The sequence below is a fragment of the Nodularia chucula CCY0103 genome, assembly GCF_963923915.1.
Lineage (GTDB): Bacteria > Cyanobacteriota > Cyanobacteriia > Cyanobacteriales > Nostocaceae > Nodularia > Nodularia chucula.
This window is the reverse complement of sequence record NZ_CAWUOL010000003.1, coordinates 1-115,343: the sequence shown is the minus strand read 5'-3', so window position 1 is coordinate 115,343 and position 115,343 is coordinate 1. Positions and strand designations below refer to the sequence as shown.

The following is a 115,343-nucleotide window of genomic DNA, read 5'->3' as shown; positions in this document are numbered from 1 at the left end:
CTGAATCCTTGACCTCGGGATACTTTTGACCAAACGAGTAATTCTCCTTTGTCTCCACCGGCGGCGAGGAATTTACCTTGAGGATGCCAAGCGAGGCTGGAAAAACCACCGGAAACTCCTGTGAGGACTTGGGTAACTTGTTTAGCTTTTTTCCATAAACACAACCAACCATCACTGGCGGCGGAAGCTAGAAGAAAGCTGTTTGGGGCAAAGGCGATCGCCGTGATAATATCAACGTGATTAGTTAAAATTCGTGACTCCCAGCCTAAATCTTCATTCTCTAGCTTTTCCCAAACTACGATACCTTCAACGCTGGAGGATGCCAAAATTGGCGCACCTAGTTGGGTAGTAGCTTGTGACCATGCTAATTGACGAATTTTTCCAGGAAAACCACGCATAATCCAAGGATCAGGGTTATTCCATTCTAAGACGGTAATACTGCGATCCATGTTGCCAGAAGCCAGAAATTTGCCATCAGGCGACCAAGCCATAGCTGTACTCACAGTAGGCATATCTAAGATATATGGCTCTTGATCCCAGTTTTGACCATCCCAAATTTTAACTCCTTTGTAGCCGCCAATGGCTAGGTACTGCCCATCGCTACGCCAATCAATACCTAAGACTGTGGAGGTATCAAAATTTAGGGTGATGACAACTTCTTGTGTATCAGCATCCCAAACTTGGACGTAACGCCCTAAACTAAAGGCTAGTTGGTTACTTTTAGGACTCCAAGCTAGTTTATCTACCCATGTCCGGGGGTTGTCTAGTGTGGTGATTAATTCAGTACCCTGCCAAATTTTTACTTTTCCATCCTGTCCCCCAACGGCGACAAATTTACCATCTGGGGAAAAAGCTACACAGTCTATTGATGTCCCGCTTCCTGTTTGTAAGGTTGTCAGCTGACCATCATTCCACAGTACGACTTCCCCATCTGCGGAGGTGGCTACTAAAGTTTTATCATGAGGCGACCATGCGATCGCAGTCACATAGTCGGAAAGGGTCGTTGAATAGTGTTCTTCAAATTCCTTAGTTTTACTGGCTGTGGGATTCATAAGTCATGGGGAGTAGAGAATGGGGATAGGTAGAAACTTCTCCTTCCCCTATTCCTATTATGCAAAACAAGCGAGAAAATCTTGCTTTAATTTAGCTTCATCCAGATTCCGACCAATGAATACCAATTCATTTTTGCGAATTTCATTTGCTTTCCAAGGGCGATCTGGTCTACCATCTAAAATCATGTGTACACCCTGAAATACAAACCGATTCTCTTCCCCAGCAATATTTAAAATTCCCTTCATGCGGAAAATATCTGGCCCTTGAGTCTGCAATAAATTCCCCAACCAAGCATTAAGTTTTTGCCCATCTAATTCCCCAGGTTCTACCAAAGCTACAGAATAAACTTTTTCGTCATGTTCGTGAGCATCTTCATCCAAAAAATCCGGGTCAATTTCCAACGCCCGTGCTAAATCAAAGGCTTTTACACCCAATAAAGCATCCATTTCTAGTTCTGAGTTTTGGGTGCGGTAAATCTTAGCCATAGCATTCATCGACCGGATGCGCTGTTCTAGTTCGTCTAACTGTTCCGGGCTGACCAAATCTGTTTTATTTAACAGAATCACATCAGCAAAAGCAATTTGTTCTTGAGCTTCATCTGCATCCCAGTGTTGCCAAATATGCTTTGCATCCACAACAGTTACTACTGCATCTAAAGACAGTAGATTTTGCATATCTTCATCCACAAAAAATGTTTGAATCACTGGGGCTGGGTCAGCTAAACCAGTAGTTTCAATTACTAGATGATCGAACTTATCCCGGCGCTTCATTAAATTACTAATTATCCGAATTAAGTCGCCGCGCACTGTACAGCAAATACAGCCATTATTCATTTCAAAAATTTCTTCATCTGCATCAATAATCAGTTGATTATCAATACCAACTTCACCAAATTCATTCACAATAACTGCTACTTTTTTACCGTGTTCGTAGGTGAGAATATGGTTTAGCAGGGTGGTTTTACCGGAACCCAAATATCCTGTGAGTACTGTTACAGGTACTGTGTTAGTGATTTCTTCAGTCAACATTGTTTAAATGCCTTTTTTTGTAGTTTAGATAATCATTACCACCCATAATAATTCTTTTTATCTGTTTGTGGTGGATTTACTGTAATTCAGTTTGCGGTGATGATTTTTGTGATACTACAAAATTGATTTTTTTCCTGACGCATCTATAATAAGTTGTAAATATTAAAGCATTTTATTTTTGAATAATGGCCAGTTTTGATATTGGTTTAATTGTATGAAAATTATATAAGAATGATTATGATTATTAAATAATCCACCGATGATGGATTTTATGGGGATAAGAGAAATTCTTGCACTGCTGTGAAGACTAGTTCTGGATATTCTTCGTGTATTCCCAAAGAACCGGGAAGTATGGCGCTGGTGACTGCTGGTAGTGCTGCTAAGGTGTTCATTTCTTGTCTTGATTTCGGCGGTGTAGACTCGCCAATTACTACCATCAGGGGTACAGACAATGATTGCACTAGTGTGAGAAAATCAGTTTGCTGTCTGATAGCATCGAGATTACCCGTGACGAACGCCGCAGAAGCAAATCTGGCTCCAGGTTTTTGGGTTGTTTGATATTTTTTTTCAATAAAGCTGGGTGTGAGTTTAGCATCATCACTAAATACGTGACGGCGGTACATCCAGGTTAAAAAGGATGGTGTGGTGTTGAGTTTATATAGTGCTTGTCCAACTATAGGCGATCGCACTAAGCCCTTGACAAAATCTGCTATCTGTGTACTTGCACCCATAGTTGGTAAAGGCCCCCGCCAAGTGGGAGCTAGGAGCAAAATTTTGGTAAACACATCAGGCTGTTTAACAGCTAATTGTAAAACGTAACTGGCAGCATGACCAGCCGCAACCACAATCATCGGAGTCGGAAAAACAGTTTGAATAAAATCTGCTAAAAATTGCTGATATATTTCTGGGCGGTAATTTAAACTCGGACGAGAAGATTCTCCAAACCCTGGCCAGTCAGGAACTGTAACTTCAAAATGGGGAGCGAGTAAATTAGCCAATTCACCCATTTCTCCCCGCATAGAAACACTGCTAAAGGTGGGTAACAGCAATAAAGGTGAACCAGTACCGATGGTTTCATAAATTACCCGTAAAGGTTGGTTTTCCCAACTCCAGGTATATTCGTGAACCGTTCCACCAAATCCCACAGGCTCATAAGTTGATACTACATTACTTGACATCACACTAAATTTTGGTTGTTATCAGATTTTTGACCCACCCCCTAAGGAAGCAGCAGGGGAGATTGATTTAGCTAGGTAAATCCAACTTACATTCAAGTGCTTTTTTCTGCATGGTTTTAAAAATGTTGTAAAAACCATTAGCACGGGAAGGTGTCAAACTGACATTTAAACCTGTTTCTTGAATAAAATCTGGGGTGAGTTCCACAATTTCTGTAGGAGTTAGTCCAGTTAAACCTTCCACCAACAAACCTACTAATCCTTTAGTTAATTGGGAATCAGATTCACCTTGGTATACAACCTTACCGTCATCCAGTTCGGCGGTAATATAAACCTGAGACACACAACCAGGAACCTTGTTTTCTGGAACTTTGCCAGTTTCTGGGAAATCCTTCAGCTTCTGAGCATACCAGATGAGTTGTTCGTAGCGCCGCTTTGGTTCACTCGCACGTTGAAAACGCTGAACAATTTTGGCAAGAGCAGGTGGCAAAGAATCTATAATTGAGGACATAACAGAAGCTGCAAATAATCAGTCTTAGTTTGAGTTTAGATGATTTTACCAGCGATGGATCGCATCTGCTGAAATATAGCTAGTGAGTAGGGCGTAGGGAATGGGGAGTGGGGTAAAAGCCTTTTGGTGTCTAACTTTTATGATCAGTTTATGTCTTAACGTGTATGCGTAGTGCCATATATGAATGAACAGTGGTTAGCGCTTGAACAGTGGCTAGGTTCACCCTAGTCACCCGTTAAGCAATTCTGTGGGCATATCTGACAATTTTACTGGTATTTGTATTTATGCTGCAAAAACTTGATCGACTGTAATATTTAATTCTGGAAAAGTTGGGGATATAATTTTATCTATACCTCGATAAGCATTTGGTTGATAAATGCCTTGTTCATTGAGAATATATACAAAAATTGTTGGTTCTTTGGGATTACCTAAATAATTACGACTGCCAATAGCTAAATAATCAACAATCCAATATTCAGAAATTTCTAACCGTTGATATTCATCGAGTTTATCTATATAATCATCTTCCCAATTAGTAGAAACTATTTCTACTGCTAATTGTAACGGTTCAATAAAGGCGGTGTAAGCGGATAAATTAGCATCCCACAGGTTTTTATCGACTACGCTAACATCAGGAACACGACCTTGTTCTTTGCCGCTTGCTGTTAAAGTTCTAATGGCAATTCTTCCAGATACCCTGTAATTTAAATTTAAGCGTTTAACTTCTAACTTCAAAGTATCACTAATAAATTCTGCTAAATTGTCATGTTTTCTAGTTGCCTGTATCCGCATGATTTCTGCATTTACAAGTTCATAGCGACCTTCTTCGGGGAAGTCGTAGTTAAGGAATTGATCAAAGGTGAGTCGGTTTTTAGTTAGATTCATAGTTTTGCAATGGGAGGCACAAGATGAGTGAAAGTAGTGTAAATCTAACCCAGCAAGTTTTCTTTATATCTAGCTTAACAACTTCCAACCGAAGAGAAGGACTACCATCAAGGAGAATTTGTGAAGTTCCAAAATTTTAAGTGTAGGGAGGAGGCAAGTGTGCGATCGCTCTCTATCTTTTGGGTTTTGGTGGTCTAGCCATAACAACAGAACTGCCTCCTTCATTTTTAGCATTAGGCTTTTGCTGAAACTGCTCGTTTTTTTTGATTGGCTTATCCAAATCACTACCCAGTGTTCGAGCGCTCTAATTTTTTGGCGGGATTTTACCCCTCTCTAGATAAGGCTTGTTTTAGCTGCTGGGTAGCTTTTTCAATTGCATCGATGCTACCTGCATTGATAAGTCCGTAATAATCAAAGATATACACTTGGTTATTTTGAGTTGCTGCTAATTTTTGCCAAAAACTTTCCTTTTTAAAGGAATCTAGCAGCGCAGTTTCGGAACCACCTTGAGGAGGACTAATCAAAATAATAATTTCGGGATTGGCTTCTAAAACTTTTTCTGCCGAAAGTGTGATATAACCACGTATTGAGCTATTACCTTGTAAGTCTGCGGCTAAATTCTGCACTTGGAATTTTTCTAATAAATCTCCTGCCCAACTGGTTTTATTTGGGGTTAAAATTGGCTGGCGGCTAACTAAAACTAAGGTAGAACTGCTGGGTGATAAATCATCAGGTAAAAATGTTTCGTAGCGGGTTAATAATGGTGTGGGATCTGCATTTATAAAACTGGCTAGGGTTTTAGTTAGTTCTTGGAGAGAGTTCCAGTTATTAACTCTGGTGGAAAAGGTCTTAATTCCCAGTCTTTCTAATTGTTGCAGTGTTTGATCTGAGAATCCTTCTGCACCAATGACTAAATCTGGTTTGAGGGCGACAATTTTTTCTAAATCCGGTGGTGTTTGACCTTGGGCTACTTTTTCAATATCCTGAAAGCGGGGGTCTTTATTTAATAAGCTACTTCCTGTCATTCCTACTAGTTTACTTTGGTCTAGTTGCTGAATTATATCCGCAGATAAGGATGTGAGGGCGATGATTCTTTGAGCGGATGCTTGGGGTGATGTAACTGAAGTTGCAGCTGTTGTTGGTGGTTCTGGGGAAATGGGATTATTACAAGCTGTGAGGAATAATGTTAAGCAGATGGCGAGGGTGAAGATAATTTTTTTTTGAGACATGATATATTAATACGCTTTGATTTTTAAAGGGGAGTGGGGAGTGGGGAGTAGGGAAAAGCCTTTTTACGCTGTACTGTGATTTTTCATAAATCAAGTATGATTCCTATATAAATTTGGTTGACTCCTATGATTTTAAAACCGGATGCTTAAACTAGCGGCGAAGTTAATTCCTGGTTGGGTGTATAGGTCTAGGAATTGGTCGTTGTTACTGACCCCGCGCACGCTAGACCATTCTGTGTAGCGCTGGTTGAATAGGTTGAAAATACCGAGGTTTAAGGTGGTGTTTTCGTTAAAGTTGTAAAAACCGCGTAAATCTACGGTGGTGTAACCTTGGGGTTTAAAGAAATTTTCGTTACTTACTCTATCTTTAGCTGCTACTAAGGTGGTTGTGAGTTCTCCACCCCAAATTTCTCCGGGGGAACGATAACGTAATCCCATAATGGCTTTGAAGGGGTCAACAGAATCTAGGGGTTGGTCTGTTTCTAGGTTATCTCCGATAGTATAAGCTAAGGTTCCAAACAGACTTAAACCATCGGGAGATTGATTAAAGCGATATTCTCCCCTGGCTTCTAAACCGTATATTTTGGCTCCTTTGATGTTTTGAGCTTGAAAACTGCGTAATTCTCGATTACCAATGAGAACCGGATCAAGTTCGACATTTGAATCAATAAAGTTGTCGTAGCGGTTGTAAAAGCCTGTGAGACTGAAGCTAGATTGAGGATAGTTGGCTCTGATGCCGATTTCATAACTATCAACTGTTTCTGGTCTTAAGTCGGCATTTGGTAAGATTGTATAACCAAAATTAAAGTTAGTAAAGGCGATCGCCGCATCATCATAGGGTGGACTTCTAAAACCACGGGCGTATTGTCCATATAATGATATTTCTGGGGTGACTTTGGCGACTATACCTAATTTGGGTGAGATAGCGGAAGCAGAAAAACCATCAACTTGGTAATTTTCAGTATTGATATTCTGAAAAGCAACATCATTTGTGTAGGGAGTCAGTTGATAATAGTCGTAACGAATCCCTGGAATTAAAGTAATCCGACCATCAGCAAATTCGATTTCATTTTGAATATAAATCCCACTTCTTAAAGTGTCAGTATCAGGAAAAGTTTTATTGGGAAAAACTTCGCTGCTCACAACTTTTGTACTGGTTCCCAGGGTTTCATTAAATAATGTGGAATCTCTGGGACGACTGGTGGAAGTGTTGAATAAGTCAAAACCATAAACTAGGCGATGGCTAATATCTCCTGTGAAAAATCTGCTGGTAAATTGCACATCGCCACCAACTATATCTTGATTAAAACCAGTTTCGAGAATGCGGCGTACATTCTGATTAACGCTGTTAATGGTGCGAGTTTGAACATCTTCTATACTTTCAGCAGTTTGATAATAAATTTGCGATCGCACTGACTGCAAGAATGAGCTTAAATTAGGATTAGTGTATTCATGACTTAAACTAATACGTCCCCGACTATTAGAATCATCAGCTGTTTGGCTAACAGTGGTAGTGCGAGTAAAACCGCTAAATCCTTCCGCAGTCCTAACTTGAGTGTTAACGTTACGCTCAAATAATTCTCCTGTGAGGCGGAAAATATTATTGTCGTTGGGTTGCAAAACGACTTTACTAAAAAAGTTATTACTGTCAAAACTTTGAGGGTTGGGATCTAATCCACCGTAGTTTTGAGTTTCGCTACCATCCTGGCGAGTATATTGTACTAAAGCTGACAAGTTTCCGCTTTTCCCTGCTAATGTGACTGAGGGCGAAAAACTATAGTCAGCCGTGTTATAACTAGCTCTACCGCTAACATAAAACGGACGACCAAAAACCCTCAAATAATCTTCTGGGTCTTTGGTAACAAAGGAAATTACACCACCGATAGCGTCGCTACCGTAAAGAGTAGAAGCAGGACCACGAATGATTTCCACTCTTCTAATGGAGTCAAAACCTACTAAATCTCTGGTGCTAGTCGTATAAATATCTGGAACTCTGACACCATCGACTTGAATTAATACGCGGTTGCCTTCAATTCCCCTAATATTAATACTAGAATTACCCTGACCAGCCATACCACTCCGGACGGGGCGATCGCCTACAGATATTCCTGGTTCATAGCGGACTAAATCTTTAAAATCCTGAATAAAATCTCTTTCAATTCTTTGTTCATCAATGACAGTAATAGTTCCAGGTGAATCAATAATTGCTCTAGGTGTACGAGTTCCGGTGACAGTAATTTCTATATCTGAATCCCGGCGTTGATTTTGTTCGGCTGTTTCCTGTTCACAATCATCAGTTTCTTGGTCTTCATCTGGCTGATTGGAAGTGAAATCAATGGGACAAATTTCTGCTTCTTCTGCTTCAGGGTCAACGGGAATTAATACAGGTTCCTGGGTGAGTAAGTTTGCATCTGTGGAATAAATTTTTATTTCACTAATGCGGGGAGTTTGTGGATTATTTGATTCAGCTAAAGCTGTGGGTATGACAAAGAGATTCAGCAGCGCCATGCTGAACAAAAAGGAAAGTTGTTTCACTGGTTTTTACCTAAGTTTTAATGGTGAAAAGTGGAAGCAAATATTGAGTTACAAGTTACGCCGATATAATAGATAGATAAATAAGGGAGAACCCAGTAAGGCGGTGACAGCACCCACGGGAAGTTCTACAGCACCTAATCTGGAAAGTAAGTCTGCAAAGCTGAGAACTAATGCACCACCAATGGCACTGAGTGGTAAAACTGCTCGGTAGTCTGTCCCTACCATGAGGCGGATTCCGTGGGGAACAATTAAACCTACAAAACCGATTAAACCACCGATACTGACTGCACCTGCTGCGAGTAGTGTGGCTATACCACCAATCAATATGCGCGATCGCACGACGGAAACCCCTAAACTGATAGCTAGGTCATCACCTAAATTCAATAAGTTGACAGCACGGGCTAACAAGCATCCACATAACAAAGCCACAGTAATATAAGAACCTGAGATGGTGACTTCATTCCAACCCCGGCCGTTTAAACTCCCAATTAACCAATTTAAGGCGGCTTGGATTTGGCCATCTTCCGCCATTAATAATAAAACTGACTGAACTGCACCAAATAAGGAACTAACTGCAACTCCACCTAAAATCAACCGTTCTACAGCAATGCCATTTTTACTCCGAGCTAGAAAGTAAACAAGAACTGTTGTCAACAATCCGCCAACCCAAGCCCCTAAAGGAATCCAAGTCTGCAATACACCTAAACTCAACATGGCTACAGCCGCTAAACCAGCCCCGGCGGAAATACCCAGTAAAAACGGGCTGGCTAGTCCATTTCGCAGCATTCCCTGTAATAAAGAGCCGGACATTCCCAAAGCTGCGCCCACCAATAAAGCGGCTAAAGTGCGGGGTAGGCGTAAATCCCAAAGAATGGTTTGATACAGTTGATCACCTTGACCAATGAGTGCTAACCATAACTGATGGGGAGTCATAGCCACTGAGCCAAATGATAGGGAAAGTCCCACTACCACTAGCAGTGCTACAGAGAGGAAAAAAGCTGCCAAATAAATGCGATCGCCTGCTATCTTTAGTCTTAATGCCCCCTTTAACAATGCCATGTTGATGATTTTCATTTGCAATAGTTCCTGGTATACATTTGAGCATTAATACAAACTATTGTCAATAAGCATGAGAAGTTAGTTACCAACTCTATAAATCTTGATGCTGCCATTGGCGTTTTTAATGGTGGGCTGACGCAAGTAAAGCTTGCCACTCTAGCGCCTTTTTTTCCATAACTTTAATAAACTCATCTTTGCCATCCATATATCCTTCAATATCCTGAGAATATTTTTTTGCTAATTCGCGTTTTAATTCGCTGTATTGCCTAGCAGCATCAGGATGAGAGATCATGTAGTCACGAAATGCCAGATGTCGGGTAATTTCAGATGAACCTACTTCATAGGTGTGGACGTGATGGGTTCTCATGTCTGGCGAACTGTTTTTACGAAAGTAACGCCGACCGGGAAGCCCAAATTCGCCCATAGCTTCGTATCCTATTGCCACCATTGCTACACTTTGGTCATCAGTTTTGCCAATATCTTTGACTTCAATCAAAAAATCAATCACGGGTTTGGCGTAAATTCCGGGAATAGCGGTACTACCAATATGGTGAATCGTAATCATATTTTCTGCCATCACCAAGGCAATTTGCTGTGATTCTGTCTCAAATTCTTCCACCCATCTGGGATTAGGTGGGACAACTTCCACTTTCATAGAATTAATTCTCCGTTATTTAGTTCGTATTGTGCCAGTTGCGTCAGTCCTGTGATCATATACCCACAGAAAATATATTAAAAATTGAGAAATATTGTTAAATCTTGCTGCAAAGTCTTGTTTGATATTGAAATTAGTCGAGAAATATTCAAATGATATGGTTAACCCTATGAAAAAATTCAGGAGTTAATCAGGTGTTACCTTCAACCTTACTCGCTGCTGTCACCACACCCCTAGCATGGAGTCCCACAGTTGGGATCATCATGATTCTCGCCAACATCATCGCCATAGCCGTGGGCAAATTTACCATAGACTACCCCAACGCCGAACCAGAATTACCCTCACCCCGATTTTTTGGCGGTTTTGGTTTACCTGCGGTACTAGCTACCACAGCCTTCGGTCATATCTTAGGCGCAGGTATTATTTTAGGACTGCATAACATCGGCAGAATCTAACACTGGGGATTGGGGATTGGGGACTGGGGATTGGGGACTGGGGACTGGGGACTGGGGACTGGGGATTGGGGATTGGGGAATAACCTTTTTGTGTCTAACTTTTATGATCAGTGTATGTCCTAACGTATATGCGTAGTGCTATGTATGACGATTTTGATAAAAGTTGCATCGCTCAAACTTATTCAAACCAATCTTGACCTCCTGGTAATTCGGCTAAATGATCATCAAGAATATCGGGTAATTCTTTAGCCTGATATTGATAGGTTAAATGCAAAAGCTTATCAGCAAAATTAATTAATTCCTCTTGGTTCAGTCTTTGTGTAATTTGACTGGGTTTTAAATTACCCTGAAATATTTCAGCACTCGCTGGTCTAATTGCTATTGATAATGCTTCTGCTAAATATTCTTGCCATTCATCGGTTTTAATATAATAAGATTTCTCATTGCTTTTAATATTTAATTTGGCGATTTGAATTACTGAGTCAGAAATAGATGCAATCCATGAATTAGTTAAACGTTGTTCAATTTGATTTTTAATGAGATGAATAAATAATCTGACTAAAAAAGCTTCTATTTTGCGGAGTATTGCCTGTTTACTCATCTCCTCTAAATCATCAAGAATTTCCAAGGCATCATCATAACGACCTTCTAATATACTTTGTCTTAATTCTATTAATTCTTGTGTCATACATTAAGATATTTAGCGTAATGATAAAAATTAAATACCTAATTCAAATTTGTCAATAGCTTGAATATCGTCGGAAATCTGGACGCATTTTTCTAATAAAGCAATATTTAGTTCTGGTAATAATTCACTGGACGTAATATGTTCATAGCCATAACTATCTAAAAATATAGATGGTGTTTCTTCCCGTAAATGGTAAATTTTAAGCCGATTGATTTGCCAAAGCCAAACCTCAGCAACTTCCAAACGGTGGTAAATTTCTAAATTTTCAATGCTACCACTGGTGATAATTACCTCTATGGCTAAATCTGGAATATCTTTCTTCTCTCCAATGGCGTAGCATTCATCTGGTTCAACTCCAGCTTGTTTGAATTGTTTTCTAATAGTGGAACTCCCCATAGGGCTGAAACGAACTCGCCTTGAGTAAAGATAGCGTTCTATTAAAATAGCCAAACGTTTCTTGAGATTTTCATGTCTGATAGACGGTGACACAATTTCTAAAATTCCATCTAAGTAAGTGACACGGTAATGAGGGTTATCTTCTAGTTTGGCTAGTAACGCTTCATACTTTTGCCAATTGATACCACTAATGATAAATTTTTCTTCTGGGTCATCACTAGATGCAAGTTCGGAATCGTTTAACAGTTCCTTCAGGCTGCTGACCATTGTTTTCTGTCTCCTAGTAAGGCTTTGCTGGTTTTCTGTGGTCATGCCTTTTGCTGGTTAGTTTTCATTATAATTTGAATTTTCCGGGTGACTGCAACTTCTATTCACCAAGGCTTTTATAATATTGTTATTCTCGTAACGTTAGACACAAAACGCCCCTGAAAAATTCATCGCTATGCTTCAGCACCCCCATCTTGAACAAGCGCTAAAATACCACTTTGGTTACGACAACTTTCGCCTGGGACAGAAGCAAATTATTGAAGATGCGCTGCACAACCGAGATTTACTCGTAATTATGCCCACAGGTGGGGGTAAATCTCTTTGCTTTCAGTTGCCAGCATTAATGAAAAAAGGCTTAACGGTAGTAGTTTCACCCTTAATTGCTTTGATGCAAGACCAAGTGGAATCACTGCGAAATAATAATATTTCCGCCACATTTCTTAATAGTAGCCTCAATGCCTATAAGGTGCGATCGCGGGAAGAAGCCATCCGTAATGGTAAAATTAAATTACTCTACGTCGCCCCAGAACGACTTTTAAGCGAAAGATTCCTGCCATTTTTAGACTTAGTACATCATCAAATTGGGATTTCTACCTTCGCCATTGACGAAGCCCATTGTGTCTCAGAGTGGGGACATGACTTCCGCCCAGAATATCGTCAATTAAAATCCCTACGCAAGCGTTACCCCGACGTTCCCACCATCGCCCTCACCGCCACAGCCACAAATCGCGTCCGCAGTGATATTATTCAACAATTAGGGTTAAAGCAACCTAGCATTCACCTCGCCAGCTTTAACCGCCAAAATTTGTATTACGAAGTGCGAGAAAAAACTAAATCTGCTTATGCAGAAATATTAGAACTAATTAGAGAAACTGATGGTTCGGTAATTATCTATTGCTTAACTCGCAAAAAAGTTGATGAACTGACATTTAAACTGCAAAAAGATAAAATTGTAGCTTTGTCTTATCATGCTGGTTTAAGTGATGATGAACGCTCAAAAAATCAAACTCGCTTTATTCGAGATGATGTCCGGGTAATTGTTGCCACAATTGCCTTTGGGATGGGAATTAATAAGCCAGATGTGCGCTTAGTTGTTCACTTTGATTTACCCCGAAATTTAGAAAGTTATTATCAAGAATCTGGGCGGGCGGGTAGAGATAGCGAACCTTCTCGGTGTACGATGTTTTTTAATTTTAGTGATATTAAAACTATTGAATGGAGTATTAACCAAAAAACTGATCCTCAAGAACAATTAATTGCCAAGCAACAGCTACGTCAGGTCATCGACTATGCTGAAGGTACAGACTGTCGGCGAACAATTCAACTGGGTTATTTTGGCGAACGATTTCCGGGTAATTGCGGTAACTGTGATAATTGTCGTTATCCTAAACCTGTGCAAGATTGGACAATTGAAGCCATGAAGTTTTTATCTTGTGTAGCCCGTTGTAAAGAAAGATTTGGAATGCTACACATTATTGAGGTGTTGCGGGGTTCTAAAAGTCAAAGAATTACGCAAAATCAACACGATAAACTTTCTACCTACGGTATTGGTAAAGATAAAACTGTGGATGAATGGCGAATATTAGGGCGTTCTCTGTTACATCAAGGTTTATTAGAACAAACTAATGATGGTTACTCGGTATTAAAACTTAATGCTTTGAGTTGGGAAGTGATGAAGCGACAGCGCACTGTTTCTATTGCTGTTCCTGTGGCGCAAAAATTGAGTTTGGTAGCAGGAAGTGAAAAAGCTATGGAGGCAGAATTATTATTGCAGAGGTTGCGATCGCTCCGCAAAAAATTAGCTGATGAACAGTCTGTAGCACCTTATGTTGTGTTTCCTGATTCTACCCTCAAGTTAATGGCACAACAACAACCCCAATCTTTAGAACAATTCGCCCAACTTTCTGGGGTAGGTAGTCACAAACTAGCTCAATATGGCAAGACATTCTTAGCCGAAATCACCGCCTATTGTCAAGAACAAGGGATAACACCCCAGCAAAATTATTCTACATCTGCTCTATCCGTAAATAATTACCCCAATGACAGCGAGTTAGTCACATTAAGACTACATCAAGAAGGTTTGAGTATTGCCGAAATCGCCCACAAACGCAATCTCAGTCCCTCCACAATTCTCACCCATCTTTCTCAATTAATGGCAAAAAATCAGCCTGTAGATTTAAATCAGTTAGTCCCCCAAGAACATCAACAAAAAATCTGGCAAGTTTTAGAAATTCTTGGTGATATTCCTCTAACTCCAGTCAAAGAACAATTGGGTGAAAACTATACTTTTGATGAAATTCGCTTAGTCAGGGAAAAATGGCGGCGGCAAAATCGTTAGTAAAGTTTTACTAAGAATGAGTAATTTTCTGTGATATTTATGCTCATTCTCCGCCTAGTCCATCACCCTGACTTAGATGATTTAATTGAAAACTTCTAAACAGCATCCATCACACCAGAAATTTCCTGCTCTCGTGATTCGATATTTGGTGACGATGGTTTCTGAGTCTTGTTTTTAGTGGTAACTACAGATAGCACTGCGGGTAGGGTGATACACACAACAGTATTAACCAGTGTCAGCAATAGACCATCCATGAAACTCATATAGTATCCTCTTTCGTATGCAAAGTTATTTCTTATTATCTTTTAGTTTGATGCATAATTGGCGACTTTTTTGATATGTATAATTTTGTTTATTTTCTAGACTCTATAAGTTAGATAAATATATTGATTAATCTATGAAATAATATCGTCAAACAATCTAACATAGACCTTATATATTCAACGTCTCACCCAGGGAATAATACTAAATAAGTAATAGGTCTTTACCTATTAAGTAGGTGAATATAATTAAACATAAAACATTGAGGATATAGATCCCCGACTTTTCTAAGAAGTGGGGGATCTGGGTATTACGTTTTTTTTAGTTTGAGCTACTTACCTATTGTGAATGCAAATGAGATTTAGCCTAGCATTTGCGGATATACTGATGGTGAAATGTCTCCAAAACCTAGAATAGGTTGGGAAAATAGGACAAGAATCGGATATCTATGCCGCATAGTTTTTACAGCATGGAAGTGAAGGTTTTCTGACTCTCGGATCAATGGAAAATGGGTACGAATTATGCAGAGATTAGTACCTACAGATCATAAATTTAGTTCGGGGAACACCGAGAACAGAATTGCGGTCTAAATTTACAGAATTGGTTGCCTGTAACTACGTAAGTGGTACAGTAAGGAAAACTGGTAGTCTCGATGATGGTTTTGATGGGAGCGGAACTCTTGACAGCAGGTTGAGTAAGTTTGGCTTGATCAACCCGAATTTTCGAGAGCAACTTGGGTAATACTAAGCAAACTGTAGCGTTGAGGAAAGTCAGCAGTAAAGCGTCTACTAAGTTGATAGGTAGTCACCCCCGGGGCAAAATAGGTAGTCTCTGTTTTTGTATACAGCACAAATAGAGCAACTGATTTTTGGATAATCGATTGCTTTTAGTCTATATAAATTTACTCTAACATAAATTTTTATCAATACAACCGTTAAGACTGTGAAATGGCTTACACCATAGGCTATGCAGTTATTGAGGAGAAGTAATATAACCTAATAGCAGTTTACTATATTCAGGAGATGTGTTATGACAACCATTCAAACCACCCCTAGTTATTTATCGCAGATCAGCAAGCGAGAAAGTCAAGAGCTGCAACGTTTAGTAGATTACACCGATGTGGTGGCTTTGCCAGAAATTTGGCCTTTGGCGGCGAAAAAGTTTGGTGATGTGGTGGCTTTGCATAATCCCAATAGCCAACCGGAAGTAATTATTAGCTATAGTCAGCTAGCGGAGGAAATTAAATACTTTGCTGCGGGTTTGCAAGCATCAGGAGTCAACGCAGGCGATCGCATTTCCTTGATATCTGATAATAGTCCCCGGTGGTTCATTGCCGATCAAGGGATTATGACAGCTGGTGCAGTCAACGCCGTGCGGAGTTCCCAATCGGAACGGGAAGAACTACTATTCATTATTACCAATAGTGACAGCACAGCTTTAATAGTCGAAGATTTAAATACCCTTAATAAACTGAGTGCTGGACTGAATAATCTGCCCATTCAACTGATTATTTTACTTTCAGAAGAAGTACCACCAGCAGAAAGCAGTATTCGAGTGATGAATTTTGCTGAGTTAAGAGAAATTGGAACTAAAAATACCTTAACACAGGCGCAGCAAACTGGAGAAAGCCTAGCGACTCTCATATATACTTCCGGCACTACAGGCAAACCCAAAGGTGTGATGCTGTCCCATAGCAATATCTTACATCAAGTTAAAACTCTAGGTACAGTAGTCCAACCACAGCCAGGGGACATAGTTCTGAGTATCTTACCCTCTTGGCACAGTTATGAGCGTAGTGGTGAGTATTTCTTACTTTCTCAAGGTTGCACACAAATTTATACTAAATTACGTTCTGTCAAGCAAGATTTAAAAAAATTCCAACCCCATTACATGATTGCTGTCCCTCGCCTGTGGGAATCGATTTATGAAGGAGTGCAAAAGCAATTTCGGGAACAACCAGCCAAAAAGCAACAGCTAATTAAGTTTTTACTAGGAACCAGTGAACACCATATTCACAAAAAACGCATTGCTCAAGGATTGAGTTTAAATCATCTCCAAACCTCCAGCTTAGAAAAAATCATTTCTGGGATAGTAGCCTCAGCCTTATTACCCCTTCATAGTTTGGGAGAACGCCTAGTATACAATAAAGTCCGCCAAGCCACTGGTGGACGGATCAAGCAAGTAATTAGCGGTGGTGGGGCGTTACCCAGGCATATAGATGACTTTTTTGAAATTATTGGTGTGGAAATTTTGCAGGGTTATGGCTTAACAGAAACCTCTCCTGTGACAAACGCCCGTCGTCCTTGGCATAATGTGCGGGGTTCATCAGGACAACCCATTGCTGGTACAGAAGTGAAAATTGTTGATCCGGAAAATAAAACTCCTCTACCAATGGGTAACAGAGGTTTAGTTTTATTAAAAGGACCACAAATCATGCAAGGCTATTACAAAAATCCCGAAGCCACAGCCAAAGTAATTGATAGTGAGGGCTGGTTTAATAGTGGTGACTTGGGTTGGGTGACTCCAGACAATGATTTAGTATTAACAGGTAGAGCTAAAGATACAATTGTGTTGACCAATGGGGAAAATATCGAACCTCAACCCATTGAAGATGCTTGTTTGCGATCGCCCTACGTGGATCAAATTATGCTATTAGGACAAGATCAGCGCAGCATCGGGGCGTTAATCGTTCCCAACACCGAAGCCCTGCAAAAATGGGCAGATAGTCAAAATCAGCAACTACAGTCATCAGAAGAAAAATCTGGCGAAATCAGCACATCGATTGATCTGGAGAGTAAAATGATCCAGGACTTGTTTCGGCAAGAATTGAATCGGGAAGTGCAGAACCGTCCAGGATATCGTCCCGATGACCGCATTGGCCCCTTCAGGTTAATTGTCGAACCCTTTTCTCAAGAAAATGGCTTGATGACCCAAACCCTGAAGATTCGTCGCCACGTAGTTGCGGAACGCTATCGTGATCTAATTGACGGAATGTATCCCCGATAAACATTCCATCTGCTAACTCTAGAGTGAACGTGAAACTTTTATGGATGTCTCCAACCCTAACTTGTTGCTGAAGCGTGTTGTTAATGTCAAAGTGATTGTAACTCCTCTGTGGAAAGAGGAAGTACAACAGCAACTGCAAGCACAAATGAATCAAAATGATCAGCAACTGCAACAACTGGATGCAGAAGGACAAAGAGCAATTGCTGCTATTCAAAAGCAGGGTTTACAACCACCAGGTCCCCAAACCTTGCAACAAATTGACAGTATCCAAGCTCAAGTTAATCAAAAGAAAACTGAACTGCTAGAGCAAAAAAATCAATTTTTACAAAACCTCCAGCAAGTACAAATTCTGGAGTTAGATCAAGAAGTTAATCAATTTCAAATGGAAGGCTTTTTCCGTGTCGAAAAAGGTGATAACTTAATTAGAAAAATGCAGGTAGAAATCCTGTTACGCGATGGTGTTGTAGAAGACATTCGCGGCGACATTTAAGTTATTCGCAACTTTGAGATAACTTTTGTTCTCGGCTACTCCCAGTGCGACAATGTATCTGGGAGCCAGCCCAAACGATTTGCCACATTGGGGGAGAACTGACTAGGAGCGATCGCCCAAAAGTAGTCATTTCTACGCGATATTGAATCATCTCCACCGCATCATCAGCTGGTAATTGCGTAATTTTCACTAAAGCTTGATTTGGTTCGGGATAAACCACCTCTACCCGACGCTTGACATCAGTCAATGATTGCTCATCTAAAACATTCAAAGCCAACATAGCCGGGTCACTACCTTGCAGGGCAAAGTTGATATCTTCTAGTAGTATAGTTTGATATTGGTTACGTTCTGAGTCAGTTTGCATATTTTGAGTATGTTGGATATTTGCCACTTCCTCTTGCTGACCAAAGCTATTTTCTCCCATTAATCTCAATGATTCCTCTTGAGAGAGATAAACCCCAGCAGCAGCAGTCGTCAAGATACTTAGTAACAAAATTAAAACAAAATTTCGCTTGTTCAACAACATAAAACTAAACAAGAAATCTCAAAAGGTTAATGATCAAGGGGAAATAGGCTGGAAAATCTGGAATTATGCAGTTTTCCTGAGATGCTTCTAGGGCGCTTGTCTGGGAAGGAGTACAAGCTTTGTCCCAGTCTCTCCCCCGTTCCCTGTCCCCTGTTCCCTGTTCCCTACCAATATGTCCGTTACTATATGATCTAGACTTTTATCTGATTTGGAGGTTCCTGGGTTAATTCATCGATCACTCCTGAATCCCAGGAGAAAATTTCCGGGTGAAAACTCCTCAGCCAAGATACAATTTAAACTGGCAAAAGCTGCTAAAGTCCATAAACCATTGATTCTGATACCACCCTATGAGCATTCACGAAGTATTTATGCCGGCGCTGAGTTCCACCATGACAGAAGGTAAAATTGTTTCCTGGGTGAAATCCCCCGGCGACAAAGTGGAAAAAGGTGAAACCGTGGTGGTGGTTGAGTCAGATAAGGCAGACATGGATGTGGAAACCTTCTATGAAGGATATTTAGCCCACATCATAGTACAAGCTGGTGACAGCGCTCCGGTAGGATCTGCGATCGCCTACATAGCAGAAACAGAAGCCGAAATTGCTACCGCCCAGACCTTAGCTAACTCCGGTACAGCTGCGGCCAGTCCTACCCCCGCCCCCGAACCAGTGGTAGCCGCAGTAGCAACACCCACCTTAACTACTCAAAACGGTTCTAATCACCGGGAAGGGAGAGTAATAGTTTCACCCCGCGCCCGCAAATTAGCCAAAGAGTTAAAAGTTGATTTAACTAGCCTCCAAGGTAGTGGCCCCTACGGTCGCATCGTCGCCGCAGATGTAGAATCACTCCTAAATAAAGGTGAAAAACCCGCCCCCACACCAGCACCTACCTTTACTCTAGCCCCTGCACCCGCACCAGTTACCACTCCAGCCCCAGTAGTTCCAGGTCAAACAGTACCTCTAACCACCTTCCAAAATGCTGTAGTTCGCAACATGGTAGCCAGCCTAGCTGTACCCGTGTTCCGTGTAGGTTATACAATTAGCACCGACGGTTTAGATAAACTTTACAAACAAATTAAATCCAAAGGCGTAACCATGACAGCGCTATTGGCTAAAGCTGTAGCGGTGACATTACAAAAACATCCATTATTAAATGCCAGTTATTCAGAATCAGGAATTGTGTATCATTCTGGCATCAACATCTCCGTAGCAGTAGCAATGGATGATGGCGGATTAATCACACCAGTATTGCAGAATGCAGACATAGTAGATATTTATTCCCTCTCCCGCTCATGGAAATCCTTAGTAGAACGTGCGAGAGCCAAACAACTGCAACCAGAAGAATACAACAGTGGGACATTTACCCTCTCCAACTTAGGGATGTTTGGCGTAGATACATTTGATGCCATCTTACCACCAGGACAAGGCTCAATCTTAGCCATTGGTGCATCCCGTCCCCAAGTAGTAGCCACAGGCGACGGCTTATTTGGCGTGCGTCAACAAATGCAAGTCAACATCACCTGTGACCATCGCATAATCTACGGCTCTCATGCAGCAGCCTTCCTACAAGACCTAGCAAAACTGATTGAAACCAACACCCAATCACTAACGATGTAACAGAAAAATAGAGGCGTAGGGGTGCTACGCCTCCCTCCTCCCCCTTTGCGTTAAAAACTCATCCCTTTACACAAACAACTTGCTTCAGTGTAGCCACAACCTCCACCAAATCCGCTTGATTTGCCATCACCTGATCTATGGATTTATAAGCACCAGGAATTTCATCCAAAACTCCGGTATCCTTGCGACATTCCACACCCTTAGTTTGCTCAATCAAATCATCAAGAGTATAAGCTTTTTTGGCCTTATTTCTAGACATTAACCGCCCCGCCCCGTGGGAGCATGAGCAAAAGCTATGAGCATTACCTTTACCCTTAACAATGAAAGATTTTGCTCCCATTGAACCAGGAATAATCCCATAGTCTTCAGTTTGGGCGCGAACTGCACCCTTACGAGTTACATAGACATCCTCATCAAAATGCACTTCTTTTTCGGCGTAATTGTGATGACAATTGACCTGCAATAAAGGTTTAGTCACCTTACCACCCGCCAAATGCTTCTCAATGATGTGCTTAAACCGCGCCATCATCACATCCCGGTTAAAACGTGCGTAGTCTTGCGCCCACTGTAAATCATGCCAGTATGCCTGAAATTCTGGTGTACCAGCGATGAAGTAAGACAAATCAGGGTCAGGTAATTGATTCCCCGCCATTTTCGCTAATTCTTTGGCTGTACTAATATGGCACTGTGCGAGCTGATTACCAATATTACGAGAACCAGAATGCAACATTAGCCAAACTTCGTTTTCTGTGTCGAGGCAAACTTCAATAAAATGATTACCTCCGCCCAGAGAACCCATTTGTTTCATCGCTTTGCTTTGCAAGTTTTGAACACCTGGATGTAAGTCGGAAAAATCCCGCCACCGTTGCCAATTAGCAGCAGATTTTTCCACATCTTTATTAGCATTAAATCCTGTAGGAATGGCTGCTTCAATATCTAGGCGAATTTTCTTCAGTTTGCCTTCTAGTTGTTCACCTGTAAATGGCATTTTGATCGCACTCATCCCGCAACCCAGGTCCACACCCACAGCCGCTGGAATTATTGCTTCTTTAGTGGCGATTACCGAACCAACTAAAGCACCTTTACCTAAGTGAACATCTGGCATTAAAGCTATATGCTTAAACACAAATGGTAATGATGCTACATTCTTGGCCATCTTGATTTCATCTGACCCTAAAGGGTGATTTGCCCAAGATAAAACAGGGGATGGTGTCGTAATTTCTAACTTTTCGTAGGGCATAGTTTTATTTAATTTTCAAGGTTCTAGTTGATTGATAATTTCAGCGAAAGTTTCGTGTTTCTGCACTAACTAAGTACAAACAACTAATTAAATAAAATTTCCTATTCAGGAAAAACAGCAACTTTCACAGGTTACTAGAACAGGATTTATTAGTGATGATAAACAAAACTTTATCTGATATTTAATTATGTCTATCTACTTAGTAGCGGCAAGTTTGTGGGGATATGACATTTTATTTTCTCCGAAAGAACTCAGATACTACTAATGTAATATATGAAAATTCGGATGTCAATGCGATCGCCTGTGCTATGGCTAAATATTCCCTTGACCCACAAAAGCAGATCCTCACAGCCAGAATTAGTTAAAATTTGTAAATAATTCAGCTAATCCATGAAATCTGGTGAAATCCTATGGCTACACGTCAAGACACAATTTGGGAAAAATTTCTCTCACCTGTGGTGACAAAGTTGATTGATCAAGAGGCTTTACAGCGCTACTCTGATAGTATCAACTGGGAGCAAGAATGCGATCGCCTGCGACAATCTGATGTGATCATGCCTTCATACTACAACCAGCAAAACTTTCATGGCATTGAAGGCGGCTATCTCAACTCTAGTGCAGCAGTTTCCTACGATCCCATTACTCAATACGTTCTACCACCCAACGAAACTGTAGTACGTCAAGCCTTAATCGATGCCATCAAAGTCCAACCACGACGGATACTAGATTTAGGCTGCGGTACAGGTTCCACAACCTTAATGTTAAAACAGGCATTTCCCAAAGCCCAAGTCATTGGTTTAGACTTATCTCCTTATATGCTAGTGAGGGCAGAAGATAAAGCTAAAACTGCGGGTTTAGATATACACTGGCAACATGGTAATGCCGAAACCACGAATTTTCCCGACGGTGATTTTGATTTAGTCACGGCTTCTTTATTATTTCATGAAACACCCAGTGTAGTTTGTCAGGCTATACTGCGGGAAAGCTTTCGGTTATTGGTGACTGGTGGACAAGTTTTAATCCTCGATGGTAATCAGAATACTCTGCGTCAGTTGCATTGGCTGAATGATATCTTTGAAGAACCCTATATTCGTGAGTATGCGGCTGATAACTTAGATGCACGTATGGGCGCAGCCGGATTTGAATCGGTGCGAACTGAGGGGGTTTGGTGGATAAATCAGGTAACAAGGGGAATTAAACCCATTCCTGTAGCAGATGCAAATATGCGAAATCATGCCCAGCAGGACGTACCGACACCAAGAGATGCCACAATCGATAATAATGATTTGCAGGACTTTGGATCTCCAGTGTTTGGCATAACGGCATGAGTTTAAAGGCAGTTTTATTTGATTTTAATGGTGTGATCATTAATGATGAACGCATCCACCTACAACTAATAGATGAGATTCTGGTAGAGGAAAACTTGCAACCCCAAAAGACTAGTGAGCGTCAGGCTGGTTTGGGGCGGAGCGATCGCGCTTGTTTTCAAGATTTGCTGACTGATCGTGGTAGAGTGGTTAGTGATGAGTACCTAACTAAACTGCTGCACCGGAAAGCCAAAGCATATGTGCAGGAAATAGAAAAAATCACCAAACTGCCATTGTATCCAGGTGTAGAAGATTTAATATATCAGTTGCGATCGCTCAAAATTACCCCAGAGGATACCTCTAGAGTGAAATTGGGCTTAGTTAGTGGTGCAATTCGTTCAGAAATAGAATTAATATTAGAACGGGCTGAACTCAGTGAATATTTTTCCGTCATCGTTGCAGGTGATGACATTACCACCAGTAAGCCCCAACCAGATGGTTATCTTTTAGCTGTAGAACGTCTCAACCAAGCATATCCTGACTTGGATCTCCAACCCCAAGAATGTCTAGCAATTGAAGATACTCCCGCCGGGATAGCAGCCGCAAAAACGGCTCAAATGCAGGTAGTTGGTGTAGCGAATACTTACCCCTTTCATATGCTTCAGCGTTGCTGTAATTGGACTGTGGATTATTTGATTGAGTTAGAACTGGAACGAGTCCAGGAAATTTATTCACAAAAAGATATGAAACTTACAGTGCCAGAGTGTTAATATATGATATGTGTGTCAGAGTGTGTTACTCTGCATTCATCCGGGGAATTAGCTCAGTTGGTAGAGTGCTGCGATCGCACCGCAGAGGTCAGGGGTTCGAGTCTCCTATTCTCCATTTACTTTCATGTACATTGCCAAATTATTTGACCGCGTTGACAAATTGTTGTCCGTATTGCCAAATTGTTGTCTTCCTTGCCAAATTAATTGTCACATTGACTTAGTTTTGTCTTCAAACTGGTGTTGACAGATTAATTGTCCTTAAACTTTAGCTCAAAGTAATCATAACCAATGCTGTGTACGATCGCAGCACTCCTTTCAACCCACCTTAATTTTAGAATACAATCTTAATTGATTAGGCTTTGAAACACAAAGCAAAAATATTATGGCAGATCTCAACCCGCCTCACTCCGGGAGGGGTATAGTAGGGTGTTTGCCCTTTTGTCGCCAAGTCTCAAACTCTGGGTGTTGATTGACTTGAAGCAATAGTTCATTAATTAATGGCGTATTTTTCTCTGCCATCAACTGCCATAGTTGTTGACGGGTAGATTCACTTGCTACTAAACCACACTGAACAGTAATTTGGCTCATCGCTTTTATACATATTTGTCTAATACTAACATATTTGTATTATACCAGTCTTCTGTAAAATAGTTTTTTATGCAGGAGACATTTTTTTCAAGCAAGGAAGCCTCTCAAATTACAGGTTGTACCCTTCGCCAGATCCAGTATTGGCGAGAGAAGGGGATTGTTGTACCTGTAATTAGTGAGACGGGAACGGGACGCAGTATTTATTACTCAAAGTCTAATTTGGTGGAACTGGCAGCAATGGTATATTGGCTGTCTGTGGGGATAAGTTTTGATATTGCCTGTGAAACCCTGAAAAGGCTGAAGGCACAAGAGCCGGAGTTGTTTATTTCAGGTAAGGGTAAGCGGTTTATGTTGTTGTTATCAGCACAGAATGAGTCGCTTTCTCTAGTAGAATTTGACAGGGAAAGTGCGATCGCATCCTTAGACGAAGGTAAATCAGTTATTCCCGTGTGGTTAGATGTTATTTATAATCGCTTGGCATCAAAATTATCAAATTAATGTATAGTTACTTATACTCAGGTTCGTAAGGTGTTAGATAAACTGAAAAACAACGAACCTAAACTGCTCTTTTCTATGTCTGACAAGCGTATGCCTACCTACCTTAATGATTTTAAGCAAACACTGTAGAACGAAATAATTGGGCTGGTTTCGCTCATCCACCGTATTTGTGGCATTATTGATGAGCTAAATGAAGAATTGGTTGCGTAGTATGAGGGAAAAGTTGGACTTTCAAATACCGGAAAAATGGTTGTGGAGTACTTTTGGCGATATTTGTAGTCATCCTCAGTATGGCTATACAACCAAAGCTGCAACGAGTGGCACAATAAAGCTTTTGCGAACTACTGACATTACTTCTGGGAAAATTGACTGGTTATCAGTCCCTTATTGCAGCGAGAACCCAGAAGAAATTGATAAATTTTTGCTTGAGGATGGAGATATTATAATTTCAAGGGCTGGTTCTATAGGAGTAAGTTATTTACTAAAAAACACGCCTGAATACGCTGTCTTCGCATCTTATTTGATTCGCTTTAAACCATTTATTAACAAACAGTTTTTTAAGCTATTTCTTGAAAGCCCTTTCTATTGGCAAAAAATTTCAGAAAGCAAGTTAGGAATAGCAGTACTAAATGTTAATGCCAATAAATTGAAAGAGATCCCCATTCCTGTTCCTCCCTTAAACGAACAAGTCCGCATAGTTGCCAAAGTTTATGAACTTTTTTCTGAGTTGGATAACGGTATTCAAAACCTAAAAATGGCTAGGGAGCAGATCAAGGTTTATCGACAGGCAATACTAACAGATGCTTTTGAAGGCAATCTGACTGCAAAATGGCGTAAGACTCATGCGAATCAATTAGGAAACGCACCCAAACTGATAAGACGGATTACACAAGAACGAGAACAGTTATTTTATCAAAAGTTAGATGAATGGGAAAAAGCTGTAGCCGTTTGGGAAGTAAATGGTAAACAAAGCGCAAAACCTAGAAAACCACAAAAACCTACCAAATTACTTCCGCTAACAGAACAAAAACTGGCTGAACTACCCCAAATCCCAGATGGATGGTGTTGGGTTAGACCAGAAGAAGTTTGTTCACCGGAAAAATATTCAATAGGAATTGGTCCCTTTGGTAGTAATCTTAAAGTTAGCGATTACCGACAAAGTGGGATTCCTCTAATTTTTGTAAAAAATATTACAAATAATGATTTTGATTTGGATCTTAAATATATTTCTGAGCATAAATTTCACGAGTTACAAGCTCACACTATACAGCCTTTTGACATAGTTATAACAAAGATGGGAAACCCTCCTGGAGATGTTGCAATTTATCCTAATGGGTTTCCTGTTGCTGTACTCACTGCGGATTGTCTGAAATTTCGAGTCTGGAACGATTTTGTGAATAGGAATTATTTTAAATATTGCATCGAGTCTAATTTAATCAAGAAACAAATTGGACTTATTACTAAAGGTGTTGCACAAAAGAAGATAAGCACTGAAAGATTTAAAACATTATGCTTTCCTCTACCTAGTAGAGAAGAACAAGATAGGATTGTTTTAGAAATAGAGAAAATAATTTCTACTGTTGATATTTTGCAATTTGAAATAACCAATAATCTCCAAAAATCCGAGGCTTTTCGGTACAGTATTCTCAAAAAAGCCTTTTCTGGTCAATTGGTATCACAAGATCCTAATGATGAACCAGCAAGCATCTTATTAGAACGTATTCGTGTAGAACGTGAAACAACACCAAAGCAAACTCGTAAAAGATTAACAAACAAGATAAAACAGGAGAAATCTACAATGCCCAATTTGATAAATGTACTTAAATCAGCAGAGGATTGGTTAAGTGCTAAAGATGTTTTTCGTCAATGTGGTATTAGGGATGGAACAGAAACAAAAGATATTGAAAAACTTTATCTTGAGCTTCGTGATTTAGTAAAGGAAGAGAGCATCAAAATAGAACGGCGAGGGGATGAAGACTGGCTTTGTATTTGTTCAATAAAGGAGGAATAACTTTGCGTCTAGATCAGTTATGGATTGGCGAATTTAAAAACCTGAGAAATGTCCTAATTAATTTTGATGAGGGACATTGGGTAACTGTGGTTATTGGTTGGAATGGTACTGGTAAATCAAATGTACTAGAAGCACTAGCTACTCTTTTCCGTGACTTAATCACGAGTGAAAATGAGAATAAGGAGAAAAATAAACCTTCTTTTTCTTACCGTATCGCTTACCGCTGCCAACAGAATAGCATTTACATAGATGCAGATCCCAGAAGAGTTAAAGATGCTTATCAATTTTATGTAAAGCCTATTAATGATAACAAACCATCCATAAATACTGTCCAAACATCACTGCTAGAACATGAACTTGAGAATACAACAATTGACAGAGGTAAGCGCATTACAGTTAGCCGTTTTTTGAAAGCGCAAGATCAATATTTACCTAAATATATTTTTGGCTATTATTCAGGTCATAGCTCACGCATGGAAGAAATTTTTCGAGAATATTTAGTAAAATATGATAAAAAACTACGTAGTGGTCTAGATCCTGGATTAAGACGATTATTTTATGCACTACCTATACACAGTCAATTTGTATTACTAGCTTTTATTATTCAACAAGATGATATAGTTAATGAATTTCTGGACAAACAATTGGGTTTAGATCCAGAAAATGGAATTGATTCAGTTTTATTTGTATTACGTCAGCCTCCCTGGGATTCAAAAGAAGGGGATCATCGATTTTGGAATGCACGTGGTATAGTTAGCAATTTCCTAGCTGGACTTTATGATGTTTCATTAGCACCTATTAAGATTAAGCGCCGTGAGTCTGCTTCTTTATGGAATAAACAAGATCGGGAATTTTTATATCTTTACATCAAGGATCTAGCAACATTACGAGAACTTGTAGGACAAAAACCTCCCAGAGAATTCTTTCGTGATTTAGAAAGCACTTATGTTTCAGAATTAATTGAAGAAGTCAGGATTCGAGTTAAGCTACGTAAAAATGATGGTTCAGTTATATTTCGTGAGCTAAGTGAAGGTGAACAACAGCTGTTAACAGTTTTAGGTCTGCTCCGTTTTACGGCTGAAGAAGAAAGTCTATTTTTACTAGATGAACCAGATACCCACCTAAACCCAATCTGGAGTGTAAAATATCTCGACTATTTACAAAAATTTGTAGGTATGGGTGATATTGACCAACAATCAACTCATGTATTATTAACTACTCATAATCCATTAGCAATTGCAGAGTTAGTGAAGGAGCAGGTGCAGATTCTTAAGCGAGATATGGATAATTTATCCATCAGTGTGACACCTCCAGAAGAAGATCCTCGTGGTATGGGGTATGCAGGTATTTTGACGAGTGATATGTTTGATGTACCAGCAGCACTTGACAATTACACATTAGGATTACTAGCACGGAAAAGGGAGTTAGCACTTTCACAAGAGCCATTGAATGATACTCAAAAGAAAGAGCTAGAAAACCTAAATAGTGAGCTAGAAAGCTATGGCTTTCAACATGAAGCACGTGATCCATTATTTACAGAGTATCTTCGCGCTCGTCATGATTATCAGACAGCTTTACAGGAAGAAAGAGCAACAGAAAACCCGCCTACAAGAATAGAGCGTCAAGCAGCACTTGAACTTATGAGGCAGATTATGTCAAATAGTAAGGAGTCATAAAAATTACTATGCGCTATATAGATTTGAACTTAATAGTAATTCCTGACGGCTGGTTAGAAGAATCTGATAGAGCCACAAAAGAAATTCTTCAAGGAAATGCAAAGATAGATGATTTTTGTTACGTATGGCAGGACTTGAAACCAGCATTAGAAATGATTGTTGGCAAAAAATGCTGGTATTGCGAGGAAATACAATCAAGGTCTGATAAAGAGGTTGAGCATTTCCGACCCAAAAAGGGAGTAACTGGAGTAAAACCTAAACATTCTGGATATACATGGCTTGCTTTTAATTACACAAACTATAGATATTCATGTGGTTATTGTAATAAACGACGTAAAGATTCAGGAAATAATAATAAACTAGGTGGGAAAGGCAATCACTTTCCATTGATAGACGAAAATAGAAGGGCATATAAATCTGGTGATGAAGCTTACGAAACACCTAAATTGCTTGATCCCTGTGTCGAAGCTGATGTTAAATTATTGGATTTTAATGAAGATGGAACTCCATGTCCTGTACCATTAGCAAATGACATTGACAAAGATAGGGTGAACGTATCTATCGACCTTTATCATTTAAAGCATAGTGAAATAGTTGAACAGAGAAAAGCATTAGCACGATATTTAGAAGATTTAATTTGCGATGCAGACTACTTTTTTGACAGAGTAGCTCAGGGAGATAATACAGCCATCACAAAATTTCAAGAAAAAATTAATACACTCAAAACAGCTATAAATATAATATCGAGATTCTCCCTATTTTCTGAGCGTTATATAATCGGCAAGCGCCATTTAATATGGATTGAGTTTGTTTTTAAATAAAAAAAATAATGCTAATGACACCATCACAAATTGTTACCAAAATCTGGAATTTCTGCAATATTTTACGAGATGCAGGGGTGAGTTACGGTGACTACCTTGAACAGCTAACATATCTGATTTTTTTAAAAATGGCATATGAGTATGCCAACCCACCTTATAACCACGATTTGGGTATTCCTGCTAAGTATAATTGGCAAAGCTTGAAAACTAAACGCAGTGCAGAACTGGAAAGTCACTACATAGAGCTTTTGCATGAGTTAGGAAAGAAAAAAGGAATTCTGGGTCATATTTTCACTAGATCCCAAAATAAGATTCAAGACCCAGTAATGTTGTCTCGCGTCATCGACATGATTGACAACGAAGCTTGGGTAACGATGGGTGCAGATGTTAAAGGTGATATCTATGAGGGGCTACTAGAAAAGAACGCTGAAGATACTAAGTCGGGAGCGGGGCAGTATTTTACTCCGCGTGCGCTCATCCAAGTAATGGTTAAATGTCTACATCCTGAGCCTCTTAAGACTGTTGCTGATCCTGCTTGTGGTACGGGAGGCTTTTTCTTAGAAACCCACAATTTTCTTAGAGAAAACTACAAGTTGGATGAGAAACAAACTCAATTCCTCAAGCATGAAACCTTTCATGGCAATGAAATTGTTCCAAATACGCGCCGTTTGTGCTTGATGAATATGCTTTTGCATAACATTGGTGATATTAATAGTGAACCAACTATTTCTCCCAATGATGCACTAGCTGGAGATGCTAAACAACGCTTTGATTATGTTATGGCTAATCCGCCCTTTGGGAAAAAGAGTAGTATAACTGCTATTAATGGAGAAGGTGAGCAAGAAAAAAAGGATTTTACCTACAATCGACAAGATTTTTGGGCAACTACTTCAAATAAACAGCTAAATTTTGTACAGCACATCTTTACAATGCTAAAAAACACTGGCAAAGGATCTGTGATAGTGCCAGATAACGTACTATTTGAAGGTGGAGCAGGGGAAACAATTCGCCACAATCTATTACAAAAAACTAATTTACATACTATTCTTCGTTTGCCTACAGGTATTTTTTATGCTCATGGTGTTAAAGCAAACGTTTTATTTTTTGATAATAAACCAGCAAGGAAAGAACCTTGGACTAAAGAAGTTTGGTATTACGACTACCGTACCAATATCCACAACACTCTCAAGAAAAAATCACTGCAATTTGAAGCTTTAGAAGACTTTATTCAATGCTACAGTCCTCAAAATCGTACTAAGCGTAGGGAAATTTGGCATCCAGAAACAAATACCGACGGGCGTTGGCGTAAGTTTAGTTACGAAGAAATTATGACACGAGACAAAACTAGCCTTGATATCTCTTGGCTAAAAGACAAAAGTCTGTCTAATTTGGATAATTTACCGGAACCCGACGAACTAGCAGCAGAAATTATTGAAAATCTGGAAGCAGGTTTGAACAGTTTTAAGGCTATTTTGAATGCGCTTGAAAATGATACCTAAGTGAAAGACTAAAAATACACCTGAAATTCAGATTTAATAAATTGTTCTATGACGAAGATCGCACAGAGTTCTGCCATCTCACCATCTCCCCAAACGGCGTAAAACACCGTTGACACCAACCATCAACCCACAACGCCGGAACTTTAAACCTAGCCCCACAATTAGGACACTCAGACAACAAACTTAAATTATGATGCTGACACCCCTGAGTCACCTTCAACTGCCACTCAATCCTATGACAAGGGGACTCAACATAACAAGCTGCACACAAACGAATCGGCTCCATTTTCATCCCCACCCCAGCAGGTGGTAACATCTGCTCTAACCTATCAGCATCAACCCCCACAACCTTAGCCAACGCCTCCAACTGCTGGCGAGACAGTGGGGGATTAAATCGAAACTTTTCCCATCTGGCGATCGCACCCCCAATCCCAGCAGCTTTACCTAAACCAGTGGTTGTTAAATCATTCGCCCGTCGAAAGCGTCCCAAAAAGTGACTCAGACTTTCTCCCTGATATGGTTCCACCTGAAACAACCAAGGGTTAATTTCTCCACCTTCCATCACTTATACTCCGCCGTTACTTCCTTGAGAGTTTCCAAATCAATCTTTGCTAATCCCTTCTTTAAAGACCGAATAGCCGACTCCCTGAGAATCATATCTAGCAACCCAATATAACCCCCAGTTGCCTCACCCAAAGTCTTCAGCATTGCCTTACTAGAAAGATTTGAATTTTTATGTTGGGTTTTGATGTTAAACCATAAAATATTTCTTCAATAGTAATTACACTAATATTTATATCAGATAAATTTTTCACCCAGATTAAAACTCCAGGATTAGGCTGAGGGCGCACTAATTCACTAATGATATTAGTATCACATAAAAAACTCATGGATAAAGTTAAAAAAATAAATTAGGACGATCATAACGAGAGGTAATTTCTAAATAATAATCTTCTGCAACACAAATTTCTTGCAACTCCTCAACAGCAGCTGATAAAGTCTTTATTGGTTCTTCTTTTTCTCCAACTTCTTGAACCTCATTGAAAGCAAATTGAGATTGTCTTAAAAATGTTTCAGTTTCCCCCAGGGATGATATTTTTAATAACTGTTGAATTTGTCCAGCAGTCATGATTCCATTTCTATAAGCCTCTATTGCTAAAGCTTCTAAAATTTTTTGCGGTAAGTCTTGCCAGTTTTTTTGGAGTTGATTACCAATATCTTCCGGAATTTCGATAGTAATTTCCATGTTTTTATCCTTTTTCACCATAAAAATTGACAATCTTGAGAAATAGACATAATTTATCTATTTAACTAGGACTTACGCAGAAATTACCAAAAGGCTTAATTTAATGAACCGCCAAGTCGCCCGCGCGCAGCGATGCCCGTCAGGGCTGTAGTACGCCAAGAATTGGTGGAGTGTGCGTAAGTCCTATTAACCATTTTATGATAATAATTTAAGTTACAGCACTTTGCGTAACGATTAGGTACAAAAATATAGAAGAACCTATGAACTCAAGCACCCATGAAAATGACTTTTATGCTTGGACACAAGAACAAGCAAACTTGTTAAAAACAGGACAACTTCATCAAATCGATTGGCAGCATATTGCCGAAGAAATAGAAGACATGGGACGCTCAGAAAAACGACAATTAGAAAGTAGATTAGAAATTTTAATTATGCACCTCTTAAAATGGCAATTTCAGCCTAACTTGCGCTCTCGGAGTTGGCAATTAACCATTAAAGAACAACGCCTACGTTTAGAAAAACTCGTGCAAAAAAACCCTAGTCTTCAACCTCATCTAACTGAAGCTATAGAAGATGTTTATCCTCTGGCTACCATTAGCGCCGAAAGAGAAACGGGATTGTCATCATTTCCCGAAATCTGTCCCTACAGCCTCACAGAGATTTTATCCCCTGAATTTTTACCAGAGTAAATCATGACACTGCGGATTTGAGAATCTCAATGGCGTATCTGTTCCTGAATTTATCAATTTTATGTTTGTTATCCTGAGAATTAGTGAGTTTCAACCCTATTAATATATGAACTTTCGTGAAGAATTTAAGTTACTGCTGCGCGCTCGTTACCCTGTGATTTATATTCCCACTTATGAAGAGGAACGGGTAGAAACTGCGATTCGGGAAGAAGCGGCTAACCAAGGGAATCGCCCTGTATATACCTGGGACTTTGTGGATGGCTACCAGGGAAATCCCAATGATGCGGGGTTTGGCAAGCGTAATCCGTTGCAGGCTTTGGAATTTGTGGAAAAATTGCCGACTTCTGCTCCTGCTGTCTTGATTTTACGTGATTATCATCGGTTTTTAGATGATGTGGCGATCGCGCGCAAACTGCGTAACTTAGCTAGACTGCTGAAATCCCAACCGAAAAATCTGGTATTGCTATCACCCAGGATTGCGATTCCCGATGATTTAACCGAAATTTTCACAGTGGTGGAGTTTCCTTTACCAGCACCCCCAGAAATTAAAACTGAGATAGAACGCCTACTGCAAAGCACTGGTAACAATTCCTTCTCTGGCAAAATTCTTGATGATTTGGTGCGTTCCTGTCAAGGGCTATCGATGGAACGGATTCGCCGAGTTTTAGCCAGAGCGATCGCATCCCACGGAGAACTGCAACCAGAGGATGTAGAATTAGTTTTGGAGGAAAAACGCCAAACTATCCGCCAAACCCAAATCCTGGACTTTTACCCTGCCACTGAGCGCATTTCTGATATAGGGGGGCTAGATAACCTCAAAGACTGGCTGATCCGTCGGGGCGGCTCATTTAGTGATCGGGCGCGCCAGTATGGATTACCCCATCCTCGTGGTTTAATGTTGTTAGGTATTCAAGGTACTGGTAAATCTTTAACAGCAAAAGCGATCGCCCATCATTGGCATTTACCCCTGTTACGCCTGGATGTTGGACGTTTATTTGGTGGTTTAGTGGGAGAATCAGAATCTCGCACCCGCCAAATGATTCAAGTAGCCGAAGCCCTCGCCCCCTGTGTCTTGTGGATTGATGAAATTGACAAAGGCTTTTCGGGACTAGGTAGTAAAGGTGATGCTGGTACTGCAAGCCGGGTATTTGGGACATTTATTACTTGGTTAGCCGAAAAAACCTCACCTGTATTTGTGGTTTCCACCGCTAACGATATCCAAGCCCTACCGCCGGAAATGCTCCGGAAAGGACGATTTGATGAAATTTTCTTTGTGGGTTTACCTACCCAAGATGAGCGCAAAGCGATTTTTAATGTGCATTTATCCCGACTGCGCCCCCATAATCTGAAAAGTTATGATATTGACAGACTGGCTTATGAAACACCGGATTTTTCTGGGGCGGAAATTGAGCAAACCTTGATTGAAGCCATGCACATCGGATTTAGCCAAAACCGTGATTTTACTACCGATGATATTTTGGAAGCAGCTAGCCAAATTATCCCCTTAGCGCGCACAGCTGTGGAACAAATACAACAATTACAGGAATGGGCTGCATCTGGAAGAGCGCGGTTAGCCTCTAAACACAGTCCATTAAGTGATACTTTCGGTAAGTTAAGTTAACACATTCAACAACAACTACAATAATTTTAATAGTCAATATTTAAGCATTACAGATGTTTTTAAATTTATTAAAGTTTATACTAGGCTTTCTGTTAGCGATCGCCATTTTGGCCGGTAGCGGTGTTTCCGTTGCTCTCTATTTCATGAATCGCAGTTTGATCCCACCAGCTAAACCGATTTTTGCCAATGATAATTCCTCTGTGCAGTCTCCGATTCCAGAAGCCAGTCAGGTAGAAACTACACCCACACCTACCCCAATACCTACCCCAATACCCACACCAGAACCCACTGACACATTACCACAGGGTGCTTTTCGCGGGCGTGTAACTTGGCCGGCTGGCTTGAGTGTGCGGTCGGGTCCTACCTTAGAGTCGGAATCAGTTGGTGGAGTTCCTGTCAATGAAGAGTTGATTGTTTTAGAGAACAGTCAGGATCAAAGATGGCAAAAAATTCGCACAGAATCTGGACAGGAAGGTTGGGTGAGAATCAATAATATTGAACGGATTGATTGAAATGCTGGGGAGTGGGGAGTAGGGAGTTTGAGCCTTATTTACTTTTCTTCACTTAGTTTGGTTTTATTGCACCGACTTACTTACAACTGGTCAGGTTTTATCTGTATATTGGCGGCTTCGTCACTATGACTGCTCGTATTTATTGGCAGATAGTTCTTCCTTATCAAGATTATAATACCAGTTTTATCAATAACTTGTCAACTACCAATACCCTTTTTTGCGGTAATTAAATTGATAAACTCACCTGGGAACCTTCCTGATTTTTATGAACTTCTATGCGGGCTTGAAAGGCTTCTTTGAGGTGAGGCATATGGGTGACAGTGAGGATACAAGCAAAGTCACAAGCGATCGCATTAATGGAAGCAATCAAGCGATCGCAACCTTCCGCATCCTGTGTCCCAAAGCCTTCATCAATAATCAGTAATTGCAACGCCGCACCCGCCCTCTGAGCCAATAATTTCGCCAAAGCTAAACGGATAGCAAAGTTAATTCTAAAAGCCTCCCCACCAGAATAAGTCTCATAAGCTCGCGTTCCCCTAGAATCAGCAATTAAAATATCTAAAGTATCAATCAACTTAGCATTTTTCTTCTTCGCCTTACTACTGCGTCCAGACTTCTGCGTAATAAATTGTACGTGCAGTTGATTAGCACTCAACCGCGATAACAGTTGATTTGTCTCGGCTTCCAGTTGAGGTAAGACATTTTCAATCATCAGTGCTTGGATACCATTTTTACCAAACGCCTGCGCCAATTCCTGATAAACCCGTTGTTCCTGCTTACAAGCCTGTAATTGTTCCTGCTGTTGCTCATATTGATTTTGCAGAGTTTCCAGTTGCAACATTAGCTGTTCCAAACGCCCCAAATTAGCGATTTTCTCATCCAGTTGGCGGCGACGATGATGAATTTGCTGCTCTAAAGCGTTAATTTGCTGAATGGGATTAGCTGACTGCTGTAACTCTTGGGTAATACTGGCAATTTGCGCCACCAGTTTTTCTAATTCCTGCAATCTCTCATTTCTGGAAGCCTCTAAATCCTGCCAGCGTTTCTGGAGTATGGGATACTGTTCTTCGGCTGATAACAGTTGTTGATAACGTAATTGCCAAGATTGGGCTTGACGTACAGCTACGCGCAGGCTGTGGTGTTGCTCTGCACTGTAACCAATTTCGCCAATATACTTCTGAAGTTGAGCAATTTCTTGGGCGCACTCCGAATCAGTTTGATCCTGCTGGATTTGAGTGGTTAATTGAGCAATTGTCCCTTGTAATTCTGGTTTTTGGGCGGATATCTGCGCCTGTCGTTTGGCTGCATCTTTCATTTGCCCTTGCTTAATTTCTGCCCACCGCCAACGTTCTACTTCACTGCGAGCCAAAACGTGGTCTTGCTCATTATAATGCAATTTTTGTAAATATTCATCTAATTCCCGCAGTTCTGCTTGCTTCTCTGGGGCATAATCACCTGCTTCCAGCGATCGCGCCAAATGTTGCTTTTCCCTAGCCAGTTGTTCTAATTCCTGTGCAGCATCACTAGTAGATTGCAATTGTGCGGCTAATTGTCCTCTTTGTTCTCGGAGGCTGTCATAGGGCGACAACTTTTGATGAATTTCTCGATATTCCTGTCGCAATAGCTGAATTTCTCGGTCAGAAACTGCCATCTGTTCCCGAAATACCCACAATTGTCCTTCGGTATCCTGATACTCTTCTTGGGTTTTATCCACCACCCGACTCCAGTGATGTTGATCTAAAGGACGCTCACATAAAGGACAAATTGCATCGGGGGTGCGAAGCATTTGTAATTTTTGCTCCAGTTCACTTAATAATCTTTCATATTCCCGTTGTTGAGCTTGCAGACGTTCCATAAAGTGCCGTCTTTCCTGTCCTTTTTCCTGCACTCGTTGCAGATAAACCTTATCTTTCTCCATTTGAGAAATTTGGCTTTCTAAATCTTGCGCCGCTTGTTGGAGTTGGGGTTGACGTTGGGAAGCGCGTTGTAGTTGGTTTTCTGTAGCTTGTAACTGTTCTAAACGAGCCACCAAACCTGCATGAACTCTATGCAGTTCACTCTGTAAATTTTGCCGTTGTTGCATTAAAGGAGAAACCTGCATTTGCAGTTCATCGAATTGAGTTACACGGCGACGGGCGGCGCTTAGTTGTGCTAAAGCTGCTTCCACTTCCTCAGATTTATTCAGAGTATGCTGAATTTCTGGTTCCTGTTGTTCTAATGCGGTTAATTGTCCCTGAACTTGTTGCAGTTGTCGTTCTAGGGTGTGGATGTGGCTAGTTAATTCCTGTTGTTTTTTTTGTAACTTTGCCGTAGCACTGGTATATTCCTGAAATTTAGTGGCTAATGCTTCTTCTTGAGATTGCAGAGTTTGATATTCTGTAAACCCGTGTTTAATTTCCGTTTCCTGCTTTAATATGACTTCTAAATCTGCAAGTTGAGTCTGCACTGCTAATTGTTCTTGTTGCAGGCGATCGCAATCTTGAGTTAAATTTTGATGTTGTTGCTGGACAAAATTCAGTTGTTGTTCCCAATTTTGGCGCTGGTGCTGGACAACTTGCAAACTTTGTAATTGAATATTCTCAAAAGCCTGGACTTGTTGCAGTTGGTTCAGTTCCCCTTCTAACTGCGCCTTTTCCGCCTGTGTCGCTTCCCGCTTCTCTAGCTGAATTTTACCAGATTCCAAACCACGCTCTAATTCCTCCGCCCTAGCTTTCAAATGACGGGATGTTTCTTTCGCCCGTTCTTCCAACTGATCATATTGATTCAGCTTTAATAACTCTGCTAAAATTTCCTTGCGTTCACTGGGACGCTTGATCATGAACTCGTCGGCACGACCTTGGCGCAAGTAAGCCGAATTAATAAAAGTATCGTAATCTAATTTAATGTGTTCTAAAATCAAATCCTGGGTAGCTCTGACACCTTTACCTGTAAGGGCGCGAAACCCAGAATCTGTTTCGATTTGAAATTCTAAAACCCCACTAGCACCGCGAACTCTGGTGCGAATTACCCGATATTGTTGCTGATTACATTGAAAAGTATAATCAACCCGGACTTCTTTTGCACCCGAATGAATCACATCATCTTCAACACCGGCACGGCTTTGACCCCAAACCGCCCAGGTAATTGCTTCTAAAAGAGAAGATTTACCTGCACCATTAGAGCCACAAATACAAGCCGTGTGCAAACCCCGAAAATCTAAAGTTGCATCACGGTAACTGAGAAAGTTTTTGAGGATAAGTTGTACGGGAATCATTGAGGCTATAGCGCCACATCTAAAGTTTGACTAACTGGGTTGAGAACTAGCAGTACAGATGCACTCAAAGGATAGTTTAGCTATGTGTTTATCACTATTCTAGTCTTTAAGTCAGTAATTTTACGAAAATTAACAAGATGATCAGCAAGTTTTCCCCACACCCACCTGAAGAAAGAACCAGAAACAATCGCCACAGATTATCGTCATTGCATACACTACAGATACCACACGCATGATAATGACTAACCTTCAGCAATGGAAATCTAAAAGCGCCGCACTGATGGCCATGGCAATTACCAGCACTGCGGTTATGCCGATGATCAGCTTTGCTCCCGCTCATGCTCAGTTTAATATTAACCAAAACCAATCACGAACTATAACTATTCCGGCTAATTCCAACGTGAGTTTTCCGGTAAGACATGACCAAGAAACAGTTGTGGTTAGTCGAGGGGAAACATTAGACCTGACATTAAGAATCTCAAACGACATTACGGATAGTTCCAGAAATGTTTTAATTCCCAGAAACACAGAAGTTGTAGGAAGAGTAGAACCTGTATATTTCGACAACCGCAACACAAGTAAGGAAAATATTAGAGGTGTGCGGTTTGTTTCACGGGAATTAGTTTTTCCCTCTGGTCGCCGTGTACCCATTAATGCTTCTTCTCAGATAGTCAGCAGAATGGAAAAAATTAGTAGAAAGGATACCGGCAGAATCGCCACAGATGCGGCTATTGGTGCTGGTGCGCTGACTGCAATTTCATTACTTACAGGTAATCGCAGAGTGGAAGTTTTAGAACCTGTGGCTGGTGCTGCTGCTGGTGCTTTAGCCAGTGTACTGCTACGAAAAGAAGAAGCTGAGGTTTTCGTTTTAAGACCAGAACAGGATTTGAGGTTAGCACTGAACTCTAATTTAGTCTTAGACCGCTACTAAATTTCACGATATTCCAGCCGTGACTTTGATTACCACCCATAAGCGATCGCCTTTTTAACTATTGTAGGCGATCGCTTTATTTTTTATCCTGATTTCTTACCATTGACAAACTGCAAAAACCACTTTTCTGCAATTGATTGGAACTCTGCTTCCATGATTAATGTCATCATAAAGCTCTATCTTTTGGCATAGTGTTTTAGATAGTTAAATGCTCAGAGGGTGAAAGTCAAAAATGTTGCATTTTCCGGCAACTATTTCAGTTTCCATAGAGTCTCAGTAAATATATGAGTTCGTTTTAGTGTCCTGTTATTAGTAATTCCTCATGGAATGATTAATTAACGATCAAACTCCAAAACGGACTTGATAGGGTAATCCCATTTCAATTTGTGAAATACTCATATTCATTCTACCTCTATAAGATGTTCTACTGGATTTTACTTCAGCACCCATCTTCTTTAAGGAATGGAATGTGATTAAACTCATCTATGTTCATCTGTAGTTAATTTATTTTCAATTATAACTTAACCAGAGAAACAATTATAAAGGTGAATTAGTCACTACAAAAAGATGAGATTTATGGATTTCAAATCTAGCAATTCCACTGATTAAAAGCAAAATATTTAGGAACTTTTAATTTCACGAATTGTCTAAGTAAAGTAAGAGAAACAAATTAATTTTACTGGAGTAAAGAGCAATGTTTAATTTAAATGGTTGGAAATCTGGAACTGCTGCACTCATGGCTGTCAGCGTCACCGTAGGATCTGTAGCACCATTTATCGGAGCGACACCAGCTTTAGCACAAACTAGATTTTCTGACGTTTCTTCTAACTATTGGGCAGCACAATTTATTAATCAATTATCACAAAGAGGTGTCATTGCTGGTTTTCCTGATGGTACTTTCCGTCCTGAAGAACCAGTAACCCGCGCACAATTTGCGTCAATGATTGACAGCGCTTTTCCCGTACAGGCACAACGACCAGCAATCAACTTTGTGGATGTTTCCAACAATTTTTGGGCTGCTAATGCTATCAGACAATCTTATACAAAAGGTTTCTTATCAGGGTATCCCGGTAATCGCTTTGAGCCTAACCAAGCTATCCCCCGCCAACAGGTTTTAGTTTCTTTAGCCAACGGTCTTAACTATTCTCCCACAGGCAATACTCAAACAACTCTGCAAACCTTCAGTGATAGTTTTAACATTGCTGACTGGGCGCGTAGTCCCATCGCCGCCGCCACTGAAAAGCGAATTGTGGTCAACTATCCTAATGTTAGCTTCCTCAACCCCACTGCAACCGCTACCCGCGCCCAAGTAGCAGCGTTTATCTATCAGGCTTTGGTGAGTTCTAATCAAGCCTCAGCCATTACTTCACCCTATATTGTCTCCCTCCAACCCTCTGTCCCCACAGGTCCTGTATCTGTAACTATTCCCCAAGGAACTGCTATTCCTATCAAGTATGATCAAGCAGAAAAAATTCTAGTTACAAAAGATGAAACAGCACCTTTGACTCTGACAGTAGACCAAAATGTCGTTACCCAAGACGGAACTGTGGTGATTCCTGCTGGTAGCAGAGTGGTCGGAAAACTCCAACCGGCTCAAGGTGGTTCGCAATTTGTGGCTGACAAGTTAATTTTGACTACAGGTGAAGAGTATCAAATCAATGCGTCTTCACAAGTAATTACTAGAACTGAAACCATTAGAAAGGGTACTAGTACCAGTGCAATTATTCGTAATACTGTATTAGGTGGTGGTGCGGCTGCGGCGGTGTCTGCTGTGACAGGCGATCGCGCAGTGGCTACAGAAGAAGTCCTGGGTGGTGCGGTGATTGGTGGTTTATTTGGTCTATTCTTTGGTAGAAACAGCGTTGACTTAATCTCCATCGAACCAAATACTGATTTACAAATGACAATCAATCAAAACTTCCTGGTTTCAGTCAGACAGTGATTAATAATTGGGAAGTGACCGAAGAGGTAAAGGGGAAGGAGGCAAGGAATACAAAGCTCAGTCTTTTGTGTTCTCCCTTGCTCCCTGCTCCCCTGCTTCTTTCCCTAATCCCTTTTCATGGGCAACCAAATTATAAAAGTAGTTCCTAGTGCATTGGCTGAAGTCATATTGGAGTTAATAGCAGGGCTGAAAATTTCAATTTCACCCTGCATTTGTTTGATTAATTCTTTGGCGATCGCTAGTCCCAAACCACTACCAGGAATTGATGTTTGCCCTTGTACTCCGCGATAATGGCGCTCTCCTAAATGTGCCAAATCTTCAGGAGGGATTCCTTTCCCCGTATTACTAATAATAATTCCTTGAAAATTAGCTTTTTCTGCTCCTACCTGAATGGCAATTTTACCCCCTGGAGGAGTGTATTTTAAAGCATTATCAATGATATTGCTAAGGACTTCTTGTAAGGCTTTAATATTAGCCTTTACCAGGGGTAGATTTTCGGGAATTTCTGTTATTAATTGTAGATGACGTTCCTGTGCTATGGCCTGAGTAGAAACTAATAATGGTGTTAATAAATCAACTACAAAAAAATCAGTTTCTTCCTCTCCCGTTCCCGGCAATAATAGTAATGGCTTCGGTTCTTTTTGAAGAGTTGCTTCCACAAATTCTGGGTTTTCCTGTAATGACAACGGCGCTAAATCTGCCTCTGTCCAATCAATTACTTGATCAAATTGTCGCAGTAATTCTTCCAGGCGATCGCTTTCCCTGACGATATTTGCCCCCACATCCCGGTTGGGATCACCTGGCCGCAGTCGTTTCAATAGCAGTTTACCGAAGGTGCGTAATGCAGTTAACGGGTTACGAAACTGGTGTAGGAGATTATCCAGCAAATCTCGCTGCTGTTCTTGGAGAATTTGTTGTTGATGTAGCTGATGCTGTAACCATGCCCGACGTTGATCTAGGATACAGGCGATCGCCAGCGTCTGGGCTATTTTTTGAATTTTGCTTTGTTCCTGTTCATTCCAAGCCCGATCTTCTCTAGCTGTCACCAATAGCCCCATCATCACACCTTCGTGGATTAAAGGCAGCACAATTTGGTGTGCATTAATTTCTGATTCCTCCGGGAAATCTGGGGTATCTCCTTCTACTTTCCTAGTCTCCTCTGATGAAATCGGTGATCCCGACCCTCCTTGCAATAACTTATTTTGTCGCGGAGGTACTACCAAAACATCAGCAACCGTAGCAGCCATATCCTCTCCCGGTTGTAACACTGCCGTCTCCGGGAAAACCACCACAGGAATTAGTTTCGCCTCACCAGCAGGAGCATCCACCAATTCTTGTGTTAAGTAAACAACACTTAAAGATGCGCCCAGCCCTTGGGTTAGCAGTGCTATTTGCTCTCGGCATAGAGCAACAAAATCTGAACTGGCAGACATTAACATTTTTTAGCTTTTGCTCAAGATCACAGAATTTGAGGGAAGATAGAAGAAAGGAGCTTTATTTTTTATCACTCTTTTAATAAAGCTTAACTAAATGTTTGCAGTAATGGTTTGCACCAGGGGATTATATGCTTTACCAATTTCAAATGTTATGTTTTCTGTATCAAAACTTTAAAAACTCTTGATATTTTGAACTAGAACTTATATAATTGCGACGGATTTTGTAGCTATAACTACAATCTATGGCTTGAAAGAGGAGGAAAATAAATTGGCTAGAAGACGTAAGCGGAAAAGTCGTCGTCGCCAAGAAGGACGACGGATTCTAGAGCATGTGCCTCAATATAGCATCGAAAGTGGCGAAGAAAAACCTGTGACAGCAGCGAGAAAATTCATTCAAGCTGAAGGAATCGCGCCACCTGCATTGCTACTTGTAAAGCGAAATGAACACACAACAGATCGCTATTTCTGGGCTGAAAAAGGACTGTTTGGCGCTCAATACGTGGAAGAAAACCATTTCTTGTTTCCTAGTCTGAGGACATTAGAATCCCCAGCAGGTATGGAACCAGTGGCTGTGGCGAGCCGCTAAATCATCCAGAAATGGCTAACTTAAAAGTATGTAATGTGGTTTCTGACAATCATTTAACTGGTAAAGTTGCTCAATTTATCGAAAGTTTTCGTTTTTTTTAAGTTTGTAACTGATTTGCCAGGATATCCAGTCCAGTTAAATCCACTTAATTGGACTTAATTTCACCTAATGGGAAAATCGACCTATTTTCAAACCATGTTGGCTTGTGGTAGTTGATCTCTCAAAAAATAAATGATGCAGCGAGGAGTCAAATAGAGCAAAATGCATCCACAAGTGAGAGTTGAGTTGCGCTCTCCTCCAATGGATTGCCCAAGAAGCTCTGTAAGCAGATATAGTCTTTTCCCTACGGTCTCATATCGTAGGGAAAAATCATATACCCGTCCAATTGATGCTCCTCCTGTCGCCAGTTTATTCAACTGATTCTAACTGTAAAGCCCTCTGCAACTCCATAAGTTCATCTCGATGGGCAATAATAGTAATTTTACTTGGAGAAGATATTTCACTCTGGTTAGCTGCTTCTATCTGGAAAGACACCTTCTCAAGTCTGCCGGATTTTTGCCAATAAAATACACCGCTTAAAGGTGAAAATATTACCAATAAGAGAAACCAAGCTCCAAAGTCAGGAAAAAGCAGGGATAAAACCAAAGCCAGACAAAGCATCCCCACAGCTGCTAGCAGCGTTAAAAACACAGCTAAGAACCAACTCGGTTGAACAAAACCCTCAAAAATTACTTGATTTTTATCTCTGTCTATAGCTGCTACTTGGTAAGATCGGGAGCGAAAATACTCCTTAACTCTCGGCATTAACGCAGCTTCATCTTCTTCAGAGACTAGTTGCACTTTTGTAGTCCGATCTTTAGTAGAAGCCCGAATAAAGAAAAACAGCCCCACTGATAACAACAATGTCAGCAGTAAGGTAGAAGGCAAAATTGCAGTATCCATAAGTAAATTATGATTATTTTCATGGGAGTAGACCTAATTTATGATCAATTATTCATTAATTTATTCTCCCCTTATTGTAATCTTGCCAAAGATGCGCCAAATTCTGTGAGCGTTCTTGCCATTCTAGAGAAACTTGGTACATCCGCCTGGGTCTTCCTCGCCCTTCCAGTTTTTTCCAATATCCCGTAATAACCCTTTCGTCTTCCAGAAATTTGATTGCACTATACAGTACAGTATCGGAAAGCCGATAACTGGGATATTCAGTTTCCAGTCGCTGGATCAACTCAGTTCCGTAAGATTCACCTTGTAATAAAATATACAAAATGTAGCAAACTGCTAGTTCTTGACAGAGATAAGTTGGCGGAGGATTCTCAAAGAATTGATATATATCCTCAAGTTTCATGGTTTAGTGAATGGCTAAATAAATGCCTGATAATAGTGGTATCTACAATCCTGGTAAACAGTATATAGTGCTACTAGAAAATAAGCAGTGATATAGGACTACTTAAACAGGTTTTTCAACGGGTAAACACTACAAATATCAGCCACAGGACTGAAGTCATGGGACTAATTTCTAGGTTTGAGGAGCGCAAAATACTACGTTCCTACCCAAGTTATAGATACTGTAAAGAGGAGCAATTAAAGCGATCGCCTGCACACTTTCTGAGTGTCCAGTGATGCCAAATTGGTGAGAACTGCTTAAGCATAAAATGCTATCGAGAGAATTTTACAAGGAAAATGCCGTTTTGTCTGCAAAAGTTAACGATCACTTTGTTTTACAGCAATTATCCCCGTAAAAAACCTCCGCAATTAACTGATAGCTGGGGAGTTGGGAGTGGGGAGTGTGGGGAGTGTGGGAAATGTGGGAGGTGTGGGTAAAAGTCTTTCGGTGTCTAACTTTTATGATCAGTTGATGTTCTAACGTGTATGTGTAGTGCTATAAAACCCGAAATACTTACATCCTATCTGGTAAGTGTGATATTAAATTTAACAAGTCCTTACTAAATTAGTGATCAGTATGTCAGAAAACCCCGACAGCCCATCTTCTTCCTCCAATCTCCGCACCATTGCCAAAACCTTTCGCCTCACAGGTTGGATTAGCTTTTGGATTCAATTAGTGCTAGGTGTTGTTTCTGCAATTATTGTCTTGCTGTTTGCCATCTTTAGTCAAAGAACAGATGGGAGCAATAATCCCGGCGCTGGCTTTGGCGTATTTTTAGCAATTTGCGGAATAGTGATTTTAGGAGGGGGCATTTATTTAGCTTTTCGTTACACCAGAATTGGGAACCAACTAGAATCCTCAAATCCCAGTAACCGTCCTCGTAAAAGTGAGACATTACAAGTGTTACGCCTGGGACTGTGGATTAATTTAGTGGGAATGCTAGTCACATTATTAGGTTCACAAGCCATTGTTGGCACATTGGTAGCTAGGTCAATATCTACCCAAACTATAACTACTCAATTGATCGACCCCAACCGGGTTACTGGTCTAGATATGTTGGTCGTACAAGCAAACATCAACACCGTCTCCGCCCACTTCGCAGGACTAGCAGTTTCCATTTGGCTACTCAGCCGCATTACCCGCAGTTAAAAGCGTCAGTCAAAATCAGAATTAATATAAAATTTTCTAGCTTTGGCAAGATTGGCAAAGCAGAACTTGAGGATGGACAATAGCGGTCATAGCAAGCAAGCCAAAATCAGTATATGCTGATGTTTTGGCAAAAAGACACTAAAGAAACAACAAAAGAAAAATCTGTGCTGGATATTAAGCAAATACGGGAAAATCCCCAACTAATCCAAGAACGCTTGAACAGTCGTAGTGGTAAATACGACATCGAACCAATTTTACAGTTAGACAAACAACAACGGGAACTGGAAGGTACACGCAGTCAACTCCAAGCCCGTAGTAACGAAATTGGTAAAATTGTGGGACAGAAGATTAAATCTGGTATTAGTCCTGAATCTCCGGAAATTCAAGAACTGCGGGACGAAGGTAACTCTGTTAAAGGGCAATTGAGTGAACTGGAACCCCAAGAAAAAGACCTGAAAGCGAAAATTGAGCAACTTGTATTAGCATTACCTAATTTACCCAGTGATTCTACACCCATTGGTCAAAGTGAAGAGGATAATCAAGAGGTGCGGCGCTGGGGTGATGAATATCTACCCGAAAACCCAAAGATTATTCCCCATTGGGAAATCGGCGAAAAAATGGGTATTCTCAACTTTGAGCGGGCTGTGAAAGTTGCCCAAAGTCGGTTTGTAACTCTGGTTGGTGCGGGTGCAGCGTTGGAAAGGGCATTAATTCAGTTTATGCTGAAGACGCAAACGGAAGCCGGCTATGTAGAAGTTAGTCCGCCGTTGTTAGTGAATACTGATGCTTTAACCGGAACCGGTCAGTTACCGAAATTTGCCGAAGAAAGTTTTAAATGTGCTGATGATGAATTGTGGTTGATACCCACAGCAGAAGTTCCCGTTACCAACCTTTACCGGGGAGAAATTTTAACTGCGGAAGAGTTACCCATTTATCACTGTGCTTATACTCCCTGTTTTCGGCGGGAAGCGGGAAGTTATGGGCGAGATATGCGGGGTTTAATTCGTCTGCATCAATTCAATAAAGTTGAGTTAGTAAAAGTTGTTCATCCTAGTTCTTCTTTTGAGGAATTAGAAAAATTAGTAGTCAATGCCGAAGCAATTTTACAAGCTTTAAAATTACCTTATCGGGTGCTGAATTTATGTACTGCTGATTTAGGTTTTGGGGCTACTAAAACCTATGATTTAGAGGTATGGTTGCCTTCTTCTGGGAAGTATCGAGAAATTTCCAGTTGTTCTAATTGCTTTGATTTCCAAGCAAGAAGGGCAGATATTCGCTTTAAGGAAGCTGGTAAGAAGGGGACGCAGTTTGTCCATACTTTAAACGGTTCCGGCTTGGCTGTGGGTAGAACTATGGCGGCAATTTTGGAGAATTATCAGCAAGCTGATGGGACAATTAAAGTACCGGAGGTATTGCAGCCTTATTTGGGTAGGGAGGTTTTGTAGTTTAGGGGTTTTTGTATAAGTTAAAATTCGATATGGTGTGTTTATATAATGAAACATACCATATTTTTATATTATTTTACATTGGTACTAAAATACCCTAACTTTTAATTTTTTGAAAAAGCATCAATTTAACTAAATTTTTATATAGCAATCATAGTTTTTATCATATTAAGTTGCCTTAATACTAAATTTTATAAAATTTCTGATATTATTTCAAATAATTTTGCGCTTGGACATTCATAATGACCATAATTAATATGAATTTTTTTGAGATGCCTTAATAAATTTTCTTTATTCATTGATATTTTACAAATGGGACATTTAATTTTTTGTTCTCCATTTTTATTATAAATACATAAAATATAAGATGCTATTTTAACAACTGGATCTTCTGGATCACCAATAATTTTTATTTGTGCGATAATTTTTTTAACTTGTTCATTGTGAATTAAATTATCTTGTGAATTAATAATATTTTGTATTTCTGAGATGATTATTTCTAGCTGTTGTTTTCTCTGTTCTTTTTGTACAATTTGTCTTTTTCTTCTTTGTTTTAATTTACTTTTTTTTCTACTTTTTCCTATTTTTTGTTCTTCTACTATATGTTGTTGTTTTTTTGCTTTTATTAGTTCTTCATCATGGATCAGTTTACATATTTCTTTCCAATTAGTTAAATTAAAAGTAATTTTCTGACCTATCTGGTTTTTATTTTTTTTCAAAAAATATGAAATTTCTCTATGCAAATTTTTATAATATTCAATATCGATAATACCACTATTATATATTAATTTATAATTGATAAATATTTCATCCGATGTTTCCACAATATCTATAACTTGAGCAATCGTCTTGTCACATCTATAAGATTTTCTTGGCTTACCACCTACTACATTAGCAACATCTTTAAGAATAAATGAATTTATATTCAAACTTTGTAGTTTAAGTCTAAGAGGATGTTTAATTTTTTTTAAATCTCCATTTTTAAATGGTTCAATATTTTGATTTGAATTAATATATTTTCCAAGAGTTTTAACAAGTTTTTCGTTTATCAAATCTTTATTCTGATTAGAAATTGAATTTTCTAAAGGAATAACTGTCTTGTTTTGATGTTGATGCAAATTTTCAAAAGCTATAGGCCAATTTGTTTTTAAAATAACTTCTTTCAGAATTTCACATATAATATTAGGTTCAATTGTACTAATAAAAATATTCCAATTGTCAGATTTTGATTGATTGCAAGCAATATAAATACTGTAATGAAGTAATAATTCCAGAGGAGATATACTCGTTGGAATAGATAAGTAATCTATAGCTTCACTAGCAATCAAACCATTTATCCAATGATTTTGATCATTAATACTTGTATTAAATTGACGACATTCTCTGATTAAATCTTGCTTTTTGCTATCAAAGCATACACGGCATTTATTAGTAATTTCTTTTAAAGCATTAAAGGATAATTGAGACTTGAGGATTTGAATATTATTATGAAAACTGGTATTTTGACGTTTAATTATATTAATAAAATGTTCTTGAAATAGCTTTCGCCTTTGTCCTTTTCCTTCTGAAGTTAAAGAACTCCAAGAACTACTATAACCTGTTACTCTAAGATCACATTTATTTTGATTTATTCCAGTCTCCTTAAAATGAGCAAAATGAGGTCGGTTTACATATCCTTTTCTCAACTGAACTTCTTCCCCGCATACAATACAACGCAGTCCTAACAGTCTGTATGAATAATAATCTAGGTTTTCATCTTCAGCACAAACAGGGATTTGACTACCTAGATACATCGCTTTTGCATAAAACATAACTTATCTACGCATTTTAGGAGCTATTGTATATAATTATAATATCACTACTTACTTTTTTCTTGAAAAACTACCAGATGTTTAAAGTGCGTAGGCGTAGCCAGTCGTAGCGATCGCACCAGCCCTAACTTGTTACTTCTACCAAACTATAATAAGAGAACGCAAAGGTAAATGACACCTGAATTACCATGCTAAAAAATTACGAGATTTAGACAGATGGAGGTTTATGATTCCCATCAATGAAGCTCAACAGCAGTTACAGAATTTAATTGATTCCGTAAATCAATCACATCAACCCATTGTGATTGCAGGACAAAGTAGCAATGCAGTGTTATTGTCTGAAGCTGACTGGACATCTGTACAAGAAACCCTGTATCTTCTCTCCGTACCAGGGATGAGGGAATCGATTCGAGAAGGACTAGCAACGCCGATTGAGGAGTGTGATCGGGAGTTAGACTGGTGAGTTGAGATTTACTCTGGAATAGTGCGATCGCACCAGTGCTAATTTATGATTTCTCACAAATTATAAAGAGAGAGTTAATCATGTAAATCCTGATCAAAACAATTGTAAATTAAGATTTAGCAAATGATAGAATATCAGAATTGCTGTCACAAAATAGAGAAAGAATCATGAAAAATAAAGAGTTTTATGTTGTGATTGAACGCGATAAAGATGGAATATATATTGGTGAAGTTCCACAACTCAAAGCTTGCTATAGCCAAGGAGAAACTATTGATGAACTTATGCAAAATATCCGCGAGGTAATTGAAATGTGCCTTGAAGAATTACAAGAAGATTCAACAACCGAGTTTATTGGTGTGCATAAGATGGTGATCTAATGGCAAAATTACCAAACCCAACGGGAGAAGAACTTATTGCTGCGCTGCAAAAAATAGGATTCTGCGTAATCAGGCAAAAAGGCAGCCATGTACAGATGAAACATGAAGATAATAGAGTTGTTTCTATTCCCGTTCATGCTGGTAAGACAATTGGCAAGGGACTATTATTAAAAATTCTTCGAGATGCGGATCTATCTAAAGATCAATTACTGGATATTTTAAGGTAATAACATTGTTCTCACCACTGATCGCTTATGGGGTAGCCTGAGTGTGGGCATTCAAATTTGAGTATTGCGTTAGTGCTTAGGTGTTGCTCGTCCTAAACATTGCACCAGTGCTAACTTGTCATTTCTTCCAAACTATAATGAGAGAGCGTGAAGGTAAATTAGACCTGGATTATCATGCTAAAAAGTTATGAAGCTATTTATGAAAACGGTCAAGTAACATGGGTATCAGAACAGCCTCAAGTTAATGCTGCTCGTGTGATTGTCACTATTCTAGAAGAAACTTTACCATCGACAAAACGACCCACTCCCCCAGCCTCTATTGCTGGTAAGGGAAAAACTTTGGGAGATATTATTAGTCCTATTGTTAACGAAGAAGAGTGGGAATGTCTGAAGTAAAGTATGATTAAATATCATATCCCTCCAGCCTAAACATGAAGTTTAATGTCACACTTGACCGAGATGAAGACGGTATTTGGATTGTAGAATGTCCAAGTATTCCTGGGTGTGTCAGTCAAGGTCAAACACGGAAAGAAGCCCTGAACAACATTGAGGATGCGATCGCCGCTTGCCTTCAAGTTCGAGCAGAACTAGGAATGCCACTCACCATAGAGACTCATCAAATTGAAGTAGTGGCATAGTTATGGGATCTGCTATTCCAGTTTTAAGTGGGCGTGAGGTTGTGCGTGTCTTTGAATCCTTTGGTTGGCAGGTTGTTCGCCAAACTGGCAGTCACATCATTATGGTCAAAGATGGCGAAGCTGTAACACTTTCGGTTCCAGACCATCATGAAGTGGCAAAAGGAACTTTGCGTAGTCTAATTCGTACTGCTGGATTGACTGTAGATGAGTTTGTTGGTAAAAAATAGCTGAATTGCAAAAAGGAACCCGATAGTGCTTAGGTGTTGCTCGTCGTAGTGATCGCTTCACTAAACCCAGCCCTTCACTGATCCCGACGGATGGTTTAAGACTCTTTAGCCATTCCTTAACTATTACAATAGAATAATATCCGAATTTTTTGACTAATTTACTCTATGTCAGTTTTAGCAGCGATCGCAGTCTTGGCTGTTCTGATCTTGGTACACGAGTTAGGACACTTTACAGCAGCTCGTTCCCAAGGTATTCTCGTTAACCGCTTTTCTTTAGGATTTGGGCCAGTTCTGTGGAAATACCAAGGGCCACAAACCGAATATGCTATCCGTCTCTTTCCATTAGGCGGTTTTGTTGGCTTTCCCGACGATGACCCAGATAGCGATATTCCAGCGAATGACCCCAATTTGCTGCGTAACCGCCCAATTCTAGACCGGGCGATCGTCATCAGTGCCGGAGTAATCGCAAATTTAATATTTGCCTACTTCCTCCTAGTAACTCAGGTCAGTCTCATCGGAATCGGACAAGCCAGCCAACCGGGAGTTTTAATTCAACAGTTAGCGCCAGAAGTCAGTTCTGTAGCCGCCGAAGCCGGAATCCAACCAGGAGATGTCATCTTAGCAGCTGATCAAAGAGAATTTGGCACAGCAATCCAAGAAATTGAAGCTTTCCGGGACATCATTAAAAATAGTCCAGGTCAAACTGTGGAACTACAAATTGCTCGTGGAGAGGAAAGGCTGACAGTAAATGTAGTTCCAGAAGACAAGCCAGCCGGAGGTAGTATCGGTATCGGACTGGGTCCCAATGGTGAAGTAGTCCGCCGTCCGGTGAAGAATATAGGACAAGCATTCCAGATTGGCTCTAGCGAATTTCAGCGCCTTGTCACCCTGACAGTGCAAGGATTTGGGCAACTAATCACTAACTTTGGTGAAACCGCCAGTCAGGTAGCAGGACCGATTAAAATTGTGCAAATTGGTTCTAATATTGCCCAAAATGACACAGGTAGTCTGTTCTTCTTTGGGGCTTTAATCAGCATTAACTTGGCAATTATCAATATCTTGCCTTTACCAGCTTTAGATGGCGGACAACTGGCATTTTTACTGATTGAAGGTGTGATGGGTAAACCATTACCTAACCGGATTCAAGAAGGTGTGATGCAAACTGGTTTAGTCCTCCTTTTAGGACTAGGCATTTTTCTGATCGTCAAAGAAACCACACAGTTAACTTCCCAGTTGGATTGGGTACAAAAGTTGTTCCAGTGATTGTCACCCGTAAATCCCCATCTCAAAAGCAACGGGCGTTAGAAATTCTCGCCCGCTTGCAGCATCTTTATCCAGATGCAACTTGCTCTTTGAATTATTCCACCCCAGTCCAGTTACTGGTAGCCACGATTCTTTCCGCCCAATGTACGGATGAGCGAGTCAATAAAGTCACACCAGCTTTATTTGCGCGGTTTCCAGATGCGGCTAGTTTGGCTAATGCTGACTTAGAAGAATTAGAAAATTTAGTTCGTTCTACAGGCTTTTACCGCAATAAAGCCAAAAATATTCAAGGGGCTTGCAGAAAAATTGTCAGTGAGTTTGATTCAGTAGTTCCCAACCAAATGGAGCAATTATTACAGCTTCCTGGTGTGGCGCGAAAAACGGGTAATGTGGTTCTAGCCCATGCTTATGGTATTAATGCTGGGGTGACGGTAGATACTCACGTAAAGCGTTTGAGTCAACGGTTGGGTTTAACTAAATTTTCTGATCCTGTGCGGATTGAGAAGGATTTAATGAAGTTGTTACCCCAACTAGATTGGGAAAATTGGTCAATTCGGTTGATTTATCACGGTCGTGCTGTTTGTAAAGCCCGTTCTCCTGCGTGTCAAGTTTGTGAATTGAATGATTTATGTCCCACTGGGGAAAAAACACTGGTTGTAGGACAAGGGAAATAAAATATCCGTAGAATGGATGGAGACACTGTAGAATAGAAAATGCTGTCTTTAAATCTGTTAGAGAGTTTATGGCCAAAAAGAGTATGATTGAGCGCGAAAAAAAACGCGCCAAGTTGGCAGAAAAGTATGCTGACAAGCGAGAAGCGTTGTTAGAAGAATTTAACAGTGCTGTATCTCCCTTGGATAAATTAGAAGTTCACCGGAAAATTCAACAGCTACCCCGGAACAGTGCGCCCACTCGTCACCGCAACCGTTGCTGGGTAACTGGTCGCCCCAGAGGTGTCTATAGTGACTTTGGGTTATCTCGTAACGTGTTACGGGAATGGGCGCATCAAGGTCTTTTGCCGGGTGTGGTTAAGTCTAGCTGGTAGTCTAAATCATTGGTCATTAGTGATTAGTTGGAATCAAGAGCTAATGACCATTGGTAATTTTATTGTCCACAGCAACGGTCTATACCTAGACTATCTAAGAGTAGATCGCTGACGGCGTTGGCGATCGCAAACTCTCCATAAAAACTTTTGGAAAAATCAAATGCTTGCATCTCTGTGACAATGGCTATCACTAGAGATCCCAGGTCGTTTTCTCCTTCCATCCGTTGTCTCACAAATATTTGCGCCGCACGTTGGGCAATTTTTTGATTGACGATTTCCGGTAAAAATTCTCTGTCTAGCCACCGTAATAATCGGTCTTGCAACCATTCTCCTTCTAGATGGGGGTTGTGAGAGGGTGGTAAGGTGATGGGTGGAATTGCTTCAGTCATCTTTTTTTTAACGCAAAGGTACGCTGAGGGAAACGCAAAGGTACGCTGAGGGTGTTTTTCTGGGTTTGTTTGCTTAATTATGCAATATGATATCTCTGCTATTATTCGGGGTTATGCTCAAGGTTATTTTCTCATGGCTGATGACAATAAAGGCCTGGGATGGTACGGAAGTCGCGATCGCACTTTGATTCCTTTGGATGAGCGATTTCGTTACCCTAAGTCTTTGCAGCGTGTGTTAAACCAAGAGCGTTTTACTGTGGCGATTAACCGTGATTTTGAAGGTGTGGTGGCTGGGTGTGCTAATCGGGAAACTACTTGGATTTCACGAGAGTTACAAGAGATTTATTGGTTACTTTACCAGCATGGTTACGCCTATAGTTTTGAAACTTGGCTGGGTGATGAACTGGCTGGGGGAATTTTAGGAATTGTGATTGGCGGTGCTTTTATTGGTGAGTCGATGTTTTACCGCATTCCTGAAGGTTCTAAGGTGGCTATGGTTAAGTTGGTGGAAAGGTTACGTCAAAAGCAATTTGTGCTGTTTGATGCTCAAATGATGAATCCCCATTTGGAAAGATTTGGTGCTTATGGGATTAGGGATCATGAGTATCAGGCTTTACTTAAGGAAGCGTTGCAACGTCGTTGCGATTTAATGTGATGTATTCTCCCATTATTTTGGGAATACTAAAAACAGGGTTCTTTAAAATTTAATCACTAATGGATGAGCTAGTTAACAAGTTAGCGGGACTAGGAGTTGCTGGTTTAGTTTTGGTTGGGCTAGTGGCAACTTCATCTTCTGAGGTAAGATGAGGAATTTGTTCAGCAGTTAAAGTTACAACTTTACCATCTTGCCAAATGCTAATTGCTTCACCTAATTTGCGGTGTTTTTCAATAGCTTTCTTGATAGCGAGTTTAACACCTGCATCAATTTGGCTAGATAATTTATCAGGAATTGGTTTATTCATTAGTAGTGATTTGACTCCATAGTTGAGGTTGATAAATTATAGACTCTTGATTTAAAGGGCATTCAGCTATTAGCTGTATAATTGCATTAGAGTTATCATAAACAATCCAGCGATCGCATATGATCGGGGGAAGAGAAATCAGGATATATGGTGACAGCTTCACCTTGCCATTCTCCTAATAATTCATCTACTTGTAAAGCTGGGCTATCTAATGTTTCAGTCCCGGCTAAATGTTCTCGAATCAAAGTTATTTTATCTAACAGACCGTTTTTATCAAATAGCTGCACTAGGCGTAAGCGGCGATTTTCATAAATTAAACCGAGTTCCGCTCCAAATTCGGTAAAAGGTGCTAACTGTATGGAACCTTGGGAAAAAGCACCATTGGCAAAAAATAGCGTACTCTTGGCGAGAGAACTGTATTCTAATACTAAATCTTGTTGTCCTTGGCGACTAACAACCTGGCGAATAGTTTGGTTATTGTTTAACCCTGCTAAAGAAACTACACTTTTGATATCTTCTAAAAGTTCTCCTTGGGGTGAGAATGGGGTAAATGAACCTTGCCATTCACCGAGATTTTGCAGTAAAGATTCCCACTGAGTTGCCATAATTAGTTTCTGAGTGCCTAAGTTTAATTTTTAGCAAACTGTCGCACAGCAAACAAGCTGCCCATTAATCCTACCACTGCACCAAAACTTAAGAGAATTAAAGGTAATAGTACAATTTGGGCGGTGGTTAGTTGTAAACCGTTGGTAATCAATTGGATAAAATCTGGTTGATTAGTTAGCAACCTGTTGATAAACTGTTCCATAATGGAAATGAAACTCCAGGCGATCGCACCACCGACTAAACCAAAAGTAATTCCCTGTAAAATAAATGGAAGATAAATCCAAGCAGAGGTTGCGCCTACCAGTTGCATAATTTCAATTTCTCGCCGACGCGCCATGACAATTAAACCGATAGTAGTGGTAGTGACTGCGATCGCAGTTAAAGTTAAAATTATTGTAATAGTCACAGTAATCCAGTTTAAACCTTGATGTAACTGGGTAATGCGTTTAACTGCTTCATCTATATAATGCACAGATTCCACACCCCTTAACTTAGCCAATTCCGTAGCTAAATCCGGGACAACCTGAGAATTACGAGCTTTTACCTTAATCTCATCAACTAAAGGATTATCCCCTAACTGTTGGGTAACACCATCAATATTAGAAATGCCTAATTCCTGGACTAACTGAGTCCACGCTTGTTCTTTGCTAATAGTTTCCATTGCTGCGACATCCCGCAGTTTAATTACATCAGTCTGAATAGTGCTGGCGGGTGTATCTGGCTGAAGATAAACAGAAATTTCTAATTGATTACCAAATTGATTGAGAAATTTTTCTACTTGCCAAGAAGTTTGCAAACTCAAGCCAAATAAAAATAGTAACACTGTCACTGTGCTAATAGCTGCCCAATTCATCCAACCTCCCCGCAGTAAACCCAGGAAAGTTTCTTTGAGCAAATAGTCAAATTTTGTCAGAAATTTAAACACACATCACCTCAATGGCTATGTATTGCGATCAATTTTGGCATATTCACGGATGTTTAACCGAGATTGATAGAATTGAGATAGTAGGAATTTTCACAACTGAGTCATTGATCATCATGCCTTCTGAAATTGCTGTCGAGAAAAAAAAGTTAAAAAATCCCCCCTTGAAACTTCACTATCTAGGCGATCGCGTCCTGCGTCAAGATGCCAAGCGAATTACCAAAATAGACGATGAAATCCGGCAGTTGGTACGGGAAATGCTGCAAACTATGTATAGTAGCGATGGCATTGGTTTGGCTGCACCTCAAGTGGGAATCCATAAACAACTGATTGTGATTGATTGCGAACCAGATAACCCAGACAGTCCCCCCCTAGTTTTGATTAACCCTACAATTAAACAGGTAAGTAAAGAAGTCTGCGTTGCCCAAGAAGGGTGTTTGAGTATTCCTAACGTGTATTTAGACGTAAAGCGCCCCGAAACGGTAGAAATTGCCTATAAAGACGAAAACGGCCGTCCCCAAACCCTGAAAGCTACCGACTTACTCGCACGTTGCATTCAACACGAAATGGATCACCTCAAAGGCGTGGTATTTGTAGATCGTGTAGAAAATTCCTTGGCTTTATCCCAGGAGTTATCTAAAAATGGCTTCTCGTATCAAGCCGTGAAACCAGTAGCATAGGGTACTAATAGTGTATTTAACTCCAAAAAGCGGTTTATTTCTGGGTGGTGCTTGCATAACTGCGATCGCCGCCGTTGGTTCGGTGTTTGAACTGAGTTACGGACAACCAGATTTAGGTGTTCAGGTAACTGCAATTATCCTGGGATTGAGTATTCCCCTCACCGGATTATTTTTCTTTGCTGCAGTGAGGGACGCACGGGCTAACATGAAGTAAGCATCAGGTACATAAAAAGGTAGAGGGATGAAGGAAAAGGCAAAATTCATCCTTCCACCTTTTATTTTTTCCCTGACGGTAGCTTGGCTAACAGCAGACGTTCTCTATATTCTTTTGTGGCTTTGTGTCTTCGTGGTGCAAATTAAACACCAACTAAAATAAAAGAATGCTGTCAGAAACAACTGAACTCTTACGCCTATCTCAAGGACATCTCAATTTACTTGAAGTTTGTCCGCGTAAATTCCAACACACCTACTTAGAACAACTAAGCACGCCTTCAAACCCCCAAAAAGAAGAACGCCAAACTTTGGGGAGTCGCTTTCACTTGCTGATGCAACAGCGAGAAATGGGTTTACCAATTGCCAGTTTACTGGAAGCGGATACTCAGTTACAAAGCTGGATGTCAGGTTTTAGCAATGCAGCGCCAGAGATTCTCACAATAAGGGATACTCAAACTTTCCGGGAAAGCGAACATTACCGCACACTGCAAGTTAACAACTATTTACTGACTGTTGTTTATGATTTATTGATTGCAGATAACGAGCAAGCCCAAATTTTAGACTGGAAAACTTATCATCAACCGCCAAGTAAAGGTACTTTACAACAGAATTGGCAAACACGTTTGTATTTGTATGTTTTAGCGGAAACCAGTGCCTACTTACCTGAAAATATTTCTATGACTTACTGGTTTGTCCAGTCTGAAGGCGCACCGCAAAAGATTAAATTTAATTACGATTATACCCAACATCAGCAAACAGTCAAGGAACTTAATTACCTGTTAAATAAATTAACCAATTGGCTAGAAAGTTACCAAAAAAACCAGTTATTTCCCCAAGTTCCCCTTCAGAGTAAAACCTGTAATTATTGTGATTTTGCCATAGCGTGCGATCGCCAATCAGCAAAAGCAGCATCTCAACAGCCATCGTTACCAAATCTTGCCAACATTCAAGAAGTATCTCTGTGAATTTTAGGGCAATTATATGAAAACCGTTGATGAAACTGATTTGATTTATGTTCGTGAATTAGGAATTGATGATATTGCGCCAGTTTACCACTTGGGCGAACAGCTATTTACTAGCGATTTATATCCTTATTTGTATCGCACCTGGGACGAATGGGAGGTAATTGGACTTTACAACACAGATCCAGACTATTGCTTGGTAGCAGAAACAGAGGGAGAATTGGCGGGGTTTATTTTAGGAACCATAATCACCAAAGCATCCTGGACTTATGGTTATATCCTATGGCTAGCAGTGCATCCCAAATTTCAGCGTAAAGGAGTAGCAGATAAATTAGTTGATCAAGCGATCGCCCGCATGATAGAAGACGGGGCGAGATTCATGTTAGTAGACACAGATCCTACCAACAATCCCGCCGTCAAATTTTTTAACCGTAAAGGATTTGGGAATATCCGCCAGCATATTTTCTTATCAATGAATTTAAGCAAACATGAACATTATGGCAGACTAATTGACTACGAACATCAAAAAGCTGAAAGAGCCGGTTATGGACGTACCCGCCCAGCAATTCGCCCCCGTAAACCCGACGGAATAGCCAATGAAACCATACTCAATCCCCTAGTAAATGAAACACCGATATAAATAATGAATAAAAACCAATATCATTAACCACCTCAACAGAGAAAAAAAATTCCTTCCTTTCTTTCTTCCTTCTTTACTTGGCGTACTTTGCGTACTTTGCGGTTCGTTATCTACCTTCAAATGATATAGTAATCCGCTTTAATTTTTTAACTTACTATTTAAACTAATTCCATGCAATGGACTCTAGCAAAAACAGAAGAACCACCCGATTGGTTTATTCAAATCGTCAAACAGTATACACCCGCATCCAGTGGAAAGTATGCAGCCCAATTATTGTGGAAAAGGGGAATTAAAGATGAACAAACATTAGCCGCCTTTACCAACTATAAAATTTATCAACCAGCCAGCCCCTGTGAATTTGGTGCAGAAATGCATCTGGCTATGGAAAGACTGCAACAAGCCCGAAATAACAATGAAAAAATTGCCATTTGGGGAGACTTTGACGCTGATGGAATTACCGCTACTGCTGTTTTATGGGATGGTTTAGGACAATTTTTTAGTCAAAATTCCCAGTTAACTTACTACATCCCCAATCGCCTCAAAGAATCCCACGGACTCAATTATCCAGGGATTGATAGTTTAAACCAACAAGGTTGTAAGTTAATTGTGACTTGCGATACGGGCAGCACTAATATTAGTGAAATTACTTATGCTCAACAGTTGGGTATAGATGTCATAGTTACAGACCACCACACTTTACCAGAACAACGCCCACCAGTTACAGCAATTATCAACCCCCGCTATTTACCTAGTGAACATCCGTTATTTCATCTTTCTGGGGTAGCGGTAGCTTTTAAATTAGTCGAAGCCCTTTATCAAACCTTACCTGACGTTCCTCAAGAGCCATTAGGAAATTTATTAGATTTGGTCGCAGTGGGATTAATTGCCGATTTGGTGCAGTTAAGTGGTGATTGTCGGTATTTAGCCCAATTAGGTATTCAACGACTGCAAGCAGAGTCAAAGCAACCAGCCACAGCACAACGACGGCCAGGGGTAGGGCGATTATTAGAATTATGCCAGAGAACTGGCGATCGCCCCACAGATATTTCCTTTGGTCTAGGGCCACGGATTAACGCCGTCAGTCGTATTCAAGGAGATGCCAATTTTTGCGTAGAGTTATTAACTAGCCGGGATATTAAATATTGTCATCAATTAGCCGAAATGGCAGAACTAGCCAACACCCGTCGCAAGTCCTTACAAAAAGATGTCCAAGGACAAGTAGCAGCAAAACTATCCCAGCTAGACTTATCCACCACCAGTGTGATTGTCTTAGAAGATAGCCAATGGCCTGCGGGAGTATTAGGTTTAGTCGCCGGACAAGTAGCCCAAGAAACCGGCCGTCCCACAATTTTATTAAGTACAGAAGAACGAACACAAGATACTACCCCTACTCCCTACTCCCCACTCCCTACTCCCCTCCTAGCCCGTGGTTCCGCCCGTTCAGTTAACAGTGTGGATTTATACCAACTGGTAAAAAAGCAATCCCATCTCTTACATAGCTTTGGCGGACATCCCTTTGCAGCCGGTTTGAGTTTATTACCGGAGAATATTCCGTTATTTACAGAGGCGATTAATCAGCAGTTGCGCCAATCTTTAGGGGGAACAACTCTTTCACCCACTGTACAAGCAGATGTGATTGTCACTGTGGCCGATTTAGGCAAAGAGTTATTTTTAGAACTGAAATTGCTGGAACCTTGTGGGATGGGAAATCCTGTACCAAAATTGCTGATTGAAAATTGCTTGTTTGAAAATCCTTGGCATCGCAATCAGCAGGATTGGCAAGGAAAAAAGGTACAGTATATTAAAACTGACTTTCAGATTCGGGATGATTCTACTAAAAGTTCCTTTCCTGGGGTTTGGTGGGGACACTATAAAGATGAATTACCCCCAGGTAGGTGTGATTGCATTGCCGAATTAGATTACAACACTTACAAAAAACGCTATGAAATCCGGTTAATTGCTGTCCGAACTGCGGCTGACTCAGCACTGGCTGGAACGGGTGAAAGTTATGGTGTTTTTGCGGAGAAAATATTAGATTGGCGTAATCAAGATTACTCAAAACTTAATACCGATCATTCAGCACTGGTAATTTGTGATTGTCCTACCCACTGGGATGATTTACGTCTATGGTTCCAGCGATGTCTCCATAATAATCAACAATTAGCGATCGCCTGGACTAAACCCAATCATCAACCACCCCAGGAAATTTGGATCACTTTAGTGGGGATGGCAAAATATCTCAGTCGCACACATCAATTAGTTACCCGCTTGCAACTATTAGAAAAACTGGGTATCCGTGACCAGACTTTATTTTGGGGAATTGCAGCTTTAAAATCTGTAGGTTTCACTGTCACCAGACAAGACCGTGATTTCCAAATTACTTGGCATCCTAGCACCGAATCAGAAGACATAGCTAATGCAGCAATAGAGAAATTTTTAGCCGCCATCAAGGAAGAACAATTTCAGCAAAATTATTTTGCCCAAGTGCCTTTATCAACAATATTGGGGACTGGGGATTGGGGACTGGGGATTAGGGATTAGGGAGTGTATTAAAAATCTTTCCCCCCACACTTCCCACACTCCCCACACTCCCCACTCCTCCCTGACGTTCACACTTAAAACCTTGGCTTTGCCAAGCTTGCATATCTACATCTGCAAGTTTTACAACATTGGAGCATTTGGGGCTGAAGATGTGACTAAACACGCCCCAGAATACACTGCGAGTCACATCTAGCCCAGTTTTCCAACCAGCCTCATAATTCCCCGGAATACCTTGCTCTGGAACAATATCTGGCTCTACCCAAATACCATGAGCGCCTAAGAGAATCTGTGCCATCCATTTAGCTCTGGGTAGGTGAGACTCGGAAGTAATCAGTTTCACCTTATGTACTCCCCATTGCCGCAAAATGGGAATACCATAGTAAAAATTCTCAAAAGTTGATTGGGCGCAATTTTCTAACCAAACATTGTCTAACTTGGCAGTTTCCCTCTGAAAAATCAGCCATATACAAGGTGGTTGGGAACCAGTAGAAATCAAAACCGGAACCTGCGGAGAAATTTTTTGAGATTGGGCGACATAAATTTCCCGGCGAATACTACCACCCAAGACAAAAAAGCCATCCACTGGCTGAGACGATGCCCAAACTAGAGTTATAGTAGTGAAAATTAGCCAGCCGACCAATATCAGACATAAACCACTAGCAATTTTTTGTAGCGATCGCCACTTTTTACCGAATTTCCTCAAGGGAGAAATTGGCGCAGGTTTTGTAAATTTATGTCTCATCAGACATCTCATTAAAACTTAGTTAAATAATATCGAGAAAACCTACAATTAAGTCAGCCAAGTGCTATCTTATAAAGATAATATAGGGTGTAACACAAATAGCTATAAAAATGTCACAATAAAGTCACAGTAAAGCGACTGGAATTTCATAGCGTCCTATTAAAATAGTAAAAAAGCTAAGACTTTGAGAGAACTATCAGGAAAAATTCATGAAGTATAGCAACTGAAAAATTTCCCACCAAAAGCCTGATTGTTAAACTGTCAATAACACAACTATATTCAACTGATATACATGAACCAATCTGCGAAACATTACTCGCCGCTCCAAGTAGTCTTAATTGGTGGAGCTATTGCCACAACCACTACTGCCTCGGTATTTGGCTCTGCTTGGACTCGCTGCGTTCTTGCCGCTTTACAAGATAGTCCGAAAGCGTTAGTTGACCAAGTATGGCAATTGGTAAATCGTGAGTATATTGATGGCAATTTCAATCAACAAGATTGGCTAGCCACAAGACAGACTTTATTAAGTAAAGAATATTCTTCTAACGAACAAGCTTATGTGGCGATTAGGGAAGCTCTGCAAAAACTGGGTGATCCTTATACGCGGTTCATGGACCCTCAACAATATCAAGCTCTCACCAGCCAAACATCGGGGGAAGTCTCCGGGATTGGGATTCGCATGGAAGTGAATCAGCAAAGTAAGCGCCTGACTGTGTTGGAAGCTATCGAAAATTCGCCGGCGCTGCAAGCTGGAATTAGACCAGGCGATGAGATTTTGGCAATTGATGGTAAATCCACTCAGCAAATGGCAGTGGAACAGGCTTCTAGCTTAATTCGCGGTCAAGTTGGTACTCCTATAAACCTGCAACTGAGAAGATCAGGGCAAAATGCTTTTGATGTGCAGCTGACAAGGGCAACAATTGAAGTGCCAACAGTGCGTTATACCCTGAAGCGAGAAGGAAATCGCCGGGTTGGTTATATTCGCCTGCGGGAGTTTAGCGGCCATGCATCGGAGCAAATGCGTCGGGCGATTCAAGATTTAAACAATCAACAAGCTGATGCTTTTGTCTTGGATTTGCGCGGAAACGGTGGTGGACTGTTAAATTCCAGTATTGAAATTGCGCGAATGTGGTTGGATGATGGTGGTATTGTCCGCACAGTTAATCGGGCTGGAGGGAGTGAGGTAACTAACGCTAATCGTACCGCCCTGACTCAAAGACCTTTGGCTGTACTGGTGGATGGTAATTCAGCTAGTGCTAGCGAAATTCTGACTGGGGCGCTGAAGGATAATAACCGGGCTGTGGTGATTGGTAGTAAAACCTATGGGAAAGCAATGGTGCAATCTGTGCATCAACTGGCGGATGGTTCAGGTTTGGCAGTGACTATTGCTCACTATTACACTCCTAAAGGTACGGATATTAATAAAAAAGGTATTGTCCCAGATATCAAAATGGAGTTAACCGCAGCGCAGGAACGTCAACTGGCGAGTAATCCCAATTTAGTTGGTACGCAACAAGATCCACAATATGCCAGAGCGATCGCCGCATTAGCCAGTAACAATTTTGCTCAACCTCCAGCCAGCCAAATTCTGCAACCGATGAGTTCTGGGGCTAGAGATTTAAAATTTTAGTGGGGAGGATTGGGACTGGGAATGCTAATACTAATTGGTGATCCCATCTCCCATAAATCTGATAATTTATGAATCGGCTACTTGATGCAACCACTACCAACAGTTTCCTCCCAATGGTATCAGTGGTTGTTCCTATTTATAACGGGGAGGCAGATTTACCAGATTTAATCAATTGTCTGCTATCTCAAACTTACCCTCAAGACCGGGTAGAGTATTTGTTTGTGGATAATAATAGTAGCGATCGCACTCTGACTCTGCTACAAGAATCTGCGGCAAATTCCCCGGTAATTCGTGTTTTAAGCGAAAATCAAATTCAAAGCTCTTACGCAGCCCGCAATACTGGTATCCGCGCTGCTGTGGGCGAAATTTTGGCCTTTACAGATGCCGATTGTCATCCCCAACCGCAATGGCTACACTCGTTAATTCAGCCTTTTAGTGATCCAGATGTAGTGATTGTAGCTGGTGAAATTGCGGCGCTGATGGGTAAAAGCATCCTAGAAAAACACGCGGAACGTCAAGAAACCTTATCTCAAAAGCATACTCTGACTCATTCCTTTTGTCCTTACGGTCAAACCGCTAATTTAGCAATTCGCCGCCTAGCTTTAAAAACAGCAGGTCTATTTCGACCCTATCTCACTACTGGTGGTGATGCTGACATTTGTTGGCGGATTTTGCGCTCCAATATCGGGCGGTTAGAATTTGCCCCAGATGCAATTATCCAGCACCGCCACCGCTCCACTCTCCAGGAATTAGCAAGTCAATGGCGACGCTATGGGCGTTCTAATCGCTATCTACATCAACTGCACGGTGTGGAATTAATGCCAGAAATGACGGTTGCAGAATATGGCTATTACTTAGCACGTTGGTTATTAAAGGAAGTACCAAGAGATATTTTACAGGCGATCGCAGGTAAAGCCTCTGTTGTAGACTTATTAAATACTCCCATTACCTTATTCACTACTAGAGCGCGTTCTGTAGGACAAAGAAAGGCGCAGTTACCAGAAAAAGCAGAAAACATTGACTGGCTATAAGCGCAATCAGTTTACAAGCCTGCTGGCGAAAATACACCAATAGTTGCTAACTTTCGCTAAATTGGAAATAAAGTAAACACAGGGAAATTTCAATGTCAGCACAATTGTTACTGGTAGACGATGAACCGGGATTAAGGGAAGCCGTCAAAGATTATTTACAAGAAAGCGGTTTCAGCGTTCAAGTTGCCAGTAACGCCCGTGAAGGCTGGGATTTGATGCAACAGAATACACCGGATTTAGTCATTTCTGATATCATGATGCCCCAAGTGGATGGTTATCAGTTCCTCAAACAACTGCGAGATGATCCCCGGTTTCAAACACTCCCAGTCATATTTTTAACTGCTAAAGGGATGACAGGCGATCGCATTCAGGGATACCAAGCAGGTGTTGATGCATACTTACCCAAGCCCTTCGATCCCGATGAATTAGTGGCAATAGTAGAGAATTTACTAACTCGCCGCCTCACAAAAGCTACAACTGGCGGTGAAGAAGGCGAAAATATAGACATAGCAGAACTAGCAAATCAAATTGCTCAAATTAAAGCTTTGTTAACTCAAAGAACTGCCATCTCCCAATCCCCAGCCCCCTTTAAAATTGATTTGACCCCCAGAGAGCAAAGTGTTTTAAATTTGGTAGCGGAAGGGTTGATGAACAAAGAAATTGCTCGGCGCTTAGAAACCAGCGTCCGGAACGTCGAAAAATACGTCAGTCGTTTATTTAGTAAAACTGGGACTAATAGCCGCACTGAGTTAGTTCGGTTTGCCTTAGAACACGGACTTGCTAAATAGAAATTCAACAGTCAAAAGCTGGCTGTGAATTGGTTTAGAATTTTTTGCATCTCCCCACACTCCCCACACTCCCCACTCCCTACTCTAAATGTAAAAACTGCGGTCATATCCAAAATAGAGATGAGAATACCGCAGTTAATCAAAAATGAGGGGTTAAAAGTTTTAAATTTCGCGTTTTCCAACCACTCTACTAAAATTACTCAAGCATACAGAGAAATTTGATCAAGCCCAACTATCAAATAAGCAGTGGTAACACAACTTCAACCAGATTTTGTGATTACTGAATAGGTGCTGGAGATTTTTCGTTTTTCTATTGGCTATTGTCAACCGCATTACGCAAGCGCATCAACTGGCGGCGCATTTGGGGTGAGGCTTTGAACTCAGAGACCTCTTGCGCCTTTACAGACGCTTGCAGTGTTTCTAGAAACTCATCTGAGCCTTCGGTCAAAGCGTCCAGCAACACCTGTAATAGCTGTTCGCGATCGCCCAATAGACTTTTTTCCTCAAGCAGCCGGAATTTTAGATGTATTTCGCATTCATAAACACCTACTTCGATATTATCTATCTGGCGTGGTAATGCTTTAGAGTTCATAATTTTGAGTATTAGGTTACTGGGTGGTCATCAGGATGAGGAAGAATATCCCCAGCCAAAATCCTTTATATTTTTTTTGTATTCAGCGTGCTGGAATTAAAATTATTTCTTTAATCCACAACATTTGTCTTCTATATTCACTCTCCTGTGTTTTTTCTACATAGTCGTTCCAGGCTAAGTCATAATGTTTTTCAGCCAGATGTGCTTTTAGCTAAACCATAACTATTATTCAGTTTTTGATATCTTATACAATAAAGTTTCTGTAAGAAGTTCTTCAATATTTTCAAAAGTTTTTACATTAACTTTATGTTTGAATTGATAGCAGTTCTAGATTTTACTGATTTTTTAGTGTTTATACGTAAGGATGATTTCTGGTTTTTTCCCTAGTATTAAAGCTAGAGGTAGTTCTCAGATAATTAAGTACAATTACTTGATGTAAGTTTTATTCAAACTCAAAATTACAGAGATGGTAATGAATAAATTAAGCACAAGTAAAATCATAGTGTTATGAAAATCATCAAAACTGAAATAACCTCAGTTATTGCAGGGGAACTTTGTTTATATTAGCCAGGAGTATCCTGGAAAATCTATTAATGATAAAATAATTTCAATAGTTAGGGTAATCAACCTCTCTCAAATCCACATTGTGAACAGGTTATACTTTGTTCGGTGACTATTTCCATTCAGGGAAGCAGCTGAAATTCCCTACAAGATTCAGACTCACCGGAAAATCAGCATAAGTCTCAAAGACAATGTGCAGTCATCCAACCACCGAGGGGCGATGGGAAAGTTAACCCTGGAGGAAAGAAGCATTTGTAGATCAAGTAACGCCAGTCACCTAGTTCAAGCAGGCAAGGGTTGACAAATATTTCCGACCATGAATAATGATGTTGATTAACCCTCCCCTTCTCATCCAACCAAAAATCTCTGTGGCTTGGCTCCCGGAGAATGTCAATTCAGTGTAACTAAAGCAAACCTGACACCCTTTTATGGATAACGCGATACTACTCAAGTCCACAACCCGACATATCCGCATTTTTGCAGCAGAAATTGACCGGGATGGCGAACTGATTCCTAGTAACCAGGTCTTAACCTTAGACATTGACCCAGACAACGAATTTAACTGGAATGAAGATGCTTTACAAAAAGTTTATCGCCAGTTTGATGAACTAGTAGAAGCATCTAGTGGCGCTGATTTAACAGATTATAACTTACGCCGCATTGGATCAGACCTAGAGCATTATTTGCGATCGCTCCTGCAAAAAGGTGAAATTAGCTACAACCTGTCAGCTCGTGTCACCAACTACAGCATGGGACTTCCTCAAGTCGCCGCTACAGAAAATCAGTAGAAATATTGAATTTCTCAATTCTAGGGGGTTTGTACTACCACACCCCCAAACTTTCTAGAAGGCAAAAAGCGAAAAATTTTTCTTCTTAACACATTTCCCCAACGACGTATTATAATTAGGACATAGAAGATAACATGGGTCCGTAACGGTTTCGACAGGTTGGCGAAAGCTACTCTGTGATTCAGGTCGAGAGTGAGTCTCCTCTCGGAAATCAAAGGCTCAAAACAAAAGTAAATGCGAATAACATCGTTAGCTTTGCTCGTAAGCCTGCTACAGTAGCAGCTGCATAAAAACCTCTCAAAGGTTCGAGCGTCTCTGGTTTGACTCCGTTAAGGACTAGAGACCAACCCTCAACGGACGCTCTAACAAGTGTTCTCTGGTTGGCTTGTTAGCTAAGACTTAATCAGAGCATCCTACGTTCGGGATAATGAACGATTCCCGCCTTGAGGGTCAGAAAGGCTAAACCTGTGAATGAGCGGGGTGTAAATACCCAATTTGGACAGCAGTTCGACTCTGCTCGGATCCACTATAAATCACAAGCAATTCCACCTGAAACTGAGATGTTTAGGTGGATTTTGTCTTTTATGGGGATTGGTGATTAGGGATTGGGGATTAGGGACTGGGACTGGGGATACTTCGGCTACGCTCAGTGCAAGTTGGTGATTGGATATTGAGAAGTAACAATCTTTCCCCCCTGCACCCTGCATCCTGCACCCCTACCCCTGCCTCTTCCCCCACACCTCCTTGGCTGTCGCCATAGGATCTATTCGCTAGGAAGTACGAAGGAATCTGATTTGTTTTCTACAGTGGGGACTACTACAGTGGGAGGGGGTGAGGGGTTGGTTTCTGTAGGTACTGGCTCCGTGGGTATAATTGTAGGATTTGAGGGTTTCACTGGTGGGGGTAAAATAATATCTTGACTAGTTTTGGGTAAGCTATTTTCCGGTGATGGCTGGGGTAAAGCCTCACGGGTGGAACGGACTTCCCGCAGTCTCTCTACTAATGAACGTGTAGAAGTATTGTTAGTACCGGAAGGCTCTTGACTGGAACTAGTTTTTTCACTTTCACCAAAAGGACTGCTACTAGGATCTGAAGTTTGATCTTGCGAAACAGGAATATTGCGCTGGGGTTGTCTGGTAGTTCTAACTGGCGCAGCATTACGTGGTGAAGTAGTGCGTGGTTTTCTGTTGTTATTTTCGAGTTCTTCAGCAGAGGGTAAATCAGCTGATGGTAGTTTTGGTTCTGGTTCAAATTCTGGGTTTTCAAACAGAGGTGATGAAGTTGACTTGGGTTGAAACCCAGAGAATAGACTAGTGATGCCAAAGCCTGCTGTACCAGCGAGAAAGGCTATAGTCAAGGCTATGCCTACTTTAACTGCTCCTTGCTTCTGAGGCAGTGATAGCTGTTTATAACTACTGAGTGGAGTTTTTTGGCGTTTGGGGCGCTGTTTTTCCACAGGTAAAACTACAGTTGCTACTGCGTTAGTTGGTAGTGGATGGTTGGTATGCATCGGACTTCCAGGCAATAATTGCAACCATTCTGCTACTGTAGGTGGGCGGAATTGTGGTTCTATAGCCATACCACGCATGATGGCTTCGTTAACTGCTGCACTCAGATGGGGTTGTAGTTCGCGGGGAGATGGCATTGTTTCGCGATCGCGCAATAATGCTGGTAAGGGAACTTGTGCTGTCAATAAAGCATACAAAGTCGCAGCCAAACCATAAACATCTGTAGCGGGTGTACGCTGTGCTTGGGTCAAATACTGTTCCAGGGGAGCATAGCCTTCAGAAACTATCCCAGTGTGAGTTTGCCTAACACCATTATTAAATTCGCGGGCAATGCCAAAGTCAATCAGCACTACTTCCTGAGTTCCTTGACGCAGAATAATATTATCTGGCTTGATATCCCGATGCAGCAAACCGTTGTTATGTACTACTTGTAACGCTGAACCAATTTGGCGAATATAATGAATTGCTGTGGCTTCTGGTAAAGGAATTGCCGGTAAGACAAATGCTTGTCCCAAGGTGTCACCGGGAACATATTCCATCACCATGTAAGGTAGTCCATCTTCAACAAAAAAGTCACTGACGCGGACAATATGAGGATGGATACAAGTAGCTAATCTTCTGGCTTCGTCTTGGAATTGGCGCTCGAATTTGGCAAAATCAGGATGTTGGCGGAGTTTTTCATTAATAGTTTTCATCACCACTTCTTGACCCAAGTAGTGATGAATAGCTTTAAAGGTGATGCCGAAACCGCCGCGTCCTATTTCCTGGTTAAGGGTGTATTTGCCATCCTGTAAAGTTGTGCCTGCTAACATAGGAAGTGCTGATTGCTGAGTGCTGAGTAAGCAGATATTACCGAATTACCGATTTTTCCGAGAGATTAATAAATATGGGTGTGATGAAAACCTCCCGATTATATTAACAGCTTTTCCGGTATGCATAACAACCGCCAAGGAAGTGTGGGGAGTGTGGGAGGTGTGGGAGGTGTGGGAAGTGTGGGGAAAGATTGTTACTTCTCAATACCCAATACCCAGTCCCCAATCCCTAGTCCCCAGTCCCCAGTCCCCAACTATAGATTAAAATCTCTGCCCGATGCCTAAATGTACTTTGCTTTCTCCCTGGTCATTAATACCATAATCTGCGCGGATTAAGCCTAGAGGTGAGTTTATACGCACGCCAGCGCCATAGCCAAAACCATTACCGGGTTTGCCACGCATACCGGCGGGATTTCCTATTACAGTATCACCAGAGCCTAAATCTGAGGCAAAATCGGCAAATACTACACCTCCCAATACTGGCACGATGGGAAAGCGATATTCTGCGGTGGCTAATACATAACTGCGACCACTACCAATTTCTCCGCTATCGTAACCCCTGACGGAATTAGAACCCCCTAAGTTAAAACTTTCATAAGGTGGTAAGTCCCCAATGACTGTACCGGCTTGAAAATTGACGGCGAATACTTGTGGCTGGTCGTTATTCGTGTTAAATAGCTTAACTGGTAAATATTGTGTGTAGTTGGCCTTCAGCCGATTCATGGCAATATTACCTTGACCAACTGGTAAAGATTGTTCTGTACTGACACTGAGTACAGAACCTTGAGTGGGATTGAAGACATTATCTCGGTTGTCTTGGGAGGCGGTAAAGGAGACTGTAGCTAAATCATCTATGCCGGTTTCGCTGGCTGAGAGGCGATTACCTTCTGCGTCTGTGGGGGTAATATTACCTTGGCGATCGCGGATAGTAGTACGAGTATAATTTAATCCCAGGGTGGTATTCCAACTATCTAAAGGTTGCTCGAAGCTAATCCGAGTCCCAATTTGACCTTCTCGCACTGTATCGCCATTGGAGAGGGGAATCTTGTTATCTAAAGTTTGAGAAATTTCTCGCCGACGGAAAGCATTAACTGAGTAACCTAAAGTGTCCGGCTCTGTGGGACGGTAGGGACTAGCTAAGGTGGTGTTAAACTGCAAATCATTGCGACTCACACCCACATTTACAGCTAAATTATTATTAATGCCGCCAATATTCTGGTCTTGATAGGTTAATGTGCCTAATAATCCTAAATCCGCGTTAAAGCTACCACCGACGTTAATAGCACGCGCTCCCAATTCTTTGACTTCGTAAATTAAATCTAGTTTGCTAGCGTCACCTTCAAAGGCCACATTGACAGTTTCAAATAAGCCGGTACGATATAACTGCTGCACATCTTGGCGCAGAGTAGTTTCTTGAAAAACTTGCCCTGGTTGGAGTTGTAATTGCTGACGCAGAAAGTCCGGTTGGGTGCGTCCTGTGACTGCTTCCCCTTTGCTATCAACGGTTTTTCCTTCTTCGTTAATGAAGCGAAACTTAATGTTATTGACTAAGCCTTCTGCTACATTCACCCTGAGAATACCTTCCCTGCTGGGTTGAGCTGAGAGAACATTGGCGAGGGGATAACCATTGTCGGCGTACCATTGGTCAATTTGTTCTATAGCTTGCTCGATGGCTGTGGGACTGATGGGTTGACCTATTAAGGGTTGAAAACGTTCTTGGACTACAGAATAAGTGAGTACCTTGGCATTGGCTAGTTCTAGCGATCGCAATAGCACTGGTTGCACCTGATACACTACATTTAGTCCATTGGGGGTGGTAGTAGTATTAACGTTAGCACTGGTAAATAAACCAGTTTCTAAAATTGCTGCGACATCTGTTTGTAGCTGATTTTCACTAGTATCACCGCCGAGTCTGGTTCTAATCACTTGGCGGATAATCTGTTGCAATTCCTCACTGACTCCTAATATTTGAACATCTGTAGCAGTGACTACTAAGTTATTATCAGTGGGTGTAGAAGAAATGACAGCAGAATTAGATGAAAAGGATGGGGTAGCGGTGTCTCTTTCTACACTTATTGGCAGAACAATATTATTTTGATTATTTTGGGAAAATTGTTCAGTGGTGAAAGTTTCTGGAGAGGCAATGTTTTCAACTCGTGTGGGTGTTTCTTCCGTCACTGGTCGCAGCGAATTTTCCCCTGGTTGATCCGGTGAAGGTAATACAACGGATTTCGCTGTTGCTTGTTGTGTAAGATTACTAGCTGCCAAGGTAGCTAAAGTCAGAAGTGTAGCAGAAGAAAGTCGCATAGTATTTAATCTATATCACTGGTAGTTAGTTGTTTTGAGGTGAAGTAACGAGGATAATACTAACTTCCAGCTACTTGGCGGATTTATATCCTCATTTATACCTCTTGTTAAAAGAGACAACGAATTTTGAGATTTTGTTTCTGATATAGCTGCAACAATTTTCTCTACTTGTTAATCAGATGGACTCAGGAATATATGAATATACTCGTCATATAGCTCTAGGAAATCCACCAGTAAGCGTAAGTTGGCAAAAATAAACCTAACTATGAGTGATATCTCCGAATTAATTCCCAAACCAAACGAGAAGTTGCAGTTATTAGTTTTAAGCAATGGTCATGGAGAAGATGTCATTGCTGTGAGCATTTTGCAGCAACTCCAGGAACAAGAAAACTCCCCAGATATCTTTGCGTTACCTTTAGTGGGTGAAGGGCGGGCTTATACGAAGTTGGGTATCCCCTGTATTGGTACTGTACGCACCATGCCTTCTGGGGGCTTTATTTATATGGATGGGCGGCAATTAGTGCGGGATGTTCGGGGGGGTTTGGTGCAACTTACTGTTAATCAAATTCAAGCTATGCGGCGTTGGGTAAGTTCCCAAAAAAAATTAGGTAATCAGACTGCTATTTTAGCTGTGGGAGATATTGTCCCTTTATTATTTGCCTATTTTAGTGGTACTGACTATGCTTTTGTCGGGACTGCAAAATCAGAATATTATGTCCGGGATGAGGTCGGTATATTACCCAGAAAGTCAAAAGGTGCGCGTTGGGAAAACTTTTCTGGTTCGATTTATCATCCTTGGGAACGTTGGTTGATGAGTAGTAGCCGTTGTCAGGCGGTGTTTCCCAGAGATGCGCTGACTACGGAAATATTGCAAAAGTGGTCAATTCCGGCTTTTGATGTGGGTAATCCCATGATGGATGATTTAGAACCAAGGTTTTCAGCAGCAGATGTTGCGTCAGAAATGGTTAAACCATTAGTAATCACTCTGTTACCTGGTTCTCGTCCCCCGGAAGCTTACGCTAACTGGGAAGTGATTATGGCTGCTGTGTCTGCATTGATGATGAGTTACTTGGAAGAAAATGCAATTTTAGGAAGTTCTGGAAATGTGATATTTTTGGGGGCGATCGCACCGGGTTTAGATGTCAGTCAGTTATCCCCATTTATTCAAGCCCAAGGTTGGCAACCCTATACAGCATCTCCTCTAACCATTTCTGATCCTGATGCCTTAATATTTAAGCAAGGTAACGGTTATTTTGTCGTCACACAACAAGCCTATAATGATTGTTTATACTGGGGGGATGTAGCGATCGCTATGGCTGGGACAGCTACAGAACAATTCATTGGTTTAGGAAAACCGGCGATCGCCATTCCGGGTCAAGGTCCCCAATATACTCCAGCCTTTGCCGAAGCTCAAAGCCGACTTTTAGGACCATCTCTATTACTAGTAGACAATCCGGGACAAGTTCCCCAGATGCTGCAATCCCTGTTACAAAATCCTGACACTTTGCAAAGGATTTCCGACAACGGTATCCGGCGCATGGGTAAACCGGGAGCAGCCCGTAGGATTGCGGATTGTTTATATCAAAAGTTTTACCATGAGAATTTTTAACCAACTAAACCAGAACGCAAAGCCCTAACTGCGGCTTGAGTCCGATCATCTGCACACAGCTTATTCAGAATATTCCGCACATGAGTTTTCACTGTCCCCACGGTGATGTACAGTTGTTCGGCAATTTGCCCATTGCTGCATCCGGCGACAATCAATTCTAGAATTTCTAGTTCCCGTTGAGTCAGAGGATAGGTTTCTAAAACTTGTTCATATTCCGTAGCTAGGGCTTCAATTTTCACGGTTTTGTGTTTATCCGCCGCTTGGGTTTCTCCGGGAATCCCTTGGCGCATTTTCCGTAATACCACATTGGCGATCGCTGGATCAATCCAAGAGTTACCCGCATGAGTTGCTTGTATAGCTTCGGTTAACTTATTAATGCTGGTTTCTTTCATGTAATAAGAGTCTGCACCAGCAGCAAATGCAGCCAATACCGCATCTTCAGTGTGATCCATTGTCAAAATCAGGATTTTAGTCGCAGTTTGCCCTGTTTCTGTTTGATAGCGTCTAAACTTGCGCGTCAGTTCAATCCCATCCATGTCTGGTAAACCAATATCTACCACTGCTACATCAGGTTTAGCGGTTTCCAAAAGTTTTAGTCCTTGAGTCGCATTAGCTGCTTCACCAATTACTTTCAAACCGCCGTGAGATTGTAATGCCGCCCTTAGTCCCATTCTGGTCAGATCATGATCTTCTATTAGAATAATGCTTATTTCATTCATTGCCATACTCGTTGTTGATGATTGTATCGGTGAGAATATAATATGACCTTTTTTATGCAGTTTATCTTATTTTACCAACCCAAAGATAGAGGATTTTTTGATCTGCCAGCATCCCTCGCTAGAGATACCGAAATTCTAGATTTTTCATCCTCAGTTTGGTTCAAAATCTAGCTAAAGATATATCGTTATTTCTACCACCAATATGAAATAGTGAAATGAAATATAAAATTCATGCCCCTTGATGTCATGCCTCCAGTATTAACAACCTATTCATTATTTCATAATATTCCAAATTCTTCCTAAAAAGCAAAAAAACGACTGATGGGAATCAGCCTGAGTTTTTGATTGCTGGCTTGGGGTAGGTCAGACGTGGGGAATCGGGAGATTTTTGGAGATAATTGTACTGAATTGGTTGCACAAGTAAATAGGAGTCCTATATTTCTATTAATTAGCAGTTTACCTACAGGTGAAGATCTGACAAATTCAGCAAAAAAAAATTATGGTTACAGTAGTATACCGGAGTAAAAGCAGAAATATTTAGTAACTTTGATAACTGTCTAACTGAGCGATGGTCAATAAAATAATGGAGATGATTTGACTGTTTAACTGTGCTTGTATCAGGAATTAGGCTTAGTAACCTAGTGATGAAAATTGGTCACGCTTACGGCGCAACATTTGAGTACGTAACTCTCACTAATGACTGAGGACGGCCATTAGTTCACTCATTTACAATGGTTTTGAGAGTTAATAAAGTATTTTATCCAACTTTATGTCAATTTGCTCCACCAGAGCAGTTAATTAAGAGCAACTTATGTAGTAACAATGATGACCACTCTTGTAAAAATCACATCTCTACTCAGGAATATTCTGATTGTTGATAATTGGAATATCAAAAATCATATCTAAAATCAAAATTATTTAGTGGGATATTTTGAACATAGAGATGCTATACATCAACCTGTATTTGACAGCGAAAATAAAAACCAATGAAACAGACGCTGAAAATTTTGGTTGTAGACAATGATAAAGTAGATCGCATGGTGGTTTGTCAGACTCTGAATAATGATGATATTTGTGTGGAAATTTCAGAGGTAACTGATGGACATGACGCACTCACTGCCTTAAACACTACAACTTATGATTGTATTTTCCTAAATTATCACCAACCAGATGAGGACGTTTTGGCACTGATTCAACGACTCCATTCTGTGGAAACCAAAGTGCCTTTAGTAGTTCTTAACGCCCCAAAAGATGAAGAAATTACTATCAAACTGATGAAAGCTGGGGCTACAGAGTATCTTTCTCAGTCCAGGTTATGTTCAGAAACATTAGTACAGATTCTCCGCTATGCCATTCGCATACAGAAGGCTGAAATGCAGACAGATGTGGCAAACCAGCAACTAATTCGCCAAAAACAAGAGATAGAACGACAAAAGCAACAAATTCAGTGGCAAAACTTAAAGTTATTAGAAGCATCACGGCTGAAATCTCAGTTTTTTGCCACTATTTCCCATGAATTGCGGACTCCCATGAATGCCATTATTGGATTTTCACAAATAATGTTGCGCCCAAAGTTTGGTAAGCTCACTCATCAGCAAACTGATATGGTGGAGCGCATTTTGAATAATGGTAAACACTTGCTAATGTTATTAAATGAGGTTCTGGATTTTTCTAAGTTGCAAGGGGGGCGACTAGAATTAAAGTCGGAATTATTTGATTTAACAAAAGTGATTAATATTGTGATTGCTGAAATGCGTTCTCTTGCTGAAGCCAAGAAGCTGTGTTTGCGAGTTGATATTGATATGCTAAATCCGCTAGTATTTCATGATTCCGTGCGTATGCGGCAGATTTTAATCAATTTATTATCTAATGCTATCAAATTCACCGACTCTGGTTGTGTTTGGGTAGAAGTGAAAGAACTGCCTCAAAATCGATTGGCGATCGCAGTTCGAGATACAGGTATTGGGATAGATCCGCGAGATTTTGAACATATTTTTGAACCCTTTCGACAAGTAGATCAAAGTATCACCCGCAAATATCCAGGAACAGGACTAGGTTTAGCGATCATCGATTCCTTAGTCCAAATGATGGGTGGCAAAATAATTGTGCAAAGTCAATTAGGGGCTGGTTCTATGTTTAAAATTGAAATACCACGGCAAATTTCGTCACCAACTACAGTGGGTAGACTCCCCAGTTTAAATTTAGATGGACAGGATATTTTTTGTTCTGTGCAGAATCCTCACCAGTCTTTGCCGAAATCTAGTCAAGCATCAATGAGTTTTCCTCATCTCAAGCTGTAAATTATTCTCATAAACCGTTGATAAACCATGTCTGTTGTAGAAAAACCAAAAATTGATCGTATTCTCGCCGTTGATGATACTAGAGATAATCTGATTTTAGTGCAGACTATTCTCGAAAGTGAGGGCTATGAGATTGACTTAGTTGCAGATGGTTTAACAGCTTTGCAGCAGATTGAAAAATCTCCCCCCGATCTGATTTTATTAGATGTAATGATGCCAGGAATTGATGGTTATGAAGTCACCCGGCGCATTCGCAGCAATCCCAAACTCAATATTAACTATATTCCCATTCTGCTAATTACCGCCTTTCACCAATCCAGCGTTGTGGAAGGTTTGGATGCAGGTGCAGATGATTTTATTCGCAAACCATTTGATACAGATGAACTGCTGGCTAGAGTGCGATCGCTGCTGCGCCTGAAACACAGTTTGGACGAACAAAGAAAAATGGCTCGTCAGCGCGAAGATTTTGTCTCCCGTTTAACCCATGATTTGCGTACACCGCTAGTTGCTGCTGATCGAATGCTGGATTTATTTCAACAGGAAACCTTCTGCAAAATTTCCCCAGAAATGAAACAGGCGATCGCCGTCATGATTCGCAGTAATCAAAATTTAATGCAGATGGTCAACACCTTACTAGAAGTTTATCGCTTCGAGGCGGGTAAGAAGACCTTAAACGATGACGTGTGCAACTTACCAGAAATTATTCAAGAAGTCAGTAGTGAACTCACCCCTCTGGCCAGTGAGAAAAATTTGGCTCTCAAAATAGATACCAGTAACTTAGATCCAAACAAAGAAAGTGCTGGTGTAGTAATGGGTGATCCTCTAGAACTGCGACGCGTATTTAACAACTTAATTGGTAACGCCATCAAGTTTACAGATACAGGAGGTATAGAAGTTGGTATTTCCGAAAAATCAGCTAATTCTCAGGGTGAAGATTGGGTAATCATTCAGGTTACAGATACAGGCTATGGGATTGCGCCGGAAGATCAACCAACAGTATTTGAACGATTTCGCCAAGGTAGAAATAAACGTTCTGGTAGTGGCTTAGGGTTGCATCTATCCAGCCGAATTGTTGAAGCACACGGTGGTACAGTTAAACTCTCATCTGAACAAGGGCGAGGTAGTGTGTTTACAGTTACCTTACCAAAACATCATCTTTTACCTGAAGCCTAGTCCCAGGCTAAATCATTCGTTATTCAGTTAATTTTCTTCTGAGTTAGCACTCAGCACTTCTGAGAGTCGAGGCAGAATTGAGCTTACCACATAGCCGGCGGCGAATGATGGCCTCTAGATCCTCAATCATGTAAGGCTTACTGATGTAATCATCAAAACCCGCCGACAGCAGGCGTTCTCGATCATCTCTACTCGCTAACGCCGTCACTGCAATCACTGGAATTTCACTAGTTAGCGGTTCTTGTTTGAGATAATGCACAACATCAGTTCCGCTCAGGCCTGGTAACAAAATATCTAACATAATCAGGTCTGGCTGATAATCTTTCGCCACCAATAACGTAGTGGAACTATCACTTTGACAAATGAATCTACAGCCAAGGGATTCAAGGGCATAACCAATCAGCAGTAGACTATCATGATGATCTTCCACTACCAAAATTAAGGGCTGCTGAGAGTTTTGCTTCTTTTCATCACTCATGAATGAATGTGCCAGATACATCTGTTCTCCAGAAGATTGAATGGGGATTTATGGTAGTTTTTGAGATGATCACCGATACATCCCGCGCAAATAGAATGGAAATGTTTCAGCATGATCTCAGATGTTGCTTTTGCCTATGGGATGATTCTTTTCTACGCAACAAATATATAGAAAAGAAAAATGAAAACTATAGGTTAAGCAATTACTTCTTGATTATACGCAAAATCACAGAATATTTTTCGCCGAGTGGATAATAAATTGATATAAAAATTATTGTTTACCGTAGTATATCTATTGCTACTTATTTTTGTAGCTTTAAAGATACACAATCATCAGTATATCTTCACATCCTGGCTATGATCAAGGTTGTTTTGTTTAACTCCTCTTAACCATTGTTAACCTTCCGCCAGTAGTCTCCATGTCACAGAATAATTACTGGCAAAATCAACATAAAATCGGGATATTTCGGTTTAAACTTAGATGCAAAACTGAGTTTTAAGTAAGTCGGTGCGATAAAACCAAACTATGTGAGGAAAAGTAAATAAATCTCAAACTCTTTCTCCCCCTGCTCCCTGCCCCCCTGCCTTATTCCAACAATAATTATTTACGCCGACCTACTTAGGGGCGGTTGCTATAGCAGCAAAAAATCAAATATTGCTTGACTCAAATTTTTATATCCTTGACTTTATTATGCTACAATTGTAGTATGTAGAATACTTAAACATCTAAATTTAAAATTTTTCTTATTCTATAAAAACATACTAAACTACTGCTGGATAATCTTAGAGATATGGAATTTGATTATTTTTCAAGCAACGAAAGCAGTCCCAATAATCATCATCGTCCCAGTTTAATTAGTAGTGGTTGGCGACCATTGCATAGAGAATTAGATTGGGCATTTTTAGCAGAACTATTACAAAATGATACTAAAGAATTAACTCAAAAAACTTTTAATTTAGCAAGCAATTTTGCTGAAGTTTTGGGAAGAAATAATTATACTTGGTGGGCTAATTTGCTGGGTGTTGTATCGGAGAATACCCGTTATGAAATAGAAAAATTTTGGAACTATATCACCCCTGACCCCCAATCCCCAGACCATCGCTATCAAGATATTTTAAGTACGGAAACCCCCATTGTGCAGTTGGTCAGTCGTAGCAGTATTCCAATTGATTATGTTCTCAATCGCTTGCAAGAAATTACTGTCTTACGAGTTTTAGAAGTTTTAGGTTGTCCTGATATTATTACTCAATATTATTTGGAAAGAAATTTCTATTTTCCTGTAGAAAGGTTTGTGAATTGGGAACGGCTAGAAGTTATTAATACTGTTTATGCTTATTGGTCAAAGTCCGATACTTGGCTGCAAATTGAATCTTATGAACGGGGAAAGCGTTACTATACTATAATGTCAACGCATATCTCACCGCTAATTAATAAAGCTACTTATGATTTAGCTGTGATGCTGAGTGGATATCAAAGTCGTGTGGGTAAGGTTCACAGTCAATTTGCGATTCGCAGTTTTCCCGCAGATATTCAAGGTTTTACGGATACAGTACAACAAGCAATTTTAACTCAGAATCAGTTAGCTGTTGTGGTACACGGTGAACCGGGTACTGGTAAAACGGTGTGGACTCAGGCTGTGGCTAAGGAAGTTCTTGTACCTTTAGGTTATGTGGTTTTTATTTTAGATCATGATGCGATCGCCAATTTTGTACCACCCAATTATTTAGAAAGAATTTGTATTATTATCAATGAAGCTGATAATTTGGCTCAAAATCGGGCTTCTGAAGTTGCTCAATATAATAATAAAACTGAACATATTCTCAGTTTGTTAGATGGCACTTTGTACCAAAGTATCATTGATGATTCTGGTATTCAAATTAAGCAAAAATTAGTGGTTTTGATGACTTGCAATACTACTGAACGGTTAGACCCAGCTATGTTACGCAAGGGTCGGGTTGATTTGATATATGAGTTTACTGAGCGTTTTGTGTAGTCGGTTTTTTAGGATGGAACTAACCGCATAAAGCCTTCGGCATAGCTTCGCTTACCGCGCAGCGTATGCCCCCAGGGCGCTAGGACGCAAAGTACACGAAGAAAGAAAAAAAAGAAAAGAAAGGAATTTCGCGCGGTTCTTCATAAACAAATGATCAAAATCTTATCGTCTCTAAATAGGTTTTTTTAGAGGCTTGTTTAAGCGTGAAAGCAGTAAATTGGGGTTTCTGCTAGAATAAGTTACATAATTTAATAGTCTGCTTTTAGTTCAGGCACTAATCACGGTATGACTCCAACAAAACCTGTTTTCAAGTTGCATTCGGAGGAAGTGACTCGTTTATGTTCTCACGTTGAACTCAATGAAAATCAGTTTAGTCATCAACCGGGTAGTGTGTGGGGAAATATTGCGCTGATTGCAGGGACAACTGTGGGTGCTGGTATTTTGGCTCTACCTGCGGTAACTCTACCATCTGGGGTTTTGCCATCTACAGTTTTGTTAATTGCTGTGTGGCTGTACACGGTGATTTCTGCTCTGTTGCTGGCGGAGGTTTGTGTAAATGCTATGCGTCTGGAAGGACGTTTAAGTATTGGTCTGTTGGCGATGGTGGAGGGTATTTTGGGGTTTGTGGGGGCGCGGATTGCTGGCGCTGCATATTTATTCCTCCACTATGCTTTGCTGGTGGCTTACATGACTCAAGGGGGCAATATTTTAGTGTCTGGGGTTTCTCAGATATGGAAACTAGAAAATGTTCCCCCTGGTTGGCTAGGAACAATGATTTTTACGTTGTTTTTTGGCGGGATGATGTACCTGGGGCGACAAAAATTTATTGAGAAACTGAATAGCGTCTTTGTAGCAATTGTAATTACTTCATTTGTGGGACTGTTATTTCTAGGAGGAGGACAGGTTCAGACTGTGCAACTTTTGACTCACAATTGGACTGCTTTGGGAAGTGCTGTATCTGTGATGTTGGTGGCGCTGTTTTTCCATAATGTTGTCCCGGTCGTTGTGACTCAGTTGGAAGGAGATATCCCTAAAATTCGCCAGTCTATTATTATTGGTTCTTTGATTCCGTTAATTATGTTTTTGACATGGAATGCTGTGATTTTGGGTAGTGTGAGTCTGGACATAGGAGAAAGTACAGGTAATTTTGACCCCTTGCAAATTCTGCGGTCTGGTGGGAATGGCAAAGGTTTGGGAGTTTTATTATCTATTTTCTCTGAGTTTGCGATCGCCACTTCGTTTATTGGTTTTGTTTACGGGTTGCTGGATTTCTTTAAAGATATCTTCCCAGTTAAACAGGGTAAAGCTTTCGGTCGTCTCCCGCTTTATTCGATGATTCTTTTACCTCCCATGAGTTTGGGCGCAATTAATCCCAGCATTTTTTTTAACGCTTTAGATGTTGCGGGAACCTTTAGTATTTCAGTTCTAGGTGGGATAATTCCAGCATTAATGAGTTGGAAACAACGCCAAGAAGAGCAGTTAAATAGTCTCAATCAACCGCTTGTTCCTGGTGGTAAGGTGACATTAATTCTGATGATAGGAATTGCATCAGTTTTGATACTCAAACAAATACTGTCAATGAGTGGATATCTTTAATCCAAATCGGTAATTCCCTACTTCCCAGCTATACAATCCTGGTATCTTGAAGATATCAGGACTGTAGTGGTTCAGAAATGATTAAGGTTAGGTATTTCCTAAACCTAATCTATCCAAAATAAAAGCGTCTTCAAAAGCTAGTTCTCGCAGGCTTTCGTAACGGCCAGATGCGCCGCTATGTCCTGCACCCATGTTGGTTTTCAGCAGCAAAATGTGATTATCTGTTTTCAATTCCCGCAGTTTGGCTGTCCATTTGGCGGGTTCCCAATATTTGACGCGAGAATCATTTAAGCCGGCGGTAATTAATACATCTGGGTATGCTTTAGCCTCGACGTTATCGTAGGGAGAGTAGGATTTCATGTAGTCGTAATACACGTTATCGTTGGGATTTCCCCATTCTTCCCATTCCATCGCTGACAGGGGTAGGGAGGTATCCAGAATTGTGGTGACGACATCGACAAAGGGGACATTAGCCACTACTGCTTTGAATAAGTCAGGACGCATATTCATAACTGCACCCATTAATAAACCCCCAGCACTTCCGCCAGTAATTACCAAGCGATCGCTTGCTGTCCAACCTTCAGCAATGAGATACTCTGCACAGGCGATAAAATCGGTGAAGGTATTCTTTTTCTCTAAGAATTTCCCTTCTTCATACCACTTGCGTCCCATTTCTTCCCCACCACGAATGTGAGCAATGGCAAACACTACTCCCCGGTCTAATAGTGTTAATCTGGTTGAGGAAAAGGATGCTGGATATGAGGAACCATAAGCGCCATATCCTGTGAGTAACAGGGGATTTTTGCCATCTTGTTTCATTCCCTGTTTGTAAACAATGGAGATGGGAATTTTTGTCCCATCCGCCGCAGTAGCCATTAACCATTCACTCTGGTATTCAGTTTTATCATAGCCACCTAACACTTCTGTTTGTTTTTTCAATTCCCTTTCATTGGTTTCCATGTTGTAATCAAACACAGATTGGGGAGTGATTAAAGAAGTGTAATGAAACCTCAAAATATTAGTATTAAATTCTGGGTTATTCCCTTCATCAAACTCATAAGTTGGTTCAGGAAAGCTAATATTATTTTCCTCACCTGTGGAAAGGTTCTGTACCTTTGCAGTTTGCAATCCGCCTTTTCTTTCGTAAATTACTAAGTGATTAGCAAACAGACTTACTCCTAATAGCAGTACATCTTCTCTGTGGGGAATAATAGTTTGCCAATTTTCTTGAGATGGTTTGGTTACAGGGGTTTTGACTAATTTAAAGTTAGTGGCTTTTTCGTTAGTAACTATGTAAAAGTGATCATGATGATGGTCAACATCATATTCTACTCCTGTAGTTCGGGGCTTAATTATCTGAAACTCACCTTGGGGACTATTCGCATCCAAATAGTGAACTTCTGTAGTGATGCTACTTTGCAACAGCATCAATATATATGATTCGCTGCGAGTTTTGCCCACGTATAAATGATAAATATCATCTGTTTCTTCATAAATCAGCACATCTTCTGCTGGTGCAGTTCCTAATGTGTGTTTCAGAAGTTGGTAAGGGCGATTAGCATCATCAATTTTGGTATAAAACGCGGTTTGATTGTCGTTTGCCCAAGCAAAGGAAAAATAAGTATCTGCAATTGTTTCAGGATATAATTGATGTGTATTTAAATCCAGAAAACATAGGGTGTATTGCTCTGAGCCGCTAGTGTCAAAGGAATAAGCTAATATTTGATGATTGGGGCTAATATTAAATACACCCAAGTCAAAAAAATCATGGCCTTTGGCTAATTCGTTTTCATCGATTAGCACTTCTTCAGGAGCATCTAAACTGCCCTTTTTCCGACAATGAATTGAGTAGGCTTTGCCTTCTTCTGTGCGGGAATAATAATAATATTCGTCTTTACGGAATGGTACGGATAAATCTGTTTCTTTAATCCGCGCCAGCATTTCATTGTATATCTGGGTTTGCAATGCTTCTGTATGCTGTGTCATTGCTGCGGTGTAGGCGTTTTCTGCTTCCAGATAAGCGGGAACTTTTGGGTTATCTAAATCACGCATCCAAAAGTATTTATCTATGCGGCGATCGCCATGTAATTCTAAAACCTCTGGCTGTGGTTCAGCAATGGGTGGGGTGACTATTTTTTGTAAAACATTATCTTTATTCATAATTTTTAACCTATGGCAAATAACCAGCAATTAGCTGTTGAGAATGGAAGATGAACTAGAACTAGTAGTTGGGCGGTGAGGGTTTTTTTTCAAGGTACACAAGCCAATTGCTGGTATAACACCGAGAATGATAGCTGTAAATCCTTGTTCACTCCAATACAATATAGGAGTGCGATTCACTTCTGGAATCAAATCTTGCACCAGAGACAAAAACCAAACGCTAAGACTAATCAAGAAAAAGGATACAGAAGGCAGAAAAATCCACCACAACGCTGCTTTGGCGTAGCGCCGCAATACTAACCATTGGCACAATCCCAGCCAAATTCCGGTAAGAATGTATGAGATTGTTGACAAAAGCCCCCAGAGGAATACTAACTCAGGAGATATTCCGGGATTTAGGGAACTGGCAATTACGCTAATGTATTTCAGCCAGGCGATGTTGACGCTGTTAGCAATCAACCAGCCGAGACTGGTAGCCAATATCCATAGCATACCGGGGATATAGCGACGCAGGACGAGGGCTTGATCGGCGGCAAAAATGAGCGCAAACACAATGTTTCCCAAGATTTTCACCCAGTGAACAGAATCAGCAGGCGGTATACCTCCCAGGATGGTTTTTTCTAAACCTATACTGGCAATTCCACCTACAACCCATCCTAAGACAGTAATTAAGGTAAACTGCCAAAAAAACACTTGTCTGTGGACCCGTGGGATCAAAAACTTCCCTGGGTGGGGATTAGATGTATCATCTGTGGGACTGTGAGAGTCTATGTGCATATTAAGTTAATGTTCTGGGAAAGGAACCTCCTGAAAAAGCGTAATCTCAGAATGATAAGCTAAACAGTGACATAAATATAATGACTTAGGATGAAGTGATAAATGGGTGTTGCATTAACGGCTCCTCATCTCCTCCGGGCTGCGCGTGGTGAAGTAGTAGATCGTCCTCCTGTCTGGATGATGCGACAAGCGGGACGATATATGAAAGCATATCGAGATTTAAGGGAAAAATATCCTTCTTTCCGCGAACGTTCGGAAATTCCCGAAGTGGCGATTGAAGTTTCCCTACAACCTTGGAGAGCATTCGCGCCAGACGGAGTGATTTTATTTTCCGATATTGTCACCCCATTGCCTGGTTTGGGGATTGAGATGGACATTGCGGAAGGTAAAGGTCCCATCATTCACTCGCCCCTCCGTACCCAAGCCCAAATTGATGCCCTGCGTCCTTTAGAACCAGAAGCAGCACTACCGTTTATTAAGACAATTTTGCAGGCGTTACGCGAGGAAGTAGGCAATCAGTCAACTGTTTTAGGCTTTGTGGGCGCACCGTGGACTTTAGCTGCTTATGCAGTAGAGGGTAAAGGTTCTAAAACCTACTCGGTGATTAAAAACATGGCGTTTTCTGACCCGACGATGTTACATCAGCTATTAGCTAAGTTAGCAGATGCGATCGCGGTTTATACACGCTATCAAATTGATTGTGGCGCTCAAGTGGTGCAAATGTTCGACTCTTGGGCGGGTCAACTCAGTCCCCAAGATTATGACACCTTTGCTCTGCCTTATCAGCAACGAGTTTTTCAACAAGTTAAGGAAACTCACCCTGATACACCGTTAATTTTGTTAGTTAGCGGTAGTGCGGGTGTGCTGGAAAGAATGCCTAAATCTGGTGCAGATATTGTGACTGTAGATTGGGCTGTGGATATGGCTGAAGCGCGAGCCAGATTAGGTAAACACGTGAAAGTCCAGGGAAATCTTGATCCAGGTGTGTTATTTGGTTCTAAAGAGTTTATCCGCGATCGCATTCTTGATACAGTGCAGAAAGCAGGTAATTGGGGTCATATTCTCAACCTCGGTCATGGTGTACTACCAGAAACTCCTGAAGAAAATGTGGCTTTCTTTTTTGAAACTGCAAAACAACTCAAATCTGTAGGCGTTTAGTTAGGAAAGCTGGGGACTGCGGATTGGGGACTGGGGATTGGGGACTGGGGATTGGGGACTGGGGACACTTCGACAAGTTTTACAGTGAGCCTGTCGAACTGCTCAGTGCAAAGAGCTGGGGAATGGGGACTGGGAAATTTTCCCCCTGCTCCCCGGCCTCTAATTTATCGAACTACAGAGGCACAGAGAACACAGAGTTAAGAGTGGAACTTTTAACTTTATTTTTAATTCTTGAGTTTTAATTACTAATTTATTTTAAATAATACTATGAATCAGAAACGGATTTTAGTGACAGGTGCAAGCGGTTGTGTGGGTCACTACATTTCAGAAGCATTAATTAAAAATACTAATCACGAGTTGTATTTACTGGTGAGAAATCCGCAAAAGCTGCAAGTGGATACTCAAGCCCGTCCAGGTATCACTGTGTTACAGGGGGATATGCAAAAAATTAGCCAGTTGGCTGATTTACTCCCCACAATTGATACCGCAGTTCTCACAGCTACGGCTTGGGGTGGCGATGAAACGTTTGATATTAATGTCTCTAAGACTTTAGAATTAATGCAAATGTTAGATCCGCAGCGTTGTGAACAAGTAATTTATTTTTCTACAGCTAGTGTTTTGGATAGATACAATCAACCCCTCAAAGAAGCTGGGGAAATTGGCACAGATTATATTCGTTCTAAATATGATTGTTTACAAAAAATGTCGCAGCTAGAAATAGCCCCGAAAATTACCAAGGTTTTCCCTACTTTAGTTTTGGGTGGTGATGAGCAAAAACCCTATTCTCATTTGACATCGGGAATACCGGAAGTAACTAAATATATTAATTTAATTCGCTGTTTGCAAGTAGATGGTAGTTTCCATTTTATTCACGGGCGAGATATTGCTACGACAATACAACATTTAATTGATTCTCCCCCCCAAGAAAAGGAAGCACGCCAATTGGTGTTAGGACAACAAGCATTAACAGCGAATCAAGCAGTAGAAGAAGTCTGTACTTATTTAGGTAAAAAGATTTATTTTCGCATTCCGCTATCGTTAGCATTAGCTAATTTGATTATTGCTGTATTTCGCATTCAAATGGCTGCTTGGGATAGATTCTGCATGAACTATCGTCATTTTAGTTATGAAAATGTGGTGAATCCTGCTAGTTTAGGTTTACCAAATTACTGTGAGACTATGAGCGATGTTTTACAAATTAGTGGTGTGAAGGGCGCAAAATAAAGGTAGGTTATTTTCATAATAGATAGTATTTGGGTGTGTACGTGAAATGTTTTAGTCCCCTTGCGGGGATTAGTTTAGCGGAAAGCACTAGCTAACTACACTACAAAGGTAGTATTTATTGTTTCAGTCCCCTTGCGGGGATTAGTTTAGCGGAAAGACTCTATTGTAGACTCAAGACGGCTATAGTCATTGTTTCAGTCCCCTTGCGGGGATTAGTTTAGCGGAAAGATTCGAGGCGCTTTGTCCGTTCTAGGCAATAATGTTTCAGTCCCCTTGCGGGGATTAGTTTAGCGGAAAGTCGACCGTATTGTTTTCAAGGCTACTAGTTATGTTTCAGTCCCCTTGCGGGGATTAGTTTAGCGGAAAGAACCCACTGTGGTGTGGGTTATGGTTAAATATTATGTTTCAGTCCCCTTGCGGGGATTAGTTTAGCGGAAAGTTCCAGGCAAGGCGGACTCCACCAACAGAGTAGGGTTTCAGTCCCCTTGCGGGGATTAGTTTAGCGGAAAGCTTGTCTATTATAGTAATTAGCAAAAGCTAAAAGTTTAGGTTTCAGTCCCCTTGCGGGGATTAGTTTAGCGGAAAGCCAAACCTAGATTACTGGAAACACTTACGAAAGTTTCAGTCCCCTTGCGGGGATTAGTTTAGCGGAAAGATGCTATAGCCCAAATAAGGGATAATAATGCGCCAAGTTTCAGTCCCCTTGCGGGGATTAGTTTAGCGGAAAGCATAGACAGATTGGGGATTGCATAACCACATAGTTTCAGTCCCCTTGCGGGGATTAGTTTAGCGGAAAGTTTCTAAAACCGTAGACGGTACTCGTGAAGACTGGAGTTTCAGTCCCCTTGCGGGGATTAGTTTAGCGGAAAGCAATATTGAACTTTGACCTAGATTAAAAGCGGATTGTTTCAGTCCCCTTGCGGGGATTAGTTTAGCGGAAAGCCCAACGGTGATTTTACCTCCCCTAGTGATGATGAGAAAGGTTTCAGTCCCCTTGCGGGGATTAGTTTAGCGGAAAGTAAGTGAGAAGCCGATTACCTATGTAAAAGAAAATCTGTTTCAGTCCCCTTGCGGGGATTAGTTTAGCGGAAAGCAGGCAAGAAGCAATATGATGGTGATGATTCTGTAAGTTTCAGTCCCCTTGCGGGGATTAGTTTAGCGGAAAGCTGAATGCTTTGTAATGCGTTGTCTCATCTATAATGTGTTTCAGTCCCCTTGCGGGGATTAGTTTAGCGGAAAGTGCAACTAACACTTTGTTAATCGATTTGATTTCTTGTTTCAGTCCCCTTGCGGGGATTAGTTTAGCGGAAAGCTTATCGTAGTGCGGATATAGAAAATCAAGTATGTAAATGTTTCAGTCCCCTTGCGGGGATTAGTTTAGCGGAAAGTTCGTGATGCCAATATTGCTGAAGGAAAACCTATTGTTTCAGTCCCCTTGCGGGGATTAGTTTAGCGGAAAGTAGTAGTAAACAAGTTAATGTACCTAATGAAGGTAGAGTTTCAGTCCCCTTGCGGGGATTAGTTTAGCGGAAAGCTCATGTAGACAAGTGGAGATATGTTAAGTTGAGTTTCAGTCCCCTTGCGGGGATTAGTTTAGCGGAAAGCGAATAGTTTCCCTGATGATATTAAAAGTTTCTCCGAGTTTCAGTCCCCTTGCGGGGATTAGTTTAGCGGAAAGTTAAATGAGAATACGATTTACATACGAAACTATATGTTTCAGTCCCCTTGCGGGGATTAGTTTAGCGGAAAGCAACGATGTCTACGGTCAGTTGCTAGAGGTCTTAGTTTCAGTCCCCTTGCGGGGATTAGTTTAGCGGAAAGTGAATTAGCTCACGCAGAATCGTTTGGAACGGTTGAAAAAGTTTCAGTCCCCTTGCGGGGATTAGTTTAGCGGAAAGTCTAAAATATCATCGATTTCTAAAGCGGAATGATGTTTCAGTCCCCTTGCGGGGATTAGTTTAGCGGAAAGATTCTTTAACTGAAACAGGAGGGGCTACAGGGTTATAGTTTCAGTCCCCTTGCGGGGATTAGTTTAGCGGAAAGGTGACTATGAATCATGTATGTATTATAGAGATGAAGTTTCAGTCCCCTTGCGGGGATTAGTTTAGCGGAAAGCTTACTTTAACTTATTTATTAGTCGATATATTTAGTTTCAGTCCCCTTGCGGGGATTAGTTTAGCGGAAAGTTGTATAGTTTCTATTAATTTGGAGTCTAATAAGTGGTTTCAGTCCCCTTGCGGGGATTAGTTTAGCGGAAAGTTCAACATCGTCATCATAAAAGCCCTCAGCTTGTAAAGTTTCAGTCCCCTTGCGGGGATTAGTTTAGCGGAAAGTCCGCCATCTGAAACATAGTCTAGAAGGGGATTATAGAAGCGATTTTGGCAAAGGTGATCGAGAAACCCTGTTTCAGGCTTCGGGAAATTGCCAACTGAAACTTATGAAACGCTGTAACTATTGATTTGTCAAGGTTCTGGCGATTTGGCAAACCCCCCAGGGTTTTTGACCTCGCTATAGGTCTGCCAAAAATCTTGGTTATGGGTCAATCATATAATGATTGTTTGCTCTTGTCTAGGTAGTTCAGAACCATAAGTGATTGTTCTTTTTACGCTACCAGCATCCAGCACATATACTCTAATGGAGTCTTCATCAGGTTTGATCAATTTCTCAATCTTTATTTGCAATTGGGTAAACTGCACAGCATTCAAGAAACACTCAAAAACACTGTATTGAGTCCATTTCCCATAACCAGTCAGCATTTTGTGCAAGCGAGTCCGCCGTTTATTTGCGCCTTTATTATCGGGTAAGTCGTAAATAATCAGATAGAACAGGGTACTCATCGCAGTGTTAAGGGTTTGTAAGGAATACTTTCTTGTAAATGACGGCTCAATAAACGTGCTTGGAGTTCTATGGCTCGCCTGTAGGTACATTTGTATTCAAATACAGGGTGTTTAAATTCATGATTCATTTTTTGGTCAAAAGCCTCTAAGAAGGTTTTCTTAGCGTTTTCCTTTAAACGATAAGCGCCTAAACTCTCGGTAAAATCTTGGGGTTGAATTTTGCGGTTATTGATGACTGATAATACTAGGTTATCAGCGATTAAAGCCCGAAATTCCTCCATTAAGTCTAATACCATCGCCGGTTGACCATGATGAACTTCATGCAAATAGCCAATATATGGGTCTAAACCAGCAATGTGAACAGCAGCCATGACTTGACCTTGGAGTAAAGCGTAGGCAAAACTCATTAATGAATTTACTGGGTCTGTGGGTGGACGGCGATTTCTACCGTTAAATGTCCATTCGTTTCCTACCATACTCTGCCAGCAAGCAAAATATTCTCTGGCGGCTAAACCTTCAACGCCTCTTACTTGGTCTATGGTTTGTTGGGTCTTGACTAGGCTTTTGCGTTCTTTGAGGGGGTTATCTTTTTGATTGTGGCGGTACAAGACATTATATTGGTTGTGAATTTTGGCGGTGACGATCGCTTTAACTAATTCTAAACGTCGTACTGGGTCTTGATAAACTTGATATTGTGCTAGTCTTAATTGACCGTTGCGAGAATGATTGGGAAGTGCTGAACCTAAGTATTTACCGAAGCTAGAAAGGTAATGAACTGGCATTCCTAATTCTAAGGCGTAGAAGAATGCGTCACCTGTGACTTGGGGATTACCCATAAGTATGACTTCTTCTACTGTTTGGGCGGGAACTTTGCGTTTTTTCCAGGAACCATCTTCTTGTTTTAAGGCTACTTGAAAGGCTTCGTAGTGTTTGCTTAAAACTGCGTCGGGCTGTGTCAGGTAAAGGGTAGTCATGGTGATTGTTATGAATTTTGCTGTTGTAATTTTTTAACTTCCAATGGCAAGCAGATTCCTTGCACGCTGCAAGACTGACATTTTTTGGTATTATCTATGGGTGCTGGCATAGGGTTTTGACTAGCAAGGTGAGCTAGTGCAATCGCTTGTTCCGTCATTTCTCGCAGTTGGGGTGTAAATGCTACAGTTTGCCTTCTGCGATTAGCATGATAAAAAATTTCGCCGTAGGTAATATTCCGCCCTGTCCGTTCTTCTAAACATAAGGCTGCTGCACAGAGTTGAAAATGGTCGTTGAGGTGTTGTGCCATTTTCCCTTTCTTATATTCCACAGGAACTAGCTGACCATCACACTCTTCCACTGCATCGATGATACCAACAACTTGGAGGCGATCGCACCATACCCATTGCTGCTGATGAATTAAGGTGTCTCCCTCCTGAATTGTTCCCGGTTGATCAATATTGCGGTGTAAATGGCGACCTAAAATAATATGTTCGTTGTCCTGCATTTCACCCAGGACATATTCCCAGTAAAACCTGCGTGGGCAATATTCCCAAGCATTCAGATAGGCTAAAAGCAAGTAGTCTTTAGTCATTGGTGATTACCTGTCCCATTCCCATTGCTGTTTTCCGTCCCACTCCTGCAAAGCTGGCAAAATTAGCTAAAACTGTGGCAATTCTGGCTTGTTCAGAGTCCATAAACCGATACCTTACCCAACCTTTAGCACCAATTTCTGTTTTATTTTCGATTTTTAAAGCTGAGGTTTTCAGTTCAAAAGCAGAGATAAAACTGTTAAATTCAACTTGGGGAAAATGAAATTCTGGAGGTGCAAAAATATTCCATCGTCGTAACAGACTGCCAAAAACTAATTCTGGTAAAGGGAAAGGTTGAATTGCTTGATTTTGTTTAAAACTTGTGGGTGAGAGAAACTTCAGGGTAATGTCATTAAAGACTGGGGTTTTTTCCGCTAAAACTGCATAGTTATTAAAATCTGCCAGGGGATGACTTCCCGGTAAAGTATAGATGCTGCGAATTACAAAGGGACATTTTTCTAAAGTTAAGGGTTTGCGTCCCCACTGTTCTATACTTTGCAAAAGTGGCTGAATTAAATCACCATTTAATAAACAGATGCGGAATGTAAAATCATCTCCTGGTTTTGTACCTCCCTGGCGAATATTTCCCATTAATCCTGATAGGCTGAAAGGAGATACTTGGCTGTGATCAATTTGGATATTTGCTGATGTTAACCAGTCGATAACTTGTGTATGCAGTGCTTGATTGAATGTACCTGAAATAGTTTGCTGACTAGCTGCACCTAGTTGAATGACTACAGCATATAGGTTAGTGGATTTAGGAGGCGATTTCAAAAGTGCTGGCTCCATAGGATGCTCCCCTTGGTAAACAGGTATGATCAGGTAGTTGCCAATAATCGCCAGATATCTGCGCTTGACTGACTAAACTGGCTGGCGGCATGACAATTCGGTTGTAGAGTAATAATGTGGATGATTTGGGTAAATCTAAGGGGTTTAAAGGATGTTTGGTGATGTATTCTCCGGTACGCTCTTTGAAATCTGCTATTTCGGTTGTATCCACTCGGATTTTGGCTGACCATTTACCTAATCGAATCCAATGGGGAATTTCAATGGGTTGGCGGGAGGCGATGTATGTTTTATACTTGCTGCCTATGGCTAGTTCTTTGGCTCGACCATAGTTGATGGGATAGTTGCGTTTTGCACCGTCGCCGCCAAATTGTACGGATTTTCCATAATAGGGAACTTGGGCGGCTTTAAAGGTGTTTACTTGATAAGACCAAATTAGAGGTAATGCGGGAAATACATATATTCCTGCTGTGTTCAGGTGTATGAGGTTTTGTTCTTGGGAGGTATCTAGATAGGTGGGTTTTTGCGCGATCGCACCTTTGAGTCTGTAGGGTCTGGGAATATAGGCGGTTTCAAAGAGGGCGAAGCTTAAAGCCCAGTTGTGGAGATATTTCTCGGTTTCGTAGAGGATACCCATTTCACGAGTTGCAAAGAATACGTTATCGTGCAGGGTGAGTTTACATTGGTAAAGTTTCATGGGTTGGGTTTGGGGGGTGGGAAATACCAATTCAGAGGAACGAACCGCCAAGGACGCAAAGTACGCAAAGGAAGAAGGGAAGGAAGGAATTTCGCTTTGGGTTTATGGTATCCATCACAAATTCATCTGCGTTTATCTGCGTCCATCTGCGTTTAATTGTTACTGTCAGGTTTTAGGATTTGTTTTTGCCTTTTTTACCGGCGATCGCGCCGTAGGTTTGAGCGTAGGTCTGGGTTTGTTGATACAATGTTGTCAGTGTTTCCCGTAGTTGGGTTTCGTCTTGATAAATGGCGGCGACTTCACCCAATAAATCAGTTAGTTGGGAACCAGTAATTACTTGGGTTTTGCGGATTGGTTCTTGGTTGAGTAAATTAGTTGTCACTTGGCTGGCTTGGGTGAGAATGTCTACTATGGGGGCGTTGATGTCTGGTTTTAAAGCATCATAAAGTGCTTGGGTAAAGTGCAAGTTGCTAAATATTTCCCCATCACATAAGACAATGCCAATAATATGATTTGTCATTGTGCCTGTGCGTGATTCTTGTGCGCCATAGCGTCGGGTTCGCATCAGGTTTCCTAACACATATAGAAAGCCTTCTAATGTGGGGTCGCGTAAGGTTTCTACTGTGGGAAAGCTGACTTCTGGGAGAATATGATCTAGTTCATTTATCGCACTCCGCATTTCTCCTTTTTCGCTCATTGTTCCGCCTTCAAAGGGTGCATTAAAGGTAAAACTGCGGTGGGATTGTTCGTAAGGACTGAGGGAAAAAGCGGAATCGGAATAAACTTTAGAACGTTCGGAACCACTATCACCAATGGCAAAGCCATAGATAATACAATCAGGACACTTTTTACAGGATTTCTCGCCGTTGTATTCACAGAATTTGTCTTTATCGGCTTCGTTGGAGCTGGTTAGTTCTAAAGACCGCAATAATTCCCGACCTGCAAGCCTTTCTGGAGTTACTTGCTTGCGCTTAAACATGACTAAACGACTAATGGGGTCTGTGGTTTGTAAACCGGCTTGAGTTCTGGCTGTGTTCAAGACTCCATCTGTTTGAAATACGGGGAATGATTGGCTATGACGCACCATGAGAAAATGGACGTATTTACCAGATGCTAACCGAGGAAATTCTGTTTGAAATTGGGGTTTAATGGTGTTAATAATGCTCATTTTGTTGCTCCTGTTGTTTCAGTTTGTTTGTCTGATAATGCTAACCAACGATAGGCAAATTCTGCCCCGGATTTAATGCGGTTGCGGTTTTCTTGGAGTAAGGCGCGATCGCCTAAATAAACTCCTAAAAACAAGTCGTCAAAGCAGCTAGTCATAAAGGTATGAATTGCTCTTAACTCTTGCTCTTGTCTAGTTGTAAATTCCACAGACTTATCCATAATTAATGGACGTTTGTAAGGTTCTTGGCGTTCAATGGCATCTTTGAGTTGTCCTGCACCTTGTAAAATGATGTCTTCTCTAGATATTTGCTCTGGAACTGTGAGAATAATTTCCAAAGCTTTGGCAATTGGTAATAAAATTGCATGGCTAGATTCATGGACTTTAACTTGATAAAACTGGCGATATTCTCTAACTAGTCGCTCAATTAATTGCAATTTTTGTTGCATTTTCACATCTCCTTTAATCCAGAGTTGGGCATAATTCCAAATTTTTTGAACATCGTCTGCACTGGGTTCTCGTTTAGTTTCCCGAAATCCTTCATTGGCGATCGCAAACACATTTAATACATCGGTAACTAAATTCCTGGCTGTACCATTAAAACTTTGCCAACGTGCATCTGGTGGGGAACTGCGAAAATCTAAATGCAGGCTATAAGCTACCAGTAGCCGCTCAATTACTGGTGACAAGTCTTGGATTCTCATGTTTTGACTTATACCTAAGATTTGCCAAAATCCCGCCGCCCCATCCAGTTTGACTGACTCGTTAAATTCTTGGTCGCTGGCATATAGGGGGTCAGGACTGCTGGTAGCAACCACTTTCACGCCCAACAATATGGGTAAAGCCAAAGCTAAAAATGCCGGAGTTACCCAAGCATCTGTAGTGGTTTTCCCCCTAGTGGTTGTATAAGTAATTGCCATAAAAGGCAAGTCTCTATGAGAGTAACTATCACCATACCGTCCCGCTTCGGCTTCATCGCGCCAAGATAAATTTTGCAGTCCACTTAACTGCATTCCCGCTTTTAGCCAATGGTTGCGAACTTCCCAGAGATTGACCCGTTTAAGTTGTTTAACCAGTCTTCTCACTGCTACTGCTACCTGGGGTGAGTAGACATAGGCGGGAAAAATATAGAGAAAAACTGGCTGTTGATCTTCTAGTTTTCCTGATGGTACAGCCCAAAAAGCTTGACGCAGCAGCATTTCTAAAGACCAAATTTTAGAGATACCCCGTTTTATCCGTCCCCCTCCCAAGGCGTTTTTATTGCTGTATTGCTGGGGTTTAAACAGCACCACTGTATCTAGTTGGTCTTCAGCTTCGGACTCTCCCCCACTCAAAGAACAAATAGGCTGATTGGTGACTTTGGCTTGTGAGTATGCAGCTAATTCCTGGCTAAATTCTGCGGGTTGATGGCGCAATTCCGAGATTTCTAGGTATTGGGCTAAATAGTCAACAAAAGCTGCATGGGTAGGGCTACTTGTTTCTTGAAGTAAGTTGTTTTCTTCTGCCCAAGTTGCCAGGCGATCGCTTAAACTAATTAAGAAATCCTTTACCTGTTCTTCATCCAAAGTGGGATGATTGACAATATATTGAGCTGCTACTTGATACCAGCCATAATTTACCCCTCCTGATTGGAATTGGGTCTGTTGTGGAGATATGTGATTTGCTAATTCCAAAGCTGTTAATATCCAAGTTGTATACTCCTCACAACCTGCAAAAAACTCTCGTTGGGCTAAAATAATTAACTCGGCTAATCTGTCAGCCCGAATATCTGCACCTTGTAATAAAAATTGTCGTTCTGTATCTGTGAGGTTTAACCTCTCTAAACGTTTCGGCGTGGCTGGGGTTTTGATATTAGCAACTTTTATTTGTACAACTTCTGGAAGTAGGCGAATTAAGTCAGCCGTTGTGAACAGTTCTAAAGTTTGGGGAGCAACTTTAATTCCTTTTCCATCACGAACAAAACCTACATCTCCACGCTGAAAGTATTCTGCTAATCCTTGTTGATTGTTTTCGACATCTCCTTGAATTAAACTTTGCCAAATAGCTGTTTCAATGTCTGCAATCTCAGGAATGACTACATCAGGTGGAGTCAAATATATAGCACCTTGAGCAAAATACAGAATTGGTTCCCAACCTTGTTGGCGGGAAAAATTCACTACAGCATTATGAATTTGGTTGGTAATTAACCCCCGGCAATCTCGGAGACGATGGTAAACTAATTTACGGGGAATCCTGAGCCAATCTAGATGATCTCGCAGGCGATCGCCTTTGGTAGTCGTCACAATATCTGCCGGATCTCCGATATGTACTGCTACATCCCCAAAAGCCAGCAAATGCCGCAAAACATCACTTAAACGCCGATCATCCCAGGTAAATTCTCTCTCTGAGTTCTCCCAATTAGAAATAATCGGGTTACTATCAATGCTGAATTGGGTATTTTGAGCTAAAAAGGCAATTTCTAATAAATATTCTCGCCATTCTGACCAAAATTCACTAAAAGCTAACTTTTCTCCCAATTCGCCGCACAAGTTAATAATGGCCTCGATTTCATGGGCTTTTGGCGGTGGTTGTTCTTCTCCTTGTCCCCGGACATATTTGTTATAGTCATGCAAAGTTAACCCTAAACACAGCAAGCGTTTTTCCGTTTCCTGTAGTTGCAAATGTGCGGGTAAATAGGCGCTGAGATTCCAAGCTGTCAGCAGTCCATTGAGAACATGAACCAGTAAACTTTGGTCAGGTTTAGCCGCCCAGCGTTGAGCATTTTCTCTGGCGTAGCGATTATCGCCCTGTTTGACTAATGTTTGATAATGTGCATCCTCTGAACCACCCAAGGCCGGAATTAAACCAAATTCCCCTTCCATGGCCGGGAGTACAGTATTGATAAATGAGTGCAAAATTGGGTCAGTATTTTCTGGGAGAGTTTCAATTAGTAGTGTTTGTAATAATGTAGGCATGGTTTAAAAGATGTAAGGTTTAGTGCGCTCGCCACGGGGAATCCGCCATTTCATTGCTTCTAGGAGTAAAGCATCTTGGTTAAAAGCACAGGCGTAACATTGCTCATCAGCGTCTTGCAATCGATACAAACCAAAGGTGGGGCTAAGGTGGAGGGCGCGGCTAATATCCCAATGGCTATGGGGTTGACGGCGATTCACTTGCACAAGGAAAGTCAGCAGTTTCTGTTTCCCTAGACAACGATTTACTGCTGCTTGCGGGTGTCCGGTAATAGTCAACTTGTCCATCAGAAACAGGGTAAATTGCTTTAATTCATCCGTACCGCGATCGCATTCCAAAGCAATGGGGAAGCGTTCATCAGACCACCTGCAAACCTTCAGATAAACCTGAATATATTTCTCAGGAAACTCCGTCACCCCATGATTTGCTTCTTGTGCAGCTTGCAGATATGTTTCCCTGTCAATAATTTCCACTTCCGCATAGGGTAGCAACCGCAGCAAATCGTAGGTATAAAAACGTTGCTCATCCCAAACCGCAGCTTGCAAATCCGAACCACCCCGAAAGCGTAAAAGTTCCTCTTGTATAGCTTTCCCCGTGGAATCTTTACCTAAAACACACCAATAACCCCGTTTTTTATCCAATTGCTCTCCATAAACACGGCGTAAATCCTCAGCCATACTTCCTTGTAACTGCTGCATTACCCCATTTTTCTGGAAACCCAGACTAAATAACATTCCTTGCGCTTGCAGTGCGCCCCAATAGCTGCGATATTGCTCAAACTCTCTGGGAGGGTCAAAGGCTTCTGTAATCACCTCTGTGAAATCAAGTTCCTCCTCTGTGGATTTAACCCGGCTAATAGTTGTCACATCTGCCAATCTTTCCTTTAGTCGAGACATAATCCAAGGAGTGCGGCTAGGTAACAACACAAAAGCCTGATAAGTTGAAAAACCAGGATGACGACCTAAACGCCCCAATCGCTGCATAAAAGTTGCAGAATCAATGGTTTCAAAAATCAGCAAATGAATCTTAAAATCCACACCCACATCCACCGCACTTGTACCAATCACCAACACAGGTTGGGACGAATTTTGTAAATCTTGCTGTGCTAAAGCTCTTTCTTGACGGTCAATTCTGCCGCTAATTTCCCGAACAATCACATCAGGAAGTAATGCTTGCAATTGTCGTACAGCCCGACTAACCAGGGCTACAGAGTTGAGAATAATTAAACCTCTTCCCCTAGTTTCGGCTTGTAAAATGGTGCAAATAGTTTTTGCTTGTTGAGTTAGCCAAGTTAAAGAATCAGTATCTGGGTCTAACTGCACAAACTCAATTTCCACAGATTGGCAGATTTGCCGAAACCCTGGAGTAGCTGCACTCCTGTAATTTCCCCTCACCGTTGCGACTTGAAAACCAGAATCTTTGAGCATCTTAATAAATTCTGCTTTAGGAGTCGCGGAAGTAAACAAAAACCGCATCGGTCGCTTGCGGGGGCGATTATGGCGAATTAACAGCAGACTATTGAGAATTGCAGCTTCTTGATGTACGCCAAAAATATGAAACTCATCAGCCACATATAAATCTGGGTTTCTAGCCAAAATAATCGGTAAGTCCGCCCGATTGTAAGCAGGGTTTTGATACCGAGAGTGTGCTATTAAATGAAAGATATCTGGGTTAGTCAGAATAACCTGTTTGTGCTTAAATGCTAGGAGTAATTCTTTAAATTTGTTACCTTTGATTCCTGCTTCCACCCGTCGAGCTAATTCAGCCCCATAAAGGGTATCAACTTCGACAAATTTATCTACGTGAAATTGTTGACAGTAACCAGAAATGTTTTGGATTGAATTACCTTGAATTTGCCGTTCTTGGTCATTGACTAACTCAATGGTGGGATATAGCCCCATCACTCGAAAACCCGGATTGAGTAAAGCTGCTAAATAAGCTGCCAAGGATTTACCATCACCTGTAGCAGAAGTATTAAAGATAACTTCAGCCCTCCCACTGAGAATCTCTGCATAAGTCTGAGCTTGGTGAGAAGACAGGGGACAGTCAGAGCCTAATCCAAAATTGGGAGCTTGTTGTTTTACTTGGCAAATTTGGGTACATCCTAAAGGACAAGCGCCGATTCCCGGATTCAGTTGGGAAAAAAGCGGCAGTATAGAAAGTTTCACGATAGGCTAGTAACGTAAGTTGCTACAAGTCTAATACTCAATGAAATAGAGATGTCATCAAAAAATGATGTTAACGCTCATCAATTTGGGTTTGCACTAGAAATATTGAAGCTACTGGCGGAAAAACCCCGAAAAAAAGCAGAGTTAGAAAATTTATTGTGCGATCGCGGTTTTGCATCTGGCGATTTATCTCAGAAAATTACGCGTGTGATTGGTAAACTCAGAGACTGCGGCTTTAATATCAAAGGTGTTCCCAATCGCCCCTATGAGCTATTAGAGTCAGTATTTCCCGTCATTCTTTCCGCAGAACAAAGACAAGCTTTAGCAATGGCGGCTGCCAAAACCCCTGGACTGGTGTGTCTCATCCGCACCCGAAAAGACATGACCGAAACAGTACCATTTCAGGAAATCACCACAACCCCAGAATTTTCCATCGCCCAAGTAGTGGAGGGGGATTTGTTAGGCACACACACGCAATCAGCAAAATCTCTGCTCTTCCCCACTCCCGCCTCTGCTTATCTACCTTACGCAACGGAATTTCTCGGCACAGTGGACCCAGATGGCAAGCAACGGCTTTACGCTGCCCAAAATCTACCTACCATTGACCCCACCTGGGACAACAATATTCGGCAACAACTAGACACCTATGGCTGCATATTAGATCAAAATGTCCCGAATTAAGGTGGCTTTTAATTGCATATCACTTATTGTCACTATTTAATTTTTCTGAAAAAAAACGTCAAATAGTATGTTATTTATTTGCGATCGCCTACAATTTCCCTAGAATTTTCCTGATAATTTCACCTGAAATTGGAACAGAAAACTTAGTTATCAAGTCGCGTGTAAATATGTAACTCCAGTTTAATTGCCAAGTCAAAAAAATAACGGTAAACTGAAGCAAATTTCATAAATAGGACTTACGCAGACTCTCCGTTTTCTTGGCGTTCTTGGCGGCCTGGCGGTGCGATAAATCAAGATTTTTGTGTAACTCCTGATAAAAAGTCAATAACTCTTTATTTTCGTTAAAGTTGGGATAACAATCACAGTGTGAGGATTAATACTATATGCGAATTTTACTGGTATATCCAATATTTCCCAAAACCTTTTGGTCTTATGAAAAAATTCTAGAATTAGTCGATCGCAAAGTTTTGTTACCACCTTTGGGATTAGTGACAGTGGCGGCAATTCTGCCCCAAGAATGGGAGTTTAAACTAGTCGATCGCAACATTCGCCCAGTGTCTGAAGCCGAATGGGAATGGGCTGATGTGGTGATTTTCTCCGCCATGATTGTCCAGAAGGAAGATTTGTTAGGACAAATTAAAGAAGCAAAACAACGTGGTAAATTAGTTGCCGTCGGTGGCCCTTATCCCACTTCTGTACCCCACGAAGTAGAAAATGTCGGTGCAGATTTTCTGATTCTCGATGAAGGGGAAATCACCCTACCCATGTTCATTGAGGCCATTCAACGGGGAGATACATCTGGAGTTTTCCGCGCCACAGAAAAACCCGATGTCACAGGTACACCAATTCCCCGATTTGATTTACTAGAATTTGATGCCTACGATATGATGTCGGTGCAGTTTTCCCGTGGGTGTCCTTTCCAGTGCGAATTTTGTGACATTATTGTTCTCTATGGCCGCAAACCCCGCACCAAAACCCCAGCCCAACTATTAGCAGAGTTAGATTGTCTCTATAATTTGGGTTGGCGACGGGGTGTGTTCATGGTGGATGACAACTTTATAGGTAACAAGCGGAATGTAAAATTGTTGCTGAAAGAGTTGAAAGTGTGGATGGCAGAACATCAATATCCTTTCCGGTTTGATACTGAGGCTTCTATTGACTTAGCACAAGATCCAGAAATGATGGAATTGATGGTAGAGTCTGGTTTTGCGGCGGTGTTCTTGGGAATTGAAACCCCAGATGAGGAAAGTTTACAATTAACCAAGAAGTTTCAAAATACCCGCAGTTCTCTAGCTGATGCTGTGGAAAGTATTATCAAAGCCGGATTGCGGCCAATGGCTGGGTTTATTATCGGTTTTGATGGCGAAAAAGCAGGTGCAGGCGATCGCATTGTCAGATTTGCCGAACAAGCAGCAATTCCCTCTACCACCTTTGCTATGTTACAAGCGCTACCCAATACTGCATTGTGGCATCGTCTGAAAAAAGAAGGCAGACTGCGGGAAAATCAAGACGGAAACATCAACCAAACCACCTTAATGAATTTTCTGCCTACCCGTCCTTTGGAGGATATTGGTAGAGAATATATTGAAGCCTTCTGTGCTTTATATGACCCTGTGAAGTATTTAGATCGTACCTATCGCTGTTTCTTAATGATGGGTGCGCCCAGTTGGAAAGCCCCAGCCAAAATGCCAGAATGGATCATTGTCAAAGCGCTACTAATTGTGATTTGGCGACAAGGTATCATCCGCGAAACTCGCTGGAAATTCTGGCATCATTTGTTTAGCATTATCAAACGCAATCCCGGAGTTGCTGAACATTATCTTTCAGCTTGCGCGCACAATGAGCATTTTCTAGAATATCGCCAAATTGTCCGCGATCAAATTGAAAGTCAGTTAACTGAATATTTAGCACAAGGCACAGAAACACCTTATGTACCCGTAGCAGCTAAAAAAGTTGAAGAAAAAACCGAGGCGATCGCTAGTTAGTTTTTTGAGGTTGAGCCACACCACCAAATTCTATTTGGTGGCTTCTGGCACTTCAGCTTTGCTGCAATAGAGTATTAATGGTATATATATTAAATATACCTTTTTATATTAAAGACCATAACACCTTTACTTTGATGGAATTTGAATTTGATGAGCAAAAAAGTACATCAAATAAAGTAAAACACGGTATTGATTTCATAGAAGCGCAAAAGCTATGGCTTGACACTAACAGAGTAGAAATTGCTGCTCGTGTTGTTGATGAACCTAGATATCTCGTAATTGGACAAATAAACGATAAGTATTGGGCTGCTGTCATCACCTATAGGTCACAACGAGTGCGAATTATTTCAGTACGCCGAGCCAGAGATGAAGAGGTAAAACTATATGAAGGCTGAAGAGTTTGATCAAAAATTTGATGCAGGTGAGGATATAACTACGTATCTGGATATGAACACGGTTCGTCGTCCAGGTTATGAACAACGACCTGTAAACGTTGATTTTCCTATCTGGATGATTGAAGCACTTGACCGGGAAGCTGCGCGAATAGGCGTAACCCGACAATCAATCATCAAAGTATGGATTGCGGAACGACTTGAGCAGCACATCTAAACTTATTGTACCCACCAAACCCAGATGTGAGTGTCAAGTACAATCATTGCAAAACTTCCCAATCTTCTAAAGCAACAGGTTCTGTGGGGTCATCATACTGATATGGTTGTATGTTATGTAAAGGATAAGAATTTTTATCTGATTGGGATTTTGGATCTGCTTGATTTTGTAGCGTTTTAGTTTCTAAAATAATCACTTCTACAGTTTCCCCTGCATGAAAGGGTAAACCTTGCAATGTCAAAGTTCCATCTTCAGTTAAAACAGCTTCGATTTTATGCGCGTTCATCTGAAAATTCCTGATGTGAGACAATTTTAGATTATTTTACAAATAGCCCGCTTAATCAATCTTCAATAATATCTACTTCCATTTCTTCAAGTAATTGGGAAAGACTAATTTTTTGCTGTAAAGTCATTTTGACACCAGGGGTAAGTTCCCCATCACGCATAGTGGTGTCAAAGATGAAAACTTTAGCCATACATTTCTCCCCATTACTCCCAACAGCTAATTCGTTGCTGACTGGCTTTCTTGATAAATGATTTCTTGAAACTGAATCATATCTTTTTGCGGGTCAGCGTGACTAACTTTGACTAATAACTGTTCTCCCAATCCTACGGAACGTTTAAAGAACATGGGTAACTGTGAGCCTAAATCTTCTAATAAAATTAGCGCTAAGTTGCTGTCTTCTCGTAGCCACATTAAAACTGTCACCTCCCAAACTTGGTCGGGATGTCGGCGCAAATATTCTAAAGTCCAATATTTATTAGTTTGTCGTTCTACCTTTGTCACTTCTTGGGTGGTAGAGGTGACAGTCATCATTACTTCTCGGAGTTGGTCGGCTGTAAAGGGCGGAACTTCACCCCGTAAGTGGGCTTTAAGTTGAAAATGAGTCAGTAAGTCACTGTAGCGGCGGATGGGTGATGTTGCTTGAGTGTACGTATTTAAACCTAAACCCGCATGACGTAGAGGAGTGATGCTCATTTCACTCTTGGGCATACAACGACGCAGGGCGCAGGCGCGGACAAACCCGGCGGGGAGTAGAAGTAATTCTTCGTCTGGGGGTAATTCTGGTTGTCGTTGACCGCGAAATGGTAAGGGTATGTTGTGTTCTTGGCCGTAACGGGCGGCGACTTCCCCAGCTAAAATCATCATTTCTGCTACCAATTGCCGGGAGGAGGAATCATCTAAAATATCAATGTCGATCTGGTCATTTTTGACTTTGATCATCGGCTCCGGCATATTGATACTGATGGCTCCTTGATTATACCGCCAAGATTTGCGCTGCTTTGCCCAGTTAGCGATCGCCTCAATTTCTGGTTCTGCTTCTACACCCAACTGCAACATCTCATCCACATCTTCATAGGTGAGACGATAGGTCGGCTTAATAAAACTCGGATGAATAGTATAATCTTCTACAGCGCCGCTTTCATCTAACATCACCCCAAAACTCAAAGCACAAGACACCCTGCCCTGTACTAAACTCATGGGGCCAGTTGCCAATAATTCCGGGAACATGGGAACCATCCCCGTAGGCAAATACACTGTAGTGCCGCGTTTTCTAGCTTCTAAATCTAACTCATCTTCTGGCACTAACCACCGAGTCGGATCAGCAATATGCACCCACAAACGTTCGCGCCCATCTGGAAGTAATTCCCAACTTAGTCCGTCGTCTATTTCGGTAGTGCTTTCATCATCAATTGTATAGACTTTTAAATGAGACAAATCTAGGCGATTTGTATCTAAGTCGGTGGGGGGAAAATCCAAACTTTGTTGCGCCACTTCTAATACCTTGCTGGAAAACTGAACAGGAATTGACAAACGACGCAGAAACAAGTTCTCATGGATATTCAACCAACCCAAATCCACCAATAACTGAAAAGCTCCTGGGGGAGTTGCAGGACGTTTCAGCATCTTCATGGTTTCTGACACTGGGCCAGGAGGAGGATAGGCACGGGCTAAAGTATCATAATTTACTCCCATTAGCATGACATCAGCCACTAATGTTGCATATTTTTCCAATGCTTCTAATCGCTGACGGTCGTGGCGTTGCCAATCCACTGTTTCACCCTGGAGGGCTTGTTCTACACGCGCTAAAAATTCCTCTTGTCCCCTAGCTTTAAGTGCTGTTACTTCTGCCTGGTGTTTTAGTTCTGCTACCTGCGCCGCAGTTCGTGGTTCATAAGCTTCTCCTTTTTGCTTGAAGTAGAGTTTGTCTTCTGATAACAAGCAATGAGCAGCATAACAAGCCGCCGCCTCTGATGCTGAGAACAGCAGATTGGCCATTTGCGCTGGTGTGACAGTCTCTCCATCTTCCACCAGTAATTCCCAAGCTACTTCCAGACTAGAGGGATCTATATAAGGTTTAACCTGCCCTTGAAAACTGCCTATATCCGAGGGCTTATAGGTTTCTCCGTTAACTGTATAACTTATTTGTCTAGGGGCGAGGCTGTGAGATTGACCCCGTTCATCTACTACAAACCAACGGGTTTTACCGTCCGGGCGATCTACTACACCCAGACGGCGATCGCCTTGAACCCTAAATTCAACTAGCGTACCCTTATCCACAACTCTCGCAATTATTGGTGAACATTTTTAATAGTTGGCAGTTCAGAGTTAGGAGTTTTGATTCTTAACTCATCACTCATAACTCATGAATTTTTCTTATGCTTCTGCATTGACAAATGGCAATAAAGCCACAATCCGCGCCCGTTTAATGGCTAATGTCAAATCGCGTTGTTGCTTACAGGTCAGTCCTGTAATCCGACGGGGTAATATTTTACCTCTCTCGGTGATAAATTTACGCAACAAGTCAACATCTTTGTAATCGATTGGCTCTCCTGGCTTAATGGGAGACAGGCGACGACGATAATAGCTCATCTTTACTTAATTTCCTTGTGAACAGTGTGTTTATTGCAGTGGGTACAGAACTTTTTCAGTTCTACCCGGTTAGTCGTGTTGCGACGGTTCTTTGTACTGGTATATCTAGAAACACCAGGAGAACGCTTATCTGGATTAGTCCGACACTCAGTACATTCGAGTGTCATTATTATACGGGCACCTTTACTCTTAGCCATAATCTTATCAAACAGTCAAGCCTGAAGAGAATTAACACAAATTACTATCTTCTCACACTTCGGAGCGTTTTTTCAACTAATCGCTTAATTTTTATATCAAGGGACAAGCCGCGACGCGACGAAACTATGAAAGTACCAACATAGCGGTCATGGAGAGCTTGCTGCATCTGGTTTTGAGCTAGAGCAGCGCCACAATCAATTGCTAGGGGAAGTAATAGCAGTATAGCAGTGGGGTTAGCTCTGATGTTAGCCAGGGCAATTGACACCAAAAGCGCGCCGAATCCAATTATAGCTTCTCGCAGGAATAGCGATCGCAAGGTAGGGATTCTGCCTGTAATTTCGCCATTTCTGACTTCCAGAATTTTCAGATCAAAAGCCCAACGCCCTATACTTTGCCCTTGATTGTTATAAACTATCAGTACCCGAAAAATCAGCCAGCAGAAGAGAAAAGAGAGAATCTGCAACCACTGGATACCAAGATCAGCACTTCCTAATATAGAACTGATTAACCAGACTCCCAGAAAATCAAGACCTAATGCCATTCCTCTCCGTCCAATATCAGCTTTGGGATAGTGTATTTTGGGGACTCGTTCTATAGTCATAAAAAATAAATAGGTGTTTTTATTTAGCTGGAAAAATAATCATTGCTCCTGTTGTTTATATTAAAGTGAAGACTGAGGCGATCGCTTGGCTAATGTCGGCAATTAAGCCACATTTTGCACCGAGTTAATTCCTTCTCCACACCATTGCACCAGTAACCAGCGACGAGAATCCTGATCAAGTGCTGGCAAAACACGGAAGTTAAAAACTTCTTGCCATACTTCTAACTCATACTGAGAGACAAAATCTGCTTCCAGGTCTTGGAAATGTTGCCAGGAGCGATCGCCTATAGCAGTTATTATAGGAATAATTGTCATAATTGGGATTTGGGTAGCTACAGGTGTCATCACTCATACTGCCATTATGATATGCTTTCCTAAAAAGTCAGAGTCATTGGCCATGCTATCAGTTAGCGATGCCGAAGCAATTATTTTAAATTTAGTACGTCCGTTAGATCAGCAACGGGATATAGAAATTATAGATTTATTCGTAGCAGATAAAAGAATTATTTCCACCCCCATTACCAGTAAATTAGATTTTCCCCATTGGGATAATTCCGCGATGGATGGCTACGCAGTCCGTTACCAAGATGTACAGCACTCTAGCGACGCACAGCCCACGATTTTAGAAATTATTGAAGAAATTCCCGCCGGATATCAACCTCAGTGTACAGTCAAAGCAGGGCAAGCTGCGCGGATTTTTACAGGTGCGGTAATGCCAATGGGGGCGGATACTGTGGTGATGCAGGAAAAGACACGCCGAGAAGAGAATCGGGTATTTATTTTGGCTGCGCCCCAACCACAGGAATTTGTTAGACACCAAGGAGCTTTTTACCAAGCAGGACAAGAATTATTACCCAGAGGAGTTAAATTAAATCCTCCTGAAATTGCAGTGTTAGCGGCGGCACAATGTGCGAAATTAAGTGTTTACCGTCGTCCCCGTGTGGCAATTTTCTCTAGTGGCGACGAGTTGGTAACGCCTGATCAACCTCTGCAACCTGGGCAAATTGTTGATTCTAATCAATATGCTTTAGCCGCTTTGGTGAAAGAGGCGGGGGGAGAACCATTATTGTTAGGTATTATTCAAGACAATCCAGATGCTTTGCGAGATGCGATCGCCTATGCCATAACTCATGCTGATATAGTTTTATCTTCTGGTGGTGTGTCTGTAGGTGATTATGACTATATTGATCAAATTCTAGAATCTCTGGAAGCTAAAATTCATATTCGGTCTGTCGCCATTAGTCCAGGTAAACCCCTCACCGTCGCCACTTTCCCCACTTCCCACTCCCCAATTTACTTTGGTTTACCGGGAAATCCTGCTTCAGCAATGGTGACTTTCTGGCGATTTGTGCAACCAGCTATGAAGAAACTTTCCGGGTTGGCTACAGGTTGGGAACCAGAATTTTTGCAGGTGCGATCGCATCACGAGTTAAAATCCAGTGGCAAGCGAGAAACATACATTTGGGGTAGCTTGCATTTAATTGATGGAGTTTATGAATTTCACAAAGCCGGTGGTAGTCACAGTCCTGGTAACTTAATTAATTTAGCTCAAACTAATGCTTTAGCTGTTCTGTCTGTGGGTACAACATTGATTGCTCCACAAGCCGAGGTAAAAGTTTTGCATCTTGCGTTCGGATGAAATGTGTTTTTTAGGAGAAACGAACCGCAAAGTTCGCAAAGTTCGCAAAGAAAGAAAGAAACAAAGAAAGGAAGAAAGGCAAAAATTGCGTTGGTGTAGTCTTGAGAAAAACTTAGGACTTACGCAACAACTCTGGTGAAACCTCTTTCCTTTGTGTTCTTTGTGTCCTTTGCGGTTCGTTTTTTCATAATTTACCTTATAATTCCTACTTCAATCTCCCAGCCAAAGTAGCAACTATAGATAATAATTGAGCCGGTGGAATGGGTTTAGCGAAGTGCATTTGAAAACCTGCGGCTAAAGCTTCTGTATGGTCCGCATATTCAGCGTATGCAGTGAGGGCGGCGGCGGGAATTTGTCCCCCGGCTTCCGGACTCAACTTTCTCACTTGACGAATTAAGGCATAACCATCTTCTTCTGGTAAACCAATATCCGATAAAAGTACATCGTACCCGCCGGGGTTGGCTCTCAGTGTTGCCAGAGCTTCTTTGGTTGATTCTACTCCAGTCATTTCTGCGCCATACTCTTCCAGCACTGTTTTAAATAATTGGATGACCTCTGCTTGATCATCTACTACTAATACCCGCACTCCTTCCAGGGATGGAATTTCATCCATTGAGATTTCTGGCTGACTTGTGGAAGCGGCTGGTTCTGTGGATGTGGGCAGAGATATCTGTTCCTTGGCGGCTTGCAGAGGTAGCCTGACGGTAAAAGTCGCCCCTTCACCTTCACCCTGGCTTTCGGCTTCAATTGTACCGCCGTGGAGTTCTACCAAATAGCGAACAATGGAAAGCCCCAGTCCCAAGCCAGGGTTGGAGCGGGTTTTGCTGCCATCTGCTTGACGGAATCGTTCAAAGATGTGGGGAAGAAAGTCAGCACTAATGCCATAACCAGTGTCGCGGATTTGAATCTCAGCCAGAAAATCAGTGTAATCTAGGGTGATGGCAACTTTACCCCCGGTTGGGGTGAATTTTACCGCGTTAGAAAGTAAATTCCAAAAGACCTGCTGTAATCGATTTGCATCGCCAACCATACTTTTGGGTACGGGAGGTAGTTGGGATTGAATTTGAATATTTTTGGCTTCGGCTGAGAACCGCACAACCTCCATAGCAGATTCAATTACGGAGACTAAATCAAGTTTTTGGGCATCCATCCGCAGTCTACCGGCACTAATGCGGGAGATGTCTAATAAATCTGTAATTAGATGGGCTTGAGCTTGGGCGCTGCGCTCAATGGATGCTAAACCCTTATTAATTGTCGCTTGATCAAATTGCTTCTTTTGTAATAACTTCGACCAGCCCAGCATAGAATTAAGTGGGTTTCGCAGTTCGTGGGAGAGAATCGATAAAAACTCATCTTTGGCGCGGTTGGCGGCTTCTGCGGCATTGCGAGCTGACTGTTCTTGACCTAATAAATGAGTGCGTTCTGCTTCTAATTGCTTTTGCTGAGTAATATCTTCAATTACTAACAGAATCATTTCCCTATTGTCTGTTAGGGTCATTTTTCGGGCATTGAGCCGCATGACTTTGTGTCCAATTTGCTCAAAGTTGTGTTCAATTTCCAGACCTTGAAACTGGTTTTGATAAGGGAGAATTTCTTCTAAAAGCGATCGCAATGGGGGAATATTCCACTGTCCATTGCCGATTTCGTAAACCAGGCGTTGTTCTGTTTCTGGTGGTAGAACCTGAAATGTATCGTAGAAAAATTGATTAGCGCTCATCACCCGTAAGTTGACATCCAGCACTACTAGAGATTCGCGCATCGTATCGACAATGGCCTGCACATAATCTCTGGATGTTTTAATTTGTTCCGAACTGCGTTTGAGGTTGTCAATATCAACTAAAATCACCACAGCACCATCAATTTTGTTGTCTATTGTCCGATAAGGTCGAATCCGCAGGTCATACCAACGCCCGGTTTTGTCTTGAACTTCTTGGGTTTTAAAATTGAGGGTACTAATTACATCTAAAATTTGTTTCTCTAAATCAGGAATATTCAAATTGTGGTTAATATCACTGATTGGTCGCCCCATATCACTGGAAATTAGGTTGAAAATTTTCTCAGCTACCGGGGTATAGCGGCGAATTTGCAGATTTCCGCCCAACATCAGAATGGGAATATTAATACTGCTAAGGAGATTTTGTAAATCGTTGGTGACTTCGTTTGACTGGATATTACGCCGTTGCAGTTCGTCATTAATCGTATTCAGTTCTTCGTTGGTAGCCTGAATTTCTTCTTTGGCTGTTTCTAATTCCTCATTAGTGCTTTGTAATTCTTCATTACTGGAGAGAATTTCTTCATTAGCAGCGCGTAAATCTTCATTGGTGGCTTGCTGTTCTTCAATAATGGATTGCAGATACTCTTTATTGGCTGCTAACTCTTGTGTGAGTCGGCTAATCTCCTGCTTTTGCTCGTTGGGCTTGCTTTGCTTAAACTGCCCAGGAGGGCTAACTCCTTCTAAAATAGCCTTTGAGGAAGATGAGGATGAAAACAGCACTAAAAAGTACCATTCTCTAGCCGTAGCAGGTTTAAATGGCACAACATCAATTTTTACCTGTCTGACTTGCTCATGATCTCTCATTTGTATGCCTGACTTACTGATCGGCTCTTCTCGATTTTTGGCTTGATGAATAGCGGTACGTAACTCTAACCGTAATTCGTCTTTAGCCATTTTCAGTAAGTTAAAATTCGGTCTGCCTAGTGGCGGTTGCAGATAAGAACTGGTGTATCCCCGGAATTGCAAAATTTCCCAATCTTCGTTGATAATCACACCCACTGGAGCGTAGTCATTTAACACAATCAGGTCAGCAGTTTTATACAGTTCCAGATCATTCCAGGTATCAGCGCTGACTGGTGGCTCGGTGTTGACAGTTTCTAAAGGATAGTTGTTGGTAATTATATCTATGCCCAAGCGAGTTGCAGTGATTTTCCGGGAATATATCTTATTCTTTCTATCCACTAAAATAAACAAGTCCAAGAGATCACCGACTGTTTCCGATGTGCCTAACATCAAAAAACCATTGGTATTCAGACCGTAGTGGAAAATAGGCAGTAGCTTTTTCTGCACGGGGCTGCCCAAATAAATTAGCACATTGCGACAGGTAATTAAATCCAACCGGGAAAATGGGGGGTCGCCAATCAGGTTTTGTCTGGCAAAAACGCATAGTTCCCGCACTGGCTTGCTAATTTGATAACCGCCCTCGACGGGGACAAAGAAGCGCTGGAGCCGTTCTGGTGAAATATTTGCTATTTGATTTATTCTATAAATACCATTGCGCGCTTCTTCAATTGCTAATTCGTTGATATCAGTAGCAAAAATCTGGATGGGAATATTAATTACCTGATTAGTTAAAAACTCTAGCAAGCAGATAGCGATAGAGTAGGCTTCTTCACCTGTAGAACAACCAGCTACCCAAATGCGGATGGGTGAGTTTGGGGTTCTATTTTTGGTAATTATAGGAAAAACTTCTGTCTTTAAGGCTTCAAAGGCTTCGGTATCGCGGAAAAAACTGGTGACAGTAATTAATAAATCTTGATATAAAGCTTTAATTTGTGCGGGGTTTTCTTGGAGATAACTGACGTAATCTTCTAGGCTGTCTAGTTTAGATAACATCATTCGTCGCTGGATGCGCCGCTTCAGGGTGGTTTTTTTGTAATGGCTAAAGTCAACTTTGGTCGCAGTTCGCAGCAGACTGAAGATGTTTGTCAGAGCATCTCCGGTTTCAGGTATTGTATCTATGACTTTAACTGAGGTGGGATGATTAACGTAGGGATGATGACTGATATCAGCTAATTTTTCGGCAATTTGTTGTGGTGTCAAAATAAAGTCTACATATCCCGAAGCTACGGCTGTATTCGGCATACTATTAACTTTTGCTGAATCTTCACACTGAGCAAACGTGATGCCCCCAGCTGCTTTGATTGATTCTAGTCCCTTTGTACCGTCGGAGTCACCCCCTGAGAGTACAACCCCAATGGCTTTGTGTCGCCGTTCTTCTGCTAAGGAAACAAAGAAAGCATCAACTGTCATGGAAAATCCCAGAGTTTTTGTGCGTGGACTCAGTTGCAGGATTCCTTGACTAATGGTCATCATCGTATTAGGCGGAATCACATATACATGATTTGGTTTTACAACCATGCCATTTTCCACTTCTACCACAGCCATTGTGGTAGTGCGAGAGAGAATATCTGTCAACAAACTTTTTTGATGGGGGCTGAGATGCTGAATTAAGACAAATGCCATACCTGTATCAGTAGGTAAATGGCTAAGTAATTCTCGGAATGCTTCTAAGCCTCCCGCAGAAGCACCCATTCCCACTACCGGAAATAATTCGTTTTGGCTCACTTGTTCCCGGTCAGAAGAGTTGGATCGAGAGTTCATTATTTCTAGCCGAGTAGGTTTCGGGAAATTGTTTTTTATCTATTGAGCTTTGATCTGTCCACTCCTAACATATCTAAAACTGAGTCGCAGATGTAGGCAGAACTTACGATTGACAAATTAGACAACAAGTGGGGTGGGGAGTGGGGAGTAGGGAGTGGGGAGTAGGGAGTGGGTTAAAACCTTTTTGTTGTCTCAGTTTGATTATCCGTTTATGTCTTAACTTCCTTGGCGATTGCTATAAAATTACTATGATGGCAACAAAACCCGCATTATTTCAGAGATATAGTCTATGCAGCTACTTCAAACAACCGATAAGGATTTTTCTGTTCGATTTAAAGCCCTGGTGAGCGATCGCGTGAATTATCAAGTTAATTTTTCTGGTACAGTTTTATCATGGAATTAAGCTGTTTAAGTGGTTAGAGTATTGAAGATGGTTTCCACAGAAATACTTAGTAAACTCCAAGGACTCAACCGTGCTGATAAACTATACATTGTTCAGGTTTTAATTTCAGAATTAGCCCAACAAGAAGCTGATCTAATTAAACCTGAGCAATCTTATCCTGTTTGGTCTCCCTACGATGCTTTTGAAGCAGCAAACACGATGCTAGAAGTTTTGCAAGCTACCAAAGATCAAAACAATGTGTAATGTCGAACAATTTACCTTCATCAATGCTGATACAACTTTGGGCGAGGCTGGTTTTCGCCCGTATATGCCCATAACACTTGTGAATCAAGAATCTTCAATCCCAATATCAGCGTTGTTAGATACAGGTGCGACAGTAAATGTGTTGCCTTATACAGTAGGTCTTGATCTGGAGTATGTTTGGGAACGTCAAACAGCAACTTTGAATTTGACAGGGAATCTGGCTCAGTATGAGGCTCGCGTTGTAGTTATTCAAGCCAGAATTGGTAAATTTGAACCTGTACAACTTGTATTTGCTTGGACAAAAGCTGTGCAAGTTCCCCTCATTTTAGGGCAAGTTAATTTTTTTATGGAGTTTGACGTTTGTTTTTATCGCTCGCAACTATATTTTGCAGTAAGTCCTAAGAAGAAAGTATCAGAATAGTTGTTACAGCACAACGCAGCATAAATAAAATCAAGCATTGAAGCTACATTATTATTAATATAATTATTACGGCAAAACCCGCATTATTTCAGAGATATAGTCTATGCAGCTACTTCAAACAACCGATAAGGATTTTTCTGTTCGATTTAAAGCCCTGGTGAGCGATCGCCGGGAAGCCACGGTTGATGTTAGTGGTACAGTTAAAGATATTCTCGCTGATGTGAAAGTGCGCGGTGATGCCGCAGTCAAAGAATATACTACCAAATTTGATCATTACAGTCCCCCATCTCTGCATCTGAGCGCTGATTTTATTGCCGAACGCGCTGCACAATGTGCGCCAGATGTCAAGACAGCGCTGGAATTAGCGGCGGAAAGAATTGGGTTTTTTCATCAAAAGCAATTACCCCAAGATATTGGTTATACAGATACAGCCGGGGTGAAACTGGGATTAAATTGGGTGTCTTTATCCCAAGTGGGGATTTATGTCCCTGGAGGACGGGCTAGTTATCCGAGTTCTGTACTGATGAATGCCTTACCTGCCAAAATTGCGGGGGTGGAAAGAATAGTTATGGCTGTACCTATGCCGCGCGGGGAAATTAACCCTGCGGTACTAGCAGCAGCCCAAATTGCTGGGGTTACAGAGATTTATAGCATAGGTGGGGCGCAGGCGATCGCCGCTTTAGCTTATGGTACAGAAACTCTCACCCCTGTAGATAAAATTGTCGGTCCTGGTAACGCCTATGTTGCAGAAGCCAAACGCCAAGTATTTGGGACTGTAGGTATTGATAGTGTCGCCGGACCTTCGGAAATTTTGGTGGTCGCAGATAGCCAAAATAACCCAGAATGGATAGCCTGGGATTTACTCTCCCAAGCTGAACACGACCCCAGCGCCCAGTCTATTTTAATTACTGATTCTGCCAGCTTTGCAGAGAAAGTGATGGCAGCCATTGAGCAAATACTCCCCCAGCTACGAACTCAGGAAGTAGCTAGAACCAGTTGGGAAAAACATGGTGCGGTGATTTTATTGGAAAATTTAGCTGACAGTATACCTTTACTAAATCAGTTAGCTCCCGAACACGTAGAACTGTGCGTAGATCATCCCCAAGAACTAGCTAGTAAAATTAAATGTGCGGGGAGTATATTTCTAGGACGCTATACCCCAGAAGCCATTGGCGATTATTTAGGGGGACCAAATCACGTTCTACCTACCGGACGTTCTGCACGTTTTGCTTCTGGCTTAAGTGTGTACGACTTCCTCAAGCGAATTACCTATTTAGAATGCAGTCAACAAGCACTGCAAACCATTGGTCAAGCCGCCGTTACCCTTGCTACTGCTGAAGGTTTACCCGCTCATGGTGGGAGTGTTTCTATCCGCTTACAGTAAATGTGCGGTGGAAAAATTAAACTTCTCAGGGAGTTCCAGAAAATACATTGCCATCCCCCCTGCTCCCTGCTCCCCAGCTATAACTGTGTAGGAATATGATATAATCACGCCCCTACACAGTCAATTATCGCCGTTTGGGAGAACTACGTTTGAGTTCTCGTTTTTCCTGTTCTCGCAGCTGGCGATCGCGCCAATCTGCTACTGTTAAGTAACCAACGCCACCAGTTACAGCTACTAGCAGTAAGATGGCGACTAAAGCCAAAATATTCAGGAATGGATTTTCCACGCTTCCCCTATAATCCGTTACGTCCCCAAACTACCATTGCAATTGACCAAGTGAACACAACCAATAGTGATACCCAGCCTAGTGTCAAAGTTGCCATAGTCTTACTTGCTAAATCATTACAAAACGTCTCTAATACTTATCATAATGGGAAAGGGCTGTTGATTCTGCAAAGGTTTTTCTAATCTGTGGATAAACAATTGATGGCGGAGCGCTTAGAATCTCTCAAAGCTGGGATCGTGGGGAGTATATGTTTGTCTATCACTTTCTTAATTTCCAGTATGGTTAATCATCTGGTATTAACGAAATATTTTCCTACCCTGGTAAGTCTGCAAATCAATCTTAATTGGCATTGGTGGCTGAGTGGGGGAATTGCGGCTATTTCTGGCTTGTTATTTGGTGTTACCTATCGCTACATTATCCGCACAGATGAAAATCCCCAACTTAAATCTGGTGGTGTCATGGCTTTCGGTTTAGTCCGGGGGTTAACTCAAATTGAAGCTGCTGATGCGGTGTTACCTAGTTTGGTGCTGGCTGGGGAAAGTATTATCTGGTTTGCAATGGCGGCGATCGCCCTGGATACTACAATTAAATTAGGCTGGCTGAAAGCCTTTCAAACTTAAACTAAGTAGTAAAATACAGCGATTTCCAATTATATAAGGGAACTCCAGAAAATAAATTATCCAATTTCAGATGCATTCTTGAAAAACCTACACCTGTTAGAGGATGTTCGTAAAGTATCGATTATTACTAGCCCTGGCGACTAGAAGTCGCGGCTACACAAACT

109 protein-coding genes, 1 tRNA gene, 1 other RNA gene, 1 pseudogene and 1 CRISPR repeat array (1 of these 113 running past the window's edge) are annotated in these 115,343 nt (G+C 41.2%); of the genes and pseudogenes, 58 read left to right on the top strand and 54 right to left on the bottom strand.

The window, feature by feature from the left end; genetic code table 11:
* The 9 genes from ACM0OP_RS02105 to ACM0OP_RS02065 form a co-directional block, all read right to left on the bottom strand.
* Nucleotides 1-1,052, bottom strand: partial view of a WD40 repeat domain-containing protein gene (locus tag ACM0OP_RS02105; protein WP_414526731.1) — the 5' portion only. The gene continues 10 nt to the left of window position 1, outside the view; only the first 1,052 of its 1,062 coding nucleotides appear in the window; its start codon is at nt 1,050-1,052; its stop codon lies off the left edge, out of view.
* A 57-nt stretch (nt 1,053-1,109) separates the two neighbouring features.
* Complete coding sequence (locus ACM0OP_RS02100) at nt 1,110-2,081, bottom strand: CobW family GTP-binding protein (RefSeq protein WP_414526730.1); 972 nt, start codon at nt 2,079-2,081, stop codon at nt 1,110-1,112.
* 269 nt (nt 2,082-2,350) lie between these two features.
* A complete protein-coding gene (locus ACM0OP_RS02095) occupies nt 2,351-3,259 on the bottom strand; it encodes an alpha/beta fold hydrolase (RefSeq protein WP_414526729.1) in 909 nt (302 codons plus the stop codon).
* A gap of 67 nt (nt 3,260-3,326) precedes the next feature.
* Nucleotides 3,327-3,767, bottom strand: coding sequence for a SufE family protein (locus ACM0OP_RS02090; protein ID WP_414526728.1), 441 nt, complete (start codon nt 3,765-3,767; stop codon nt 3,327-3,329).
* A gap of 282 nt (nt 3,768-4,049) precedes the next feature.
* Entirely contained in the window at nt 4,050-4,652 is a 603-nt protein-coding gene (locus ACM0OP_RS02085; RefSeq protein WP_414526727.1) for a Uma2 family endonuclease, read from the bottom strand.
* 323 nt (nt 4,653-4,975) lie between these two features.
* Entirely contained in the window at nt 4,976-5,881 is a 906-nt protein-coding gene (locus tag ACM0OP_RS02080) for an ABC transporter substrate-binding protein (protein ID WP_414526726.1), read from the bottom strand.
* Nucleotides 5,882-6,013: 132 nt separating this feature from the next.
* Nucleotides 6,014-8,416 carry a TonB-dependent hemoglobin/transferrin/lactoferrin family receptor gene (locus tag ACM0OP_RS02075; protein ID WP_414526725.1) on the bottom strand — a complete coding sequence of 801 codons (2,403 nt, stop codon included), beginning with the start codon at nt 8,414-8,416 and terminating at the stop codon, nt 6,014-6,016.
* A 48-nt stretch (nt 8,417-8,464) separates the two neighbouring features.
* The gene (locus ACM0OP_RS02070) at nt 8,465-9,490 is read right to left on the bottom strand and encodes a FecCD family ABC transporter permease (RefSeq protein WP_414526724.1); all 1,026 of its coding nucleotides are present in this window, start codon (nt 9,488-9,490) and stop codon (nt 8,465-8,467) included.
* Nucleotides 9,491-9,596: 106 nt separating this feature from the next.
* Nucleotides 9,597-10,130, bottom strand: a complete 534-nt coding sequence (locus ACM0OP_RS02065) for a GrpB family protein (RefSeq protein ID WP_414526723.1) — start codon at nt 10,128-10,130, stop codon at nt 9,597-9,599.
* 194 nt (nt 10,131-10,324) lie between these two features.
* Between ACM0OP_RS02065 and psaK the strand changes: the two genes are divergently transcribed.
* On the top strand, nt 10,325-10,585 hold the full coding sequence (psaK, locus tag ACM0OP_RS02060; protein WP_414526722.1) for a photosystem I reaction center subunit PsaK: 261 nt from the start codon (nt 10,325-10,327) through the stop codon (nt 10,583-10,585).
* A 178-nt stretch (nt 10,586-10,763) separates the two neighbouring features.
* Here the strand turns inward: psaK and ACM0OP_RS02055 are convergent, their stop codons facing one another.
* Nucleotides 10,764-11,273 (bottom strand): DUF29 family protein, encoded by a 510-nt coding sequence (locus ACM0OP_RS02055; RefSeq protein WP_414526721.1) that lies wholly within the window; start codon nt 11,271-11,273, stop codon nt 10,764-10,766.
* A 30-nt stretch (nt 11,274-11,303) separates the two neighbouring features.
* Entirely contained in the window at nt 11,304-11,936 is a 633-nt protein-coding gene (locus ACM0OP_RS02050) for a Uma2 family endonuclease (protein ID WP_414526762.1), read from the bottom strand.
* 175 nt (nt 11,937-12,111) lie between these two features.
* On the opposite strand from ACM0OP_RS02050, the gene recQ reads away from it, so the two are divergent.
* Nucleotides 12,112-14,274: a DNA helicase RecQ gene (gene recQ, locus ACM0OP_RS02045; protein WP_414526720.1), complete on the top strand. Its 2,163-nt coding sequence runs from the start codon at nt 12,112-12,114 to the stop codon at nt 14,272-14,274.
* A 95-nt stretch (nt 14,275-14,369) separates the two neighbouring features.
* Here the strand turns inward: recQ and ACM0OP_RS02040 are convergent, their stop codons facing one another.
* Nucleotides 14,370-14,537, bottom strand: coding sequence for a hypothetical protein (locus ACM0OP_RS02040; protein WP_414526719.1), 168 nt, complete (start codon nt 14,535-14,537; stop codon nt 14,370-14,372).
* A gap of 1,027 nt (nt 14,538-15,564) precedes the next feature.
* Between ACM0OP_RS02040 and ACM0OP_RS02035 the strand changes: the two genes are divergently transcribed.
* Together ACM0OP_RS02035 and ACM0OP_RS02030 are read left to right on the top strand one after the other, a co-directional pair.
* Nucleotides 15,565-17,541 (top strand): AMP-dependent synthetase/ligase, encoded by a 1,977-nt coding sequence (locus ACM0OP_RS02035; protein WP_414526718.1) that lies wholly within the window; start codon nt 15,565-15,567, stop codon nt 17,539-17,541.
* Nucleotides 17,542-17,581: 40 nt separating this feature from the next.
* The gene (locus ACM0OP_RS02030; RefSeq protein WP_414526717.1) at nt 17,582-18,031 is read left to right on the top strand and encodes a YlqD family protein; all 450 of its coding nucleotides are present in this window, start codon (nt 17,582-17,584) and stop codon (nt 18,029-18,031) included.
* A gap of 1 nt (nt 18,032) precedes the next feature.
* Here ACM0OP_RS02030 and ACM0OP_RS02025 read toward each other — a convergent pair whose 3' ends face one another.
* Entirely contained in the window at nt 18,033-18,557 is a 525-nt protein-coding gene (locus ACM0OP_RS02025; protein ID WP_414526716.1) for a hypothetical protein, read from the bottom strand.
* A 347-nt stretch (nt 18,558-18,904) separates the two neighbouring features.
* Here ACM0OP_RS02025 and ACM0OP_RS02020 point away from each other — a divergent pair, with 347 nt between their 5' ends.
* Entirely contained in the window at nt 18,905-20,170 is a 1,266-nt protein-coding gene (locus ACM0OP_RS02020; RefSeq protein ID WP_414526715.1) for a dihydrolipoamide acetyltransferase family protein, read from the top strand.
* Between the two features lie 58 nt (nt 20,171-20,228).
* On the opposite strand, the gene ACM0OP_RS02015 is transcribed toward ACM0OP_RS02020, so the two are convergent.
* Nucleotides 20,229-21,410, bottom strand: a complete 1,182-nt coding sequence (locus ACM0OP_RS02015; RefSeq protein WP_414526714.1) for an RtcB family protein — start codon at nt 21,408-21,410, stop codon at nt 20,229-20,231.
* 224 nt (nt 21,411-21,634) lie between these two features.
* Here ACM0OP_RS02015 and ACM0OP_RS02010 point away from each other — a divergent pair, with 224 nt between their 5' ends.
* From ACM0OP_RS02010 to ACM0OP_RS01995, 4 genes are all read left to right on the top strand, one after another.
* Complete coding sequence (locus ACM0OP_RS02010) at nt 21,635-21,775, top strand: hypothetical protein (protein WP_414526713.1); 141 nt, start codon at nt 21,635-21,637, stop codon at nt 21,773-21,775.
* Nucleotides 21,776-21,820: 45 nt separating this feature from the next.
* Nucleotides 21,821-22,738, top strand: coding sequence for a class I SAM-dependent methyltransferase (locus ACM0OP_RS02005; RefSeq protein WP_414526712.1), 918 nt, complete (start codon nt 21,821-21,823; stop codon nt 22,736-22,738).
* Nucleotides 22,735-23,487 carry an HAD family hydrolase gene (locus ACM0OP_RS02000; RefSeq protein WP_414526711.1) on the top strand — a complete coding sequence of 251 codons (753 nt, stop codon included), beginning with the start codon at nt 22,735-22,737 and terminating at the stop codon, nt 23,485-23,487. The genes ACM0OP_RS02005 and ACM0OP_RS02000 overlap by 4 nt, the downstream gene beginning before the upstream one ends.
* 42 nt (nt 23,488-23,529) lie before the next feature.
* Nucleotides 23,530-23,602, top strand: a tRNA-Ala gene (locus ACM0OP_RS01995).
* A 287-nt stretch (nt 23,603-23,889) separates the two neighbouring features.
* On the opposite strand, the gene ACM0OP_RS01990 is transcribed toward ACM0OP_RS01995, so the two are convergent.
* Complete coding sequence (locus ACM0OP_RS01990) at nt 23,890-24,075, bottom strand: hypothetical protein (protein WP_414526764.1); 186 nt, start codon at nt 24,073-24,075, stop codon at nt 23,890-23,892.
* A 69-nt stretch (nt 24,076-24,144) separates the two neighbouring features.
* On the opposite strand from ACM0OP_RS01990, the gene ACM0OP_RS01985 reads away from it, so the two are divergent.
* The 5 genes from ACM0OP_RS01985 to ACM0OP_RS01965 all read left to right on the top strand — a co-directional run bounded on the left by ACM0OP_RS01985 (nt 24,145) and on the right by ACM0OP_RS01965 (nt 30,580).
* The gene (locus tag ACM0OP_RS01985; protein WP_414526710.1) at nt 24,145-24,573 is read left to right on the top strand and encodes a MerR family transcriptional regulator; all 429 of its coding nucleotides are present in this window, start codon (nt 24,145-24,147) and stop codon (nt 24,571-24,573) included.
* A gap of 190 nt (nt 24,574-24,763) precedes the next feature.
* Complete coding sequence (locus tag ACM0OP_RS01980) at nt 24,764-26,584, top strand: restriction endonuclease subunit S (protein ID WP_414526709.1); 1,821 nt, start codon at nt 24,764-24,766, stop codon at nt 26,582-26,584.
* 2 nt (nt 26,585-26,586) lie between these two features.
* Nucleotides 26,587-28,260 (top strand): AAA family ATPase, encoded by a 1,674-nt coding sequence (locus ACM0OP_RS01975; protein WP_414526708.1) that lies wholly within the window; start codon nt 26,587-26,589, stop codon nt 28,258-28,260.
* Between the two features lie 8 nt (nt 28,261-28,268).
* On the top strand, nt 28,269-29,081 hold the full coding sequence (locus tag ACM0OP_RS01970) for an HNH endonuclease family protein (protein WP_414526707.1): 813 nt from the start codon (nt 28,269-28,271) through the stop codon (nt 29,079-29,081).
* An 8-nt stretch (nt 29,082-29,089) separates the two neighbouring features.
* Nucleotides 29,090-30,580, top strand: a complete 1,491-nt coding sequence (locus ACM0OP_RS01965) for a class I SAM-dependent DNA methyltransferase (protein WP_414526706.1) — start codon at nt 29,090-29,092, stop codon at nt 30,578-30,580.
* Between the two features lie 46 nt (nt 30,581-30,626).
* On the opposite strand, the gene ACM0OP_RS01960 is transcribed toward ACM0OP_RS01965, so the two are convergent.
* The 4 genes from ACM0OP_RS01960 to ACM0OP_RS01945 are packed head-to-tail and all read right to left on the bottom strand — an operon-like array spanning nt 30,627 to nt 31,847.
* A complete protein-coding gene (locus tag ACM0OP_RS01960) occupies nt 30,627-31,142 on the bottom strand; it encodes a TniQ family protein (protein WP_414526705.1) in 516 nt (171 codons plus the stop codon).
* Nucleotides 31,142-31,288 (bottom strand): hypothetical protein, encoded by a 147-nt coding sequence (locus tag ACM0OP_RS01955; RefSeq protein ID WP_414526704.1) that lies wholly within the window; start codon nt 31,286-31,288, stop codon nt 31,142-31,144. Before ACM0OP_RS01955 ends, ACM0OP_RS01960 begins: the two co-directional genes overlap by 1 nt.
* Nucleotides 31,282-31,470 carry a PIN domain-containing protein gene (locus tag ACM0OP_RS01950; protein WP_414526703.1) on the bottom strand — a complete coding sequence of 63 codons (189 nt, stop codon included), beginning with the start codon at nt 31,468-31,470 and terminating at the stop codon, nt 31,282-31,284. The genes ACM0OP_RS01955 and ACM0OP_RS01950 overlap by 7 nt, the downstream gene beginning before the upstream one ends.
* A gap of 8 nt (nt 31,471-31,478) precedes the next feature.
* Nucleotides 31,479-31,847: a UPF0175 family protein gene (locus ACM0OP_RS01945; protein ID WP_414526702.1), complete on the bottom strand. Its 369-nt coding sequence runs from the start codon at nt 31,845-31,847 to the stop codon at nt 31,479-31,481.
* Nucleotides 31,848-32,086: 239 nt separating this feature from the next.
* Here ACM0OP_RS01945 and ACM0OP_RS01940 point away from each other — a divergent pair, with 239 nt between their 5' ends.
* From ACM0OP_RS01940 to ACM0OP_RS01930, 3 genes are all read left to right on the top strand, one after another.
* Nucleotides 32,087-32,515, top strand: a complete 429-nt coding sequence (locus ACM0OP_RS01940; RefSeq protein ID WP_414526701.1) for a DUF29 domain-containing protein — start codon at nt 32,087-32,089, stop codon at nt 32,513-32,515.
* A gap of 106 nt (nt 32,516-32,621) precedes the next feature.
* Entirely contained in the window at nt 32,622-34,136 is a 1,515-nt protein-coding gene (locus ACM0OP_RS01935; protein WP_414526700.1) for an AAA family ATPase, read from the top strand.
* A 53-nt stretch (nt 34,137-34,189) separates the two neighbouring features.
* Nucleotides 34,190-34,648, top strand: a complete 459-nt coding sequence (locus ACM0OP_RS01930) for an SH3 domain-containing protein (RefSeq protein ID WP_414526699.1) — start codon at nt 34,190-34,192, stop codon at nt 34,646-34,648.
* 226 nt (nt 34,649-34,874) lie between these two features.
* Here the strand turns inward: ACM0OP_RS01930 and sbcC are convergent, their stop codons facing one another.
* Nucleotides 34,875-37,901 (bottom strand): exonuclease subunit SbcC, encoded by a 3,027-nt coding sequence (gene sbcC / locus ACM0OP_RS01925; RefSeq protein ID WP_414526698.1) that lies wholly within the window; start codon nt 37,899-37,901, stop codon nt 34,875-34,877.
* 238 nt (nt 37,902-38,139) lie between these two features.
* Between sbcC and ACM0OP_RS01920 the strand changes: the two genes are divergently transcribed.
* Together ACM0OP_RS01920 and ACM0OP_RS01915 are read left to right on the top strand one after the other, a co-directional pair.
* Nucleotides 38,140-38,832, top strand: a complete 693-nt coding sequence (locus tag ACM0OP_RS01920; RefSeq protein ID WP_414526697.1) for a conjugal transfer protein TrbI — start codon at nt 38,140-38,142, stop codon at nt 38,830-38,832.
* Nucleotides 38,833-39,526: 694 nt separating this feature from the next.
* Nucleotides 39,527-40,774, top strand: a complete 1,248-nt coding sequence (locus tag ACM0OP_RS01915) for an S-layer homology domain-containing protein (RefSeq protein ID WP_414526696.1) — start codon at nt 39,527-39,529, stop codon at nt 40,772-40,774.
* Between the two features lie 104 nt (nt 40,775-40,878).
* Here the strand turns inward: ACM0OP_RS01915 and ACM0OP_RS01910 are convergent, their stop codons facing one another.
* Nucleotides 40,879-42,213 carry a sensor histidine kinase gene (locus ACM0OP_RS01910; protein WP_414526695.1) on the bottom strand — a complete coding sequence of 445 codons (1,335 nt, stop codon included), beginning with the start codon at nt 42,211-42,213 and terminating at the stop codon, nt 40,879-40,881.
* A gap of 265 nt (nt 42,214-42,478) precedes the next feature.
* Between ACM0OP_RS01910 and ACM0OP_RS01905 the strand changes: the two genes are divergently transcribed.
* Nucleotides 42,479-42,796 carry a DUF3155 domain-containing protein gene (locus ACM0OP_RS01905; protein WP_323196231.1) on the top strand — a complete coding sequence of 106 codons (318 nt, stop codon included), beginning with the start codon at nt 42,479-42,481 and terminating at the stop codon, nt 42,794-42,796.
* A gap of 408 nt (nt 42,797-43,204) precedes the next feature.
* Here the strand turns inward: ACM0OP_RS01905 and ACM0OP_RS01900 are convergent, their stop codons facing one another.
* Both ACM0OP_RS01900 and ACM0OP_RS01895 read right to left on the bottom strand, forming a co-directional pair.
* The gene (locus ACM0OP_RS01900; RefSeq protein WP_414526694.1) at nt 43,205-43,738 is read right to left on the bottom strand and encodes a cofactor assembly of complex C subunit B; all 534 of its coding nucleotides are present in this window, start codon (nt 43,736-43,738) and stop codon (nt 43,205-43,207) included.
* Between the two features lie 55 nt (nt 43,739-43,793).
* On the bottom strand, nt 43,794-44,141 hold the full coding sequence (locus ACM0OP_RS01895; RefSeq protein WP_414526693.1) for a PadR family transcriptional regulator: 348 nt from the start codon (nt 44,139-44,141) through the stop codon (nt 43,794-43,796).
* A 615-nt stretch (nt 44,142-44,756) separates the two neighbouring features.
* Between ACM0OP_RS01895 and ACM0OP_RS01890 the strand changes: the two genes are divergently transcribed.
* Together ACM0OP_RS01890 and serS are read left to right on the top strand one after the other, a co-directional pair.
* On the top strand, nt 44,757-45,329 hold the full coding sequence (locus tag ACM0OP_RS01890; RefSeq protein ID WP_414526692.1) for a DUF3611 family protein: 573 nt from the start codon (nt 44,757-44,759) through the stop codon (nt 45,327-45,329).
* 164 nt (nt 45,330-45,493) lie between these two features.
* The gene (gene serS, locus ACM0OP_RS01885; protein ID WP_414526761.1) at nt 45,494-46,774 is read left to right on the top strand and encodes a serine--tRNA ligase; all 1,281 of its coding nucleotides are present in this window, start codon (nt 45,494-45,496) and stop codon (nt 46,772-46,774) included.
* Between the two features lie 191 nt (nt 46,775-46,965).
* On the opposite strand, the gene ACM0OP_RS01880 is transcribed toward serS, so the two are convergent.
* On the bottom strand, nt 46,966-48,585 hold the full coding sequence (locus ACM0OP_RS01880) for a competence protein CoiA family protein (RefSeq protein WP_414526691.1): 1,620 nt from the start codon (nt 48,583-48,585) through the stop codon (nt 46,966-46,968).
* A 226-nt stretch (nt 48,586-48,811) separates the two neighbouring features.
* On the opposite strand from ACM0OP_RS01880, the gene ACM0OP_RS01875 reads away from it, so the two are divergent.
* From ACM0OP_RS01875 to rpsN, 9 genes are all read left to right on the top strand, one after another.
* Nucleotides 48,812-49,048 (top strand): type II toxin-antitoxin system Phd/YefM family antitoxin, encoded by a 237-nt coding sequence (locus ACM0OP_RS01875; protein WP_414526690.1) that lies wholly within the window; start codon nt 48,812-48,814, stop codon nt 49,046-49,048.
* A 167-nt stretch (nt 49,049-49,215) separates the two neighbouring features.
* A complete protein-coding gene (locus ACM0OP_RS01870) occupies nt 49,216-49,425 on the top strand; it encodes a type II toxin-antitoxin system HicB family antitoxin (RefSeq protein WP_414526689.1) in 210 nt (69 codons plus the stop codon).
* On the top strand, nt 49,425-49,652 hold the full coding sequence (locus ACM0OP_RS01865) for a type II toxin-antitoxin system HicA family toxin (protein WP_414526688.1): 228 nt from the start codon (nt 49,425-49,427) through the stop codon (nt 49,650-49,652). Before ACM0OP_RS01870 ends, ACM0OP_RS01865 begins: the two co-directional genes overlap by 1 nt.
* Before the next feature lie 174 nt (nt 49,653-49,826).
* Nucleotides 49,827-50,048 (top strand): hypothetical protein, encoded by a 222-nt coding sequence (locus ACM0OP_RS01860; RefSeq protein ID WP_414526687.1) that lies wholly within the window; start codon nt 49,827-49,829, stop codon nt 50,046-50,048.
* A gap of 35 nt (nt 50,049-50,083) precedes the next feature.
* Nucleotides 50,084-50,290 (top strand): type II toxin-antitoxin system HicB family antitoxin, encoded by a 207-nt coding sequence (locus ACM0OP_RS01855; RefSeq protein ID WP_414526686.1) that lies wholly within the window; start codon nt 50,084-50,086, stop codon nt 50,288-50,290.
* Between the two features lie 2 nt (nt 50,291-50,292).
* Nucleotides 50,293-50,517, top strand: a complete 225-nt coding sequence (locus ACM0OP_RS01850; RefSeq protein ID WP_414526685.1) for a type II toxin-antitoxin system HicA family toxin — start codon at nt 50,293-50,295, stop codon at nt 50,515-50,517.
* Nucleotides 50,518-50,682: 165 nt separating this feature from the next.
* On the top strand, nt 50,683-51,780 hold the full coding sequence (gene rseP / locus ACM0OP_RS01845; protein ID WP_414526684.1) for an RIP metalloprotease RseP: 1,098 nt from the start codon (nt 50,683-50,685) through the stop codon (nt 51,778-51,780).
* The gene (gene nth, locus ACM0OP_RS01840; protein WP_414526683.1) at nt 51,756-52,454 is read left to right on the top strand and encodes an endonuclease III; all 699 of its coding nucleotides are present in this window, start codon (nt 51,756-51,758) and stop codon (nt 52,452-52,454) included. Before rseP ends, nth begins: the two co-directional genes overlap by 25 nt.
* 68 nt (nt 52,455-52,522) lie before the next feature.
* The gene (gene rpsN, locus ACM0OP_RS01835) at nt 52,523-52,825 is read left to right on the top strand and encodes a 30S ribosomal protein S14 (RefSeq protein WP_414526682.1); all 303 of its coding nucleotides are present in this window, start codon (nt 52,523-52,525) and stop codon (nt 52,823-52,825) included.
* 59 nt (nt 52,826-52,884) lie between these two features.
* Here rpsN and ACM0OP_RS01830 read toward each other — a convergent pair whose 3' ends face one another.
* Entirely contained in the window at nt 52,885-53,214 is a 330-nt protein-coding gene (locus ACM0OP_RS01830; RefSeq protein WP_414526681.1) for a hypothetical protein, read from the bottom strand.
* Between the two features lie 79 nt (nt 53,215-53,293).
* Between ACM0OP_RS01830 and aat the strand changes: the two genes are divergently transcribed.
* The gene (gene aat / locus ACM0OP_RS01825) at nt 53,294-53,869 is read left to right on the top strand and encodes a leucyl/phenylalanyl-tRNA--protein transferase (protein WP_414526680.1); all 576 of its coding nucleotides are present in this window, start codon (nt 53,294-53,296) and stop codon (nt 53,867-53,869) included.
* Nucleotides 53,870-53,918: 49 nt separating this feature from the next.
* Here the strand turns inward: aat and ACM0OP_RS01820 are convergent, their stop codons facing one another.
* The 3 genes and pseudogenes from ACM0OP_RS01820 to ACM0OP_RS01810 all read right to left on the bottom strand — a co-directional run bounded on the left by ACM0OP_RS01820 (nt 53,919) and on the right by ACM0OP_RS01810 (nt 55,707).
* Complete coding sequence (locus tag ACM0OP_RS01820) at nt 53,919-54,176, bottom strand: hypothetical protein (protein ID WP_414526679.1); 258 nt, start codon at nt 54,174-54,176, stop codon at nt 53,919-53,921.
* 122 nt (nt 54,177-54,298) lie between these two features.
* Nucleotides 54,299-54,781, bottom strand: a pseudogene (locus ACM0OP_RS01815) (DUF3598 family protein); the annotation flags it as partial.
* Between the two features lie 23 nt (nt 54,782-54,804).
* Entirely contained in the window at nt 54,805-55,707 is a 903-nt protein-coding gene (locus ACM0OP_RS01810; protein ID WP_414526678.1) for a cell division protein FtsX, read from the bottom strand.
* A 113-nt stretch (nt 55,708-55,820) separates the two neighbouring features.
* On the opposite strand from ACM0OP_RS01810, the gene def reads away from it, so the two are divergent.
* From def to recJ, 5 genes are all read left to right on the top strand, one after another.
* Entirely contained in the window at nt 55,821-56,384 is a 564-nt protein-coding gene (def, locus tag ACM0OP_RS01805; protein WP_414526760.1) for a peptide deformylase, read from the top strand.
* 10 nt (nt 56,385-56,394) lie between these two features.
* Nucleotides 56,395-56,598 (top strand): hypothetical protein, encoded by a 204-nt coding sequence (locus tag ACM0OP_RS01800; protein WP_414526677.1) that lies wholly within the window; start codon nt 56,395-56,397, stop codon nt 56,596-56,598.
* Between the two features lie 166 nt (nt 56,599-56,764).
* Nucleotides 56,765-57,562, top strand: a complete 798-nt coding sequence (locus ACM0OP_RS01795; protein ID WP_414526676.1) for a PD-(D/E)XK nuclease family protein — start codon at nt 56,765-56,767, stop codon at nt 57,560-57,562.
* Between the two features lie 16 nt (nt 57,563-57,578).
* The gene (locus ACM0OP_RS01790; protein ID WP_414526675.1) at nt 57,579-58,199 is read left to right on the top strand and encodes a GNAT family N-acetyltransferase; all 621 of its coding nucleotides are present in this window, start codon (nt 57,579-57,581) and stop codon (nt 58,197-58,199) included.
* A gap of 171 nt (nt 58,200-58,370) precedes the next feature.
* Nucleotides 58,371-60,740, top strand: a complete 2,370-nt coding sequence (gene recJ, locus ACM0OP_RS01785) for a single-stranded-DNA-specific exonuclease RecJ (protein ID WP_414526674.1) — start codon at nt 58,371-58,373, stop codon at nt 60,738-60,740.
* Here the strand turns inward: recJ and ACM0OP_RS01780 are convergent.
* Nucleotides 60,730-61,482 (bottom strand): YdcF family protein, encoded by a 753-nt coding sequence (locus ACM0OP_RS01780; RefSeq protein WP_414526673.1) that lies wholly within the window; start codon nt 61,480-61,482, stop codon nt 60,730-60,732. The two genes, recJ and ACM0OP_RS01780, sit on opposite strands and share 11 nt — an antisense overlap.
* Before the next feature lie 292 nt (nt 61,483-61,774).
* Between ACM0OP_RS01780 and ctpB the strand changes: the two genes are divergently transcribed.
* From ctpB to ACM0OP_RS01765, 3 genes are all read left to right on the top strand, one after another.
* The gene (gene ctpB / locus ACM0OP_RS01775; protein ID WP_414526672.1) at nt 61,775-63,112 is read left to right on the top strand and encodes a carboxyl-terminal processing protease CtpB; all 1,338 of its coding nucleotides are present in this window, start codon (nt 61,775-61,777) and stop codon (nt 63,110-63,112) included.
* Between the two features lie 68 nt (nt 63,113-63,180).
* Complete coding sequence (locus ACM0OP_RS01770; RefSeq protein ID WP_414526671.1) at nt 63,181-64,143, top strand: glycosyltransferase family 2 protein; 963 nt, start codon at nt 63,181-63,183, stop codon at nt 64,141-64,143.
* A gap of 92 nt (nt 64,144-64,235) precedes the next feature.
* Complete coding sequence (locus ACM0OP_RS01765; protein WP_414526670.1) at nt 64,236-64,931, top strand: response regulator transcription factor; 696 nt, start codon at nt 64,236-64,238, stop codon at nt 64,929-64,931.
* A gap of 310 nt (nt 64,932-65,241) precedes the next feature.
* On the opposite strand, the gene ACM0OP_RS01760 is transcribed toward ACM0OP_RS01765, so the two are convergent.
* Nucleotides 65,242-65,523, bottom strand: a complete 282-nt coding sequence (locus ACM0OP_RS01760; RefSeq protein ID WP_414526669.1) for an Npun_R1517 family heterocyst differentiation transcriptional regulator — start codon at nt 65,521-65,523, stop codon at nt 65,242-65,244.
* A 989-nt stretch (nt 65,524-66,512) separates the two neighbouring features.
* On the opposite strand from ACM0OP_RS01760, the gene ndhM reads away from it, so the two are divergent.
* Both ndhM and ssrA read left to right on the top strand, forming a co-directional pair.
* Complete coding sequence (gene ndhM / locus ACM0OP_RS01755) at nt 66,513-66,872, top strand: NAD(P)H-quinone oxidoreductase subunit M (protein ID WP_414526668.1); 360 nt, start codon at nt 66,513-66,515, stop codon at nt 66,870-66,872.
* 136 nt (nt 66,873-67,008) lie between these two features.
* Nucleotides 67,009-67,401: a transfer-messenger RNA gene (gene ssrA, locus ACM0OP_RS01750) on the top strand.
* A gap of 234 nt (nt 67,402-67,635) precedes the next feature.
* On the opposite strand, the gene ACM0OP_RS01745 is transcribed toward ssrA, so the two are convergent.
* The gene (locus ACM0OP_RS01745) at nt 67,636-69,192 is read right to left on the bottom strand and encodes a serine/threonine-protein kinase (RefSeq protein ID WP_414526667.1); all 1,557 of its coding nucleotides are present in this window, start codon (nt 69,190-69,192) and stop codon (nt 67,636-67,638) included.
* A gap of 261 nt (nt 69,193-69,453) precedes the next feature.
* A complete protein-coding gene (locus tag ACM0OP_RS01740) occupies nt 69,454-71,499 on the bottom strand; it encodes a BamA/TamA family outer membrane protein (RefSeq protein ID WP_414526666.1) in 2,046 nt (681 codons plus the stop codon).
* Between the two features lie 265 nt (nt 71,500-71,764).
* On the opposite strand from ACM0OP_RS01740, the gene ACM0OP_RS01735 reads away from it, so the two are divergent.
* Nucleotides 71,765-73,108: a lipid-A-disaccharide synthase-related protein gene (locus tag ACM0OP_RS01735; protein WP_414526665.1), complete on the top strand. Its 1,344-nt coding sequence runs from the start codon at nt 71,765-71,767 to the stop codon at nt 73,106-73,108.
* Here the strand turns inward: ACM0OP_RS01735 and ACM0OP_RS01730 are convergent.
* A complete protein-coding gene (locus ACM0OP_RS01730) occupies nt 73,105-73,827 on the bottom strand; it encodes a response regulator (RefSeq protein ID WP_414526664.1) in 723 nt (240 codons plus the stop codon). The genes ACM0OP_RS01735 and ACM0OP_RS01730 overlap by 4 nt on opposite strands.
* 986 nt (nt 73,828-74,813) lie before the next feature.
* Here ACM0OP_RS01730 and ACM0OP_RS01725 point away from each other — a divergent pair.
* Both ACM0OP_RS01725 and ACM0OP_RS01720 read left to right on the top strand, forming a co-directional pair.
* Nucleotides 74,814-76,127 (top strand): ATP-binding response regulator, encoded by a 1,314-nt coding sequence (locus ACM0OP_RS01725; protein WP_414526663.1) that lies wholly within the window; start codon nt 74,814-74,816, stop codon nt 76,125-76,127.
* A gap of 27 nt (nt 76,128-76,154) precedes the next feature.
* The gene (locus ACM0OP_RS01720) at nt 76,155-77,300 is read left to right on the top strand and encodes a hybrid sensor histidine kinase/response regulator (RefSeq protein WP_414526662.1); all 1,146 of its coding nucleotides are present in this window, start codon (nt 76,155-76,157) and stop codon (nt 77,298-77,300) included.
* A 43-nt stretch (nt 77,301-77,343) separates the two neighbouring features.
* On the opposite strand, the gene ACM0OP_RS01715 is transcribed toward ACM0OP_RS01720, so the two are convergent.
* Nucleotides 77,344-77,799 (bottom strand): response regulator, encoded by a 456-nt coding sequence (locus tag ACM0OP_RS01715; RefSeq protein ID WP_414526661.1) that lies wholly within the window; start codon nt 77,797-77,799, stop codon nt 77,344-77,346.
* A gap of 769 nt (nt 77,800-78,568) precedes the next feature.
* On the opposite strand from ACM0OP_RS01715, the gene ACM0OP_RS01710 reads away from it, so the two are divergent.
* Together ACM0OP_RS01710 and ACM0OP_RS01705 are read left to right on the top strand one after the other, a co-directional pair.
* Nucleotides 78,569-79,771 (top strand): AAA family ATPase, encoded by a 1,203-nt coding sequence (locus tag ACM0OP_RS01710; protein WP_414526660.1) that lies wholly within the window; start codon nt 78,569-78,571, stop codon nt 79,769-79,771.
* A 285-nt stretch (nt 79,772-80,056) separates the two neighbouring features.
* Entirely contained in the window at nt 80,057-81,367 is a 1,311-nt protein-coding gene (locus ACM0OP_RS01705; RefSeq protein ID WP_414526659.1) for an amino acid permease, read from the top strand.
* A gap of 87 nt (nt 81,368-81,454) precedes the next feature.
* On the opposite strand, the gene ACM0OP_RS01700 is transcribed toward ACM0OP_RS01705, so the two are convergent.
* Nucleotides 81,455-83,527 (bottom strand): S9 family peptidase, encoded by a 2,073-nt coding sequence (locus ACM0OP_RS01700; protein WP_414526658.1) that lies wholly within the window; start codon nt 83,525-83,527, stop codon nt 81,455-81,457.
* 30 nt (nt 83,528-83,557) lie between these two features.
* A complete protein-coding gene (locus ACM0OP_RS01695; RefSeq protein WP_414526657.1) occupies nt 83,558-84,304 on the bottom strand; it encodes a hypothetical protein in 747 nt (248 codons plus the stop codon).
* 102 nt (nt 84,305-84,406) lie between these two features.
* Here ACM0OP_RS01695 and hemE point away from each other — a divergent pair, with 102 nt between their 5' ends.
* Both hemE and ACM0OP_RS01685 read left to right on the top strand, forming a co-directional pair.
* Nucleotides 84,407-85,462, top strand: coding sequence for a uroporphyrinogen decarboxylase (gene hemE / locus ACM0OP_RS01690; RefSeq protein ID WP_414526656.1), 1,056 nt, complete (start codon nt 84,407-84,409; stop codon nt 85,460-85,462).
* Nucleotides 85,463-85,729: 267 nt separating this feature from the next.
* A complete protein-coding gene (locus ACM0OP_RS01685) occupies nt 85,730-86,686 on the top strand; it encodes an NAD-dependent epimerase/dehydratase family protein (RefSeq protein WP_414526655.1) in 957 nt (318 codons plus the stop codon).
* A 48-nt stretch (nt 86,687-86,734) separates the two neighbouring features.
* Nucleotides 86,735-89,019: a CRISPR direct-repeat array (repeat unit 37 nt; unit sequence GTTTCAGTCCCCTTGCGGGGATTAGTTTAGCGGAAAG).
* 210 nt (nt 89,020-89,229) lie between these two features.
* Here ACM0OP_RS01685 and cas2 read toward each other — a convergent pair.
* From cas2 to cas3, 8 genes are all read right to left on the bottom strand, one after another.
* Nucleotides 89,230-89,523 (bottom strand): CRISPR-associated endonuclease Cas2, encoded by a 294-nt coding sequence (gene cas2, locus ACM0OP_RS01680; protein WP_414526654.1) that lies wholly within the window; start codon nt 89,521-89,523, stop codon nt 89,230-89,232.
* Nucleotides 89,520-90,497, bottom strand: coding sequence for a type I-D CRISPR-associated endonuclease Cas1d (gene cas1d, locus ACM0OP_RS01675; RefSeq protein ID WP_414526653.1), 978 nt, complete (start codon nt 90,495-90,497; stop codon nt 89,520-89,522). The genes cas2 and cas1d overlap by 4 nt, the downstream gene beginning before the upstream one ends.
* Nucleotides 90,498-90,505: 8 nt before the next feature.
* On the bottom strand, nt 90,506-91,090 hold the full coding sequence (gene cas4 / locus ACM0OP_RS01670) for a CRISPR-associated protein Cas4 (protein WP_414526652.1): 585 nt from the start codon (nt 91,088-91,090) through the stop codon (nt 90,506-90,508).
* Nucleotides 91,083-91,877, bottom strand: a complete 795-nt coding sequence (cas6, locus tag ACM0OP_RS01665) for a CRISPR-associated endoribonuclease Cas6 (RefSeq protein WP_414526651.1) — start codon at nt 91,875-91,877, stop codon at nt 91,083-91,085. Before cas6 ends, cas4 begins: the two co-directional genes overlap by 8 nt.
* On the bottom strand, nt 91,846-92,622 hold the full coding sequence (gene cas5d / locus ACM0OP_RS01660) for a type I-D CRISPR-associated protein Cas5/Csc1 (RefSeq protein ID WP_414526650.1): 777 nt from the start codon (nt 92,620-92,622) through the stop codon (nt 91,846-91,848). Before cas5d ends, cas6 begins: the two co-directional genes overlap by 32 nt.
* A 121-nt stretch (nt 92,623-92,743) precedes the next feature.
* Nucleotides 92,744-93,739, bottom strand: coding sequence for a type I-D CRISPR-associated protein Cas7/Csc2 (gene cas7d, locus ACM0OP_RS01655; protein ID WP_414526649.1), 996 nt, complete (start codon nt 93,737-93,739; stop codon nt 92,744-92,746).
* A complete protein-coding gene (gene cas10d, locus ACM0OP_RS01650) occupies nt 93,736-96,690 on the bottom strand; it encodes a type I-D CRISPR-associated protein Cas10d/Csc3 (protein ID WP_414526648.1) in 2,955 nt (984 codons plus the stop codon). Before cas10d ends, cas7d begins: the two co-directional genes overlap by 4 nt.
* Before the next feature lie 3 nt (nt 96,691-96,693).
* Nucleotides 96,694-98,856, bottom strand: a complete 2,163-nt coding sequence (cas3, locus tag ACM0OP_RS01645) for a type I-D CRISPR-associated helicase Cas3' (RefSeq protein ID WP_414526647.1) — start codon at nt 98,854-98,856, stop codon at nt 96,694-96,696.
* A gap of 51 nt (nt 98,857-98,907) precedes the next feature.
* On the opposite strand from cas3, the gene ACM0OP_RS01640 reads away from it, so the two are divergent.
* The 4 genes from ACM0OP_RS01640 (at nt 98,908) to brnA (ending at nt 102,131) form a co-directional block, all read left to right on the top strand.
* Entirely contained in the window at nt 98,908-99,537 is a 630-nt protein-coding gene (locus tag ACM0OP_RS01640; RefSeq protein WP_414526646.1) for a hypothetical protein, read from the top strand.
* Between the two features lie 383 nt (nt 99,538-99,920).
* Nucleotides 99,921-101,522: a B12-binding domain-containing radical SAM protein gene (locus ACM0OP_RS01635; RefSeq protein WP_414526645.1), complete on the top strand. Its 1,602-nt coding sequence runs from the start codon at nt 99,921-99,923 to the stop codon at nt 101,520-101,522.
* 77 nt (nt 101,523-101,599) lie between these two features.
* Nucleotides 101,600-101,917 carry a BrnT family toxin gene (locus tag ACM0OP_RS01630; RefSeq protein WP_414526644.1) on the top strand — a complete coding sequence of 106 codons (318 nt, stop codon included), beginning with the start codon at nt 101,600-101,602 and terminating at the stop codon, nt 101,915-101,917.
* On the top strand, nt 101,907-102,131 hold the full coding sequence (gene brnA / locus ACM0OP_RS01625; protein ID WP_414526643.1) for a type II toxin-antitoxin system BrnA family antitoxin: 225 nt from the start codon (nt 101,907-101,909) through the stop codon (nt 102,129-102,131). The genes ACM0OP_RS01630 and brnA overlap by 11 nt, the downstream gene beginning before the upstream one ends.
* 43 nt (nt 102,132-102,174) lie before the next feature.
* On the opposite strand, the gene ACM0OP_RS01620 is transcribed toward brnA, so the two are convergent.
* The 7 genes from ACM0OP_RS01620 to ACM0OP_RS01590 form a co-directional block, all read right to left on the bottom strand.
* The gene (locus tag ACM0OP_RS01620; RefSeq protein ID WP_414526642.1) at nt 102,175-102,417 is read right to left on the bottom strand and encodes a hypothetical protein; all 243 of its coding nucleotides are present in this window, start codon (nt 102,415-102,417) and stop codon (nt 102,175-102,177) included.
* 55 nt (nt 102,418-102,472) lie between these two features.
* Complete coding sequence (locus tag ACM0OP_RS01615) at nt 102,473-102,607, bottom strand: hypothetical protein (RefSeq protein ID WP_414526641.1); 135 nt, start codon at nt 102,605-102,607, stop codon at nt 102,473-102,475.
* A 26-nt stretch (nt 102,608-102,633) separates the two neighbouring features.
* Entirely contained in the window at nt 102,634-104,694 is a 2,061-nt protein-coding gene (locus tag ACM0OP_RS01610) for a ribonuclease catalytic domain-containing protein (RefSeq protein WP_414526640.1), read from the bottom strand.
* 96 nt (nt 104,695-104,790) lie between these two features.
* A complete protein-coding gene (gene rpsR, locus ACM0OP_RS01605; RefSeq protein ID WP_414526639.1) occupies nt 104,791-105,006 on the bottom strand; it encodes a 30S ribosomal protein S18 in 216 nt (71 codons plus the stop codon).
* Nucleotides 105,007-105,008: 2 nt separating this feature from the next.
* A complete protein-coding gene (gene rpmG / locus ACM0OP_RS01600) occupies nt 105,009-105,203 on the bottom strand; it encodes a 50S ribosomal protein L33 (RefSeq protein ID WP_239731208.1) in 195 nt (64 codons plus the stop codon).
* Nucleotides 105,204-105,247: 44 nt separating this feature from the next.
* A complete protein-coding gene (locus ACM0OP_RS01595; RefSeq protein WP_414526638.1) occupies nt 105,248-105,805 on the bottom strand; it encodes an RDD family protein in 558 nt (185 codons plus the stop codon).
* Between the two features lie 102 nt (nt 105,806-105,907).
* On the bottom strand, nt 105,908-106,150 hold the full coding sequence (locus tag ACM0OP_RS01590) for a hypothetical protein (RefSeq protein WP_414526637.1): 243 nt from the start codon (nt 106,148-106,150) through the stop codon (nt 105,908-105,910).
* A gap of 52 nt (nt 106,151-106,202) precedes the next feature.
* Between ACM0OP_RS01590 and ACM0OP_RS01585 the strand changes: the two genes are divergently transcribed.
* Nucleotides 106,203-107,444 carry a molybdopterin molybdotransferase MoeA gene (locus tag ACM0OP_RS01585; RefSeq protein WP_414526636.1) on the top strand — a complete coding sequence of 414 codons (1,242 nt, stop codon included), beginning with the start codon at nt 106,203-106,205 and terminating at the stop codon, nt 107,442-107,444.
* Between the two features lie 205 nt (nt 107,445-107,649).
* On the opposite strand, the gene ACM0OP_RS01580 is transcribed toward ACM0OP_RS01585, so the two are convergent.
* Nucleotides 107,650-111,822: a chemotaxis protein CheB gene (locus ACM0OP_RS01580; RefSeq protein WP_414526635.1), complete on the bottom strand. Its 4,173-nt coding sequence runs from the start codon at nt 111,820-111,822 to the stop codon at nt 107,650-107,652.
* A 430-nt stretch (nt 111,823-112,252) separates the two neighbouring features.
* Between ACM0OP_RS01580 and ACM0OP_RS01575 the strand changes: the two genes are divergently transcribed.
* From ACM0OP_RS01575 to hisD, 3 genes are all read left to right on the top strand, one after another.
* The gene (locus tag ACM0OP_RS01575; protein WP_414526634.1) at nt 112,253-112,468 is read left to right on the top strand and encodes a hypothetical protein; all 216 of its coding nucleotides are present in this window, start codon (nt 112,253-112,255) and stop codon (nt 112,466-112,468) included.
* A complete protein-coding gene (locus ACM0OP_RS01570; protein ID WP_414526633.1) occupies nt 112,461-112,889 on the top strand; it encodes an aspartyl protease family protein in 429 nt (142 codons plus the stop codon). The genes ACM0OP_RS01575 and ACM0OP_RS01570 overlap by 8 nt, the downstream gene beginning before the upstream one ends.
* A gap of 103 nt (nt 112,890-112,992) precedes the next feature.
* Nucleotides 112,993-114,273 carry a histidinol dehydrogenase gene (gene hisD / locus ACM0OP_RS01565; RefSeq protein WP_414526632.1) on the top strand — a complete coding sequence of 427 codons (1,281 nt, stop codon included), beginning with the start codon at nt 112,993-112,995 and terminating at the stop codon, nt 114,271-114,273.
* 124 nt (nt 114,274-114,397) lie between these two features.
* Here the strand turns inward: hisD and ACM0OP_RS01560 are convergent, their stop codons facing one another.
* Together ACM0OP_RS01560 and petN are read right to left on the bottom strand one after the other, a co-directional pair.
* Complete coding sequence (locus ACM0OP_RS01560) at nt 114,398-114,559, bottom strand: hypothetical protein (protein ID WP_414526631.1); 162 nt, start codon at nt 114,557-114,559, stop codon at nt 114,398-114,400.
* Nucleotides 114,560-114,566: 7 nt separating this feature from the next.
* On the bottom strand, nt 114,567-114,656 hold the full coding sequence (gene petN / locus ACM0OP_RS01555) for a cytochrome b6-f complex subunit PetN (RefSeq protein ID WP_006195543.1): 90 nt from the start codon (nt 114,654-114,656) through the stop codon (nt 114,567-114,569).
* A gap of 103 nt (nt 114,657-114,759) precedes the next feature.
* On the opposite strand from petN, the gene ACM0OP_RS01550 reads away from it, so the two are divergent.
* On the top strand, nt 114,760-115,179 hold the full coding sequence (locus tag ACM0OP_RS01550) for a hypothetical protein (protein WP_414526630.1): 420 nt from the start codon (nt 114,760-114,762) through the stop codon (nt 115,177-115,179).
* Nucleotides 115,180-115,343: the final 164 nt, after the last annotated feature.

Coding starts and splice junctions, on each gene's coding strand:
- ACM0OP_RS02100 (WP_414526730.1), bottom strand. CDS start 2,081: ATGTTGACTGAAGAAATCACTAACACAGTACCTGTAACAGTACTCACA.
- ACM0OP_RS02095 (WP_414526729.1), bottom strand. CDS start 3,259: ATGTCAAGTAATGTAGTATCAACTTATGAGCCTGTGGGATTTGGTGGA.
- ACM0OP_RS02090 (WP_414526728.1), bottom strand. CDS start 3,767: ATGTCCTCAATTATAGATTCTTTGCCACCTGCTCTTGCCAAAATTGTT.
- ACM0OP_RS02085 (WP_414526727.1), bottom strand. CDS start 4,652: ATGAATCTAACTAAAAACCGACTCACCTTTGATCAATTCCTTAACTAC.
- ACM0OP_RS02080 (WP_414526726.1), bottom strand. CDS start 5,881: ATGTCTCAAAAAAAAATTATCTTCACCCTCGCCATCTGCTTAACATTA.
- ACM0OP_RS02070 (WP_414526724.1), bottom strand. CDS start 9,490: ATGAAAATCATCAACATGGCATTGTTAAAGGGGGCATTAAGACTAAAG.
- ACM0OP_RS02065 (WP_414526723.1), bottom strand. CDS start 10,130: ATGAAAGTGGAAGTTGTCCCACCTAATCCCAGATGGGTGGAAGAATTT.
- ACM0OP_RS02055 (WP_414526721.1), bottom strand. CDS start 11,273: ATGACACAAGAATTAATAGAATTAAGACAAAGTATATTAGAAGGTCGT.
- ACM0OP_RS02050 (WP_414526762.1), bottom strand. CDS start 11,936: ATGGTCAGCAGCCTGAAGGAACTGTTAAACGATTCCGAACTTGCATCT.
- recQ (WP_414526720.1), top strand. CDS start 12,112: ATGCTTCAGCACCCCCATCTTGAACAAGCGCTAAAATACCACTTTGGT.
- ACM0OP_RS02040 (WP_414526719.1), bottom strand. CDS start 14,537: ATGAGTTTCATGGATGGTCTATTGCTGACACTGGTTAATACTGTTGTG.
- ACM0OP_RS02035 (WP_414526718.1), top strand. CDS start 15,565: ATGACAACCATTCAAACCACCCCTAGTTATTTATCGCAGATCAGCAAG.
- ACM0OP_RS02030 (WP_414526717.1), top strand. CDS start 17,582: ATGGATGTCTCCAACCCTAACTTGTTGCTGAAGCGTGTTGTTAATGTC.
- ACM0OP_RS02025 (WP_414526716.1), bottom strand. CDS start 18,557: ATGTTGTTGAACAAGCGAAATTTTGTTTTAATTTTGTTACTAAGTATC.
- ACM0OP_RS02020 (WP_414526715.1), top strand. CDS start 18,905: ATGAGCATTCACGAAGTATTTATGCCGGCGCTGAGTTCCACCATGACA.
- ACM0OP_RS02015 (WP_414526714.1), bottom strand. CDS start 21,410: ATGCCCTACGAAAAGTTAGAAATTACGACACCATCCCCTGTTTTATCT.
- ACM0OP_RS02010 (WP_414526713.1), top strand. CDS start 21,635: ATGACATTTTATTTTCTCCGAAAGAACTCAGATACTACTAATGTAATA.
- ACM0OP_RS02005 (WP_414526712.1), top strand. CDS start 21,821: ATGGCTACACGTCAAGACACAATTTGGGAAAAATTTCTCTCACCTGTG.
- ACM0OP_RS02000 (WP_414526711.1), top strand. CDS start 22,735: ATGAGTTTAAAGGCAGTTTTATTTGATTTTAATGGTGTGATCATTAAT.
- ACM0OP_RS01990 (WP_414526764.1), bottom strand. CDS start 24,075: ATGAGCCAAATTACTGTTCAGTGTGGTTTAGTAGCAAGTGAATCTACC.
- ACM0OP_RS01985 (WP_414526710.1), top strand. CDS start 24,145: ATGCAGGAGACATTTTTTTCAAGCAAGGAAGCCTCTCAAATTACAGGT.
- ACM0OP_RS01980 (WP_414526709.1), top strand. CDS start 24,764: ATGAAGAATTGGTTGCGTAGTATGAGGGAAAAGTTGGACTTTCAAATA.
- ACM0OP_RS01970 (WP_414526707.1), top strand. CDS start 28,269: ATGCGCTATATAGATTTGAACTTAATAGTAATTCCTGACGGCTGGTTA.
- ACM0OP_RS01965 (WP_414526706.1), top strand. CDS start 29,090: ATGCTAATGACACCATCACAAATTGTTACCAAAATCTGGAATTTCTGC.
- ACM0OP_RS01960 (WP_414526705.1), bottom strand. CDS start 31,142: ATGGAAGGTGGAGAAATTAACCCTTGGTTGTTTCAGGTGGAACCATAT.
- ACM0OP_RS01955 (WP_414526704.1), bottom strand. CDS start 31,288: ATGCTGAAGACTTTGGGTGAGGCAACTGGGGGTTATATTGGGTTGCTA.
- ACM0OP_RS01950 (WP_414526703.1), bottom strand. CDS start 31,470: ATGAGTTTTTTATGTGATACTAATATCATTAGTGAATTAGTGCGCCCT.
- ACM0OP_RS01945 (WP_414526702.1), bottom strand. CDS start 31,847: ATGGTGAAAAAGGATAAAAACATGGAAATTACTATCGAAATTCCGGAA.
- ACM0OP_RS01940 (WP_414526701.1), top strand. CDS start 32,087: ATGAACTCAAGCACCCATGAAAATGACTTTTATGCTTGGACACAAGAA.
- ACM0OP_RS01935 (WP_414526700.1), top strand. CDS start 32,622: ATGAACTTTCGTGAAGAATTTAAGTTACTGCTGCGCGCTCGTTACCCT.
- ACM0OP_RS01930 (WP_414526699.1), top strand. CDS start 34,190: ATGTTTTTAAATTTATTAAAGTTTATACTAGGCTTTCTGTTAGCGATC.
- sbcC (WP_414526698.1), bottom strand. CDS start 37,901: ATGATTCCCGTACAACTTATCCTCAAAAACTTTCTCAGTTACCGTGAT.
- ACM0OP_RS01920 (WP_414526697.1), top strand. CDS start 38,140: ATGACTAACCTTCAGCAATGGAAATCTAAAAGCGCCGCACTGATGGCC.
- ACM0OP_RS01915 (WP_414526696.1), top strand. CDS start 39,527: ATGTTTAATTTAAATGGTTGGAAATCTGGAACTGCTGCACTCATGGCT.
- ACM0OP_RS01910 (WP_414526695.1), bottom strand. CDS start 42,213: ATGTTAATGTCTGCCAGTTCAGATTTTGTTGCTCTATGCCGAGAGCAA.
- ACM0OP_RS01900 (WP_414526694.1), bottom strand. CDS start 43,738: ATGGATACTGCAATTTTGCCTTCTACCTTACTGCTGACATTGTTGTTA.
- ACM0OP_RS01895 (WP_414526693.1), bottom strand. CDS start 44,141: ATGAAACTTGAGGATATATATCAATTCTTTGAGAATCCTCCGCCAACT.
- ACM0OP_RS01890 (WP_414526692.1), top strand. CDS start 44,757: ATGTCAGAAAACCCCGACAGCCCATCTTCTTCCTCCAATCTCCGCACC.
- ACM0OP_RS01880 (WP_414526691.1), bottom strand. CDS start 48,585: ATGTTTTATGCAAAAGCGATGTATCTAGGTAGTCAAATCCCTGTTTGT.
- ACM0OP_RS01875 (WP_414526690.1), top strand. CDS start 48,812: ATGATTCCCATCAATGAAGCTCAACAGCAGTTACAGAATTTAATTGAT.
- ACM0OP_RS01870 (WP_414526689.1), top strand. CDS start 49,216: ATGAAAAATAAAGAGTTTTATGTTGTGATTGAACGCGATAAAGATGGA.
- ACM0OP_RS01865 (WP_414526688.1), top strand. CDS start 49,425: ATGGCAAAATTACCAAACCCAACGGGAGAAGAACTTATTGCTGCGCTG.
- ACM0OP_RS01860 (WP_414526687.1), top strand. CDS start 49,827: ATGCTAAAAAGTTATGAAGCTATTTATGAAAACGGTCAAGTAACATGG.
- ACM0OP_RS01855 (WP_414526686.1), top strand. CDS start 50,084: ATGAAGTTTAATGTCACACTTGACCGAGATGAAGACGGTATTTGGATT.
- ACM0OP_RS01850 (WP_414526685.1), top strand. CDS start 50,293: ATGGGATCTGCTATTCCAGTTTTAAGTGGGCGTGAGGTTGTGCGTGTC.
- rseP (WP_414526684.1), top strand. CDS start 50,683: ATGTCAGTTTTAGCAGCGATCGCAGTCTTGGCTGTTCTGATCTTGGTA.
- rpsN (WP_414526682.1), top strand. CDS start 52,523: ATGGCCAAAAAGAGTATGATTGAGCGCGAAAAAAAACGCGCCAAGTTG.
- ACM0OP_RS01830 (WP_414526681.1), bottom strand. CDS start 53,214: ATGACTGAAGCAATTCCACCCATCACCTTACCACCCTCTCACAACCCC.
- aat (WP_414526680.1), top strand. CDS start 53,294: ATGCAATATGATATCTCTGCTATTATTCGGGGTTATGCTCAAGGTTAT.
- ACM0OP_RS01820 (WP_414526679.1), bottom strand. CDS start 54,176: ATGAATAAACCAATTCCTGATAAATTATCTAGCCAAATTGATGCAGGT.
- def (WP_414526760.1), top strand. CDS start 55,821: ATGCCTTCTGAAATTGCTGTCGAGAAAAAAAAGTTAAAAAATCCCCCC.
- ACM0OP_RS01795 (WP_414526676.1), top strand. CDS start 56,765: ATGCTGTCAGAAACAACTGAACTCTTACGCCTATCTCAAGGACATCTC.
- ACM0OP_RS01790 (WP_414526675.1), top strand. CDS start 57,579: ATGAAAACCGTTGATGAAACTGATTTGATTTATGTTCGTGAATTAGGA.
- recJ (WP_414526674.1), top strand. CDS start 58,371: ATGCAATGGACTCTAGCAAAAACAGAAGAACCACCCGATTGGTTTATT.
- ACM0OP_RS01780 (WP_414526673.1), bottom strand. CDS start 61,482: ATGAGACATAAATTTACAAAACCTGCGCCAATTTCTCCCTTGAGGAAA.
- ctpB (WP_414526672.1), top strand. CDS start 61,775: ATGAACCAATCTGCGAAACATTACTCGCCGCTCCAAGTAGTCTTAATT.
- ACM0OP_RS01770 (WP_414526671.1), top strand. CDS start 63,181: ATGAATCGGCTACTTGATGCAACCACTACCAACAGTTTCCTCCCAATG.
- ACM0OP_RS01765 (WP_414526670.1), top strand. CDS start 64,236: ATGTCAGCACAATTGTTACTGGTAGACGATGAACCGGGATTAAGGGAA.
- ACM0OP_RS01760 (WP_414526669.1), bottom strand. CDS start 65,523: ATGAACTCTAAAGCATTACCACGCCAGATAGATAATATCGAAGTAGGT.
- ndhM (WP_414526668.1), top strand. CDS start 66,513: ATGGATAACGCGATACTACTCAAGTCCACAACCCGACATATCCGCATT.
- ACM0OP_RS01745 (WP_414526667.1), bottom strand. CDS start 69,192: ATGTTAGCAGGCACAACTTTACAGGATGGCAAATACACCCTTAACCAG.
- ACM0OP_RS01740 (WP_414526666.1), bottom strand. CDS start 71,499: ATGCGACTTTCTTCTGCTACACTTCTGACTTTAGCTACCTTGGCAGCT.
- ACM0OP_RS01735 (WP_414526665.1), top strand. CDS start 71,765: ATGAGTGATATCTCCGAATTAATTCCCAAACCAAACGAGAAGTTGCAG.
- ACM0OP_RS01730 (WP_414526664.1), bottom strand. CDS start 73,827: ATGAATGAAATAAGCATTATTCTAATAGAAGATCATGATCTGACCAGA.
- ACM0OP_RS01725 (WP_414526663.1), top strand. CDS start 74,814: ATGAAACAGACGCTGAAAATTTTGGTTGTAGACAATGATAAAGTAGAT.
- ACM0OP_RS01720 (WP_414526662.1), top strand. CDS start 76,155: ATGTCTGTTGTAGAAAAACCAAAAATTGATCGTATTCTCGCCGTTGAT.
- ACM0OP_RS01715 (WP_414526661.1), bottom strand. CDS start 77,799: ATGTATCTGGCACATTCATTCATGAGTGATGAAAAGAAGCAAAACTCT.
- ACM0OP_RS01710 (WP_414526660.1), top strand. CDS start 78,569: ATGGAATTTGATTATTTTTCAAGCAACGAAAGCAGTCCCAATAATCAT.
- ACM0OP_RS01705 (WP_414526659.1), top strand. CDS start 80,057: ATGACTCCAACAAAACCTGTTTTCAAGTTGCATTCGGAGGAAGTGACT.
- ACM0OP_RS01700 (WP_414526658.1), bottom strand. CDS start 83,527: ATGAATAAAGATAATGTTTTACAAAAAATAGTCACCCCACCCATTGCT.
- ACM0OP_RS01695 (WP_414526657.1), bottom strand. CDS start 84,304: ATGCACATAGACTCTCACAGTCCCACAGATGATACATCTAATCCCCAC.
- hemE (WP_414526656.1), top strand. CDS start 84,407: ATGGGTGTTGCATTAACGGCTCCTCATCTCCTCCGGGCTGCGCGTGGT.
- ACM0OP_RS01685 (WP_414526655.1), top strand. CDS start 85,730: ATGAATCAGAAACGGATTTTAGTGACAGGTGCAAGCGGTTGTGTGGGT.
- cas2 (WP_414526654.1), bottom strand. CDS start 89,523: ATGAGTACCCTGTTCTATCTGATTATTTACGACTTACCCGATAATAAA.
- cas1d (WP_414526653.1), bottom strand. CDS start 90,497: ATGACTACCCTTTACCTGACACAGCCCGACGCAGTTTTAAGCAAACAC.
- cas4 (WP_414526652.1), bottom strand. CDS start 91,090: ATGACTAAAGACTACTTGCTTTTAGCCTATCTGAATGCTTGGGAATAT.
- cas6 (WP_414526651.1), bottom strand. CDS start 91,877: ATGGAGCCAGCACTTTTGAAATCGCCTCCTAAATCCACTAACCTATAT.
- cas7d (WP_414526649.1), bottom strand. CDS start 93,739: ATGAGCATTATTAACACCATTAAACCCCAATTTCAAACAGAATTTCCT.
- cas10d (WP_414526648.1), bottom strand. CDS start 96,690: ATGCCTACATTATTACAAACACTACTAATTGAAACTCTCCCAGAAAAT.
- ACM0OP_RS01640 (WP_414526646.1), top strand. CDS start 98,908: ATGTCATCAAAAAATGATGTTAACGCTCATCAATTTGGGTTTGCACTA.
- ACM0OP_RS01635 (WP_414526645.1), top strand. CDS start 99,921: ATGCGAATTTTACTGGTATATCCAATATTTCCCAAAACCTTTTGGTCT.
- ACM0OP_RS01630 (WP_414526644.1), top strand. CDS start 101,600: ATGGTATATATATTAAATATACCTTTTTATATTAAAGACCATAACACC.
- brnA (WP_414526643.1), top strand. CDS start 101,907: ATGAAGGCTGAAGAGTTTGATCAAAAATTTGATGCAGGTGAGGATATA.
- ACM0OP_RS01620 (WP_414526642.1), bottom strand. CDS start 102,417: ATGAACGCGCATAAAATCGAAGCTGTTTTAACTGAAGATGGAACTTTG.
- ACM0OP_RS01615 (WP_414526641.1), bottom strand. CDS start 102,607: ATGGCTAAAGTTTTCATCTTTGACACCACTATGCGTGATGGGGAACTT.
- rpsR (WP_414526639.1), bottom strand. CDS start 105,006: ATGAGCTATTATCGTCGTCGCCTGTCTCCCATTAAGCCAGGAGAGCCA.
- rpmG (WP_239731208.1), bottom strand. CDS start 105,203: ATGGCTAAGAGTAAAGGTGCCCGTATAATAATGACACTCGAATGTACT.
- ACM0OP_RS01595 (WP_414526638.1), bottom strand. CDS start 105,805: ATGACTATAGAACGAGTCCCCAAAATACACTATCCCAAAGCTGATATT.
- ACM0OP_RS01590 (WP_414526637.1), bottom strand. CDS start 106,150: ATGACACCTGTAGCTACCCAAATCCCAATTATGACAATTATTCCTATA.
- ACM0OP_RS01585 (WP_414526636.1), top strand. CDS start 106,203: ATGCTATCAGTTAGCGATGCCGAAGCAATTATTTTAAATTTAGTACGT.
- ACM0OP_RS01580 (WP_414526635.1), bottom strand. CDS start 111,822: ATGAACTCTCGATCCAACTCTTCTGACCGGGAACAAGTGAGCCAAAAC.
- ACM0OP_RS01575 (WP_414526634.1), top strand. CDS start 112,253: ATGGTTTCCACAGAAATACTTAGTAAACTCCAAGGACTCAACCGTGCT.
- ACM0OP_RS01570 (WP_414526633.1), top strand. CDS start 112,461: ATGTGTAATGTCGAACAATTTACCTTCATCAATGCTGATACAACTTTG.
- hisD (WP_414526632.1), top strand. CDS start 112,993: ATGCAGCTACTTCAAACAACCGATAAGGATTTTTCTGTTCGATTTAAA.
- petN (WP_006195543.1), bottom strand. CDS start 114,656: ATGGCAACTTTGACACTAGGCTGGGTATCACTATTGGTTGTGTTCACT.
- ACM0OP_RS01550 (WP_414526630.1), top strand. CDS start 114,760: ATGGCGGAGCGCTTAGAATCTCTCAAAGCTGGGATCGTGGGGAGTATA.